The sequence below is a fragment of the Synechococcus sp. Minos11 genome (assembly GCF_014279855.1).
GTDB lineage: Bacteria > Cyanobacteriota > Cyanobacteriia > PCC-6307 > Cyanobiaceae > RCC307.
The window spans coordinates 1,302,462-1,407,800 of the sequence record NZ_CP047953.1 but is presented as its reverse complement, the minus strand read 5'-3'; the positions used below and the strand labels follow the sequence as shown (position 1 = coordinate 1,407,800).

The following is a 105,339-nucleotide window of genomic DNA, read 5'->3' as shown; positions in this document are numbered from 1 at the left end:
GCAGCAGCCCGCTGGCAGCGACTGGCTTCGCTCATGGTTGCCCCGTCTCATCCAGCAGCCAGGCCCCCTCGCCGCTGCGGGTGAAGAGCATCACCGCATCAATGCGCACGGGGGTCTGCTCCCCAAGCCGCCAGTGCAGCCAGCGCTGAACGGCTTGCCGGTAGAGCTGGGCCTGCAGCCAGTAGTCCTTGGCGGCCATCAAGTCGTTGATGGGGCGCACCAGCCGGTTGGTTTTCCAATCGAGCACCACCCAGTGTTGGGTTCCATCACGGCTTGGCAGGCGGATGATCAGATCGATCACGCCATTGAGAAAGCCGCTGCTCAGTTGCGCTTGCCGCTGCTGCAGTCGCTCGCGGGCGTAGCTCTGCACCACCGGGTCGTGGTGCTCGGCGAGTTGCTCCAGCGCCTCGCCGAGCACATCGCTGCTGGGGGAGGCCGCAAACCCACTCAGGGGGATGTCGAACGGCAACTCCCGGAGGGTGTCGCCGCTGGCGATTTGATTGAGCTGGCAATCCCCGAGGGGTCCGCCCAGGGGGCGTTGCAGCAACACCTCAATCGCCCCCAGCAGGCTGTTGCTTAGTTGCGGATCCAGGCCGGAGCGGGCCACCTCATCGCGCACCAATTGACGCACCTCAGGGCTGCTGAGATCGGCCTCGAAATCCAGCTGCTCGAGGATGGCGTGCACCAGGGTTCCAAAACTGGCGCCACCGGGTAACTCCCGCCAGCAGGGATCTTCAGCGCCGCCGGGATGCTCTGGGCTGCTCTCCCGGTCGGGGTCAAAGCCCTCCTCCTCGCGCGCCGAGGGGCTGAGGGTTTGGCTTTGATCGTGCAGCCGGCTGTAACTCCAGCGCCCCCAGCTGCTGATGGGGCGTCGGGGCGGAATCATTGCGGCGGCTGCGGCCAAGGGTTGGGTGTTGGCAGCAGGGCGGTAGGCCGGGGGCGCCTCAGGGTTGAGGTCCTCCAGATGAATGCCCAGTTCATCGCAGCGGTGCTGCAGGGCTTGGCGTAAATCGCTGGCCCGGCTGATGTGATCAGCAATGGCCTGCCAGGGCTGCTCAGCCTCCTGTTGCCGCAGCTCCGGATGGAGCAACCAGGCCGGCAGGCTGGCGCCACTGTCTTTGATCCGGCCCCAGTCCAAACAGAGCTGGTGCTTGGCGCGGGTCAGGGCCACGTAGCCCAAACGCAGCCGTTCCTGCCATCCCTCGAGGCGCGCTTCCATCAGGCGTTCGGCCCGAGGACTGCTGCCGCTGCGGCGGCTGAGCTCCAGCACCCGACGCTGTTGGCTGGGATCCCACGCGCGGAACGGGGCTTCCGCATCGACGCCCCCATCAACTTCCCAGAGGGTGGGGCACCACACCAGGGGAAATTCCAGCCCCTTGCTCGAATGCAGGGTGGTGAGGGTCACCATCGACTCGCTGGCCACAATGCGTTGCTGCGCGTCTTCCCCCTCGCCGCCAAATAGCTGCTGTTCGGTGAGCCAGTGCAACAGCCTGGCGGCCGATGGACGGCCCTGGTCTTGCCAGCTCTGTTGCAGCAGTTCCGCCATTTGGCGCCGATCACTGAGGCGCTGCTCGCCATTGGCTTGCCCCCGCAATCGCGGTAGGCCTGGGCCTGCGGCTTGCACCACCTCCAGTGCCGCCAGAGGCCCCACCAGGGCATAGCGCTGGCGCGCTTGTTCCAGCTGTTGCAGCCAGGCTCCCCAGTCGCTGGGACTCCAGCCGCTGAGCTCAGCGGCCAGGAAGCCGCCGACGCTGGAGAGGGCCAAGGCCGCTGCCGCACGCCGATCCCCCTGGCGCTCGCTGCTCTCGAGCCACAGGCTGAGGCTGGCGGCCTCTGGGCTCTGCCAGAGATCACCTCCCCGGCCAATGCGCGCGGGGATGCCCCGGCGTTGCAGCTCCCGCTGCAGGGCCACGGCTTCGCGATTGCGGCCCACCAGCACGGCGAGATCACCCGGGTGCAGCGCTCGCCAGCCATCGCCCTGCTGCAGTTCCATGCCACTGGAGAGGGTGCGCTGCAGGTCATCGCAGACCCGTTGCGGCAACGAGTCGCGCAGCTCCCCCAATTTGAGGGGTTTGCCCCCGTCGGCTTCCCCCAGCCAGCGCATGCGCACCGGCGGGGCTGGGCTGCCATCGGCGCAACGCAATCGCGAAGGGCTGGCGTGCTCGGGCGCCTGAACCCTCCGGTAGTCGATGGTTGGGCTGCCAAAGCTGGCCTCCCCGGCAAACAAATGGTTCAGCACGCTCAACAGGGCTGGGTCGCTACGGCGGTTGGTGTCGAGTGAGAACCGTTGCCGCTCTGGCGTTGAAACGGCGGATCGATAGGTGCGGATGTCGCCGCCGCGAAAGCGATAGATCGCTTGTTTGGGATCCCCGATCAGGGTCAAGGGAGCTTCGCCATCAAATAAGGCGGCAAACAGGCGCCACTGAATTGGGTCGGTGTCCTGAAACTCGTCGATCAAGCAGCAGCTCAACTGCTGCTGTCGCCATTGCTTCAGCCCGGCCAACACAGGCGGACTCAAGCGGGCGGGATCAACCCGTTCCAGTAGATCGCCAAAGCTCATTTCCTGCTTGAGCTGTCGCCGTTGCCAAGCCCCTTGTCTCAAGGCGTGCACCAAGTCGGTGAGCAACTGCTCGATGGGTTCAAAACACAACTGTTCCGCTGCCCCATGCAGACCACTGCTGGGGGCTTGATCGGGGTCGGCCAACACGCGCTTGAGCTGACTGGTGCTGAAGGCCTGCACCAATTTTCGGTAAGTCTTGATGTCGTTGCGATCGCGCGCGATCGCGATCAGCTCGGGCAGCTGGGCCAGCTTGGTTTTGCCTAGCAGCGCTCCGGCTGGACTCTTGTTGCCTGTGCCTTTGCAGAGTTGCTGCATGGCTTCGCCGGTGCTGATGCCATCACTGGCGAGCAGGCGCTCGAACCTTTCATGCCGTTGCTGCCAGCCATCCACGGCCGTGGCACCTGTGTCCAGCGGTTCTGGAAGCAGCATGTCGCGGTCGTCGTCGACGAGCTGGGCCAGCTTCATCAGCCCGTCGAGGCTCAAGTCGCTGTGGCTTTGAACCCAGGCCTGCCATGGCGCTGGGGCCGGTGAGAGAACGCTGCGCCGCCAGTCATTGACGAGCTCCTGCAGCTGGCTGCGCCCGCCTTCGCGTAGGCGTCGTTGGGGATCGAGGCCCAGCAGTGTGCCGTTGTCCTGGATTAAGCGCTGGATGAAGCCATGGATCGTGGTGATGGGGGCCAGATCGATGCGATCAATCGCTTCCAGCAGATTCAGCAGCACTTCCACACCCTGAGGCGATGCCGCCCAGCGGCTGATCAGCTCGTCCAAGGTGGGATCACTGGCGAGCCTGTTCTCATTGGCCAGGCGGTAGGCCAGCACCGTTGAGGCCTCCTCCAGGCGGGTGCGAATCCGGCGGCGGATTTCCGCGGCAGCCGCGCGCGTGAAGGTCACCACCAGGATCTGATCGATCGCTCGGCCGTTTTCGCCCACCTCCCGCAACACCCTGTGGCTGAGGGCATAGGTCTTGCCGGTGCCAGCGCTCGCCTCCAGCACAACGGTGCCGCCTGTGAGGGGGCCATTGAGATCGAGCGGTTCGATCACAGCTGCCGGCCTCCGGCGGCTAAGGCCTCGCTCAAGGGGAGCAACCAGCGCAGGCTCAGCTGTTCGGCTTCGGGGTGCTCAAGCCAGCTCGCGATGCTGGGTGCTTCACCACCGAGCAATTGCAACCAGGCACTGGGCCATTCGTAGTCGTTGCGCCCTGGAGGATTCAGCTCTTTGAGTTGTTGCGCGCTGAGTCCCGGCAGTGAGCCGTCCTGCTGTTGGCTGAGCAGCTGCCAATTGAGTTCTGGAATCCAGGCGATGGGCCTCTGCAGCGCCTCTTCCCGCCACTGCTGCCAATCGTCGATCCAGGCTTTGGCCTGCTGGGCTTCCACCGCTGGCAGGGTCCATACCGCCGCTCGCTCTTCGCCTTTTTGCTCCATGGGGCCCAGCAGCAGGGTCTGCTGCGGACGCTCTGCATTGGCCCAGAGGTGCTCTAGCCAACCATCGAGGAGCCGTTTGGGTTTGAAGCGGCTGTTGCTCATCAGCACCACGGCCTCGCCATCGGCGTCCTGCAGCTCGGCCTGTTTGGCCAAGAGCGCATGGCAGCGTTGCCATGGCTGGTCGCTGGCGACGATGGCCGCTGGGCCGGGGGGGAGGTGGCCGCGGCGTGCGAGGGCATCACGCTGTTGCGGCCATTGGTTGGCCTCGAGCCGCTCGCTGCCCAGGTTCAACAGACGTTGTCCCAAAGTCCAGCGCTGCAGGCCATCGGGGGCGCTCTCCTCGGGGTCGCTGCTCTCATCGCCGCGCCGGTGCGGATGGATGCCATGGGCTTGCAGTAGCGCGCGGGCTGGATCGCGCAGCCATTGCTGCAACTCTTCCAAGCTGGCGGGCTCGCATTCATCCACCGGCCAGCGCTGATCCATCGGCCAGGGCGCTCCCACCACTTCCCGTGCGGTGAGGGGCGGCAAAGGGGGCTGCTGCTGCAGCACCCAAGTGGTGATCGGCTCCCCTGCCTCTGTGCGGTAACTGCGCTCGAGGCAACGCAGCAGATCGCTCAAGGGCGCCGCTGGGTTGCGTTCTTCTCCACTGCGCGGATCGATGGCGTTGTAGGTGGCGATCCAGTGGTCGCTGCAGGCTTGCAACGCCTCCAACAAGATCGCCCGGTCCTCTTGACGGCGATCGCGATCACCCCGCCATGGCCGTTGCAGCATCAGGTCATAGCCCGGCCGTTGATCGCGCCGCGGGAGCCGCTGCTCGTCCATGCCCAGCAGCACCACCACCCGGTGGGGGATGGAGCGCATCGGTTCAAGGGCACTCAGGCTCACCGCACCGCTGACATGGCCATAGCGCCCTTGTTGTTGTGCTTCGGCCTCTTCCAGTAGGCGCACCACAGCCGCCCGATCCAGGGCGAGGCCGCTGGCCTCTGGGTCGCGTAGTGGGGTGAGCAATTCGTAGACCTCGGGGGCCTGCCAGCCCTCGTCGTCTCCGCCACTGAGCTGCTGGATGGCGCTGCCGATCTGCTCGTTCCATCGCTCGGCTGGTAGCGGTCCGCTGAGGGCTTGCAGTTGTTCAAATAGGCGGCTGCAGGCGTCATGCAAAGCCAGCACATCGTTTGCAGTGGCAAGGCTTTGGTTGCAAGCCGCCAGGCCTCCCCATTCCCCACTGGCGGCCTCCTGCTCGGGGAAGCCATCGCTGAGCTCGAGCCCCAGCAGCAAGCGATCGAGACCCCATCGCCAGCTGAAAGCATCGCCCGCTGGGTAGCCCCAGCTCTGGCGGTGGTCGCCATCACGGCCCCAGCAGATCCCCGCCTGATCCAGCAGTTCACGCCATTGGGGCTGCGTTAGGCCGCCCAGCTCGAGATGCTCGGCCAGTTCAGGCAGCAACAACACATCAAGAACGTCGTCGCGGCTGAGACGACTACTGGCCAGTGCCAATAGACGGAACACCAAATCAACGCGGGGGTTGCGTTGCCGCAGGGTGCGGTCGGTGACGCGGACCGGCAGGTGGCGCGGATCGCTGGAGCGCCCCGGCCTTTCAAACACCGCCAGCACCAGGGGCGTGAAGCGCGCCACATCCGGTGTCATCACGAGGATGTGGCGTGGCTCGATCGATGGGTCGCCGGCCATCAAGCGCAGCAGGGCTTCATGGGCGGCTTCCACCTGCCGCCGATCGCCATGGCAGGCCAGCACCTCCAGGTTCAGCTGGTTGCGTTGCAGCTTCAGAGGAGGCTCAATCCCCGGTAAGCCCTCCCCCCGGGGTCTGCCCACCAGAAGATCAGCCTTGAGTTGTTGCAGCAGCCCAGCCTCCTCAGGGCAGAGGGGGGCTGGCCGTTGCTGCCGCTCGAATTGCTCCTGCAAATCAGCGGCAATCAGCTCCAATTGCCAGTGGAAGTCCCGTTGGGTGCGTCCAAGGCTGGCCAGCAGGGGATGCCCTTGGTGCAAGAGCCGGCGCTCGAGCCTGTCGAGCGCATCGCCCTCCTCGTGGTGGCTGGGTGGCAGGGATCCCCAGGGGTCGAGGCTGGGGCTGAGTTGGTAGAGCAGCACGGGTGAATCTCTGCTGCTGGCCCGTTGTGCCAGCAATTTCCATAGCGCTGGCGGCAGGCTGGATAAGCCAAAAACGTGAAGCGGCTCGTGCGGATCGCTCCGCTGGCGTGACTGCTCGAGGGCATGGAGGAGTCGTTCGGCTGGGTGGGGGATGCCGCTGGGTTCCAGCCGCTGCGCCAACTCCCTCAGCAGGGCTGGTTGCCATTGCTGATGGGCCGCCAGTGGTGCGTGGCTGCCATCGACGCTCTCGCCATTGAGCCAGCGGCGCACCATCTGCGGCCGGTACAAGCCGTATTGATCAAGCGTGTCGCTCAGCTGCAGGATCAGCTGCAGCCGTTGGGTATCTAGGCCGTTGTCCTGCTGCTGTGGACCTTGATGCCAAAGCTGCTGCAGCGGTTCCCAGAGTTCGGTCTGTGGAAGAGCGGGGATCAATTGGGCCAACTGCCAGCACAGTTGGCTTGGATCCCAGGGATCCCTGTGGCCGGCAGGTAGGCGCCCGTCGAGCTCAAGAATGAGCTGGCGCAGGTGCCGGCCAGCGAAGTCAAACTCAATCCCAGCGCAGATGCCGATGCGTTCGCTCAAGGCCAGCGCCAGCCAGCGGCTCATGGCGTTGGTGCTGATCAAGACCCGCTGGGGCGTGAGCGGATTGGCGGGCTTGTGACAGTTGAGCTCCGAGGCCAACGCCGTCGCCAAATCTTCGATGCTGTTGCTGCTGATCAGGCGGAGCACTGCACTCTCCGTTTAGGCACTATTTCTTTGGTTTGTTTCAAGGTTTGAGCAGTTAATAAAGCCCTGAACCAACAGCTTTTGCTGACACACTAATAGGACTATTTGACAGGACAACAACGGCTGTGCCCACGCATCTGCAATGGGGTTGTGACGGTGAGCTTCACCCCGAGGAATTGGCTGAATTGCAGAGTCTGCTCGTGGACCAGCTCAATGGCCCCGACTTGGAATTTCAGGCTCTCTCCGAGGCTTTCAAGCCCCAGCTAGAGGATCAGGAATCGAGTTGCTCGGTGCCTCAAACGACCCCTTGAGCACGTACTCAAGGCGCAGCTTCATGAAGTCAATAAACACGGCGTCGGTGGAGATCACGGCTGCCGCTGGCTGAGGGATGGAGCTGGCTTGCTCTTTGAATTCAGGGGCATGCAAAAAGGCAGGCTGTCGCACCAGCCAAAAGTCGATCTCTTTGCCTTTTTCGCTGTAATCACGCACGCGCTCACGCAGCACTTCTTCCAAGGGTTCCTCTTCAGTCAGGAACGCTGCGCTAGCGGCCACGAAGTAATAGGTGGACATCGGCTTCTCGAGCAGCTCAGGATTCTGCAGCAAGCCCTGCGCCAAAGAGGGGCTCTTGGCGCGGTGCGCTCACCAACTCCTTCATTTGCTTGACCGCCTCTTGCAAACCAACGGCCATGGCACGGGCCATCACGGTGTGGCCAATGTTGAGCTCCTCCATGCCGGGGATCGCTGCGATCGGTTCCACGTTTTGGTAGGTGAGGCCGTGTCCTGCGTTGACGCGCAAACCCAGTTGCCGGGCCTCGGTGGTGCCCTCGATGAGCCGTGCGAGCTCAAGGGGCTGCTGGCTCCAGCTCGCCTCCGCATAGCTGCCGGTGTGCAGTTCAACCCAGCGCGCTCCACTGCGCTGGCTGGCTTGGAGTTGCGCACGCTCGGGATCCACAAACAGGCTGACCGGGATCCCGGCCCCTTGGAGCTGGCTGATTTGTCCCTGAAGAGCGGCTTCTTGGCTCACCACATCAAGGCCGCCTTCGGTGGTGACCTCCTGCCGTTTTTCCGGCACCAGGGTCACCATGTCGGGCTTGATCGTTAAGGCGATGGCCACCATTTCAGCGGTGGCGGCCATCTCCAAATTCAGCCGTGTCCGCACGGTTTGACGCAGCAGTTCCACATCGCGGTCTTGGATGTGGCGCCGGTCTTCACGCAGATGCACCGTGATGCCATCGGCGCCGCCCAATTCGGCCAGCAAAGCCAAATGCACAGGGTCTGGCTCCACGGTTCGGCGGGCCTGCCGAACCGTGGCGATGTGATCCAGGTTGATGCCGAGACTGGCCATCGCAACTGCTGTCCAGCATTCAATTTAAGGAAGGCCTTCGCTCGATAAGGTCGGAGCTATGGCCAGCTCCAGCGATCCCATGGCAGCGAGTCGCCTGGCGCGGGCGCAGCGGCTTCGTAGCGACGTTGTGCCATGGCTCGCGCCCCTGGCGATTCTCACCACGGAAGACATCGCTTTACGGCTGTTCTTTCGTCGAATCTCCATTCTTGGCGCGGAACATTTGCCCACTGACGGCCCGGTGCTGTTGGCACCCACCCATCGCGCCCGTTGGGATGCCTTGATCTTGCCCAAAGCGGCTGGTCGGCGCGTCAGCGGCCGCGATTGCCGCTTCATGGTCACCACAACCGAGATGAGCGGATTGCAGGGTTGGTTTCTGCACCGTCTTGGTTGCTTTGCCATTGATCAGAGCAAGCCAGGCACCGCCAGCCTTCGCTACGCCTTGGATTTGTTGGCCGATCAGCAGCAGGTGGTGCTGTTCCCTGAGGGACGAATCAACCGTGACGGGGCTCCCATCACGGTTGCTCCGGGATTGCCTCGTTTGGCATCGCTGGCTCAAACCAAAGGATTGGGTTCTGTCCCTGTCATTCCAATTGGGATTGCCTACACCCGCCGGCTGCCCCGTTGGGGGGATTGCGCTGCGCTCTGTTTTGGTCCCCAGCTCCGCTTGGAAGGCAGTGGCAAAGCGGCGGCGTTGGCCTTGGCTGAACGCATCCAACAGGGCATGCGTTCGGCTGAGGAAGCGGCCCGCAGCTGCATCGCCGCTGGTGAAAACGAGGCCTAGATTCCCGCCATCGCTCGGAGTTCTCAGGCCTATGCGCCGTCTTCTGCTTTCGGCCAGCCTGGCCCTCCTGTTCGCCCCAGTGCCCGCGTTGGCCCAGGCCGAAACCGGTGTGCAAGAAGTTGTTGCCAGCTCCAGCGGCGACACCTTCAACATCAGTGCCGTCAATGAACTGTTGGCGCGAGGCGATTCTGAAGCAGCCAGCGGTGATCTGAGCGCTGCGATCGATTCTTATGACAAGGCTCGCAATGCGGCCCGTTCATTGCTTTCGTTTTATCGGGATCTGAGCGGCGCATTCCGCGGCCTCGATGCGCGGATTCCCAGGGCGATGGATGCCAAAGGCCGTGAAGCGATTCAGGCACTGGCCTCAGCCAATCTCCGTCTGGCCGCGGCCTATCGCCGTGAAAACCAGGCTGAGGTGGCTGTCCCTCTGCTGGTGGAAGTCATTAAGTTGATGACCCCGGCCAACGAAGATGGCCGTAAGGCGTATCAGCAGCTGCTGGAGATTGGCTTTGTCTCCATCCCCTACAACGCACCTGCTCCGCGATCCAACTGATTTTCAGGGCATTTCATGGTTCAACCCGATGCCGTAGCGGCGGCCATCCGCCAAGCCTTGCCTGATGCGCAGGTTCAAGTTGAAGACCTCACCGGAGGCGGTGATCACTTGCAAGTCACCGTGGTTTCTGAGGGCTTTCGTGATCTCACACGGGTCAAACAGCATCAACTTGTCTATGGAGCCCTTAGTCAGGAGCTCGCCAGCGAGGCCATTCACGCCTTGGCTCTTTCCACCTCTTGCCCCTCGTAGGGTTTCCATCTAGCCAATCCCGTTATGGACGCTCAGCTCAAAAGCCGGATCGAAACCCTGGTTGCCTCGAGCCCTGTCTTCATCTTCATGAAGGGCAGCAAGCTCATGCCCCAGTGCGGTTTCTCCAACAACGTGGTGCAAATTTTCCACTCGTTGGGAGTTCCTTTTGAAACCTTTGATGTGCTCTCCGACATGGAGATTCGTCAGGGAATCAAGGAGTTCTCCAATTGGCCCACCATTCCTCAGGTGTACCTCAACGGTGAATTTCTGGGCGGTTCCGACATCATGATCGAGATGTACAACTCCGGTGAGCTGCGCGAAACCGTAACGGTGGCCCTGGCCAGCTGATCGCGGTGATTGAGGTCACCCGCGGTTGCTCAGAGCAACAGATTGATGCGTTTCAGGCTCGCCAGTGGCCGATCTGGAGCTGTGATGCCAGCACCTTCCCCTGGCAGTACGACCAGCGCGAGCGCTGTTTGCTGCTCGAGGGTGATGTGACGGTTACCCCGGAGAACGGAGAACCCGTTCGCTTTGGTGCAGGGGATTTTGTGGAGTTCAGCGCTGGCTTGCGCTGCACCTGGCAGGTGCACCAAGCCGTGAAAAAGCACTATTGCTTTGGCTGAGATTTAGCGGCGCTCGGTTTCAAACAGGGTGCGCGGATCCCCGTCAGGGCCAAAGAAGCTGGATGGATCCATCAGCCAGCGATCAATGAATTCTTCGAATCGCCGCTGGCTCAGGGGATCCAGTTGTTGGCTGCGGCGCAGCGCATGGATGAATCCATCGGCATACAGCCTCAGTTCCGAGGGGCTGTGGTGTCGCAAGGTCAGTTCCTGACAGGCGTCGATCAGGCTTTGAAAGTGGCGGATTGCGTCAGGGTCCTGTAACGCAGTCATGGGGGGACAGCTGGTAAGGCATCGCCTGTTACCAGCATGCCGAAGAAACCCGCTTACGGTAGAGGTAACAGGTCTAAATGTGTGTCTGCCTCTGAGGCGTCCAACGCCAGTTGCATCCTTGTGGTGGAGCCTCATCCCACCTTGCGGATGGTGCTGGCGCAGCGTTTGCGTCAAGACGGGCATATGACAGCCGCTGTCGCATCGGCGGCTGAAGCCATGCAGTTGTGCCTCGATCAGCAGCCCGATTTGCTGGTCAGCGCTGAATTGCTCGAAGAGACCACAGCTCTCAAGCTGGGCGCCCAGCTGCGCTGCCCGGTGATGGTGTTGACGGCCCGAACCGGGGCTGAGGCAGTGGTTTCCCTGCTCGACTCCGGCGCAGAAGACGTGCTGCGCAAGCCCTTTGGCTTAGAGGAAATGGCGGCCCGCTGCCGCAAATTGCTGACCCGCAGTGGAGGGTTGCAGGAGCAGGTCACCGTTGGTCCCCTCAATGTTCATCTACTGCTGCGGCAAGTCACATTGCGCGATCAACCCGTGGAGCTCAGCCCACGGGAATTCGCACTCCTCTGCGCGCTGTTGATGCCCCCTGGTCATGTGCGCAGCCGCCAGGAGCTGTTGACCATGGCTTGGCCTCCCTTTAGTGGTGGTCCCCGTTCTGTTGACACCCAAGTGCTCACCCTGCGCCGCAAGCTCGAGCAGGCCGGTCTTGGTGAAGGCGGCGGGATCGAAACAGTGCGCCAGCAGGGCTATCGCTTCAGCCTCGACAACCTCCCGGAACGCTCGTTAGAGCTGGGTGATCCAGCGGAGGCCAGCCAACAGCTCAATGGCCAGCATCAACCCGCTTGAGATCGCCAGCACTTGGTAGGTCCAGGGCGGCGTCAGCCGTTGCACGTTGCTGGTTTCCAGCCCACTGGCGCTGCTGAACCGAACCAGGAAATCGTCAAAACGCTCCACCCGCTGCGGCAGTAGATGGGCTTGGCTGCCGCCACGGATGTAATAGACGCGTCCTCCTTGGCTGGTGCCCACAGGCACCAATGCTTTGACATCACCCCAGCTCAGCTGCCATCCCCGCTTGAGCACTCCGCCACACCAGGGAGCGGGGCCTACCCGCAAACCTTCCGTGCTGAGCTCCACCCGTTCACTCACCAAAGCCAGCACCAACACCAAACCCAACACCACCATCACCAACAGCCATAGCCGCATCGGTCCGTTGGCGAAGGCGGGCAGTGGCAAGACCAGCGCCAGATACAGCAGCACCAGGGTGCTGCGGATCAGCGGAGCCATCGGGTAGACGTGCAATCCGTCGCTGTTGCTGGGGGGCTCAGACATGGGGACGACTTTAGGAATGATTCCTTTGCCCTGGAGCGGTAGCTACCACTGAGGGGGTTGATCTCGATGTGCGTTCCCTGTGGAGACTTCTCGCCCTGGTCTTGACCTTGAGACCAACCTCGGCCATCGCCTGCAGCAACGCAATCACACCGATGCCGTGTTGCCGCGAGATCAGCTGGCAAAGCATGGATTGCATGCCGATCTGGCTTATCAGCTCATCCACGACCACTTGATGCTGGATGGCAACGCCATGCTCAATTTGGCGACCTTTGTCGGCACCTGGATGGAGCCAGAAGCGCTGCATCTGATGCGCGAGTGCGCCGACAAGAACATGATCGATAAGGACGAATATCCCCAAACCGCCGAGCTGGAAAATCGCTGCCTGCGCATGCTGGCGCGGCTGTGGAATGCCCCAGATCCTGAGGCGGCCGTTGGCACCTCCACCACCGGCTCCAGCGAAGCGTGCATGCTGGGCGGCATGGTTTTGCGCTGGCATTGGCGTCAACGCCGCGCCGCCCAAGGCCTGGATGATCGCCGCCCGAATTTGGTGATGGGCACCAACACCCAGATCTGTTGGGACAAGTTCTGCGCCTACTTCGATGTGGAGGCCCGCATGGTGCCGATCTCACGCGACCACCTGCAGATGACCGCTGAGGGCGCGGTGGCGGCCTGCGATGAGAACACCATTGGCGTGGTGGGTGTGCTTGGCAGCACCTTTGATGGCAGCTACGAGCCGATTGAAGCGATCCAGCAGGGGCTCGATCAGCTGCAAGAGCGCACGGGGCTCGACATTCCCATCCACGTTGATGGGGCGTCCGGTGCCTTTGTGGCGCCGTTTAATTCGCCTGAGTTGCCTTGGGATTTCCGCCTGCCCCGTGTGAAGTCGATCAACACCAGCGGCCACAAATACGGTGGTGTTCTCCCCGGTGTGGGCTGGGTGTTGTGGCGGGAGCAGGCCGATCTGCCCGAGGAGCTGCGCTTCAACGTCAACTACCTCGGCGGCCAGATGCCAACGATCGGCATGAACTTCTCCCGGCCGGGAGCCCAGGTGGTGGCGCAGTACTTCAACTTCATCCATTTGGGCCATGCCGGCTATTGCCAGCGCATGGCTTGCCTGGAGGCCACGGCCTCCTACCTCGCTGATTCGATTGCAGCGATGGCACCGATGAAGTTGCTGAGCCATCCCCGCGGGCAGCTCCCGGTCTTTGCCGTCACCCTCGAGGACTCGGTGGACACTTGGACGGTGTTTCAACTCTCCGAACGCCTGCGGGCCCGCGGTTGGCAAGTTCCCGCCTACACCATGCCGGCGGCTTGTGAGGATCTAGCCGTGCTGCGCTTTGTGATCCGAGCTGGTTTCACGCGCGATATGGCCGATCTATTGCTGCGGGATCTTCAGAACGCGGTGGATTGGTTCCAACAACTCAGCAGCCCGATGCCCGATCCCAATCCTGAGCATCGGCCCTTCCACCATTGATGGAGACCAGTTCGTTTCAGCACTATCTGATTGGTCTGCTGGCCATCGGCAACAACGTGTCGGCGTTGGGCGCGTTTCTGCTCCATACCCAGGGCATGCCGCGCGCCAAGGTGAAGCGCTTGATCCTGATGAGCGGCTTGGCCTGCTTGATCACGCTGGTGCTGTTCATGGTGGTGGGCACCCGCATCCTCGATTTTTTCGGAATCTCCGTCAGTGCCTTTCAGATTGCGGGCGGCCTGCTGCTTGGCGGTGTGGGCCTCGAGATGATGAACTCACGCACGCCATTGCCCACTGGTGCTGCGGCATCGGCTGCAATCCCACCTGCACCTGACCTCAGTGATGCGCAGTTTTATTCCGCGGCAGTGGTGCCGATCGGTATTCCGCTCACCATTGGTGCCGGAACGCTCTCTGCGGTGGTGCTGTTTGCCGAAACGGCCTACCGCAGTGGCACCGCGCTCAACCTGCTGGGCGCGATTGTGATCTTGGTGCTGGTGAACACCGCCATCTTCCGCTTCAGCAGCCGGATCATGGCTTGGCTGGGGGAGGTGGGGGTGACGATCTTCATCAAGCTGATGGGCCTGTTCACCCTGGCCATTGGCGTGGAATTTCTCACTAAGGGTCTCGGGGCGATCTACCTCAACCTGCGCGATGGGGCCCTGGCGTCATTGGGGTAGAGCCCAGGGATTGAGCCCTAGATCAGCACCGATCCGATGGGCGCAAGCAAAGCCACTAAAGGCCACGGCATTGAGCCCTTGCCCCGGGAAGCAGGAATCGCCAACGCAGTAGAGGCCATCGACGCCGGTGCGGTTGAACGGCATCGGCAGCAGGCCGGGCAGCCGCAGCGCTGGGATCGGGCCATAGCTGCCTTGGTGGCGGCCCAGGAAGCGGCGATGGCTGCGCGGGGTCCCCACTTCGCGGTGATGGATGCCGCCACTGAGGCCAGGCAAGAGCAGGGTCTCGAGGCGTTGGATTAAGCGGTCGGCATCCGCCTGTTTTTTGGCCTTGTAGGCCTCTGGCCCCAGGCCTTGCCAGTGCTCCATCGCCGAAGGCGTGAAGCAGTGCAAGATGTGCCGTCCGCTGGGGGCCAGCTCAGGATCCAGCAGGCTGGGCATCGACACAAAGATCACTCCCTGCTCGTCTTCCATGGCCTGCCAGTCCTCCAGCAGCAGGTGGTGGCAGTGGAAACCGCTGGGCACCAATGCGGCATCGATTCCCAGGTGCAGCGAGAGGAACGAGGGCGAGGCCTTGTAGCGCTTGCGCCAACGCGCCTCCCGTGCGGGTGTGTGATCGGCATCCACCAGCGGCGCTTTGGCTGAACCTTCCCCACTGAAGGTGTCCCAACGGGTGGCATTGCTGACCACGCGTCGAGCATGAAATGTCTCGCCATCGGCGAGCTCAACGCCAACGGCTTGGCTGCCGTCCATCAGCACGCGCGTGACACGGGCCTTGTAGCGGATCTGGCCGCCATGGCGTTCGAGGCCACTCACCAACCTGCAGGCAATCGTGCCAACGCCGCCTTTTGGGTAGTTGATGCCGCCGGCATGGCGATCGGAAAACACCATGCCGGCATTGATCATCGGGGTGAGATCCGCTGGCATCACCGACCAGCAGAAGCACTCCATGTCAATGAATTGGAGCAGCTGGGGATCGTTGATGTGTTGTCGGGCCACATCGCCGACATTGAACGGCAGCCAGCGGGCAAGCCCTAGGCAAGCCAGTGGAGCCCTGAAAAACACCTTGGCGAGATAGGCCGGATCCTCGAGCGAGAGCAGCGGCATCGCATCGAGGCAGCGGAACACCTGCCAACAGGTGTCATAGAAGGCGCGGATCCCTTTGGCTTCATGGGGAAACAGGCTGCTCAGCCGCTCGACAAAGCTTTCGTAATTGCGATCGACGGCCACGTTCAGGCCGCCTGGCAAGTGATATTCAAGCTGCACCGGGTCAGCGATGGTGTCGCAGTGCTCCCCCACATCGGCGAGGGCTCTGGTCAGCAGGTTGGTATGGCCTTTTTGGCCGAAGCCAAAAATCATGGAGGCGCCCACATCGAAGGTGTAGCCGGCCCGTTTGAAACTGCCGCCGCTACCTCCAGGAATCAAATAGCGCTCCAGCACCAGCACCTTGGCCCCTTTGGCTGCCAGTTGGCTGGCGGTAACCAGGCCGCCAATCCCGGCGCCGATCACGATCACGTCCCAATCCGGGCTGCTGCTCACAGGGCCGCTGCAGTGGCTTCGGCGACCTTAGGGGCTGAGCTGAAGGGGGCGAGGTCGGCCAGGGCTCGATCGCGGTAGGCCCCGTAGCGGCGGCGTTTGTCGCGGATGCGTTCGGGCAGCTCCGGCAGCAGACCGAAATTGGGGGGCATCGGTTGGAATTTACCGCTGGGGGCCTCGCTGATGAAGTGGGTCAAGGCTCCAGCCATGGTGGTGGCCGGCAGGTCGATGGGGGCATCGCCGCGGGCGATCCGGGCTGCGTTGGTGCCCGCTAGCCAGCCGCCAGCCACAGCGGCCGCATAGCCCTCGGTGCCGGTGATTTGACCTGCCGCCAGAAGGCTGGGCCGCTGGCGGAATTGCAGGGTTGGCTGGAGCAGCTGTGGGGCTTCCAAGAAGGTGTTGCGGTGCATCACCCCAAAGCGCACGAAGCTGGCGTTCTCCAGCCCGGGGATGAGCTGTAAAACCCGCTTTTGCTCACCCCATTTGAGGTTGGTCTGGAAGCCCACCAGGTTCCAGAGCCGGCCGTCTTTGTCCTCCTGGCGCAGTTGCACCACCGCATAGGCACGCTTGGCCCGGCGCACATCGCGGTCGGTGACATCTCCCCAGCGCTGGTCCCAAAGCCCGATTGGTTTGAGCGGGCCGTAGCGCATGGTGTCTTCACCGCGGCGGGCCAGCTCTTCAATGGGCAGGCAGCCCTCAAAGAACGTGGCGCTGTCTTTTTCGAAGTCCTTGAGCTCGGCTTGTTCTGCCGTCAGCAGGGCCTCGCGGAAGGCGAGGTACTGCTCCTGATTCATCGGGCAGTTGATGTAATCCGCATCGCCTTTGTCGTAGCGGCTGGCACGGAACGCCACCTCCAGGTTGATGCTCTCGCCTTCAACGATGGGGCTAGCGGCATCGAAAAAATGGCAGTCCTCGCGGCCGGTGAAGGCGCGCAGGTCTTCCGCCAATGGTTCGCTGGTCAGCGGGCCGGTGGCCAGCACCGTGATTTGCCCAGGTTCAGGCAGGCGCTGCTGCTCCCGCCGCTCGATCGTCACCAGGGGATGGGCGTCGAGCGCTTCAGTGAGGGCTGCGCTGTAGCGGCCGCGATCAACAGCAAGGGCCCCGCCCGCTGGCACGGCGTGGTGGTCTGCGGTGCTGATCACCAACGACCCCAGGCGCCGCAACTCCTCTTGCAGCAGGCCGGCGGCCCGATCACTGCTTAATGCTCCAAAACTGTTGCTGCAGACCAGCTCACCAAATTCACTGCTGTGGTGCGCTGGCGAGCGGCGCAGCGGCCGCATCTCCACCAAGGTGACCGGAAGTCCTGCTTGAGCCACCTGCCAGGCGGCTTCGGTGCCGGCGAGGCCGGCTCCGATCACCAAAACGTTCAACGGCTCAACCGCGTGCTCTCTTCAGCATGAGCTGCAGCTGGCCAACTGCGGCACGACCGATGTTGAAACCAGCCCAACCCACAGCCAGCAGGATCGGAGAGGCGACCAGGACGAGCCGGAGATCCATGGGCTAGCAGCACAAAACGGCGCTGATCCTACGGAATAATCCGCAGTTGCTGGAAGGCCTTTTGCCTTTTGCAGCAATTCGCTGGCAACTCAGCCCAAAGCCGCGTGCTGCTCAGCGAGCTGGCGGTAGTGCTGGGCATGGCTGCGTTGGCCGGCTACCGCGTCAGAACTGAGTTCTCGCTTGACCGCTGCTGGTGCGCCCATCACCAGGGCGCCGGCCGGCACATCTTTGGTCACCACAGCCCCAGCTGCCACCAGGGCGCCGGCCCCCACGGTCACCCCATTGAGAACGATGGCGCCGATGCCGATGAGGCAGCCGTCGTTGAGGGTGGCGCCATGGATGACGGCCCGGTGGCCGATGGTCACATCGCGGCCAATCAGCACCGGATCACCTGGATCGCCGTGCAGCACGGCCCCGTCTTGAACATTGCTGCCTTCGCCAATGCGGATGCTGGCGAGGTCCCCACGGGCCACGGCGGTGGGCCAGAGGCTGGCGCCTGCCTCCAGCTGAACATCACCAATCACCACAGCGCTCGGTGCCACCCAGGCGGCATTGCGGAGGTTGGGCTGAGGCCAGGGAGCAGAGCTCATGGGGCTGGGGTGGTGCGCGTGATAATTTTCGGTTTCGCCCCTTGGGGCACGGGTCGCTAGCTCAGCGGTAGAGCATCCGGCTTTTAACCGGCTGGTCCTGAGTTCGAATCTCAGGCGACCCATAGATTTGATCGTGTGATCGAGGTCGACCTCGCCATTGTTGGTGCCGGCCTCGCCGGTTGCGCCCTCACCCAGTGTTTGGGGCGCAGCGGTTTTGATGGCAGCACCCTGCTGATCGAAGCGGGCCGTGGCCCTGGCGGGCGCGCCTCCAGCCGCAGACATCGCAGCGATCCGATTTGGCGGCTCGACCATGGAGCTCCAGCACTGAATTTCTCCGCCCCTCCGCAAGGGGCCATCGCTGAGCTGTTGCAACCCCTTCTGGATCAAGGGGTGTTGGTGGAGGAACAGCGTCCGCTCGTTTGGCTTGATGGGGCGGCGCAGCGGATCGATGGGCCGCCCCAAGGGCTCAGTTACGCGGGCTCGCCCACCATGGCAAGCGTCTGTGAAGCTCTGCTGCGCCAAGTCCCTGGTCAGCATCAGAGCGCGTTTGGTTGTCGCCTGCGTTGGCTCGAGCACAGCTCAGGTCGCTGGTTGATGGCCAACGCCGAGCGCACCGAGGTGTTTGCCGCCAAACGTCTCGTGTTGACGGGAACGCTGTTGGCCCATCCCCGTTCGTTGGCGATGCTGGCTTGGGGGGAACCGCCGCTCCGCACAGCCGTCCCGATCGGAGCTGATCCTCAGTTGGATGCCGCTTTGCAGGCCATTGCCGGGATTGAGGCCAGCGTTCGCTGGAATTGGATGCTGGCGTTGCCAGCTACGCAGATCAGTGATCTTCCGCGTCAGGTCTGGCTGAACGACGAAGCGCAACAGCGTTGGGGTATCGAGCGGCTGGTGCTGCAACTGCAAAGCGATGGCCGCCTTGGGCTGGTGGTGCATGGCCTCGATGACGGCCAAAGCATCACGCCGGAGAGTCAGCCCGCTTTGCTGCGCCATCACGAGCAGCGCTTGCGTTCGGCGCTTCCGGCGGTATTGCAGCCATGGCCTCAGTTGCAACAAGCCCTTGAGCAGGCCGAGTCCTATGGCGTCATGCGCTGGGGTGCTGCGGTTCCAACCGCTGGTGGATTGCCGGCGGAGTTGCAGTGGTGTTCCAAGAGTTCGGTGGGATTGGCTGGCGACTGGATCCTGGGCCCGGGATATGGCTGCGGGGAGGGCGCATTGCGTAGTGCCATGGCATTAGCCAAGCAGCTCAAGTTGGCCTGATTTTGAGTATTTCCTCTGGCCAATAATTAATTCAATCTGAGGCTGGGTCCGGCTGGTCTTATTTGGCTACCTTGAAATTAAATTCGATCTGCTTCAAATGGCTTGGCTGCATTTGATGTGGGCTCCTTTCGTACTCACTTACCTCCTGCAACCCGGCCGGTTGCCCGGTGGATCCCACGCCTATCGCTGCGTTGTTCAGCGCCAGGTCAAGGAGCAAGGCGCTTGCCAGCAGCCCGTCTGGTCGCTTTAAGGGCGTGCTGGGCTGAGGCTTTCAGCTAGGGTGTGGTCTCCCACCGGGGCGTAGCTCAGCTTGGTAGAGCGCCGTCTTTGGGAGGCGGATGCCGTAGGTTCGAATCCTATCGCCCCGATGGATCAAAAGGAGCTGCAATTGCAGCTCCTTTTTTAATGCTTGATCACTGAACTTCCCGCAGGTGAGGAAGTGATTTAGTCGGCATCTTTGGCTTCAACATCAATCACGCTTTCACTGGCTGGCGTCTCGTCCTGCTGTGATGCCTGAAGCTGGCGGCTGATCAGCTTCCATAGCGTCACGGCCAAATAAACCAGGAGGCTGAAGTAGAGGAGGCGAATCATGGTTCCTCGCCTAGATGTGGCCGGCCCGGAGCCAAAACCATCCCTGTAGGGCGGCCAGGATGGCAATCAGGCTCCAGAAGACTTTGGGATTCACAGGGCTGGGGTGTGGGGTGCGCTAAATCGCTTTGCTGCGCCTCCATGGTCGCTTGAGCCAGGCCCAGCGCCACGATTGCGGCAGCGGTTGGTCAGCTTTTTTGACCTTGGCGGAAGCGTCGTTGCGTTGGTTGAGGCAGCTGGGGCAGATCGATTCAAGACCCACAAAAGCTGCTGCGTGGCTTGCGATCTGCACGCGAGCTCCGCAGCTGGAGCAAATCACGTTTTTCATTTCCCAGCTCTAGCCCAACTGCCCTGAGCTGGGTAGGGGATTTATTCGTTGCAGGGGCCGTCGCTGCTGACAACGACCTCATCGCCCAGCTTCACGCTCTTGAGCAGTGTGGCCATGGTGGCGTCATCAACATTGATGCAGCCCCCCGTGATCTTTTGGCCAACCCGACTGTTGTTGTTGGTGCCATGGATCGCAAAGCTGTACCAGCGGAACTTGCCGTCGTATTCGTTGAACTTGAACGGCTGCTCGGTTTCGGTCAGGGGCATGAGGCTGATGTAGCCCTTGCCGTATTCACCGGTTTCGCCATCTCCCTTGAAGTCGATGGCGCTCATGTTCTTAAACAGATTCTGTTCCAGGTACTCCTTGGATTTGCCGGACTGCTTGATCAGGGCAGAGTCCATCTCAAAGCGATCGGGGGTCAAGATCGCGTTGACCTTGAAGGTGCCCAAGGGTGTTTCGCCTTCGCGAAAGCTGGTATCGGCGCAGGCAATGCCGTATTTGCCGTAGCCCACCTGAAAGCTCACAGGCGTTGGTTTGCTCTGCAGGGTGCCCTCGCTCTTGGCGGGATCAGCCGTATCGAGCTCGATGCTGATGGTGGGTTGATCTTGGCCGCTGTTTTGGATGGCGCTGCAGGCGCTCAATCCCAGCAATGCCACCAGCCCAAAGGGCAAAAACCCAACGCGCATGGCCGCGCCCACGTCACTGATTTCATGATGGCGAGATTGTTTGATGGCGACATAAAAAAAGTGCAAGCAGCGCTTGCCATGCCTCGCCGCCGCAGCTAGTACAGGTGTACTGATGCGTGTGCATGGTTGTGGGCGAGTCTTGGACTTATTTGGAGCCAACAGAGCTCAGGCGGTCCCGTTGCAGCCGCGTATGCATCACCTGCCAGCACTTTCGCTTCAGCGCTGATGGCGATGGTCACACGGTGCTGGCGTGCGGTTGGAAGCAGCGGCTGATCGTCAGTGGTGATCACCTCACCAGGCGATGTGATCAGTGGTTGGTGCGCCGGGAGCTGGAACAGGGGTGGTGCCCGGAAGTGGCTTGAGCTCTATAACCAAGCCAGAGCCCATGGGCTGATGCCACTGCTGGATTTGTTGAGTGGATTGCTGGCGTGGCTGCTCGGCCTGCCGGCCCTCTTGGCTGGGCTCTATGCGTTGGTGGCTGTTCTCAAGCCTGTCCTCTTGATTCTGTTTGGCCTGGCGCTGTTCCTTCTGATTGAGTGAGTCAGCATGAGCGCAGAGATTGCCTCTGCCATGTCTTCGGCTCGCGATTTGATCAATGCGCACCTGTATCCGGTGCTGGCCACGTTTTCAGTGATCTATTTCGCGATTCAAGTGGCTCCGATGGCTCAGCAAGCTCGCCGCTTTAACCGCTGCGTTGATGGCATCGAGGCCCATCTCAAGGCCAGCAATATTCCTCTGGAGTACAGGCTTGGCAACGTGGCTATCCCCGAGCGCATTTGCAACGGCGGCTTTGACCATTAAGTCGATGGTGTGATTTGCCTTGCTGGCTACCGATCGTTTGCTCAGGCAGAGTCAGGATCAGTCCCTTCGCTGCTGGCCGATGCCCCCATTGTTCAGCTGCCGCGGCTGCGGGCTATCGATTGAGCGATCCATGGCCACCTACCGGCGCCTGCGCGGCGAGGTGCTGTGTTCCACCTGTCAGGACAAGCAGGAATCAGGGCAGGGTGAAGCCGGAGTTCATGTGCTCAACATCGATCATCACCCAGCCCAGCCAAAACAGCAGTGCCAGTAGGCCTGCTGCGGCGAAAACCTTGGCGGCTGTCCGCAATGCCACTTCGGTGAAACCCGTTTCTTTCATGGACAGTGGCGGCTCGCTGATGCCACCGATTGTGAAGGACATCTGCGCCGAAAAGAAAGCCGTCCCTTCACCTCGCGAGGAACGGCAAGTCGCTCGACGCCTGCCATGGGCAGGCTGATTCGTTCATGACACAGCCGCTAGCTCAAAGTCAATCCGCATAAGGCCGCCCCGGTTGAGGCATTCGATGCAGGAGTGCCGTACCTCTGGGTACGGCACTCCTCTCTGCCGAGGCACCGAAGCATGGCAGGCTTGAGCCAATGCCTTACCTCCCCCCCTCTCAACCTCAGGCGCGTTGGCTGGTGGTTTTGGCCCAGCTCAGTGGCGCAGTCCTGCTGGCGATGGTGCTGATATCAGCGCTGCCGTTTTTGCTGTTGTTTGCGGGGATTGGAGCGATCGTTCTGTTTTTTGCCTTGCGTCAATTGCGCCGTGAAGTGGAGCAATCTCCACTGCGTGAATCCTTTGATCTGGATCCCACGCGGCCTATCGACATCACCCCTTGGCACCAGCGTTGGATCAAGCAGTGGAATCAGCGGCAGCGCTGATTGCGACGAGCTTTGGCCGCACGACAGGTTTGTTGCCATTAATGGGTGAGACGACAACTCATCGTGCGTTGCTGGCTTCCCCTTGTTGCGGTCTCAGCGCTGCTCACACCCATGGCGGCTGTTGCTGCTGCCGGTGAGCCTGAACCGCCCACAACACGACAACTCTCCTGCCGCTTCAACGGCGGCGGTTGGCGCAACACCCGTGTGGTGGACTACGGCTTTGCGATTGAAGTGGCTCAACCCAGTGGAGAAACAGCCACCTATCACTTCGCTGTTGACACCGCCCCGCCGCGCGGCGGCAAGGCGGTCGACAACTTCGGCGAGAGTTGGCTGATTGCCAAGGTGCCGGCGCCTTACAGCTTGGACTTCTCCCAGGGCACAGGGCGTCAATCCATTCAGTGCAAAAGCTGATTTAATCCACGCAGCCACGTGATCGGGCGATTGCCGTACCAGCGATCGCCGTCCGTGTCGGTTGATCTTTGACTCCCGGTTCCGCGGCCATCGCATCAGCCAAGTCCGCCATCAACTGAGCGCTGTCGCGATCAAGCTGCTGACTGGTTAAGCAGATGCTGTCGGCATGGGCCTGTGCATCGGCTGCGCTGATGTCGTTTTGATCAGCAGTTGAACAAGCGGCAAGGCCACTCAAGAGCAAGCTCCAACTCGCCAGTAAGACAAGGGCTTGCTTTGGATTCACTTGCGACCCAGTAGCTCTTCCCAATTCAGATCTGCGCTGGGGGTTTTCACGGCTGCCGATCGCTTGGTCGTTGCGGTTGGGGCAAAGCTCTTTTCTTTTTTGGTTTTAGGCTGGCTCAAATAGCCGTCCAGCACAGCCCAGTGTGACTGGCTCATGGTTGGGTGATGGGGTTTTTAATTTTTAATGTCTAACAACCAAAAAAGGGTGTTTTTAAACACCAATTGGTTGACTTTGTTTGGATTTCAAAATCCTTGCCGGCGCGGGCGATTGCTGGATAGCGAGAGATTGCGTGCTGTTGTGTTGGCTGCCGGCTGAGGAATGGCCATCACATTGAAGGCCAAAGACCACCGCGCCCCATCGCCCCGAAAGGGCATGACCGAGTGCGGTTGCCATGCCGGAAAGATGTAAAAGCGGCCCGGTTTGGGCAACACGTAGTGGGCCATTCCCGTGCGGAAGCTCTGAATGTGCCACTCCTCTGGGCCATGAAAACAGAGTTGGCCATCGAAGCTCTCGCCGTTGATCTGCGGTGGCACCTGCAGAAAAATCACCCCTGAAAAGCTGCCGCCGTGGGTGTGGGTGGGGTTGTAATCACCGGCTTGCTGGCTGTTGAGCCAAACATCCACCATCCGCAACTGATAACGACCCGGTGTCCATGGCCCGCGCCCTTGGGGGGGCTGTTTGTCGATCACATGGCGGATCCAGCGTTCACAACCGGGTAATAGAACGCTGCTGCACAGCTCGGCGATGGCTGGCTCCTGCAGGGAGAGCTCCCGTTGCTGGGTGAGCTGCCCAGCCAACTTTGCGGAGGCATCGGGGCTGCGTTCCGGTTGCTGCAGCACGGCCTTGGCATGGCGCTGCAGGGGGGTCAGCAGGGCCGGCTCTAGATCCCCTTCCAGGATGTGCCGAGGGAATAGCTCGAGAACGTCCATGGTCAGCCCAGGTTCAGATACCACTGCAGAACGCCCAGCAGCTGGCCAGTGATTCCTTCGCCACTGATCCACTCCCCCATCACAGCGGCGGTGAATCCCACCATGGCGACGCGACCATTGAGACGTTCCACCACCACCAAGGCCTGCTTGTTCCAAGGTTTGGCTGTGGTGAGGCTTTCTCCGAAGGCCTCGACTGGCTCGTATTGAAAAGACGGCTTAGTCATCGCTATTGAGCCAACGGGGGGCCAGTTTGATGGCCAGGGCAATGCAGGCCAGGGCAGTGCCGCCAAAGGTGATGGCCTGGCCGAGGGAATAGACGGCGTAGATGTCGTTTTGCAGCAGAGGCCAATCAATGACTGAGCCCACAAAGCCCCAGATGATCACCCAAACGGAGACGTAACCAACTCCTCTCAGTGTTGACGACAAAACAGCATGACTGGGCCAGAAAGCCTAACCCGATCAGGCTGAATCCGAAGTTTCAGGCTTGCTAGGAGCTTATGCGATTGATGATGAGTGGAAAGAATTGTTAAAGGCGCAAAGTCGTCGCAATCAACACATCAACGCCGAAAAATGCTCGCTTTGGTTGGTTTAGGTGTTGACGTCCCGTGCGAATCCTCGCTCTGGAGATGCTGATATTGGTTCGCTTGTTAGCGAATGAGGGGTATTTCCTCGATCAACGGCGCATGCCCAATCCAAGGCGCTCATCAGATCTCACCCAGGCGATTCGCAGGCCATGGAGACGGGGCCGGCGCCCCCGACTGAGCACAAAGAATTCTCAATTGAGCGTCTCATTTTGAGACCAGCAACCGAAAACCTGAGACTCAGATGCAGATTGAAAGTAAGACCTCTGCGACTGCGCTGATGGAATTCTCTCCACCTGTGTTTGCTGCCCAGTTTGGTGTCCCCTTCCTTTGGTTGGCCATTGTTTTGCTAGATGGCTACCGCCGTCATGGCAGTTGGCGCGCTCCCAAGCGCGATGAGGTTGCCTCGCTGGGCTGACAGGTCTGCGTTAGCTGCGGGCGACGTTTTTGAGTTTGTTCAGGGTGGCCGCCATCCAGGCGAAAAACTCTGAGCCGCTGTTGTTCTCGAGTTCTTCGTCCATCAGCCGCAGGGTTTCATCGATGTCTCGAACCCGCCGCTGCCAGTCGGGAACATCGGATTCATCCTCGAGGACAAACTTGAGCTCGCCGTCGCCGCTGTAAGCGTCCCGGGTGTACTTCATGTAATAAGCAAAGCCAAGCTCCCAGTTCTCGTAACGGAAGCCGATGCCCTTGTATTTCAGGTACAGCCTGACGAGGCCAATTTCTTCGTCTTCGAGTCCTCGCCCGCGCAGCTCGCGCAGGGTTTGCTCGCCGAACTCAACAGCTTTGCGAAAGAGGAAGACCTGCTCAGCCATCGGCGCTTCACAAGATGCCGACTCTAGGCTGACTTCAGCGATGCATCAGCTTGGCGATGGCGATTGATCCGATCGAGCCCAAGCTGGAGCAAACCTTTGAATCCGAGCGCCTGGCTCGAATGATTAAAGAGTGCAGCGATCTCGAGGATTTGCGAGTGATTGCTCTGTCGCTGCTGACGCGCTTGGGGCAGCAGCAGGCCGCTAGTCGCTGGCTGGCTGAGCGCGGCAGTGAAGCTGAATCCGAGCGCCTTGAGATGTTGGCGAAGTTGATTCGCCAACAGCAAGGCTCAGGGCAATCAGCCGCAGAAGGGCAGCAGTGAGGTGTGGCAGGCGGCGTAGCCATCCACCAAGGGGCCTAGGCCGATTTGGTGAATGATGCCTTGGCCAGTGAGCCCCTCGGTGATCACGCCGATCACGAAGCCGAGCATGGCGGCGCGGCCATTGAAGCGCTCAACATCTTTGAGCTGCTCCATATGGATCTGGGCGGCGGCAGCGTCTTGGAACCACTTGCTGTTGGAAGAGGTGGTGGAGTTGTCCATATCTGAAAACCAATTGCGTTGACTGTAACGCCTTGTAAACGGATCTTGACAATGGTTTGGACTCTCTTACGTCCTCTAGGTTTTAAGGACCTGGATTGATTGGCATGAAGCCTCCCCAGCTCGGTGGTCCGAATTACGGCTTTTGGGCTGTTGTGGCCTTTGCCCTGGCTGGCTTGGCGATTGCAGCGCAGGTGTTTTTGTTTGCTGAGACCGATACGCCTGATCCCTGCACACTGCCCAATAACAACTGCAGCTCCTAGTCGGCTGAGAGGTTGTCGGCCGTGATGTCGCTGGCTGTGCCGTCGATGAAGGTCACGCTGAGGTTCGGGCCATTGAGGTTTTCGCCCCAGGAATAGATCGTGTAGGTGTGGCTGCTGGTTTTGCTTTCTGTCGCCAGCTTCCCTTTGCCCAAGACGCTTTCGACTTGATCCAGGCTCATGCCAATGCGCAACTGATCAAGCTTGGCCTTGCTCACCGTCGGGGGAGCCACGGGATTGGTGATCGCGTCTTGAATTTTGGGCGGCGGTGTCTTGCTTTCCTTGTCCAGCAGGCTGTTCAGGCCATAAACGATGCCACCAATCACCACGATGGTGAGGACCACATAGCCCAGGCCGCGAGGGCCCTGGCGGTCAGAGGGTTGGGGGGACGGGCCCATGCAGAAGCCTTAAGTGCTTCAGCACTAGCAACGTTTGGCTCTAGCCGAAGAAACCCTTGGATTGCAAAAAGAGCCCAATGGCCAGCAGCGGGCCAATGGCGGCAATCAGCAGCATCACCTTGAGCCGTAGCGGGGAGACCTGTTGGGAGGTTTGTTTGAGAGCCATGGCTAGAAACGGGATGCAAGCAACCTGAGTTGACCTGTGGCCAACCCTGACAACAACGATTCGCCGATTGTGATCCGCCAAGGCGGTAATGGGCTTGGGCTCGTCATTGCGGCATTGATTCTGGTGGGAGGGGCTGTCTACGTCGTCAATGTCTGGTCAACGCACCAAAAGGTTGTCCCCCAGGGCAATGGCCAGGTAATCAAAGAGGGAGTGGAGTCTCTTAAAGAGTCGGCTCGCCAGGGCGTTGAGGCGATCAAAGGGGCTGCCGCCCAGTAGCGATCAGTTGGCCGGAATGTTGTAGGGCTGAACAATGTCGACTTTGCCGTTGACAAAGGTGACCTCAACAACCGGTGCGTTGAGGTAGTCGCGCGCGACATCGCCGCACCAGGTGTAGCCGTCGCTGACTTCGCCGGCGGCGGTGTAGCTGGAATCTTTGGTGCCTTTGCCCAGGATCGCTTCGACTTGGGCGAGGTCCATGCCGGTCTTGACCTGCTCCAGGCTGGCCAGGGTGATGGTGCAATCACTTGTGCCGCTGCTTTGCTCGCCCCCTGGGCCGCCGCAGGCCGTCAGCGCCGGGATTAAGGCGGCACAGAAGAGCATCCGGCGCAAGGTCATGGCTTTCGGGCTAGTGGGCGGAAGCTATCACTGCCACCTCGAGGAAGCCGTGGCTGGGCAAATCTTTTTTCTCCGTGAAAAGGAAAAGAGTACCCACTGTCTCGTGGCTAGACGCAGGGGTGTCAACTTGCTTAAAGAGGCCATGGATCCCGTCAGCGTCGGCCTTCTGGTTATGGGCATCTCGACCACTTCGGTGACCGAGGCCAACCGGATGGAAGCTGCTCAGCCCGTTCTCGATGAGGCCCATCTGATCAGCGTCGAGAAGCCTGCGGAACAGAAAGACGCCCCTTCGTACTTCAAGGTCGGCACCGTCTCCTGGTGAGGCCTTAGTCCTGTTCCCTCGATAGCTCGGGCAGCAGGCTCTCCTTGCGCCAGAGCAGATCGCTGGGTGCAGCCAGCAGCGCATGGTGGCCGCCTTGGCGGAACCACGATTCGCTTTGCGCTTGCAAGTCGATGCCGTCCAGCCCCCAGTGCTGCAAGTAGGCCGCTTGCACCGCAGGCTCAGCGGCGACGGGTTGCTGCCAGTGCACCAGCGCCAGGGTGATCGGCTGCACGGTGTAGATCGCCAAGCGACGAGGCTCTTGCTCCACCAGGCAAGGTTCGATGCGTTCCTCGGCCTTCTCCTGTTGCACGTAAAGACGGAGCGGCCCCTGGGGCTCGCGGCCATCGAGGCAGTACTTGTTGAGATAAAGCTGACGGGCTTTGCGAAACAGGGCCGATGGGGCTCGCTCCATCAATGCGGCGTAGGCCTGCTGCAAACGATCTGCGCTCACCGGCAGTGGGTTGCTGACATCCATCCTGGTTTTCTCTTTAGGGAAGCGGCAGCCCGCCTGGGATGGGATTCACCTTCACATCCAACTTGCCCTGGATCTCTTTGACGGTGACGGCACCCGTGACGTCAAATGGCTCGTTTTGGGTGACGGGCACAGCTTGCTCGAAGCTGCCCACATCAATGGGTTGCTCAAAGCTGTTCACCTCAACGGCAACGCTTTTCTCAACGCTCACCTCGCCACTGACGGGCAATGGCTCTGACGCGGAGACTTGTACGACGGGCAGATCGATGTTCCGTACGGTGACACCACCCACCAGGCGAACTGGTAAGGGTGTTTGTTGCGGTAGGGCAACCGGCAATGGCTGCTTGAGAATCTGAATCGCAGCAACAGCAATAGCCCAGGCGGCCAGCACGATGGCAGCCGGCCAACGGCTCGCCATGGCCAGCACAAACCAGCGGGGCTCAGGAGGAGAGGTCATCAACTCAGCTGCGCAGAATCACGGCCACCATCACCCCACCCACCACGAGATACAGAACGCCGATCAGGGCGCGCCAACCCGCTTTGCTGCGCAAGTCAAATGGATTGGGTAGGTCAGCCATGGGCGCACTGTATGGAGGTCAACCAGCCATAACGAGCAAAGCTGTGGCAATGGCCACAGTTGTTTGCGGGCAGAGCCCTTAGACAAGGAATCTCTTGCCGAAGTGTCTGTGTCGAGCTTGATTTCGGTTGTGATCCTGGTGGGCCTTATTCGCGTTCTCAATACACGCTTCAGCTCAGCGCGCCTGGGTTGATCGGCGGTTGAGGTGTCTGCGGTTGCCTTTCTTGCTCAAGCAAGGCCAGCACCATCAGCAGTGGTGGTATCAACAGGGCAAGCAAGGCCAATCCGGCCCCAATTTGCAGTCCCGCCTGCGCTTTGCGGCTACGCCCGCCGCTGAGTTCCTCGTCCTCCTCTAGCCAGTCTTGGGGCTCAGGCATTGACGCTGCTGCCGCTGGTGTGGATCGTACGGGGGTTCTTTGCTGCTGGAGTTCGTGCGGCTGCTGTTCACGGCTCCGTTGTGGTCGCTGTTGATGACGGCCGTTGCCGTGGCTGCGCCATTGAAGGTGGGCGTCAGCGGTGAAGCCCCGTTTGTTGAACGCTCAGGCGACAAGTTCGGCGGCATCAGTTTGACGATTTGGCGCGAGATCGCAGGGATCAACAACCTCGACTACCAGTTGGTGCCGCAACCCAATGCGCAAGCCAACCTCGATGCTCTGGCGGCCGGTGAGTTGGATGTGGCCATTGGCCCCATCACGATCACTCCGCAGCGGGTTGCCCAGCCTGGATTTGATTTCACCCAGCCCTACTTCTACGCCGAAGAAGCTGTGTTGGTGCCTCGTGAGCGCGCCAATCTGCTGGTTCGGTTGCGGCCACTGGTTGGTGTCGCGGCGCTGAGTTCCGTGGCGGTGTTGCTGCTGTCTCTCTTTGCGGTCGGCAATTTGATCTGGCTTGCGGAGCGACGCAGCAATCACTCGCAATTCCCCCGCCAATACCTCCGTGGCCTTGGCAATGCGATGTGGTTTGCCCTGGTGACGCTCACCACCGTTGGTTATGGCGATCGCGCTCCGGTCTCCAAGACCGGGCGTGCCATCACCGCGGTTTGGATGGTTGTTTCGTTGATTGCCGTCTCTTCGATTACCGCTGGTTTGGCTTCGGCGTTTACCGTGGCGCTGGCGCGCAACAGCACAGCCCCGATCACCAATCCAACCCAGCTGCGCGGAGCCGTGATTGCAGTGGTGCGCGGCACCACCAGTGAGCTGTGGGCCGATCGCATGGGGGCCAAGTCGGTGGCGACTGACAGCCTCAAGCAAGCGATCGATTTGGTGCAGCAGAAACGGGCTGAAGGGGTGATTTATGACCGTCCGGCCCTTCGCTATTTCATTGCTCAAAATCCCAAGTCCGATCTTCAGCTGGCGCCGTTTGATCTGGCGAGTCAGACCTATGGATTTGCTGTGCGTTCAGGCAGCCCCTTGAGGAAGCCCATCAATGTCACAGTGATGTCGATGCACCGGGTCGGTGAAATTCGCGACATCGTCGATCGTGCGCTGCCTTAAAGCGGTTGACGTGGCAACCCGCGCGTGAGGGGAAGGCCCAGCAGCGCGACCACCAATACATAGCCCAGGCCAAGCCGAAGGGCCTGCAACTTGCTGCTGGTGTAGTCATCTGAGATGAGCTGAATTTGGTCGCTGGGAACGCCGGCCTTCTGCAAATAGCTGTTCAGCAGTTCCGGCGTCACCACCTGGATCCCCTCCTTTTGGGCCGCTTCAGTGGCCTGCTTAAGCACTGGATTGATCAAAGGATTGTTGTTGACCGTGGTGGTGAGCTGGTTGCCGAGGGCAATGAACAGGGCCGTACCAGCGATGGCAACACCGAGGGAGGCACCAAGGTTTTGAGCCGTGCCCTGCATGCCACCGATTTCGGTGCTGCGGGTTTGATCAGCGGACGAAAGGTTGACGTTGCCGATCTGGGAGATGGCCAGACCGATGCCAATGCCGATCGAGGCCATGGCCAAGGTGAACAGCACGCTGTCGGCTTGAGGGCGGATGGCGCTGATCATCAACACCAGGCCCCCGCAGGCGATCAACAGACCCGAGCGGATCAATTGCCGTGGTGAACGACGGCTGGCCAGCTTTGAGCCAATCAGGGCCACCAAAAACAGGCATACCGACATCGGCAGCATGCGAATGCCCGACTCCAGTGCGTTGAGCTCGAGCACGGTTTGCAGATACAGCGGGATCACAAAGAACGTTCCCGCCACGATGAAATACAGCACCAGTTGCGAAGCCAAGCCAGCACGCAAGCTGGGCAGGCTCAGCAGATCCAGTCCCACCAAGGGGGCGCCGCCATGGGTTTGCAAGTGCTCCTGCCAACTGATGAAGCCCCAGGCCACCATCGCTCCCACCACCACCATGGGCATCGTTGGTGAGAATCCCCACAGCGTGAACGGTGGATTGATCGGTTGAATCAAGCCCCAGGTGCTGGCGGAGACCAAAGCCAGCACGATCAATCCCATCGAGAGCGCTGAAAGCAGCACCCCGAGCCAATCAAATCTCCCTTGAATCGCCGTTGGGCGCTGGTCAACGATGCGCCGATGCAGGGGCAGCACCAACAGCAAGATGATCAACGTCTCCAAGCCAAAGACCCACCGCCAGGAGAGGTAGGTGGTCATCCAACCGCCAATCAGGGGGCCTGCGGCTGAAGCAGCTCCAGCAATGCCGCCGAGCACGGCATAGGCCATAGCCCGCTCACGGCCGCTGTAATTCACAGCCGCCAGGGCTGCGATGGCCGGCACCACCAGGGCAGCCCCTAAACCTTCCACTAGCGACCAGCCGATAAACAGGGCAGCAAAGCCAGGGGCGAAGGCGGTGGTTAAAGAACCGATGGCATAGATGACATTGCCAATCACAAAGGTGCGCCGCAGTCCAAGGCGCGTGCCAAGACCAGCGCCGGCCAGCATCAACGCCGCCATCGTCAGCGTGAAAGTGGCGATGGCCAGCTGCATGTTGCTGGTGGTTGTGCCCAGATCACCCACCACGTCGGTGATGGAGACATTCATCACCGTGCCATCCAGCACCATGACGAATTGGGTGAGCCCCAGCACCAGGATTGGGAGCCACTTCTTCATGGAAGGCTCAACGGCCGCTTCTTTGTCATAAACGTTGCAAGGGCAGCCGGCAGCTCTCCGGGGTGAACCACAGCGCGGTGATCAAGGTGATGGCTCCAGCCAAGGCAACCCAGTAGCCCGGCAGCAGAGGATTGCCACTGGTGCTCACCAGCCAGCTGGCGATCAGCGGGGTGGTGCCACCGAAATATCCCTCAGCGACATTGAACGCCAAGGCCAAACCTGTGCAGCGCACCGCTTGCGGCATCAACTCGACATTGGCTGGGTTTTTGGCTCCGGCCAACAAGGCCACCGCCAGCATCAGCAGTATTTCGCCCCTGCTGATCCATGTGGGATTGCCGCTGTGCAGCAGCTCAAAAATCGGTAGGCCTGCGAGCACGAGTAGCAGGGAGCCAGCGATGAGTAGCGGTTTGCGTCCCAGCCGATCTGAGATCCAGGCGGCAATGGGATAGAAGATCAGCAGCAACCCCATGACGCGGGTGTTGAGGGCCAGCGCGACGCTTTCGCTTTGCCCTGCTTCGCTTTGGATGTAGGTGATGACGTAGACGAAGGCCGTGTAGAAGGCAACGCTGCTGGCGACATTGAGCAGCAGAACCCGCAGCACAGCGCCGCTGTGGCGAGCCAAGGCCTGCACGGGGCGGGCACTAGCCGCCGGTGGCGTTTCGCTGTTCAGCCCCCGCCGCAGGACGAAGCCAGTGAGGGCCACCAAAAGACCCAAGGCAAAGGGCAGACGCCAGCCCCAGCTGGACATTTGCGCAGCGCTCAGGCTGTCTGAGAGCAGCGTCCCTGCCGCTGAGCCCAGCAGCATGCCCAGCACCGATCCCCAGAGTCCCCAGATGGTGACCAGGCCGCGGCGATTGGCCGGAGCATGCTCAGCCAGAAACACGATGGAGGTGGTGTATTCACCGCCGGCAGAGAGTCCTTGGAGGATGCGAAGCAACACCAGGGCGATCGGGGCCCAAAGGCCCACCTGCTGGTAGGTGGGCAGGATCGCCATCGAGACCGTGGCTAGTGCCATGGCCATCACTGAGAGGGTGAGAGCTTGGCGGCGGCCAACCCGATCGCCGATGCGTCCAAGCACCACACCTCCGAGGGGTCGCACCAGAAAGCCGGCGGCAAAGGCGCCAAAGGCGGCAATCAGCGAAGCGTTGGGATCACTGGAGGGAAAAAACTGATCGCCGAAGATGCCAACGAAGTAGCCGTAGAGGGCGAAGTCGTACCACTCCATGACGTTGCCAATCAGGCCAGCCAAGATCACCCGCCAGAGCGGTGGCTGATGGGCTCCCATGGCGGCCTGCTTGCTTGCGCTCACCATTAGGAATGAAGTCAGGACCCTGCAAGGGTTCGCTAAGACAACGACGTTTGCTGCAGAGCGATGGCACGTTGGACCGCTGATGCCATGGCTGATCAGGCCGGTCGGCTCGCCCTTGTCACAGGCGCTAATACGGGAATTGGGTATGAGGCTGCTTTGCAGCTCGCCCGCAAAGGTGCCCAGGTGCTGCTGGGCTGCCGCGACGAGCAGCGGGCCAAACAGGCCATCGAGCGCATCCAAGCTGAAGCCCCGAGGGGTTCGGTGGAGTGGCTGCCTTTGGATCTGGCGGATCTCGCCTCCGTCGCTGCTGCCGCCGCCCAGCTGCGTGCGGCCCATCAGCAGCTCGATTTATTGATTTGCAATGCCGGTGTGATGGTGCCGCCGGCGGGGCGCACGGTGGATGGCTTTGAGCTGCAATTCGGCATCAACCATCTTGGCCATTTCGCGCTGGTGTTGCGAGTGCTGCCGCTGCTGCAAGCCGCAACGGCCGCCAGGGTTGTTGCGGTGTCGAGTGGCGCGGCGCTGTTCGGCCGGATGGTGTTTGACGATTTGAATTTTGAGCGCCGGGGCTACCAGCCCTGGGCCGCCTATGGGCAGAGCAAGTTGGCCAACTTGCTTTTCATTGAGGCCTTGGCGCGCCGCCTCAAACGAGCTGGCTCATCAGTGGTGGCCTGCGCTGCTCACCCGGGAGTGACGGCAACGGAGTTGCAGCGCCACAGCCCCAACATGCAAAACATGCCTGCCTGGTTGGCCATGCCAGCCCCCCAGGGCGCCCTGCCTAGCTTGCGCGCCGCCACTGACCCCGCTGTGGAGCCGTTGGACTATTTCGGTCCCGATGGCCTGCTGCAGATGCGCGGCTACCCCAAGCGGGTTCCATGGCCCAGCGGCGCCAAACAACAGGCGATTGCCGATCAGCTTTGGGAGCAGAGTCTGCGCAGTTGTGATCTGGCAGACCCGCTTGTCATGGCTACACCGTGAGCATGGGTAACCACCTCAACAGTGCAGCCATTGCGTTGCTGGCCTTGGCGGTGATTTTTTTGGCGATTAAAGAGCCCAAGTGCGATCCGCCTCAGGGCTCTGGCACAGCAGCGGCTCCGGCGGCTCCTGCCGCCCCAGCGCAGCCACGCCCGCCGCGGGAGTTGCGCAAGTTTTAGGACCAAAAAAAAGCCCCGGCTGGGCCGGGGCTAGATGGATCAAGCGGCGCCGTGTTGCTGGCGAGCCAACAACACTTGTGCTTGATGCAGAGCCTGCTGTTTGGTGGCCTGCTTACGGACGAGATGGAGGATGTTCATCAGTCTCCTGACAGCGTTCCAGCCCCCGTTGCCTGACTGGAATCGAGCTGCATCCCCTTAGGGATCAACGTGACAAAAGAATAACAGTTTTTGGTAGCGACCGCTACGGTTTGCGGCCGAAAAATTGCACCACGGCGCTAGGCCCCTGATGGGCGCTGCCTTCAGCGATCTCCCGTTCGACCTCTTGGAGGATCAACGGTTTCAAGGCTGCGAGCTCGTGCTTCAGCTCGGCTGCATCGATCAACAGCTCCCGTCGCGTGGGCCCGCCGCTGCTGAATCCCAGCTGCTTGGGGCTATAGGCCTCGATCAGCAGGTGTCCCCCTGGCCGCAAGGTCTCTATGGCGTGCTGAAACACCCTGGCTCTGAGGTCAGGCTCCACGTGCATCCAGATTGCTGCGATCAGATCAACGCTGGCTGGTTCGGGATGGAACGCGGCTAGATCGCAGCAGAGGGTGTTGATGCTGACGCCCCGTCGGTGCGCCAGTTCCTCGGCTTTGCGCAACCCCACAGGGCTGATGTCTTGGGCGCACACCTGGTGGCCAAGCTCGGCGAGAAACACCGCATTGCGGCCTTCGCCTTCGGCCAGGCAAAGGGCCTGGCCTGCCTTGAGCCCAGAGGCGTGCTCGTTGAGGAAATCGTTGGGCTGCTCCCCATAGACAAAGCCCGCGCTGGCGAAACGCTGATCCCAATAGCCCTTGGGCCCAAAGCCAGTGCTCATGCCTTGACGGGAAACCCTGCTGCCGGTGAGCGTTCCACAGCGGCGGCTGTGGCTGGTCCCCACAGTCCGTCTTCGACGAGGGGGGCTTCGGGGTTGTGCTCATTCCAGAGCTCCTGGAAGGCCAGCACCTGGGCGCCCCCAAGGTCCACGCCTCCACCTGTGTAGTCAAAGTGCATCGGGTCCCAGGCCCCGAGCCATTGCCAGCCGTGCCGCTCGAGATAGGGGCGCCACCCGCTGGAATCTTCAATGTCGATGGCGAGGCCGCTGTTGTGGTTGCTGAACGGGGGAGGTGCTGCCGCCTGAATGCCGCATTCACCCCGCTGCGCTTGTTGGTGAATCAGGTACTGCTGCATGGGCGTGCGCAGGGCGCTGTTGATCACCAAGGGTTCGCCGCGCTCTTCAACGGCAGCGATCAGAGCCTCGGCTGCCTGGGGTTGCAGCCAGGGGTTGTTGTGGGCGCCCTCCAGTTGGATCAGAGGGTGCGCAATGGCCACCAAGGCGCCCTGCGTTTCGAGGCGATCCAACACCTGCTGAGAGAGTCCGGCAATGGCTCCGGTATCGCAGGCGCTGCTGGTGCCTGCCACGGTGACTGGCTGGCCGCGGCGAATGGTGTCGCTGAAGCGATTCAGTCCATGCTGCCCTCCATTCACCAGGCGTCTGGCGGCAGCCAAGTTGTTACTGGCAAGGGCATGGCGTAGCGGTCCCTCACGCTCTTTGAGGAAGCGGGCCAGAAGGTGGGCGGCCACTTCTGGGTCGTTGGCTAGTTCTGGGCGCTTCAGCAGATCAACGCCAATTTGTTCGCCATAGCGGGCGTAGTTATCCCGTCCGGTGAGTTGCACAAAGCCGCGGCCGCGAAAAGCTTCACCATCGCCAGAGCCGAGGTTGCCCAAATCACGGCGTTCGTCGTAAAGCCCGTAGGGATGGCCGCCGGGAGCCGTGTTCCATGTGGATGGGTGCTCATCAATCGGCTCAAAGCCTTCGCTTTCGGCCCGGATCGTGGCCAACGCCAGCAAGGCCATGGCTCGATCGCCGATGCCCTCCTCCTGAAGGGCCGAGCTGATGTAGGGCCAGTAGCGCGCAATGTTGGTGTGGGGTGTGGCGGCTGGGAATAGCTCGCTGACCTCCGCAGCTGTCAATGGTTGGTGGGCCTGCGCCATGGTGCAGTGATCGACCTATCTGGTGTAGCCATGGCCTTGCCCTTGCCACCTTGGCGGCCGTTGATTCGCTCGGCTCAACAGCGGGAAGGGCGCTCCCCTGCCGCCCGCTGGTTGCAGCTTGCGACTGTGGCCCTCGATGGCACGCCGCGGGTGAGAACCCTGGTGTTTCGCGGTTGGGGCGGGCCCGATCAATTGGATCTGTTGACCGATTCACGCAGTGCCAAGGCGCTGGAGTTGGAGAGGCAACCGGCGATTGAAATCTGTTGGCTGATGCCGAAGGCCAAGCAGCAATTCCGGTTGCGGGGGGTCTGGCAGCCCAGCGGAGTGGACGCAGCTCCAGAGCGACAGCGCCATTGGCAACAACTGAGCCCGGCTGGGCGTGCCCTGTGGGCCTGGCCGGCTCCTGGACGGCCATGGCAGCCCAGTGATCCGTTTGTGGAGCAGCTATCTGCGGAGGCAGAGATCCCCGAACATTTCCAGTTGTTGCGCCTTCAGGTTGAGCGCGTGGAGCAGCTGGATCTAGGCCAGCACCCGCATCTGAGGCAGTCATGGCGACGGGATGAGCAATGGAATGCGTTGCGACTCCGGCCTTGACCCCCTAAATTTTCGCCACTGTCAGAGAACGCTGACATGGATTCCATTCGTCACGACGACACCAGCCTCAAGTGGGCTGCCGATGGGGAGCTCTCCCCTGTTGACCAGCAGCGGATTTTGGCGAGGCTGAGTGCCCAGGACCCCACCGCCCAAGGCCTGTTGCAGTGCTCCACCGAGGATCAGGCTGGAGGTAGTCCTTCGATCAGCTGAATGGCTTCGCAAGCCGTCCTTCTGCAGGCCCATGAGGAGTTGCAGGTTCTCACCCGTGGCGAGGGTTTCCAGCGCATTGATCCCGAGCTGAATCAGTGGATTGCTGCCACCGGCATTCAAGTGGGTGTGCTGCATCTCACCTGTTTGCACACCAGTGCCTCGTTAACGATCAACGAAAACGCCGATCCCCGCGTATTGGAGGACCTGGCGGCTTGGATGCGGCGTGTCGCGCCTCAAATCGGGGTGAATTCCCTGGGGGAGCGGGAGGGGTATCACCGCTACCGCCATGACGATGAAGGCGATGACGACATGCCGGCCCACATCAGAACAGCGCTGACATCCCAAACCCTGAACCTGAGTGTGGTTGGCGGGCGCCTACAGCTCGGGATCTGGCAGGCCGTGTATCTGTGTGAGTGGCGTGCGCGGGGATCATCCCGCCGCATTGCCCTGCATCTGTTGGGCTCGTAGGGCGTGTGCCTCACTCCGCCAGCGGATTATCTGGCGCTTGGCGCGGCAACTCGTCTGGGCTGACATTGCCCGTGTCTGCAGCGCGCTCCACCAGGCTGAGGCCAACGACCAGGGCGATGGCAGCTGCGATGGCAATCACTCCTGCTTTGCCCATGGATTGCGGCGACGCGCTAGGCCAACCATGGCTCCGTTCGCGTGAGTTGGCGACAACCCCTGAGCTGGATTGGAGCTCAAAAGGGCATTAGGAATCCAGGGTCGACCCCTGGTTCACCGCCAAAGTCCCAGCCCTCAGGTCCAGTGGGCTCGGACATGTTGGCCTCGCTGGGCACCGGACCAGCTGTGGGCTGAACGCCATCGAGGCAGCTCATCGGCGCGTTGAAGCCAAAGTCTTCGCAGTTCACCAAATCAGGTTGCGCCATCACGCTGGCCGGGCTGCCCAGCAGGAGTGAGGCCATGACGACGAGAGGGCGGTTCATGCCGGCAGAGCGTCTTGTTTCATGGTGGCCGTCGATGGCGTGCTTGAAAGCGAACGCGGGAATTACCAGCGCACGCGGATCTTCCCGCCATTGGGGCCTTCGAAGCTAACGCTGCCATCTGCCCGGCCAGGACGGTATTCAGGCCCCCAATTGATTGGGCGGCGGCCATCCCACCAATCACCATTGCGGCGGCAGATGCCCTCGCCGGCGTAGTGATAGCCAATGGCGCAAACCTGATGATCACGGCGTCCATTCGGTTGGCAATAGCCCGCGCCCAGGGCTGCTCCGGTTTGAACCCAACGCGCATCGGGCCCACAGTTCTGGGCAGCTTGCGTTGCATTGGGCATCAGCATGAGCGCGGATGCGCCAAGTAGCAGTGTCATCCAGTGGCGCATGGGTTGACTCCTGAAACTCACAGCCTGGCTGCGCCTGCTTGCGCTGTCAGCTTGGCTTGGTGTCCCGTAGGTTTGGCGTTCTCGGATTCAACAGATGGCATCGGGTACATCCAAGGCCATTGGCGCTGTTCGCCGTGCGGGGATTTATGGACTTTTGAGCTATTCAGGCTTGGTGCTGATCAATAACAGTGGTCTTGAACTCAGCAACATGTGGGTGGCTTATTTGCCGATGTTTATTGCTGTTTATGTGGTGACCCAGTGGGCTGATCGGCGTTGGTTGATGCGGCAGCAACAGAACGATGAATGAATCCCAATAAAAAGCACCCGCTGCTCACGAGTGCCACTGCCCATGTTGAAGACCGGTTACCACAGGTCTTGGTTCATTTCTAGCGAGACGATTAGCAGGTGAGATGTTGCATTGACGACAAAAGTTGAACAATGAGAAGACCCGCTGACTGGTTGACTCTTTCAGTGCGCATTGTTGTTGCCGGTGGCTCAGGCATGGGCAGATTCTGAGAACTCACTGAGAAGCCCCTGAGGCTTGTTGTTGCCTGTAGTGCCCAGAACGTTTTTCAGGTTTTAACAGTGCGATTGTCCAGCGAGGTCCACAGCAAGCCCCGTGGGCCAAGGGGGGAATTCGTTCCGCCAACGCTCCCCCCGCAAAATTCAAAAGATGGCTTAAGCCGCCAAGAACCAAGCTCTGGACTGAATAGTCTCCGTTCAGTCAAGCTCCTTTGATGCGGTTTGTTCCGTTGGCCTTGCTGTTGAGCTTGTCGCCACTGCCGTTGATGGCTCACGACGCCCATGGGGCTGCCGCCCTCGGCGTCACGGTGGAAGGTGTGCCCACCACCGTGCTGCAACAGCCACAGCCGGGCGCGCAACGATGAGCCAGCTCTGGCCCGTGGCTCTGGTGCAGTTCCAGGTGAGCCCTGAGCCCCAGGTCAATCGACAACAGGTGCGCCATTGGCTCGAGCAGGCGATGACACAGGCGGGGACGTCGAGCTCGCCCAAGCTGTTGATGTTGCCTGAAGTGTGGAATTCGCCTTATCAAGCTGAACGGTTCGCTGAGTTTGCTGAGCCCATTCCAGAGCTTGGCGCTGATCTGCGTGATGGGCCCTCGGATTCCCTCAAGGTGGTGGCCGACTTTGCTGTCAGCCATCGGGTCAGCGTGATTGCTGGCTCGATTCCTGAATGCAGCAGCGATGGGCGCATTTTCAACACAGCCACAGTGATCAGCCCCGCGGGCTGTTTGCTGGCTAAGCACCGCAAGATGCATCTGTTTGATGTGGATATTCCCGGTGGAATCCACTTCCATGAGTCAGACAGCCTGACGGCTGGCGATCAGATCACCGTTCTCTCGGGTGTGGGCGATCCCCTGGCCAGTGGTGCTGCAACCCCGCCCAATCTTGGTCTGCAGATCTGCTACGACATTCGTTTCCCAGAGTTGGCACTGCTGATGCAGCAGCAGCTGAGCTGTGATGTGATCGCTTGTCCAGCGGGCTTTAGCACCACAACGGGGCCGTTGCATTGGCATCTGGTGATGCGTGCCCGCGCTGTTGATACTCAGTCTTTTGTGCTGGCTTGCTGCAGCGCCAGGCCTCCGCAGGATTCAGGCGACTACCCAAGTTATGGCCACTCGCTGGTGGTGGATCCCTGGGGGCACATCGTGGCGGAGGCGGGCATTGGCGAAGAGGTGGTTCACACCGAACTTGACCTCGATCAAATCGCTGCCGCTCGTGCGGCCATTCCCACCTCTCGCCAACGGCGAGGGGATGTCTACCGCCTTGAGCCATCAGCATGACGATTCCCCCCCAGCTAGTGGCCACGGCCCGTTGCCTCTGGTGGTGGCAATGGCAACGACTGATGGATGGCTTGGCTCCGGCTGATGCGGAGGGCAACTACCAGCGCCGCCCGTCTCAATTCGCTGGACGCCCACTCGAGCCATTGCTGCAGCAGTGCACAACAACCGTTCAACGTCCGCTATTGATCATTGGCCGCAGCTGCCCTTGGGCCCATCGAACCCGCCTGGTGCATCAGCTCTGTGGCCTCGCTGATGCTGTGAACCTCGTGTTGGTGGAGCCCGATCCTCAAGCTGGACGCTGGGTTTTCCCTGCGCCGCTGTTGGGCTGCCGCAGCTTGCAAGAGCTCTATCGCTTGGCTGGGGCCAACCCGCAGCAGCGTGCCACGGTGCCGCTGCTGCTCGATCCAGGCAGCGAGTCGCGCTCACCGGTGATCCTCAGCAATGAGAGTGCGGAGTTGGTGCAACTGCTCAACCGCTGGCCCGGATCAGCGATGGATTTGGAACCGGAGCCTTTGCTGGAGGCCATTGATCAGTGGTCGCAGCAGTTGCAGCACTCCCTCAATGACGGCGTCTATCGCTGTGGCTTTGCCCGCAGCCAAACCGCCTATGACCGAGCTGAGGCCGCGCTCTTTGCTGCTCTTGAAGCCTTGGAAGAGAGCCTGTCGGGTCAAGGGCCATGGCTCTGTGGCGCGCAACTGACCCTGGCGGATGTGCGCTTGTTTCCCACCTTGATCCGTTGGGAGCAGGTGTATGCCCCGCTGTTTGGCTGCAGCCGCCAGCCGCTCTGGTGTCTCCCGGCACTGTGGCAGTGGCGGGCCCGTTTTCTGGCCTTGCCGGGTGTGCTGGAGACCTGTGATCCGCTGGCTTGGCGCACCGACTATTTCGGAGCGCTATTCCCACTGCGTCCCTCAGCTCTGGTGCCGGCTGGCCCGATGGATGGCGCCGCATTGCAGCAGTTGGTGCAACGGCCCGTGCCCTCCACAATGGAGACATGAGCGTTCCTCCGGTTGTCTACGAAGGCGTCTACGGCCCCTACACGGTGACGGGGGAGCATCGCCGTGAAGTGTTGGCCTACCGGATGAGTTTGTTGTTGCTGGCGCTGGCCCAGGTGGCGTTGCTGGTGCAGTGGCGATGGCTCGGGCCGAGCTGGTGCTGGCCCTGGTTGCTGTTGATGGCTGCCGGTTTGGGGGGTGCGCTGCGCTGGGTGCACATCTATTTGGTGCCGTTGCACCGGACCTTGCAGCTGTTTTGGCTGCTGGGCTGTGCTGGTTTTGGGCTGTTGGCTTACCGCGCTGGTGCCGCGTCGATGCTGCCGCAGTTGGTGGATCAGCCGGTCTGGATTTGGTTGGTGGGCCCCTTCTTTGCAGCCTTGGCCGGCTTGGGATTTAAGGAGTTTTTTTGCTTTCAGCGCCCTGAGGCGATTGGCCTGACGCTGCTTTTACCGCTGCTGCTGTTGGGCTGGTGGCTGGGGCTGTGGTCCGCGCCTGTGGCCTCGGTGCTGTTGGCGGCCCAGTCGCTGCTGTTGATGGTGCTAGCGCTGCGCAAATTCCCAATGCCCGAGGAGGCCGACCTGGGGGATTTGAGCGTGTTTGCCAAGCTGGCCGGTGAGCTGAGCTGACGCGCGCCTACAAAGAAACCCCCAGCGAGGCCGGGGGCTTCTTCGGAGCGTCCACGTAGCGAGGAGGCTCATGGCCGACGGGGGCTTCGTCGCCGGGTCCTTCGTCTTTTTAGTCATCCTGTTTCGGGTTGGATTCGCTTGATGACCGATTCCTCACATCTCGTTTCAGAGCCTGTTGAGCCCTTGTCGTGGGCTGAGTTGCAGGCTCTGGCACCGCCGGCTGGCGACCGGGTGGAAGGGCCCACCAATGCGCAGGCCCGCTTGCGCTTGTTTGGCCGCAGCGAGGAGGAGGTGCGGGTGGTGCTTTACCGCGACCATCACGCCTGGTGCCCCTATTGCCAGAAGGTCTGGCTGTGGCTCGAAGAGCAGCAGGTGCCGTATCGCATCGAGAAAGTCACGATGTTTTGCTACGGCGAGAAGGAAGCCTGGTTTAAACGCCTGGTGCCATCGGGGATGTTGCCTGCCTTGGCCCTCGATGGAGAGCTGATCACCGAAAGCGATCGCATCCTTCTGGTTTTGGAGGCAGCGTTTGGCCCCCTAGGGCTTCCCTTGGAGCATCCCCGCATGCTGGGCTTGCGCCAGTTGGAGCGTGATTTGTTCCGGGCCTGGTGCACGTGGCTTTGTTACCCGGGTGATGAAGCCCAAGGCCAGCAACTGTTTGAAGCCCAGATGCAACGGGTGAGTGAGGCCCTCGAGCGCCATGACGGCCCCTGGTTCCTGGAGAGCTTCAGCAGCGCGGATCTGGTCTTTGTTCCGTATGTGGAACGGATGAACAGCAGCCTTCTGTATTACAAGGGCTATGAGTTGCGGGGCCATTGGCCCGCCTTGGATCGCTGGTTTCAGGGCCTTGATGGCCGCAGCACCTACCGCGGAACCCGCAGCGATCACCACACCCATGCCCATGATTTGCCGCCGCAGATGGGCGGCTGTTACTCCAATCGCAGCGCGCAATCGGCCCAGTGGTCGCAGCGGATTGATCAAGGCCCCTGGCAGGGGCTCTCCGATGCCAGCGAAGCGGAGCAGAGCGGTGCAGCGGCCGAAGCCTTGGGCCGTGTGCTGCGGCATCGCGCGGTGCTGTTGCAGCAACACAAGGGATTGGATGACTTCAGCTTGCGATGCGCCTTAAGCCGATTGATGCAGGGCACTGCTTGTCAACCAACCGCTGGCGCCGAGCGTGGCTTGCGCAGCTTGCGGGACCGCATCAGCGTTCCGCGCGATATGGGAGTGCATGCCGCCCGCTTGTTGCGGCAGGCCTTGGAGGACATCGCGTCATTGCAAGGCCCAGGCCAAGGACCGCCGATTCCCGTGCGACACCGGCGGGATCAAGATCCGGCCCCGTTTCTCAAATGTCGTTGAGCAACACCCGTGGATGGGTGGGATCGAGGGCCGAGAGGATGCGCAGGCTGGGGCTGCGGTAGCTGGATTCGCGGAGGGCTGGTTTCTGACGCGCCTGCTGATAGCGATCGCAGCCGTCGGTGGGGGGGACGATCGGGGTGGACTGTTGGGCCATCCAAAGGAAGGACTCTCCACTCGTTATGACGCCCGCTTCGAGGTCCTGATGTGCCCAGCGCTACCTGATAGCCCCGAGTTTTGGGTTCTGGGGCTTGCAGAGTAAAGTCGCCCGGCATCCGGGTGGCTTCGCCGCCTGAAGTCACCCCATCCGAGGTACCCCATGGCGCTTGTTCCGCTTCGTCTGCTGCTCGACCATGCCGCTGAAAACGGTTATGGCATCCCGGCTTTCAACGTGAACAACCTGGAGCAAGTCCAGTCGATCATGGAGGCTGCCTACGAGACCGATAGCCCCGTCATCCTGCAGGCTTCCCGCGGTGCTCGCTCCTACGCCGGTGAAAACTTCCTGCGTCACCTGATCCTGGCGGCTGTCGAGACCTACCCCGACATCCCCGTGGTGATGCACCAAGACCATGGCAACAGCCCTTCCACCTGCTACGGCGCTGCTGCCAACGGTTTCACGTCCGTGATGATGGACGGCTCCCTGGAAGCCGATGCCAAGACCCCTGCTTCTTACGACTACAACGTTGCGGTCACCAAAGAGGTGGTGGACGTGGCCCACGCCATTGGCGTGAGTGTTGAAGGTGAGCTCGGTTGCCTGGGTTCTTTGGAAACCGGCAAGGGCGAAGCCGAGGACGGCCACGGTTTTGAGGGTGAGCTCTCCAAGGACCAGCTGCTGACCGACCCTGCTGAAGCTGCTGACTTCGTCTCCAAGACCAACGTTGATGCCCTGGCCATTGCCATCGGCACCAGCCACGGCGCTTACAAGTTCACCCGCAAGCCCACCGGTGAAGTGCTGGCGATCTCCCGCATCGCTGAGATCCACAAAGCCATCCCCAACACCCACCTGGTGATGCATGGCTCCTCCTCCGTTCCCCAGGAGTGGCTGGAGATGATCAACAAGTTCGGCGGTCAGATCCCCGAGACCTACGGAGTGCCTGTCGAGGAAATCCAGGAGGGCATCCGCAATGGTGTGCGCAAGGTGAACATCGACACCGATAACCGCCTGGCCTTCACCGCTGCTGTGCGCGAAGCGGCTGCTGCTGATCCCGCCAACTTCGACCCCCGTCACTTCAACAAGCCGGCTCGTAAGTACATGAAGCAGGTCTGCTTGGATCGCTACACCCAGTTCTGGGCCGCTGGTAACGCCAGCAAGATCAAGCAGCGCGACATCAACTACTACGCCGGCCTGTATGCCAAAGGCGCCCTGGACAGCAAGGTTGCTGTTGCTGCCTGATTCAGCGTTAGACGTTCAACGCATCGAAGGGGCCCTGCGGGGCCCTTTTTTTTGTGCCTACGAGGCCACCAGCTTTCGCAGGGCGCTGTTGAGATCGTCCTCCATCACAAAGCGGCGACCATCGGTGACGATCACCTTCACCAAGGTGGGAATGCCGCCGTTGCGGGCCTGCAGATAAATCGGCTCGACATAGAGCAGTCCCTTGCCCAAGGGAATCACCAGCAGGTTGCCCTGCAACACGCGCGAGCCCTCTCGGTTCCAAAGACCGAATTGACGGCTGATTTCAGGCTCCTGTTCGATTAAGGCGGAGATCTGCTGTGGGCCCAGCAGCAGGCGTTGCTGCGGGAAACGCCACAGCCGCAGTTGGCCGTAATCGGCAACGGTGTTGCGCGCCGCCAGCCAGCTCACCATGTTGGGCCGCCGCAGGGGGGTGAAAGGCAGAAGTAACACAAATTCCGGGGTGTCTTTGCCCGGCAATTGCATGGTGACGTGGTACGGCCTGACCTCCACTTGCTTGGAGCCATAGATCTCCTTGGGAATGCCCCAAACGTCGTCGCCGTTGTAGAAGCTGCGCACATCGGTGACGTGAAAGCGCAGCAAGCGTTCGGCCTGAACTTGGAACTGGGTTTTGGGAACCAGCAGGTGATCGCGCAGCGCCAGCGGCATCGACTCCAACGACCGGAACATCTCCGGGAAGGCATTGCGCCATGTGCGCAGCACCGGGTCACCGGGATCCATCACGTAGATCCAGACACGGCCGTTGAGGGCATCCACCACCACCTTGACCGGGTTGCGGAAGTAACGGATGCCGCTGGGGTTGGCGGCGCTGTAGGGGTAGGAGCGGCTGCTGGTGAAGCCATCGAGCAACCAGTACTGGTGCTGCTCAGCCCGGTAGCCATCCACGGCGGGAACCCGCGCGGTGACGAGGTAGGGCTGGCTTTCAAAGGTGAGGAAGGGGGCAATGGCGTCGAGCCGCTCTTGAACTTGGCGCCGCAACAGCAGGCGGCTGTCGTGCCGCAGTGAGCCGTCAAACAGCAGCCGTGGTTCTCTCAAATAGGCCGCAGCCAGAAGCCGCTGCAACGGATGGCCAATGGGGAGGCCGCCGTCACCGCTGTAGTGCGAATAGAGGTTCTCTTCCCCATCGGGGTAGTTGAACTCGCGCACCTTGCTGGGTGCCACGGCATAGAGCGATGGCGAGGCGCCGTAATAAAGCTCTGGTTTGCCAATCGGAAAGGCTGCAACGGCCTGGGCTGTGGTGACACCCAGGTTGGGCAACCCCTGAACCACGCTGTTGCGCCCCAGATCTTTCACGAAGTACTCCGGTAGTCCGTCGGGGCCCCAGCTGTTGACCGGTGAGACGGTGAAGCCAAAACCATGGGTGAACACAAGGTGTTGGTTCAGCCAGGTCCGGGAGGTCGCGGGCAGTGCCGTGACATCAATTTCCCGGGCCGCCACCATCACCTGTTGCCGGCCTTGGCTGAGGTCGTCGCTGAGTTGGTAGCGGTCAACGGCAGCAGACCAGAAGTCGTAGACCAGCCGCAGTTGTTGCAGCTGGGCGTTGGCTTCCAGCAACGGTTGGGTGTCCCAAAGGCGGATGTTGTCGATCGTGCCGGGGGACTGCTCGAGATCGGCGGCGGTCAGTTGTTGTCTGGGGTTGAGCGTGCTCACCCGCATCCTGTTGAGATCAAAGGCTTGCCGTGTGCCTTGGATCATGCGTTTGAGATAGGGGCGCTCCATCTGCAGTTCCCGCGGCTGCACCAGCAATTTCTGCACCAGGGGTGCGGCGATGACTTCCGCGATCGGCAACAGCAGTGCCGTGATCGACACCGGCAACAGCAGGCGCCGCCGCTGCGGCAGTGGCAGCAGCAAGCTGAACAGCATCGTGAGCAGCACCAGGCTGAGCAGAAGCCTCAGCGGCAGCCGCAAGTGCAAATCCACCCAGCCGGCACCAGCCACCACGCCATGGCTTTGCACCATGAGTTCAAACGGCGCCAGGGAGGCCATCAGTGCGGCCACCAGGGCCAGCACCGCCAGCTGCGGCCGCAGCACCGCTTGCTGTTGACGGTTGAAACCAGCGAAGCGCCAGTCGCTCAAGGTGTTGCCTTGGCTGAGGCACAACCAAAAGCAGGCGCTTAAGCCGACCAGGCCTTGGGCCATCAGCACGCTGAGCACCAACTGGAAGGCCGGTAAGCGCAGCACTGTGAAGCTGAGGTCAATGCCGGTGACCGGGTCGCCTTCGCCAAACGGCGATGCCAAGATCGCCGGCAACCAGAAGCTCCAGGCCCGAGCCAGGGCCGTTGCTGAGGCCAGGATCGACAGGCTGAGGCTGATTCTCAAGGTGGTCAGCGGCCACCGCAGCAGAAACACCAACAACACCGCTGCAATGCCCAGCACCAGCGGCAGTGGCAGTGACCCCAGCACCGGGAAGCTGCTCAAGACAATGCCGCTGAACGGCTCTTGCAGCAGCCCGAGGGCCTGCACAAATAAATAAGAGGTGGCGGTGCTCAACAGGCCGAGCGCGATCACCAGTGAAACCAGTAAGCCCCAGCTGCGAAGGGGCATGAACATGCTCTCGCCGCGGTAGGCCTGGTCACGCCGGCGCAGCTTCCAGCAGCGCTGCAACTGATTGAGTTGCACTGGGATGCCGATCCCCAGCACCAGCGCCAAGGCCAGAAATTGCAAGCCCCAGCGCTTGAGCACCACGGGCCCCAGTTCAAATTGTTGAAACCACTGCAGTTCAATCCACAACCGCGGCAGCACGACCAACACCATCGCCGCGGCGGCGATGGCCAGCAGCACAGCGGGGCGGCTCAAACGTTTCATGGGCAGAGGCTAGTCAGCACGTGCGATCTGGCATGATCAGCTAAACCCGATGGTGAGAGTCGGGATTAACCAGGAGCCGGGCTTGGCGCTGCTACGGTTTCGGGCAACTGCTGCATCGGTGTGACCGCAACCCTGACATCGCAGACCTTCGCAGGCCTGCGCTGCAAAGAATGTGGCCATGCCTATGCGCCCGAAGCGCGTCACGTCTGTGAAGACGTCTGCTTTGGCCCCTTAGAAGTTGTTTACGACTACGACGCCATCCGTTCCCGCGTCAGCCGTGCCTCTATTGAGGCCGGTCCTGCTTCGATTTGGCGTTATCGCGAGTTCCTGCCCATCGAGGGTGATCCGATTGATGTCGGCACTGGCTTCACCCCGTTGCTGCGCGCAAACCGTTTGGCTCGCCGCCTCGGTCTCAAGGAGCTTTACATCAAAAACGATGGGGTCAACATGCCCACCCTCTCGTTCAAAGACAGGGTGGTGAGCGTGGCCTTGACCCGGGCCCGGGAATTGGGCTTCTCCACGGTGAGCTGTGCCAGCACCGGCAACCTCGCGAACTCCACCGCCGCCATCGCTGCGCACGCCGGCATGGAGTGCTGCGTCTTCATTCCAGCTGATTTGGAAGCTGGAAAAATCCTGGGCACCTTGGTCTACAACCCCACCTTGATGGCGGTTCGCGGCAACTACGACCAGGTCAACCGTCTCTGCTCTGAGGTGGCCAACACCTATGGCTGGGGCTTCGTCAACATCAATCTGCGTCCCTATTACTCCGAGGGTTCCAAGACCCTGGGCTATGAGGTGGTCGAGCAGTTGGGCTGGCGCCTGCCGGATCACATCGTCGCGCCCCTCGCCTCCGGCTCCCTCTTCACCAAGATCCGCAAGGGCTTTGATGAATTCATGAAGGTGGGCCTGGTGGAGGAAAAGCACGTGCGCTTCAGCGGTGCCCAGGCCGAGGGCTGCTCCCCGATTGCGCAAGCATTTGCCGAAGGTCGCGACTTCATCACTCCGGTGAAACCCAACACCATCGCCAAGTCCATTGCCATCGGTAACCCCGCTGATGGTCCCTATGCCCTGGATATCGCTAGCCGCACCGGCGGCTCGATCGCAGCGGTGAACGATGAGGAGATCATCGAGGGCATCAAGCTCTTGGCCGAAACCGAAGGTGTGTTCACCGAAACCGCCGGTGGCACCACCATCGCCGTGCTGAAGAAGCTGGTGGAGCAAGGCAAGATCGACCCCTCCGAGACCACCGTTGCCTACATCACCGGTAATGGCCTCAAGACCACCGAGGCGGTGGCGTCCGCCGTTGGTGAGCCGCTCACCATCGATCCTCAATTGGCTGATTTCAATGCCGCCTGGGAGCGCGCCCAGTCATTGCAGCGCGCCACCTGGGACACCGTTGGCGTTTGAGTAGCGCCCTTCTTTCGACTGATTGTTTGCTGTTGCCATGACCGTTCAGGTTCTGATTCCCACCCCCCTGCAGAAGTTCACCGCTGATCAAGCCACCGTCAGCCTCGAGGCCACCAGCGTCGATGAGCTGATCAAGGCCCTCGATGGCACCTTCCCCGGCCTGGGCAATCGCCTTTGTGATGAGAACGGCAAGCTGCGCCGCTTCCTCAACGTCTACGTCAATAGCGAAGACATCCGCTTTCTCGACAACCAAGCCACCGCACTCGCTGATGGTGATGAGGTCAGCATCGTTCCAGCCGTGGCTGGTGGCTGATCAGCCAGCGACAACAGCCGGTTGCGTCTGAGCGGTTTCATAGCGCTCGACCCGCTCCCTGAATTCATCGCCACTGAGGGATTCCATCTCGATCAGGTTCGTCACCAGCTCATCCATGAGCTGCCGGCGGGGCTCCAGTAGCTGCACGGCGTGATCGAGTGCTTGGCGGGCGATTTGTTGCACCTGCTGATCAATGGCTTGACCGGTGCTGGCGGAATAGTCGTGCTCAGGGCGTGTCCAATCGCGACCCAGGAACACTTCACCGCTATCGCTTTCGTAGGCCACCGGCCCCAGCACGGAGAAGCCATAGCGGGTCACCATTTCCCGGGCAATTCGCGTCACCATCTGCAGGTCGCTGCTGGCTCCTTGGGTGACTTCTGAGGCTCCAAAGACCACGAGTTCAGCAGCGCGGCCACCCATGGCCACCACGAGCCTGGCTTGCAGGTAAGCCCGGCTGATCAGGCCACTATCGAGAATCTCTTCGTCGGGGGTGGTGCGGGCAAAGCCGCCAATGCCGCCGGACCTGGGCAGGATCGTCAGCTTGTCGAGGGCATCGGCGGCGGGCAGCAAGGTGGTGATCAGGGCATGGCCCACCTCGTGGTAAGCGATCAAGCGCTTTTTGGCGCTGTCCTGCAGCGGCCTCGCCCCCATGCCGAGGGTGACGCGCTCCAGGGCGTCGTGCATGGCTTGCTCATCGACGAACGTGCGTTCACGGCGGGCCGTGAGGATGGCCGCCTCGTTGATCAAGTTGGCGAGATCCGCTCCGGAAAACCCAGGCGTCCGCCGCGCCCAGAGTTCCATGGAGACTTCATCGCTCAAGGGTCGACTGCGGGCATGGACGCCAAGGATGGCTTCGCGGCCGCGGCGATCAGGAAGCTCCACCATGATCTGGCGGTCAAAGCGACCTGGACGCAACAGGGCCGTATCCAAGACATCGGCCCGATTGGTGGCCGCCAGCATGATGATTCCGGAGTTCTCTTCGAACCCGTCCATTTCCGTGAGCAACTGGTTGAGCGTTTGTTCGCGCTCGTCGTTGCCACCACCGATGCCAGCCCCGCGTTGGCGGCCAACGGCATCGATCTCGTCGATGAAAATGATGCAGGGGGCCTTGGCCTTGGCCTGGCGGAACAGATCGCGCACGCGGCTGGCACCCACCCCCACGAACATCTCGACAAATTCCGAGGCCGACAGGGTGAAGAACGGCACCTCGGCTTCTCCGGCAATGGCCCTGGCCAAAAGGGTTTTGCCGGTTCCGGGAGGGCCAACTAACAGCACGCCGCGGGGAATCCGGGCGCCCAGTGCCGTGAAGCGTTCAGGTTCTTTGAGGAAGGTGACCACTTCCTGCAGTTCTGTTTTGGCTTCGTCGATGCCAGCGACGTCGTCAAAGCGCACGTCCACGGATCCTTCCGGTTGCACCCGCGCTTGGGTGCGGCCAAAGCCCAACGCTTTCTGAGCAACGTTGGCGGAGCGCCGGAAGAGCAAGACCAACAGCCCCAGCACCATCACCGCCAACAAGCCATTGACCAGCAGGCCGGTCATGGCGGCTTCCCCCTGGCTGTTACGCACATCGAGGGGCACGTTGTGGGCCTCAGCGGTGCGCAGCACCTCCTGGTCGTTCGGGAAAATATTGACCTTGGACGTCTTCCCGTCTTTGAACTGAACCTGCACCAGATCCTGGTTGGGAAGCAGCACCAACTGCTCCACTTGGCCGGCGCGCATGGCTTCCAGCAGTTGGCTGTAACTCGGTGAGTCGCTCAAATCACCTATCGCCACTGCGTTGGCTTTCTGACCGGAGCTTAGCGATTGACGAAGGGACTCTCGAGAACAGACAATTTCTGTTTGCCGGCATTTGAGCAGCGATGGCCGTTCCCAAGAAGAAAACCTCCAAAGGGAAGCGCGACCAGCGTCATGCCCACTGGAAAGCCAAAGCCCGCGTGGCTGCACGCAAGGCGTTGTCGGCTGGTAAGGCCGTTCTCAGTGGCCGTGCCCAAGGTTTCGTTTACCCGATGCCTGAAGAGGACGGCGAGGCTGAATCCTGAGTTAACTGCCGATCTTGAACGCTTCTAAAACGATCAGGTAGAGAAACCCGATCCGGAAGTTGTCGATCGCAATCCAGGCCAATCCAGGCTGCTGGCCGGCGTAACGCTGGCGCAGCCGGATCAGGACTTCAAAAAACAACAGCAGCCCCAGCGCGCCCAGGCTCTGCACCTTCAGCAGGCTGAGGTAGAGCGTGGTGACGTTGGCTGCTGTGTATCCACCGGCAAACAGGGCGATCAGCGCCACGCTTTTGTCGCGCCAGCGTCTGGTGACCCAGCCGAGCAGGCGTTCGCCAACGGTGGTTTGCAGCTGATTAAACCGGGTGTTTTGCAGCGGCGGTTGGGTCATGGCAACAGGGCGCTGAGCTGCTTGAGGGTCACAGGCCCCTGGCTGAGATGCTCCACCACCAAAGCGGCCTCGGCAAGGGCTGTGGCGCCGCCGCTCCAGTTGTCTGTGGTGATCACCACCTCAAGCCCAGCGCCCTTGGCAGCGGCGAGGCCTTGGGGTGAATCCTCAATGGCGAGGACCTCGCAGGCCGGCAACTTCAAGTGCTCCAGGGCGAGGGTGTAAGCCTCTGGATCCGGTTTTTTGCGTTGCACGTCGTCGCCGCAAATCCAGCCGCCAAAACAGGCCTCCAGCTCCGGTGTGTTGTGGAGCAGCGCCGCCACGGCAGCGCGCCCACTGGTGGTGACAATCCATTGCTGCAGCCCAGCTGCCGCCGCTTCGCAGGCCAAGGTCAAGACGCCAGGACGCAATGGGACGCTGCCCCGGCGCAATAGCTCGCTGTAGTGCTGTTGTTTGCTGCGGTGTAGCTCGGCGGCAAGGCCCTCATCGCGCTGAGCCACCTCAGCCATCCAGGCCAGGATCCGCTCGCGTCCACCGCTGGTGTGCAACAGCCGCTGGTAGGTGCTGGTGTCCCAGTGCCACGGCAATCCCGCGGCGGCGAAGGCGGCATTGAAGGCTGGCCGATGACCCTGCTGCTCGGTGTCAGCCAAGGTGCCGTCCACGTCCCAGAGCAGGGCTTGCAGGCGGGGCATCATGCAGTGGAATTGCGCGAACCCTAGGCGGCTCCCATCAGCACCTCTTCGGCTCCCCATTGGCAGTTACCGGCCCCGTTGCCACCGCTGCCTCTCCCCCAATCGCTCGCGCTGCCCCCGGCTCTGGTGGCGGTCCTGCAGCGCCGTGGGGTGCAAAGCCAAGAGGAGCTGCAAAGCCTGTTGCAGCCCGATCCGGCACCGGAGGCCAAGGCCCACTTTCCCGATCTTGAAATTGCTGTGCAGCGGCTGCTGCAGGCCTGTCGTGAAGGCCAAGTCTTGGCGGTCTGCGGCGATTACGACGCCGATGGCATGACCAGTACCGCCCTGTTGGTGGGGGTGCTGAGCCGTTTGGGGGCCAAACCCCAGGCGGCGATTCCTAGCCGGCAAAGCGAGGGCTATGGCCTCAATGCCGCCATGGTGGAGCGCCTGGCTGAGCAGGGCGTCAAGTTGCTGGTGACCGTCGACAACGGCATCAGCGCGCGAGAAGCCCTGGAATGTGCTGAAGGGTTGGGCTTGGAGGTGATCGTGACCGATCACCACACCATTCCGCCGCAGCGTCCACCGCTCTTGGCTCTGCTGCATCCAGCTCTCACACCGCCCAGCTCGCCCTACCGCGGTTTGGCTGGCGTTGGTTTGGCCTACGTCTTGGCGGCTGCTGTGGCCGAGCGACTGCGCAACCCCCAGGCGCTGCGCACAGCTCTGGATTTGTTCTGCATTGGCACCATCGCCGACATGGCGCCGCTGACTGGTGTGAATCGCCGCTGGCTGCAAGAGGGCCTGCCGCAACTGCACCGTTCGCTGTTGCCGGGACTGCGGGCCTTAGCGGAACTCGCCGGTCTGGAGGATCGCCCCATCGACAGCCAAGGGGTTGGCTTTCGCTTGGCCCCGCGCCTCAATGCGGTGGGTCGCTTGGCCGATCCACAGCTTGCTGTAGAGCTGCTCACCACCGCCGATGCCGATCGTGCTCTGGAGCTGGCGGAACGCTGTGAACAACTGAACCGGCAGCGACGTGAGCTCTGTGACGGCATCGAAGCGGAGGCCAATGCGCTGGTGGAAGCCGATGGTGATCAGCGGCCAGCCTTTCTTTTATTGGCCCAAAACCATTGGCACCACGGCGTGATTGGCATCGTGGCTGCTCGCTTGGTGGAGCGCTGGGGTCTGCCGGTCGCCCTGCTCGCTGGGGAGGGCAATGGTCGGTTGCGCTCATCGGTGCGGGCCCCTGAGGGTTTTGCGGTGGATGCCGCGTTGCAGGCCTGTGCTGATCTGTTGGAGCGCTTTGGCGGTCACCCCGCCGCCGGCGGATTCACCGTTCAGGCCACCCAGGTGGCCGCCCTGCATGAGCGGCTCAATGGCTTGGCCAATGACTGGCTTGCGGGCCGGGAGCATGCCTTGGTGCTGCGCCCCGAAGCCTTGCTGCCGCTGGAGCAAATCGACCGTGATTTTCTTCAGCAACTGCGACGGTTGGAACCATTTGGCGCTGCCAACCCCAGTCCCCTCTTTTGGGCTCGACACTGCAAGGTCAAACGGCAGCGCTTGCTTCGCGGCGGTCACCTACTGCTCGAACTGGCTGTCCCGACGGGGTCACTGAGTGCGATTGCCTGGCGTTGGAGTGGTCCTGAGCCCAGCAGCCCGACGCTTGATCTGGCTTTTCGCCTCAAAGAAGACCACTGGCAGGGGCAGCCCAGGCTGCAATTGGAATTGGAGGCCCTACGCCCCGCCCTGCATGAACGGGTCACCCTCTGGCGCCGGCAGCGCTGCTATCAGTGCGAGCGCCAGGGCGATGCCTTGGTGATTCGTAATCCAGAGGGGCGCGAATTGCGTTGCCAGTGGCCCCAAACCCCTGGTGACAATTCCGACCCGGTCCAATCTCACCCCGATACCGCTGAGCTGGTGCAGCATGCTGCTCTTGCTCTCGGCTTTGTTGCCTGATGTCTGTGGCCTCAGCACCGCGCAATTGGTTGCCGTTGATGCTGCCGTTGATGTTGCTGGGCTTGGTGATCGGGGTGATTTGCATCCCGCTCAACGAGATCGACAGCATCAGCGATCACGTTCTGACCGATGTGTTTGCCCTTGGCGAAGGCCTGGGTTGGTTCGTGTTGCTGCCACTGGTGGCGATGCCACTTGTCTTGCAGCTGCAGCAGCGCTGGCTGCGGCCTGGAGCTGGTTCTGGCATTCCTCAGGCGGATGCCTGCATCGAAGACCCTGAGCTCGCTCCCAAGTTGTTGGGCCTGCGGCCCCTGCTGTCGCGGCTGGTGCTCTGGTCGATTGCCGCTGGCTGCTTGCTGCCGATCGGCCGGGAAGGTCCGGTTGTCTTCGTTGGTGCCAGTGCGGTTTGGCTGATGCGCCGCAGCCTCAAAGGCCCCCTGCGGGAGATTGGCATGCCTGTTCTGTTGGCTGCCGCCGGTGGTGCTGGCTTGGCTGCAGGCTTCAACACGCCCTTGGTGGCCATTCTGTTTTCGGCAGAAGATCTGCTGAAGCGCTTCAACTTGCCGCTGGTGTGGTCGTCGCTGCCCGTCGCCCTGCTGGCTTCCCTGGTAGCGGCCTATGGCGGGCAGCCCACCTTTGCCTACGGCGAGCTGCCCATGCTGGTGGAAGGCCCCATGCAGATGCTGTTGGCCCTGCCAGTTGGTGTGGCCTGCGGTTTGATCGGTGCGCTGTTCAGCTATCTGCTGCTCACCTTCACCCGCAAGGTGGCACCCCTGGCTGTTCGCTACCCGCTGCCGATGGGCTTGCTGCTGGGCTTTGGAATGCTGTTGATGGCCCTGGGGAACCCCCGCGTGTTGGGGGAAGGTTCCGCTGTTCTGCACGACATCATCAACAACGCTGGTGAGGTGCCCCTGTGGTCGGGCCTTGCCGTGATTGCAGAGCGGGTCTTGGGGCCGATCTTGGTGCTGGGATCAGGAATTCCTGGCGGCCTGATCGATCCGGCCCTGGCCTTTGGTGGCGTCACCGGAGCCGTTGTGATGCCGTGGTTTAGCGGTCACACCGGATTGATCGGCATGATTTGCGGAATGGCTGGCGGCTTGGCTGGAGCCACCCAACTGCCGATCTTTGCGGCGCTTTTCACCTTGAAGCTGACCGGCGCGCTGGATTGCGTCCCCGGACTGCTGGTGACCAGTGCCATGGCGGCTTACATCAGCCGTTGGCTGCAACCCAAGCCGATTTATCACGCCCTTACCGAGATCTTTCTCGGTAAGGACGATTTGCCAGAAGAGCCGGAACTACCGAAGGCGTAAGGCCTCAGAGGGCGCCGCGGCGGTAGAAAAGGATGAAGACCACAGCCGGACCAGCCAGGGCGATCAGAGCCAGGGCTGCGAAGTTGGCAATCAGGGAGAAATCGATGCCCATGGCGAGCGGCAGTGATGCAATCCCTGTGACTTTACGGGCTTTGCTGCCGAACTGGCCCGCGATGGCCCACAGGCTGTGATGGCCTGTCACAGCTGGCAGTGCATCAGCGGCTGTGGTGCCTGCTGCCGCCTCGATCCCGAACAGCGGGGCGAGGCCCTCGACGCCCTCAGCCCTGAGGAGAAAGCCCAGTACCTGGAGATGGTGGGGCCTGATGGGTGGTGCATTCACTACGACACCGGCGCTCGCTCCTGCCGGATCTACAGCGAGCGGCCGAACTTTTGCCGGGTGGACCAATTGGCTCAGCGCTTTGATGTGGCTGCCCAGCACCAGGATTCCTTCGCGATCGATTGCTGCCGCCAGCAAATCCGTGTCGAATACGGTGGGCGCAGCCTTGAAATGCGCCGTTTTGAGCGGGCCATCCGAAACAACAAAGGTGGTGGAGGCTCCCCTTCAGACCAGTGATTCCCAGCCCACGGGGCGTTGGGTGTTGTTTGTCTCCACCTTCACCACCGTTTTTTTGGCGGAGCTGGGCGATAAGACCCAATTGGCCACGCTGTTGTTGTCAGCCCAATCCGGCCGGCCCCTGCTTGTGTTTGTGGGCGCGGCTTTGGCTCTGGTGAGCACATCACTGGTGGGTGTGCTGCTGGGGCAATGGTTGTCCCGTCATGTGCCGCCGCGGCAGTTGGAGCGGTTGGCAGGCGGTTTGATGGTGATTTTGGGGGCGGCCATTGGTGGTCGTGCCCTGGTTCAGTTGCTGCCGAGCTGAGCGATGCCAACTCCTTTTTCCAGTGCTGATTTCGCCTTGGTGGGTTCCACCTTTTTGGCCGTGTTCCTGGCGGAGCTCGGAGACAAGACCCAGCTGGCCACCGTGGCCATCAGCGGTACGAGCAAGTCCCCAGTGGTGGTGTTTGTCGCCAGTGCCTCGGCCCTGGTTTTGGCCAGCTTGATTGGGGCCTTGGCCGGTGGCTCGTTAGCCCAACTGGTGCCAGCTGAGTTGTTGCAGCTGCTGGCGGCGGTGGGATTCCTGGTGATTGGTGCTCGCCTGCTTTGGGCGGCCTCGGCCAGTGATGGCTCGCCCCATAACTAAACTGAGTCGTCAGGCTGACGCTCTACACCCCAGCCTGGGATGGCTCACGCATGAAATTTTCCGTCTCCGATCTGCTGGATCAGCTGCGGGGGGACGCGGTGCTGCCGCTGACGAATCTGGAGAAGAAGCTGGCCCTTAAAACCGCGGTTGAGAAGGCCCAACTGGAATTAGCGCTGCAAGCGCTCGCCAAGGTGGGCGTGATCGCCAGCGGGGAGGAGGGAATCAGTCGCGCCTCCAACGACGCGATCTTTGAGGCTCGGGTGCGCTCCTCTAGCAAAGGCTTCTGTTTCGCACTGCGGGAAGACGGCGGTGAGGACGTCTACCTGCGGGATCACCAGCTCAACCATGCCTGGAATGGCGATCGGGTTCTGGTCAAAGTCACCCGTGAAGGCGGCAGGCGCCGTTCTCCGGAGGGAGTCGTTCAGTGCGTCCTCGAGCGAGCGAACACCACGGTGTTGGCCCAGGTGGAGCTCCAGGCCGAACAGCTGGTGGCTGTTCCCCTTGATGACCGGCTGCATGCGGCTATTCAGCTTCCGGAAACCGACGCCGCCCACGCGGAAACCAGCGATACCGCCGTGGTGGAGGTCAGCCTTGACCGCTTCCCGGTGGGCCAGTTCCCGGCCCAGGGGCACGTCGCCCGCTCCCTCAAGGTTCAAGGTTCAGAAGCCGATGATCATGAGCTGCTGTTGGCGCGCCATCGCCTCAACACCAGTGGCTTTAGCGGTCGTGCCAGCCTCAAAGTTCCAGCCGAATCAGGTCGTGATGATCTGACGGCGCTTCCCACCGTGTTGCTGCAGGGGTGGAGTGCCAAAGATGCCCCGCTGCTTCCTGCGGTGTCCCTGGAAGCCCTCGATGACGGTGCGCAACGGCTGTGGGTTCACACCCCGAGCGTGGCGGAACGCTTGGCCTTGGAATCACCCCTGGAGCGTTGGTTGCGTCAGCACGGCGAAGCCCTCAGCCTTGGCAGCAGCTGGATTTCACTGCTGCCGGCCACACTCCACAAGGCGGCGGCCTTGGTGGCAGGCAAAAGCCAAGATGCCCTCTCGGTGGCCTTGGATCTCAGCGCCGACGGCACGCTGCAGCACTTCCGCTTCTGCCGCTCGCAGGTGCAAGTCGATGGGGTGCTCGATCTCAAAGGCCTGGCAGCTCTTCTGGCCCGCAAGCCCAAAGCCCGCACCACCCCCGCTGCCCTCAAGAGCCTGAAGGACCACCTGCCCCTGCTCGAGCAGCTTCAGGCGTTGGTGGAGCTGCTGCGCCAGCAACGGCTGGCCACCGGCGGCCTGGAATTGGATCTCCCCGTGCCTCCGCTGGAGCCCCTGGCGGAGCTGGCCTCGGGCCTGCCTGATCAGCGCTGGCAGGGATGGTTGCCGGCCTGGTCGGCGGATCAACCCTTGCATTGGCTTCGGGAGCTGCTGCGTCCGGCTGAACAGGCCCTCGGACGCCACTTTGCGGCCCTGGAGCTGCCTGGCCTCTTCCTCACCCATGGGGCGCCTGATCCCGGCCAACTCAACGATCTGGTGAAGCTGGCGGTTGGCTTGGACATCCCGCTCGAGTTGGGCAGTGATGGCAATGCCCCGGCCGCTCAAGCCCTGGCCGCTGCGTTTGCCGGCACCGATCGCAGTCGGGTGCTGCAGCAGCAATTGCGCGAGGTGACGACGCCGGTGCAGCTCAGCGCTGAGCCTGGGGCCAATGCCTTGGCGGCTGAGGAGACGGCCTATGCCCCCTGGTGCTGCCCGTCGCTCCACTACAGCGCCATCTGGAACCAACTGCTGTTGGTGGCCCTGCTGAGTGAGGGCAAGGATCGTCCCAGCGTGCGCCACAAAACCCGTCTGGATCTCAGCTCCGAGAGCTGCCACGGACAGGTGGAGTGGCCCTTGTTCAGCCCCAGCCTGATGGCGCAATTCCAGGACCCCATGGCCTCCGGCCTGGTGAGTCGCCTCAATGGCCGCGCCCGTTCGGCCGATGAAGTGGAGCGTGATGCCTTGGCTCTGGTTCAGGCGCGCTCTGCCCAGGGGCTGGTTGGTCAGACCTTGCCCGGCGTGATCAGTGGCATCCAGAGCTACGGCTTCTTTGTGGAGATCCCTCCCACCCAGGTGGAGGGGTTGGTGCATGTCAGTTCCCTCAAGGACGACTGGTACGAGTACCGCTCGCGTCAGCATCGTTTGGTGGGCCGCAAAAACCGCCGCACCTACAAGCTCGGCGATGCCGTCGAGGTAGAGGTGCAAAAGGTCGATGTGTTGCGCCATCAGATCGATCTGGTGGTGCCCGATGCCGCTGAGGAAGGGGATGACAACGACGCCAGCTAACGATTCAGCACCGCTGCTCCTGGCGGTCTGTGGCGCCTCAGCTCAAGTCCTGGCTCTGCGCACCCTGCAGCTGTTGCTCGAGGCCGATCAGGCCGTTGAGCTGGTGATCAGCCGCGGTGCTTTTGAGGTTTGGCGCGCTGAGCTAGGGCTGGTGCTGCCGGTGAATCCAGCTGAGCAGGAGAGGGTGTTGCGCGAGCAGTGCGGCACAACGGCCGGCAGCCTGCGCTGCCACCGCTGGAATGACCAGGCAGCTCCACCGGCCAGTGGCAGCTATCGCTTGCGGGGGATGTTGATCCTGCCGGCCTCCATGGGCACGGTGGGCCGCATCGCTTCCGGGGTGGCCACCGATCTGATTGAGCGCGCTGCCGATGTTCAACTCAAAGAGGCGCGGCCCCTGGTGATTGCTCCAAGGGAAATGCCTTGGAATTTGATCCATTTGCGCAACCTCACCCAGCTGGCGGAAGCGGGTGCTCGCATCGCCCCGCCAGTGCCAGCCTGGTATGGACAGCCGCAGAGCCTCGACGACATGGTTGATTTCATGGTGCAACGCACCTTGGATCTGTTTGGTTACGACCTCGCGCCCCTGCGCCGTTGGCAAGGTGCGGTGGAAGGGGCTCAAAAACTGTCATGAAGCGTTGGCTGCTGCTGCCGCTGTTGCTTCCCCTGGCGGCTGCGCTGGCAGTCGCTGTTTTGAATCTGCGGGTGCCGGCGCGACTGCGTCTGTTGGTTTGGACCAGTCCGCCACTTCCGTTGGGAACGTGGGTGTTGATCGCCGCTGGTGGTGGTGCTGCCGCCGCTGCTCTCGCTGGTTTGAGTGCCCCTGGAGCTCCGGCCCGCCAGCCGCAACCCTGGGAGGAACCGCGTCGCCGTCGCACCCGCCGAGCGGTGGATGCCCCGGATGAACCGCTGGACTCCAGCGAGGCAGAGCCGCCCTTTGATGCGACCGAGCCTGCAACCCAGCCGCCACCAGAGCGCTCACCCCATGAGGCACCACCCACGGTGGCTGTGCCCTTTCGGGTTGTGCAGCGCTCAGCTAGTGAGCCAGCCCCATCCGGGAGTGTGGATGACTGGGCTGATGCTGCTGACGATGACTGGTGAGTAGCCTGCTGGACAGCTCTGACAGCAGCGCTTGAGCGACTCGGCGGCCACCCCAGACAAGCCCACAGACCAGCCCCAAGCGGCGAAGGCGCCTCCGGCGAAGGCCAAGCCGCCGAAGCCGGAGGACAAGCCCTTCGCGGAATTTGTGCCTCAGCTGCTGATTCCAGCGCTGGCCAAAGAGATCGAGAGCTATGGCGGCCCTGCCCCTGCGCTGGAGCTCGAGCAGGCCGCGATGCCGGTGGTGGGGGAAACCTGTTGGCAGATTCGTGGTGAATTGCCTGGTGATCGGCGCTTCTGGCTGTGTTTCACCAAAGACGACATCCAGGCGCCCAAGACCTTTGCCATCGCCGAATCGGGAGCTCCACCAAGCCTGTTGGAGTCGTTTTTGATTGATGAAAAGCGCATCACCCTGGCGTTGCTGGTGAGCCGAACTGTGCAGAGACTCAACGGTCAGAAATGGTTAGGGCCCAATTGAGCGATAGAGCCCTTACAGTGATTGGCTAGTCAGCACAAGACGACAGGATGGTTCCCCCCACCGCGATCGCCGAAGCTTCTCGCTCTGGAGGCGAGCCAGCCATCAAGGATCCGGTGAAGGACACGATCCTGACGCCGCGCTTCTACACGACTGATTTTGAAGCGATGGCCGCCATGGATTTGCGGCCGAATCAGGAGGAGTTGGAAGCGATCTGCGAGGAGTTCCGCAAGGACTACAACCGCCATCACTTCGTCCGTAATGAGGCGTTCGATGGTGCAGCCGACAAGCTCGATCCAGAGACGCGCCGCGTGTTTGTCGAGTTCCTCGAGCAGAGCTGCACATCGGAGTTTTCAGGATTCCTGCTCTACAAGGAGCTCAGCCGGCGCATCAAGCAGAAGAATCCGCTTCTGGCTGAGTGCTTCGCCCACATGGCTCGCGATGAGGCCCGTCATGCCGGCTTCCTCAACAAAGCCATGGGCGACTTTGGTGTGCAGCTTGACCTCGGCTTCCTGACGGCGAACAAGGCCTACACCTTCTTCAAGCCGAAGTTCATCTTCTACGCCACCTACCTCTCTGAAAAGATCGGCTACTGGCGCTACATCGCCATCTACCGCCACCTCGAGCAGAACCCCGACAGCAAGATCTTCCCGATCTTCAACTTCTTCGAGAATTGGTGTCAGGACGAAAACCGCCACGGCGATTTCTTTGATGCCCTGATGAAGGCCCAGCCCAGTTCGGTGCGGGGGCTGCAGGCTCGCCTCTGGTGCCGCTTCTTCCTGCTGGCCGTATTCGCCACCATGTATGTGCGTGATGTGGCCCGCAAGGAGTTCTACGAGGCGCTCGGCCTTGATGCCCGCGAGTACGACAAGTACGTCATCGCCAAAACCAACGAAACCTCCGCCCGAGTGTTCCCGGTGGTGCTCAACGTGGATCACCCCAAGTTCTATGAGCGCCTTGAGCGGATTGTTGGCAACAACAACGCCCTCTCCCAAGTCGATGCCAGTGGCGCTTCGGCGCCCGTGAGGTTGCTGCGCAAGCTGCCCTTCTGGGGCGCGAACGCTCTTGAGATGGCCAAGTTGTTCTTCGCTGCCCCGATTCGCAGTGAGAACTACCAGCCCGCGATTCGCTGAGGCTGCTGGTGAGTTTTCTCGATTCGTTTTGGCAGCAGCGTCTTGAGCTGCTGCTGTCAACTGGTCGCGCTGCCGGCGCTGACCTGGTGGAAGTCTTCCTTGAGCGCGGCGACCGTCTCGGCGTGATGGCCGAGCAGGAGCGGGTGACCAGTGTCTCGCCCGCCTTTGTCTCAGGGGCTGGTGTGCGGGTCTTCCGGGGCAAAGACCACGGCTACCGCGATGGCTTTGTCAGCACCAACGACCTTTCGGAAGCTGGTTTGCTGCAGGCCCTCGATCAGGCCCTGGGGATGCTGGGCTTAGAGCGCAATGGCGCTGCAGCTGCTGCTGATTTTCAAGGCTTGCCCGAGCTGAAGGACTACGGCATCAGCAAACAAGGCTGGTTGGATCAATCCCCCGGTGTGTCGGTGATCGCTGAGCGCTTGCTGGAAGGCACCGCCAGGCTTGAGCAACACGCCCAACATCTGCAGGCGCGCCGTGGCAGCTACTCCCGCGATTGGCAGGAGGTCATGGTGGCCGCTAGTGATGGCACCTTCGCCCGCGACTTACGCCTGCACCAAACCCTGGGCCTGAGTGTGCTGGCTGCCGATGGCGAGCACCGCGCCAGTGTCGCTCGTCGGTTTGGCAGCACCGACCATCCCGACGATTTGCTGGTTTGGGATGCCGATAGCACCGCCCGCGACATCGCTGCCAGCACCGGAACGATGCTCTACGCCGATTACGTCGATGCCGGCACCTACCCCGTGGTGCTCGCCAACAAATTTGGTGGCGTGATCTTCCATGAAGCCTGCGGCCATTTGCTGGAAACCACCCAGCTGGAGCGCGGCACCAGCCCCTTCGCTGGACGGATCGGCGAGCCCATCGCCCATGAAGCGGTGACAGCGATTGATGAAGGCCTGTCCAACCGTCATTTCGGCAGCATCGCCATGGATGACGAGGGCTTAGAACCCCAGCGCACCACCTTGATCGAGAACGGTGTGCTGAAGGCTTTCCTCTCCGATCGCGCTGGTGAGTGGCGCACTGGTCAGCCCCGCACCGGCAGCGGCCGGCGCCAGAGCTATGCCTTCTCTGCTGCCAGTCGGATGCGGAACACCTTCATCGCAGCTGGCCCCCATAGCCCGGCTGAATTGATCGGTTCGATCGATAACGGTCTCTACTGCAAGGTGATGGGCGGTGGCAGTGTTGGTCCCACCGGTCAGTTCAACTTCTCCGTTGAGGAGGGGTATCTGATTGAAAACGGCGAACTCGGCAAGCCGGTGAAGGGCGCCACCTTGATCGGTGATGCCGAAACGGTGATGCCACGCATCTCCATGTGCGCCAATGATCTCGACTTGGCCGCTGGCTTCTGCGGCTCGGTTAGCGGCAGCGTTTACGTCACCGTTGGCCAGCCCCACGTCAAAGTCGACTCGATCACGGTGGGGGGACGCTGATGTTGAACTCCGATCTACTGCACGATCAGCTCAGTGCCTTGGCGCAAAACCATGGACTGAGCCGTTGGGATATGGGAGCGAGTTGCAGCACGGATTTGTCCGTGCAGGTTGACCGCGGCAAAGCCCATCAACTCAAGGGTGCCCAACGCAGTGCCGTCACCGTTCGGGTGTGGAACAGCGATGGCCGCGTTGGCATCACCAGTTGCTCGGACCTCTCAGCCGATGGCCTGGCTCAGGCACTCTCTGGAGCTGCTGAGGCCAGTGCCTTTGGTGATCTGCAAGATCCACCGGATCTCTCGCCTCGCTCCACTGAATCCCTGGAGCCCCTGAAGCGGGAGCCGCAAGCCACGCGACCGATCCAGGAGATGGTGCAAACGCTGATCTCGGCTGAGCAGCGGCTGTTGGATTGCCATCCCAGCATCGGCACCGTTCCTTACAACGGCTTATCCCAACGGCGGGGTGAACGGGTCTACCTCAATAGCCTCGGCGCTCGCCGCCATGAGGAGCGCAGCTCCGCCAGTCTTTACCTCTATGCCCGCGCGGAGGAAGCCGGCCGCAAACCACGCAGCGCTGGAGCCGTTCGCCTCGGCCATGGCACCGATGAACTTGACGTTCAGGGCTGCATCGACGAGGCCGCTGAGCTGACCATTTCCCATCTTGATTACGCCCCGATCGATACGGGCACGTACACCTGCGTGTTCAGTCCAGAGGCGTTTCTCGATTTGATGGGGGCCTTCAGCAATCTGTTCAACGCCCGATCGGTTCTCGATGGCCTCAGCCTCTCCAAGCGCGAGTCCCTCGGTGAATCGGTGGCGGTGCCCTTCTTCAGCCTCTGGGATGACGCCCGTCATCCGGCCAATTTGGGGGCTTCGGCGTTTGATGGTGAAGGCACCCCAACGGCTCGTCTGCCCCTGATTGAGGGCGGTGTCCTGCGTCAATTTCTGCACAGCGAAGGAACGGCACGCCAGTTCGGTGTGGCCTCGACCGGCCATGCCGGCATGGGTGCCAAGGTCTCGGTGAGTCCCGATTGGTTTGAAATCGGCGCCACACCTGGCGCTGGCTGTGGTGATGCCTCGTTGAACCGCTTCCAGGCCGATGGTGTGGTGTGGATTGATTCCCTCTCGGCTCTCCACGCCGGTGTCAAAGCCAGCCAGGGAGCCTTCTCTCTGCCCTTTGATGGTTGGCTCGTCAAAGGTGGTGAACGCCGCTCGATTGAAGCCGCCACCGTCGCTGGCGATATTCGTCAGGTGCTGAAGTCACTGTTGGCATTTGAAGGTGAAGCCCAGGTGACGCCTGATGGGCTCTGCCCCCATGTGTGGGTGGAGGGTTTGGCGATCACCGGCGAGGCCTAGTGCGGGTTCTGTTCTGGGGAACGCCGGCCTATGCCGTGCCCACCCTGGAAGCCCTGCATGGGGCGGGCCATCAGATCGTTGGTGTGGTTACTCAACCCGATCGCCGGCGCGGTCGCGGCAGCTCATTAATGCCGTCTCCGGTGAAGGCGCGTGCCTTGGACCTGATCGGTGATGTTCCGGTGCTGACGCCTCAGCGCATTCGCCGTGAACCTGAGACCCAGGAGCAGTTGGCGGCTTTGCAGGCTGATCTCTCGGTTGTTGTGGCGTTTGGTCAGTTGCTGCCGCCGGAAGTGTTGCAACAACCCCCCTTGGGCTGTTGGAACGGCCACGGCTCGTTGTTGCCGCGCTGGCTTGGAGCGGGGCCGATTCAGTGGTGCCTGATGGAGGGTGATGCTCAAACCGGTGTCGGCATCATGGCCATGGAGCCTGGGTTGGATACCGGCCCGGTGCTGCTTGAGCGTGCCCTCGATGTCCAGCTGCTGGAGAACGCAGCGGGATTGGCCGAGAGATTGAGCCATCTCACCGCGGAATTGTTTGTGGAGGCTTTGCCAAGGATTGAGGCGGCAGGTCCTGGCCCAGAAGCTGAGCGCCTCAGCCGGTTGGCGGTGACCCCCCAAAGCGACGAGGGCGTCAGCTTGGCTCGCCTGCTCAGCAAAGACGACTACCGCATTGATTGGAGTGAGCGCGCCTTGGCAATCCACCGCAAGGTGATGGGGCTGTTTCCTGGTGCCCACTGCAGCTGGCGCGGCAAACGTTTGAAGCTCCTGGCCACCGAGCCGTTGGTGGCCCGCTTGGCCGATCAGTTGAGCCCGCAAGCCGCGGCCTTGAGTCAGCGCCAGTGGCCGTCAGCGGAACCGGGTTCCATCCTCGAGGCGGTGCGCGGTGTGGGCCTGGTCCTGGCCACCAGCGGCTGTCCGATCCTGCTGCGGCAGGCGCAACTGGAAGGCAAAGCAGCCAGCAGCGGAGATTCGTTGATTCAGCAGCTCAGCTGAGGCTGTAGTGGCTGCAGCGCTCGCAGGGGCCTTCTGGCAGCACGGCGCAACGCAACAGGGGGCTGCGGGCATTGAAGCGGCAGCTGGGATCGCCAATCACCCAGCGATCGTTCCACCAGCGGGAATCGGCGGGTTGCTTTTGGGCTTTCACCATCAAGGCCACGCCGCTGAGTTGGTAGCGGCCGCCCCTGAGGCGGTAGCGATGTCGCCGTTGCAGCACCAGGTAGCTCAGGCCCTCCACCTCCAGCCAGCGGCCCGGCTGAGGCACGTCTTCCAGCATCAAACGGTGCAGCACCTGCTCACTTCCGGCCTGGCGCAGTTCAACGGCCATGCTCATGGCTGAACCTCTTCGGCCTCCGGATGTTGGGCTGAAAATCCCCACAAAAAGAGCAGACCCACTAGCACCAGTAAGCCCCATTCCGGCAACTCCAGATCGGGGCGGAACACCCGAACACTGAGTTGAATGCCCACCAGGCCAACGGCCAGATATCCCGCTGCCTCCAAGCGCTGATAGCGCTGCAGCAGGCGGATGAACAGTCCAGAGCTCAAGCGCAACGCCACGACCCCCACCACGCCGCCGGTGATCACCAGGCCGATCCGGTCGCTCACGGCAACCGCTGCCGCCACGCTGTCGAGGGAAAATGCCAAGTCGGTCAGCGCGATGGTGAACGCTGTTGCCGCTAAGGATTTCGCGGCTGCTTCTGCTGGTCCTGGAGACTCTTCCGATGCGGCGTCATTGTTGTTGGCGGACTGCAAAAAAAAGTGGCTCATGCAGAGCCAGAGCAGATACACCGCACCGGCACCCATCAACGGACGGAAGTTCAGCACCCACTGCGCCGCCAGGATCAACACCACCCGGAACAGCAAGGCAAAGATCAGCCCCAGGTTCAAGGCCCGCTGTTGGGCCGCTGGATCAGGTTGTTTGCGGGCGATTGCCGCCAAAGCAATGGCGTTGTCGGCGGAGAGAACGATCTCAAGCCCGATCAGCACTGGCAGGAGCAGGGCCACTTCCTGCCATGCGTCGGCCGCATGCAGCAGGGGCGTGAGGGCTGAGCTAGTGGACGCTTCCATGGCACCGGTCGTGCCGGCAGCCTAGAAAGCACCGGTTGAGATCGCCTTGATGGGCCGAGACGCCACCTCTGTCGCCCCCGGTTTGGTGGAGCTTCTCCACGCCGATGCGCAGCGGGTGATCGTGCGCATCACTGCCGGTCAGGGGGCTGCGCTGCAGTCGGCTTTGGGGGAAGGCAGCACCGCTGAAATCGCCGAAGACCGTGCGCGGCAGCGCCTGGCCCAGGCGTTGCCGCAGCCACCAGTTCGCAACCCGGCTCCGGTTCCCGCACCAGCTCCTGCACCAGTTGCCGCCCCAGCACCAGCAAGTGCTCCCCCCTCGCCTCAGCCTCAGCTCGAGCTTCAGCCTTCTCCTGAGCCGCCGCCCTCTTCGCCGCAAGCCGCACCTGCCCCAGTAGCAGCTGAGCTGCCGGTGATCCCAGAGCCAGTCCATGAGCCACCGGCGGAGCCCGACGATTGGAGCGAAGAGCTCACGGCTGTGGAGATGGAGCTGCAGCGCTTGGGCTGGCAGCGCGAGCAGGAGGGTGAATTCCTGCAGCGGGCTTTTGGCCATCCCAGCCGTACCCGGCTGGTGAATTACGCCGATGTGGTGGCCTATCTCAAGGCCTTGCGTTGCCTCGAGCCCGGCTGCGCACCAGGTTCAGCGCCGGTGCCCCTGCGCCGGCCCGATTTGCTGCGCTGCAGTGATGAGCTGCTTGGGCAGCTGCAATGGGGTGCAGCCCAAGGCCGCCAACTGCTGGAAGAGCAGTTTGGGAAAGCCAGCCGTCAGCAGCTCAGCGATGAGCAACTTCTGCATTTCAACCAGCTCCTCGAGGAGCAATTGATTCAGGTGGGCTGATCCTCAGCAATAGCGCTTGGCCATGGCTTCACCAACGCTGCCGGGCTGGATGGGCACCCAGCCACTGCCCAATTGACCAACGGCCACTTGATTGCCGTAGCAATCCAGATTGAAGTTCAAATCGCTGGAGGCTCTGCCTGTGGCATCAATGCGATGCGCTGAGATCTCGCGCACTGCGTAGTTGGTGCTTTTGAGCTTGGTGTAAAAGTCGCTGCCCGTTTCGGTGCGCATCAGGTAGTCGTGACCCTCTGGAATCCCTTCAGTGGCCACCGGACGATTCAGCCTTGTTGTCTGCTGGCAACCCTTGAAACCGGCGATGGCAGCCACGATCAGGCCGCAGGCAAGGGCGATTTGTGCCGCTCGATTCATCGCCTTGCTCATCCGCCCTCGCTTTCTTTTTGCGATGGAGCCAACGCTATGCCAGTCGCTTGCTGGGCGGACTGCTGTCCCTGCCGCTAAGCAAACGGCACCCCAATCTGATCAAGGCCGGCGGCTAAGTCCATCGGCATTAAGGCGCATTGCCTTTGACCACCGGCAGGGCAAAAGTATGGGCATCGAACACGGAGGCGCCCAATGGACGACACGCCACCTGAGACATCAACCGCAGCACTCTGAGCGAGGCGCCTGCTCCAACAGTCTCCACAAAGCGTGGGCGAGGAGCTGAGTTGACCACCGACTGGACGTTGATTCAGCGCCACTCCTCTGCATCGTTGAGGTGCCCCATAGGAGTCCGCCCGATACACCTGGACCCTTGGCCCCAGGTTCGCCTTTGACCAGACGCTGCCCAATCAGCCATCACGAAAGCCGCTCCTCCCTTGAGGGGCGGCTTTCTGCTTGTTGCGGGGTTCAGGGTTCCGTTAACACCTCCAGCTTGCGCTGCTCTTGCTCCACCTGCTCTGCATTGGGCGGCTCCATTTGAGGTACGCCCGTTTGTAGGGCCTGGCAGCCGGCCAGCGCTAAAGCCATCGCGATCACGGCAGCGAGCATGGGGGGCTGGCAACGGAAATGTTTTGGGGGCCTGCGTGCTGGCGGCCCCCAAGGTGCCGGGTTGTTACCCCCGTGGATGGTCGCCCACAAGCACCAATGACAGTGCTAAGCACGCCGGATTTTGTCGCCAAGCACGGGCTAAATGCTTTGGGCTTAAAGGCCAAAGAAGAACAGTGGCAGGGCAAAGGTGTAGAGCTCGGGCTGCGGCTCAGCGGGAAACACGGCAATGCAGGCCATTTCCCGATCCTGGAAGCAGTCCTGCGACTTCATCACAAACTCGGTGGCATCCCCAGCGCCCCACATCAACTGACCCTGTTGGCGCTCTTCGAGGTAGGCGTCGTAGAGGGTGTTGAATTCGTCGCTTTCGCCGACGTTGTTGGCCATGGTGTCCAGGGCCGCATCAACGCCTTGGCTGTTCACCAGAGCCAAGAACTGCTCCATGAGGGGATGGTCGATCACCGTGGAAGTGCGGATGAAGCTGCCGATGCCTCCCACAGAGCTGTTGTGCACCGCGGGCAGGCCGCTGCTGCAATCGATCACCGCGCAGCGCAGCGATAGCGACCAGCGCTCCGTTTTGGCGACTTGCTGCGCAATGGGGATCAACTGCTCTCGGTTGGCCGCCACCAGCTGGTCGAGATCTGGATCAAACGCGTCGAGCATCGCTCGAAGCTACCGATAGAGGTGGCTTCAGGCTTTGCGGCGCCAGCCCTTTTGCACAGAACTTGAAAATTGATTGATCAAGGCAATGGCGCCGATCAAGGCGGCCAGTGTGATCCAGCTGGGCAGGTCGCCCTCTGAAAGAACATCCATCAGGCGCCACCTTTTTGCTGACGTGCCATCAGCTTTTGTGCGGCCTGCAGGCGTTGGGCTTTTTTGTTGTGGGCTCGGATGATCGTCAGTGCGCTCATGGGTTCTCCTTTCGTCTTTCCTTGCTCTAGAGCGGCTGTCAGGTCACAAGGAAGCGCTCAAACCGATCCGTTGGGTTCGGTTTTGCGACCCTCTGAGCACCTCTGGCTAAGACGCTCCTAGAGAGCGATCAGCCGTGAGTGGTCTCGACTTTGATGGTGACTACGGCCGCCAGTACCGCCAGCGGATTCGCTTATCGATTCCGGCCTATGACGCGGTGTTGGAACTGGGCGCCGCCGCCTTGGCGGCCAAGACGCCAACTGCTCGCCAGGTGCTGGTGGTGGGACCGGGCGCCGCTGAGGAGCTCCCAGGCCTGCTTCAAGCCATGCCGATGGCGCGCTTCACGCTGCTGGAGCCCAGCGGGCAGATGGCCGAATTTTGCCGCCAGCAGATTGCCTCGCTCCATGCCATCAGCCGCTGCTCGCTGCAACAGCAAAGCCTTGCCGGCAGTGGCTTCGATCCCGAGGGGTTTGATGCTGTGGTGTGTCACCACGTGCTGCACCTGTTGCCTCCGCAGCAGCAGCAGCAGGACTTGGCCTCGATGCTCAGCCAGCTCGCTCCTGGAGGCTGTCTGTTGCTGAGCAGCTACAGCGAGCCATCGGGGCAAGAGAACGACCCAAGCCTGCTGGAGATCATCAAGGCAAGGCTGCGCATGCTCGGCATGGATGAGGCCACCTTGGAGTTGTTTCTCTCGGGCAGGAACAAGGTGGTGTTCTCGTTGGCTGAAGAGTTGATTCAGCAGCAGGCGCAGGCCAGCGGTTGCGCTCCGCCTCAGGTGCTGTTGCGGGCAATGTTCAACGGCCTGTGGCTGATTCAGCGGCCCGCCACTTGAGGTGCCTGTAAGCGAGGATCAGCAACTGCTTTCTCTTCGCGTTTATGCCCCTCACCGCTTTGGTGCGCCAGCTGCAGCAGGTGCCCCTCACCGGCGAGGTGCTGGAACGCTCCCGGCGGCCTGATCGCCTGCGATTGCAGGGGGCCAGTCGTGGTGCCCGGGCGCTGTTGGCCTCAGCCATGGCCCGCTGCGAGGGCGCTCCTTTGCTGGTGGTGGTGCCCACCCTGGAAGAAGCCGGCCGCTGGGCAGCCCTGCTGGAGTTGATGGGCTGGCCCACCACACAGCTTTATCCCACCAGTGAGGGCTCGCCCTACGAAGCCTTCGACCCCACCAGCGAGATCACCTGGGGGCAGTTGCAGGTGCTCAGCGAATTGGTGGATGAGCAGGGCGACGGCTGGCAGGGGGTGATCGTGGCCACCGAGCGGGCCTTGCAGCCCCACTTGCCGCCGCCGGCCGTGCTGGCTGACCAGTGCCTCACCCTGCGCAAAGGCGCCAGCATTGATCTGGAGGAGCTGGCCGCCAACCTCGCCCGCTTGGGCTACGAGCGGGTCTCCACCATTGAGCAGGAGGGCAGCTGGAGCCGTCGCGGCGACATTGTCGATCTGTTCCCGGTCAGCGCTGAATTGCCAGTGCGATTGGAGTTCTTCGGCGAAGACCTCGAGAAGTTGCGGGAGTTTGATCCCGCCACCCAGCGCTCGCTGGATGCTGTTGATCTGGTGCGGATCACACCCACCGGCTATGGGCCCCTGGTGGCTGATGCCCTCAGGGCCAACCTCCCCGATCAGCTGGATCAATTGCTCAATGCCGAGGCCATGGAGCAGCTGCTGGCAGGCGATACCCCCGAAGGCATGCGGCGCTTGATGGGGCTGGCTTGGCAGCAGCCATCGTCTCTATTGGATTACTTGCCCGAGCACACCTTGCTGGTGCTCGATGAGCGCCGTCAGGCCATGGCCCATGGCCAGCAGTGGTTTGATCACGCCGAGCAGCACCACGGCGATGAAGTGGATGGCTTGCTGCCACCAACACTGCATCGGCCGATCAGCGACACGATCGAGGCCTTGGAGGCTTTTGCTGGCTTTGATCTGGCGGAATTGGCTGAAACCGATCAGCACCCCAACAGTTTTGATCTGAACAGCCGGGCGGTTCCCGCCTACCCCAATCAGTTCGGCAAGTTGGCCGGCCTGATCAAGGATTTTCAGCGCGAGAAAACCCGCGTTTGGTTGCTGTCGGCCCAGCCCTCACGCGCAGTGGCGTTGCTGGAAGAGCACGACTGCATCACGCGCTTTGTGCCCAACCCCGGCGATCAACCAGCCATTGAGCGGTTGATCGAACAGAACACGCCGGTGGCCCTGAAGACCAAGGGCACTGCCGAGCTCGAGGGATTGCAGCTGCCGGCCTGGCGTTTGGCGCTGATCACCGACCGGGAATTTTTCGGCCAGCAAAACCTCACCGCGAGCGGGTATGTGCGCCGCCGCCGCCGCGCGGCCAGCCGCACAGTCGATCCCAACCGCATGCGACAGGGGGATTTCGTGGTGCACCGCAACCACGGCATCGGTCGCTTTTTGAAGATGGAAAAGCTGGCCATCAGCGGTGATGCCCGCGACTACCTCGTGGTGCAGTACCTCGATGGTTTGCTGCGGGTGGCGGCCGACCAGCTGGGCAGCCTGGGCCGCTTCAGGGCCAGTAGTGATGCCCCGCCCCAGCTCAACAAGATGGGCGGTGCCGCCTGGGCCAAGACCAAGGCCCGTGCCCGCAAAGCGGTGCGCAAGGTGGCCTTTGATTTGGTCAAGCTCTACGCCGAGCGCACCGAATCACCAGGGTTGGCCTTCCCGGTGGATGGGCCCTGGCAAAACGAACTGGAGGATTCCTTCCCCTACGAGCCCACGCCTGATCAGCTCAAGGCGATCACCGAGGTGAAGCGCGACATGGAGCAGGGCAAGCCGATGGATCGGTTGGTGTGTGGTGATGTGGGCTTTGGCAAAACCGAGGTGGCTCTGCGCGCCATCTTCAAGGCCGTCACCGCTGGTCGTCAGACCGCCCTACTGGCGCCAACCACCGTGCTGGCTCAACAGCATTGGCGCACCTTGAGCGAACGCTTTGCGCCTTATCCGATCAAGGTGGCGCTGCTGAATCGCTTCCGCACGGCGAGCGAGCGCAAAGAGATTCTCAAAGGCCTCAGTGATGGGGCGATTGATGTGGTGGTGGGGACCCATCAATTGCTGGGCAAGGGCACCAGCTTCAAGCAGCTGGGCTTGTTGGTGGTGGATGAGGAGCAGCGTTTTGGCGTGAACCAAAAAGAGAAGATCAAGGTTCTGCGCAAAGACGTTGATGTCTTGACCCTCTCGGCAACCCCGATCCCGCGCACGCTCTACATGAGCCTCTCCGGGGTGCGTGAGATGAGCTTGATCACCACGCCGCCGCCCCTGCGCCGTCCGATCAAGACCCACCTGGCGTCGCTCGATGAAGAGGCGGTGCGCAGTGCCATCCGCCAAGAGCTCGATCGCGGCGGGCAGGTGTTTTATGTGGTGCCGCGGGTGGAGGGCATCGAGGAGGTGGCCGGTGGGCTGCGTCAGATGCTTCCAGGCCTAAGGCTGCTGGTGGCCCATGGCCAGATGCCGGAGGGCGAATTGGAGAGCGCCATGGTGGCCTTCAACGCCGGTGAGGCCGATGTGATGCTCTGCACCACGATCGTTGAGAGCGGCCTCGACATTCCACGGGTCAACACGATCCTGATCGAAGACTCACAAAAATTTGGCCTCTCACAGCTCTATCAATTGCGGGGTCGTGTGGGCCGCAGTGGCATCCAGGCCCACGCTTGGCTGTTTTATCCGGGTGACGCCAGCCTCAGTGATGCCGCAAGGCAGCGGCTGCGGGCGATCCAAGAATTTGCCCAGCTCGGGAGCGGCTATCAGCTCGCGATGCGGGACATGGAAATCCGCGGCGTTGGCAATTTGCTGGGGGTGGAGCAGAGCGGACAGATGGAGACCATCGGCTTCGACCTCTACATGGAAATGCTCCAAGAGGAGCTCGCCGAGATTCGTGGTCAGGACATCCCGGCGGTGGATGACACCCAGATCGATCTAAGCGTGACGGCTTTCATCCCAGCCGATTGGGTCACCGAAGCCGACGAGAAAATGTCGGCTTATCGCGCTGCCGCAGACTGCGACAGCCGGGAGGGCCTGCTGCAGCTGGCAGCTGATTGGGTGGATCGTTATGGCCCCCTCCCGGCTCCTGTGCAGTCGCTGCTGCAGCTGATGGAGATCAAGCTGCTGGCCAAGCGTTGCGGTTTCTCGCGCATCAAGCCTGAAAAACCCAACTTGGTGTTGGAAACACCCATGGAAGAGCCCGCCTTCCGCCGCCTGCGCCAGGGTTTGGCCACCCACCTGCATGGCCGTTTGGTGTATCAGGCCGGCAGCGGCACCACCGCCAAGGTGCTCGCCCGCGGTCTTGGGGTGTTGGCGCCCGACAAGCAGCTGGATGAGCTCAAGTCTTGGCTGGAGACAATGGCGGCTCAGATCCCTGATGCCGACGGGCTTTCTGCCGCTGAGCGTGAAGCCAAACAACAGGCTGACAACCAGGCTGTTTTGAGCGTTTGACAGGTTTTCCTTAGAAAACGCTTCTCAGGCTCGCAAGAGTTCGTTACACTGCGGCGAGTTGAAAAGCGAGCTGCGCATGAATGCCATCGTCGAATTGAATGACGGACTTGGCGCAGTTTTCGCAGCGGGTAGTTCTTTTCCCTTCGGATTGTTCGGTGCCGTCATCGGCGCCGTGGCTCTGGGTTTCTTCGCCCTGTGGCAATCCGAGAGCAACGACGACGACGATTCCAGCCCCGGCGGCGGCTTGATGCAGCCGGTTTCCTGATTTTTAGTTGGCGCTGAAAACGTTCAGTTGAACGTCTCCCTCAAAGCTCACTTCGGGCTTTGCGTTGCTTTGGCGCAGCAGCTTGGCTAGCTCTGATTCGGCGACCCGGTATTGAGGGTCATTGCGGGTACCGAGGTCTTCAAATTTCAGGCGCTGAGCCTGGGCTTTGCTGAGGTTGGCATTCACATCCGGGGTGATGCCCTGTTTGTGGATGTCTTTGCCGCTGGGGGTGAGGTACTTGGCGATGGTCACCGTCATCCCGGAGCCATCGGAGAGCCCACGCACCGACTGGATCAGCCCCTTGCCGAAGGTCTTCTTGCCGACCACAACACCGCGGTTGTTGTCTTGAATGGCGCCCGAGAGGATCTCGCTGGCGCTGGCGCTGCCTTCATTAACGAGCACCACCAACGGCGCCTTGGTCAGGGCACGGCCGCTGGCCCGTTTGACATCACTCACCCCATCACGGGTGGAGCTGGAGACGATCACGCCTTCATCGAGCCACTGCCTGGCGATTTCCACGCTCGCCATCAGCAAGCCGCCGGGGTTACTGCGCAGATCCAGCACAAAACCGCTGACGCCCTCACCGCTGAGTTCATTGATGGCATTGCGCATGTCCTTCGCCGCATTGGCGTTGAACTGCTTCAGGCGGATGTAGCCCACCTTGGCGCCGTTGGGGGCCACATTCACGCTGGAATCAACGGCGGCCAGTTCGATCCGATCGCGAATCAAATCCACGGTCACGAATTGACCGGCGCCGCGGCGCAGTTCCAGCACCACCTTGGTGCCAACCTTGCCGCGAATCAGCTTGACCGCGTCTTCGGTGGTCATCCCCCGGGTGCTTTTGCCGTCGATGGCCGTGATCACATCTTGGGGTTGCACCCCCGCCCGCGAGGCGGGTGAGCCGTCGATGGGTGAAACCACCACCAGCTCTTTGCTGTCCTTGTCGAGGCTCAGTTGAATACCCACCCCAGAGAGTTCCCCTGAGGTGTCGATTTCCATCTCCTTGAATTCACGCGGGTCCATGAACCGCGTGTAGGGGTCATCCAGGGTGCCGAGCATGCCCCGAATGGCTTCATAGGCGTCTTTGGTATTGCCGTAGCTCTTGCTCAGCAGATCCCGCCGCAGGGTCTTCCACTTCTCCTCGCTGTAGTTCCCCGTGGTGTCGAGGTAGTCGCGGAACACGATCTGCCAGGCCTCATCCATCACCTCCTTGGGGCTGTCGGAGATGATCGCGGCGGTGCTGCTGTGCAGCAGCAGATCACTACTTAGAACGAGGGTTCCCGCGAAACTGCCGGCACCGGCCAGGGCGACAAGGGCGATGCGACGCAGACGCGTTGAAGCCATGGAAGTTGCCAGTATCTACCAACCGTAACGTCACGGTTGGGCTTTGGTTAGAGCGCCTGCCGGCTGGTCTGTGACTGGATGTGGCCCCAGCTTCAGGGATCAACCCAGCGGCCGTCTTCTTTGATCAGGTCGATCAGTGCCTGCACGCCTTCAGCCTCCGGCACGCGGCGAATCTCTTCGCGTCCCCGGTAGAGCGAGATGGTGCCGGGGGTTTTGCCCACATAGCCGTAGTCGGCGTCAGCCATTTCTCCAGGGCCGTTGACGATGCAGCCCATCACAGCGATGTCGAGGCCCGTGAGGTGGTCGGTGGCGCTGCGCACTTGCTGCAACACCTCCTCGAGGTTGAACAGCGTGCGGCCGCAGCTGGGGCAAGCCACGTACTCCACCATGGTTTTGCGGAGCCCCAAGGACTGGAGGATGCCGTAGCAGACCGGAATTTCCTTCTCGGGAGCCTCGGTGAGGGAAACGCGGATCGTGTCGCCCAGGCCATCGGCTAGCAAGGTGGCGATCCCTGCGGTGCTTTTGATGCGGCCGTAATCACCGTCGCCTGCTTCGGTGACCCCCAGGTGCAGGGGGTAGTTGAACCCCTCGGCATCCATGCGGTGGGCCATCAAGCGGTAGGCCGCCAGCATCACCGGCGCCCGTGAGGCCTTCATCGAAATCACGATGTTGTGGAAGTCGAGTCGATCGCAGATGCGAATGAACTCCAGGGCTGACTCCACCATCCCCAGCGGGGTATCGCCGTAACTGAACAACATGCGCTCAGCCAAGGACCCATGGTTGACACCAATCCGCAGGGCCTTGTCCTGCTCCTTCAGGCTGCGGACGAGGGGTTCAAAGGTTTCAGTAATCCGCTCCCCAATGGCAGCCACCTCGTCCGGTGTGAACTCGGTGCGGTTGGGATCGGGCTTGTCGAAGACAAACAGCCCAGGGTTGATGCGCACCTTGTCGACATGCTTGGCCACCTCCAAGGCGATCTTCATGCCGTTGTGGTGCACATCGGCCACCAACGGAACGCTCGCCCCAGCGGCTTCGAGGCGCTGACGGATCTCACCGACGGCCTTGGCGTGGGCGAGGCTCGGCACCGTGAGCCGAACGATTTCGCAGCCTGCTTGATGCAGCCGCAGGATGCCGGCGGTGGCCCCCTCCACATCGAGGGTGTCCTCGTTGATCATCGATTGCACCACCACCGGGTGCTCACTGCCGATCCAGATGTCGCCCACCCGCACACTGCGGGTTTTGCGCCGGTGAATCACCGTGTCAAAGCGCGGATCCTGGCTCCAATCGGTGTCGCTCAAGGTGGTGGGGGCCAGGGTGCCGGTCATGGAGCGGGCCAAGGTCTGCGCAAAACCATGGCATAGACCATTAGCTCATGGGTTCGAGTTCGCCGGGGTGCAGCAGCTCCCAGCGCTCAAATGGCTGCACGATCCAGGGGTTTTCGGGTAGATGCATGGCCCAGAAATCTGGTTGAAAGCTGCTGCCGCCTTTGAGCCACAGCACCCCCGTGAGCAGTTGGGATGGCCTCACTTCCGTGTTGAGCCAGGCGCTGGCCTCCACCAAGGTGGTGCCGCTATCCACCAAGTCGTCCACCAGCAGCAGCCGAGGCCCTAGCTGGTCGCATGTGTGGGCCAGTTGATGGCCGAGCTTCAGTTGGCCCTGAATGCGATCGCCATCGCCGCTGTAGCTGCTGGCCGCCATCACCACCAAGGGCCGATCGAACAGACGGGAGAGCAGATCACCCACCCGCAAACCGCCGCGGGAGAGGGCCACGATCTGATCAAAATCCGCTGCGGCTTGATGCAGTTGCAGCGCCAGGTGCTCGATCAGCCGGTGGTATTGCTCCCAGCTCACCACCAGCTCACCAGCGGTGTTGTCGCTGATGGCCGGGGGCTTGAGCTGGGGCAGTGCTGTCATTGCGGCCAGTCCTTCCGATCCAGTCTGCGACGAACATCCTGCATGTCCGCGAGCGTGAGCTCTTGGGGCGCGCCCGGAGCGCGGGAGCCAAAGCGCAGCAGATAGGAGGGATGAAACACCGGCAGGTAGGCGCGCCCTTGCTGCTCAATCCATTGGCCCCGCAGTTTGCTGATGCCGCCTTTGATGCCCAAGACCGCCTGCAGTGCTGTGGCTCCCGCTAGCACCACTAGGGGGGGATCCAGCAGCTCCAGTTGCTGATGCAGCCAAGGCAAGCAGCGCTCGATCTCTGTGCGCGTGGGCTTGCGGTTTTGGGGTGGCCGGCACTTGATCACATTGGCGATGTAGAGGTCGCGGCGGCTATCAAGCCCGGCTTCCCCCAAGAGCTTCTCCAGCAGTTGTCCGGCCCGGCCAACGAACGGTTCACCCTGTTCGTCTTCCTGCTGGCCTGGGGCCTCACCAATCAGCAGCACGCTTGCCTGGGGATTGCCTCGCCCCACGACCACGTTGTGCCGAGTTGTGGCCAGCTCGCAGCGTTCACAGCCGTGGCAAGCGGCGCTGAGGTGGGGCCAGGAGCTGCTCATCGGGCCCACTCCAGAAGCAACAGGCGATTGCCTTCGGGATCTTCGATCCAGACTTCACGTCCAAAGGACTCCTGGCGAATCGATTCCAGGGCTCTGGCCCCTTGGGCCAGGGCTTGCTCAAGGCTGCTCTGGAGATTGGCGCTGGGCAGGCAGAGCGCTAGACGGCCGTGTTGCGCTGGTTGGGGCCTTTGCGTTGAGGGTTGGTAGATGACCAACTGCTGGCCCTGGTTCAGCGTGAGTTGCTGCACCGAACCCTGAATCTCAACGGGCACGTTCAGCAGCTGGCTGTAAAAGCGTGCCAAGGCCGCTGGGGCCTCACTGGCTAGAACCCAGAACGGTGCACCCATTGCCGCGGTGTTGCCCCGCACAGCATGCCCGAGTGCTGAGGCACACTGGAGGATTCGAAGATCCGAGCGGCACCACGAGGGTGTGCCCATGCCCATGAAGCTTTCGGCCCGCGCGGCTTCGTTGCAGCCATCTCTGACGCTTGCCATTGCGGCCCGGGCTAAACAGCTGCAGGCCGAGGGGCAGGACATTTGCAGCCTCAGTGCTGGAGAACCCAACTTCGACACGCCGGCCTTTATTCGCCAGGCGGCAGCGGCGGCCCTCGAGCAGGGCATGACCCGCTACGGCCCAGCCGCTGGCGATCCAGAGCTACGCCAAGCCATCGCTGAGAAGCTCAGCCGCTGCAATGGCATGGCGGTTCGCAGTGACCAGGTGCTGGTCACCAATGGCGGCAAGCAGGCGCTTTACAACCTCTTTCAGGTGCTGCTCGACCCTGGCGATGAGGTGTTGCTGCCGGCGCCGTACTGGCTGACCTACCCCGAGCTGGCGCGCTTGGCAGGGGCCGAGGTGCGCTTGCTCAGCAGCAATGCCAGCGATGGCTTCCGCCTTGATCTCGAGGCCCTCGAAGCCTTGATCACACCCAAGAGCCGCTTGCTGGTGCTCAACACACCCTCCAATCCAACGGGATTGGTGTTGCAGCGCGAGGAGTTGGAAGCCATTGCCGCCTTGTTGCGCCGCCATCCGCAGGTGGCTGTGGTTTGCGATGAGATCTACGAGCACCTGCTCGCCGATGGGCAAACCCATCACAGCCTTGCCGCTTTGGCGCCTGATCTGGCTGATCGGTTGTTCGTGGTCAATGGCTTCGCCAAAGGTTGGGCCATGACGGGCTGGCGCTTGGGCTATTTGGCGGGTCCTGCCGAGGTGGTCAAAGCGGCCATCGCCTTGCAGAGCCAGAGCACCAGCAATGTCTGCAGCTTTGCCCAGCGCGGGGCTCTGGCGGCATTGCAAGCACCGCTGGACTGTGTCCAGGAGATGGCCCGCAGCTTTTCGCAGCGCCGCAGCCATCTCACCGCTGGTTTGCAACAGCTCAGCAATGTGGTGGTAGTGCCCCCGAATGGGGCCTTCTACGCCTTCCCGGATATCAGTGCCTTTGGCCTCGATTCAATGACCTTCTGCCAGCAATTGCTCGATCAACAAGGATTGGCGGTAGTGCCCGGGGTGGCCTTTGGCGATGACCGTTGCATCCGTCTGTCTTGTGCCGTCAAGACGGCCACCATCGATGACGGCTTGAGCCGTCTGAACTCTTTCCTGCACACGCTCTGATCTTCTTGATTCGGTTTCTTTCTCTGGCTCTGGTGCTGCTGCTGGCACCGGTGGCCCCTGCCCTGGCTTTCCAGGTGCTGAGGATTAGCGCGATTCCCGATCAAAACCCAGAACGGCTCAACCGCCTCTATGGCCTGTTGGCCAAAGAACTCAGTGATCAGCTGGGCGTGCCGGTGAAGTACAAGCCCGTTGTCGATTACGGCGCTGCTGTCACTGGCTTCCGCCGCGGGGATCTTGATTTGGTTTGGTTTGGCGGGCTCACCGGGGTTCAAGCTCGGTTGCAGACCCCTGGCTCCAAGGTCATTGCGCAGCGCGATGTGGATGCCAAGTTCCGCTCGGTTTTCATCGCCAACCAATCGGCTGGTCTGAAGCCTTTCAGTGCTCAAAACGACCTGCAGCAACTCAAGGGCAAGCGCTTTGCCTTCGGCTCAGAGAGCTCCACCTCCGGCCGTTTGATGCCCCAATACTTCCTCGCTCAGGCAGGGGTAACCCCGAAAGACTTTGCCTCTGGCCGCCCGGGTTTCAGCGGCAGCCACGACGCCACCCTTGCGCTGGTGCAAAGCGGCGCTTATCAAGCCGGTGCCCTCAATGGCCAGGTGTGGGATAGCCGCCTGAAGGAAGGCAAGGTCGATACCAACAAGGTGGTGCTCTTGTGGCGCACTCCGCCCTATGCCGACTACCACTGGATCGCCCAGGGCAATTTGGATCAGCGCTTTGGTGCTGGGTTCACAGGCAAGCTGCAGCAGAGCTTGCTCAACCTCAGCCCAAGCCAGCCGCGCCAAAAAACCATCCTGGAGCTGTTTGCGGCAGGACGGTTCATTCCGGCCAAGGACGCTGACTACGCCAATATCGAGGCGGTGGGCCGATCGCTCGGCAAGATCCGCTGATGCTGGAGCTGAGGGATGTCACGGTTCCAGGGCGTGAGCGCCCGCGGCTCCGTGGCCTCAGCCTCAGCCTCAAACCTGGAGAGCGCGTTGCCCTGGTGGGGGCCAGCGGCGCGGGGAAAAGCACCCTGCTCGCTGTGGCCAATGGATTGATTCAGCCCAGCAGCGGTTCGGTGCAGTGGTTTGGCGAACCACGGCTTCGCCGCCGCTTGCGCTCGCGGATTGGCACGCTCTGGCAAGACCTGCGCTTGATCGAAGGAATCTCTGTTCAGCACAACCTCAACACCGGCCGCCTAGCGGCCTGGTCGTGGTGGCAGGTGCTGCTCAACCTGCTGCAGCCCTTGGAGTCTCGCCCCTGCGCTGAAGCGCTCGCCCAGGTGGAACTGGACGCATCACTGCTCCCCTTGCCCCTGAGCTCGCTCTCGGGTGGGCAGCGTCAGCGGGTGGCCTTGGCGCGGCTGCTGCGTCAAAACGCGGAGTTGCTGTTGGCCGATGAACCCCTCGCCCAGCTCGATCCGCCCTTGGCACGGCGCTTGTTGCAGTTGCTATTGGGGTTGGCAATGCCTCCGCGGGGGTTGTTGATGAGCCTGCACCGCTCCGATTGGTTGGAGGATTTTGATCGGGTGGTAGGCCTGCGCCACGGTGAACTGTTATTCGATTGCCCTCCTTCGGCGCTGTCAGCCGCGGATTTGGAGCAGCTGTATTCATGAGCCCCGCTGGCCAGCTGCTGCTGCCCGCGTTGGTGCTGTTGCCGCTGCTGGCGCTGCTGCCAGCGTCCTGGCATGGCGGCGGCTTTGATCTGATCGGCCAGTTCCTGGTGGCGGCGGTTCAACCCAGCACCGATCCAGCTTTGATCGCGGCATCGCTCAGAGGAATCGCCGTCACCGTGGCGGTGGCTCTCTGGTCGTGGCTGTTCAGCTTGTTGCTTGGCGTGATTGGCGGGGTTCTCTCCGCTGAGGTGGTGAGCCGCACGCTCTGGGGGTGCAGTTGGCCGGCGCTGCTGTTGCGCCGCGTGCTCGTGATTCCGCGCTCGTTGCATGAGCTGCTGTGGGGCTTGATCCTGTTGCAGCTGCTCGGCTTGCATCCGGCTGTGGCGGTGCTGGCCATTGCTCTGCCCTATGGAGCCTTGTTTGCCCGTGTGGTGGCCGAACAGCTCGATGGCTTGCCGCGCCGCAACCTTGAGGCGTTGCGGTTGGCGGGTGCGCCGGCTCCCGCCGCCTTGTTGATGGCGCTCTCGCCGCCGCTTTGGCCCCAGTTGCTCAGCTATGGGGGCTACCGGCTTGAGTGCGCCTTGCGCTCGGCCACCTTGCTGGGGGTGTTTGGCCTTGGGGGCATTGGCGCTGATCTGCGCTTGGCCCTGCAGTCCTTGCAGTTCCATGAGGTGTGGACCAGCCTTTGGCTGTTGGCCGCGGTGATGCTGGCCCTCGAGCTGGTGTTGGCGCGCTTGCGGCAGCGCTGGCAAGAGCCCAACCGCGAATTGCTTGGTGGCTTCGCCGCCTTGCTGTTGCTGTTGCTGCCAGCATCGCGCTGGTTGGAGCTGCGCTGGCAGGTGCTGTTTTCCCCCTGGCAATGGCCGGAGGTGCTGCCCCTGTGGGACCCCAATGGTTGGCTGCAGGACTGGCCGCAGTTGATTGGCAGCACGCTGCTGCTGACTGCCTTGGCGGCTTTGTTGGCGGTGGCCCTGTTGCCGTTGTTGTTGCTGCTCTTGGGGCCAGGGCGCTGGCCGCGCTTGTTGCTGTCAGCGTGCGGTCTATTGGCGCGTTTGCTGCCGCCGCCCTTAACCGCTCTGTTGCTGCTGTTTGTGCTTCAGCCCGGGCTATTACCGGCGGTGTTGGCGCTGGGTATTCACAACGCCGGGATCCTTGGACGTCTTGGTCTGGAGGGGCTGGACGCCTTGCCACCACAGCCGGCTCAGGCATTGCGGCTCGCCGGCGGCAGTCCGCGGCAGGTGTTGCTGATGGCTGGCTTCAACGGCATCGGCCGCAGCTATCTGAGTTTTGGTGCCTACCGCGCTGATGTGATCCTGCGCGAAAGCGTGGTGGTGGGGCTGGTGGGCGCCGGTGGTTTGGGGGTGGTGCTGCTGGAGTCGTTGAGTTCGTTTGCCTGGGGCGAGGTGTTGCCGGTTTTGGTGGTGTATGCCGCCCTCACCTTGGTGGGCGAACAATTGGCTGATCTGTATCGCCGCCGCTTGCTGAGCGGTCCGCTCCCCCAGGAGGGGTGTCCCCCCTCTGCGAGCAGCTAATCAACACCATGTGCTGGAGCTGAGCCTGAGGTTCAGAGCTCATCTGCACCGTGATGACCAAATCTCAAGCGCCGACGCCCGAGCTGTTGGCCTTGCATCGCCGCTATGGCCAGAGCCGTTGCCTCAAGCTTCGCAACCGGCTTGTTGAAGCCCACCTCAATCTCGTGCGTCAGCAGGCCGCTCGCTTTTCCCAGGCCAGCAGCGCCTGCTACGACGACTTGTTTCAGCAGGGCTGCTTTGGGCTGCTCGATGCTGTTCAGCGCTACCAACCGCAGCGCGGCTATGCCTTCAGCACCTATGCGGTCACGTTGATTCGCGGCCAAATGCAGCACTACCTGCGCGATCGGCACCACCTGATTCGCTCCCCTTGGCGGCTGCGTCAGCTGTTGAGCCGTTGGGATCAGTTGCAAAACCAGCGCCAGCAAGCCGGCCTGCCGCCTCTGGATCGGCGCGGCCAGGCCCGCAGCCTCGGCTGCCGCGTTGAGCGCCTGCAGATGGCTTTACAGATGCGCGCAGCCTTGAATCTGCGTTCCTTCGATGCCGCCCCTGAGGGCAGCGCTTTCGAGCCCGCCGATCAGCGTCCTACCCCAGAAGCACGCTTGGCGGAAGCGGAACTGGAGGAGTGGATCGAGGCGCAGAGCCCGGATGATCAACTCCTCTTACGCGGCGTGATGCACCAAGGCTTGAGTCAGCGCCAGTTGGCACGTCAATTGGGTTGGTCGCCATGCCGCGTGAATCGGCGCCTCCAACAGCTGCGTCAGCAGGCGCTGCAGCAGTTCAACGCAACACCACCATCGCGGCCGCGGCGGCAATGGCCGTCATCAGGGCATTGACCCCTTCATTGCTGAGCCAAGGCAGCTGAGGCTGCAGTTCGCTGCCGATCAAGCTCTCCACCAAGGTGGCGAGCCAGGCGATCACGCTGATCGGCAGCAGCAGCTCCCAACCCACGAGCGACAGGCTGCAACCAATCAGGCTGAACACACCAGCACCAGCCAGGCTGGCGAGGGTGCCTTCCAAGCTCACGGCGCCTTCGGTGCCTGGGGTAACCACTTGCAATCGGCTCAAGCTGATGGTTGTGCGGCCCCAGCGTTTGCCGATTTCACTGCCGCAGGTGTCGCCGAGCTTGGCCGCAAAGCTGGCCACAAAACCCACGAGCAACAGATGGGTTGGGGCTCCGGGCAGTTGGCTCAGCAGCGCTAATGCTGCGCCTGTGGCCGCTGAGCCCCAAACGTTTTCTGGGCCGCGCCGGCCGCCACGGGCTTCTGCAATCCCCAGTTCCGCCTTGCGGGCAAAGCCCAACTTGGTAACTGCCGAGCCAAGGGCCAGATAGAGCACCACCGCGAGCCAGCCCCGCCATCCCAGCGTGGCTCCCAGCAGGGTTCCCAAGGCCCAGGCATGCCACCAGCCGCTGCGCGTCAGTACTGGCACACGCTTGACCGGCAGGATCAGGCCGGCATTGATCAGGGCACTGAGGCCCCAGGCCGCTACGGCCCCCATGGCGATGGCGCAAAACCGGTCCAGTCAAGCGGGACAGCACCAGAAACCAAAGCAAATATTTGAATAAGAAGAGATTGTGTGACGGTTAAGATACTGCTTATTGGTTTGAGCTATCAATATTGGTTGATGTGTTGAATGGCACGTCTCATCAGGAGGAGGAGTGAGCGACAAGGTCGCTGCAGCTGCCTGGGATGAGTGTCTGGTTGAATTGGCGGGTCCACCGGCTGGTTGGTGGTACGTGCGCCCTGTTCCCAGAGCGCTGCAACAAAGCTTGGGCCGGCGTTCCATTCGCCGCTACCTCGCCTCGACATTCGTTCAAGCCCATCGCCTGGCGGCCGATGTGCATGAGCAGGTAGAGCGTTTGCTGGGCCTCAGCGCCGGAGAGCTTCAGCTGCGTGGGCGCGAAATTCGCCTGGTGGCTCGCGAGTGTGCCCGCCGCTGGCGTGAGCGACTCTCAGCAGCAGCCCTGCCAACCCCAAGCCGGCCTGATGAATCCGAGCTGGTGGAGCTGTTGATGAACGGCTTCCGCAGTCGTGGATTGGTGCTTGAGGAGCCAGATTTTTTGGAGGCGCGTGAGGCGTTTCTGGCCCAGCTCGTCAGGCCTTTGCCGCCGCTGCCGGCCCCCCGCCTTCGGCCCAACACCGTGGCGGGTTGGGTCGCCGCGCGTCAGCGTTTGCGGCCTGTGAGTGCCAGCACGCGCCAGGCCTGGCAGCGGGAGCTGCGGCGGCTGCTGGTCTTTAGCGATGTCAGCCTGCCCGGGGCGATCACCGAGGGCGCGGCCTTTCGCTGGCGCAACCATGTGCTGAGCAGCGTCAGCCTCGCCACAGCCCAGCGCCGGTTGAGCTTGATTGATGCGTTTTACGCCGATGCCCTGCGCTCGGCCCTGGTGGAGCACAACCCCTTTGCCTCTCTGCCGCCGCTCCACGCCAGCAGCCTCCCTCTGAGGCCCCTCAATCCTGAACTGCTCAAAGAGCTAGACCACGAGCGCCGCAGCGATCCCATCTATGCCCTGGTTCGTTGGCTTGGCTTGAGGCCAAGAGAGGCGGCTGAGCTCAGGCCCATCGATTGGACCTGCCTCGATGGCAATCCAGTGCTGTGCATTCGTTCGGGCCGTTCGGCTCAGCAGCGCTGTCTGCAAATTCCCGAGCCCTTGAAGCCGCTCTGGCAGCAATGCAATGGGCCTGGCGAGACCCCCCTCTGGGGTGAGTTGCCTGATGTAACCCCGCCGCTGTTGGCCCGCCGCTGGGCTGATGGCCTGCGGCGTCACAGCTTTTGTAATGCCACAGAACTGCGCCAAGAGTGCGCCCGCCAGTGGCGCCAGCAAGGGGTTTCCGAGCCGGTCGTGCGTCAGTTGTTGGGTGCGGCCAGGAGCACGCGGATGTTGCACTGCCCAACGGAAACCACACAGCCGGACATCTGCACCTGATAATCAGCGCTGGCCTTGGTGTGAGCTGTGGTGCTGGACAAGCTTCTTGGTGGTGAGCGCAAGCCTTTTTTGGTGCTGTCAGAAGAGAGCAACACCGATGTGGTGATTGCCCCCACCAGGCCTGAAGAACCCGAGGCCGATGAGGCCAGCGCAGCCTTAGAGGCGCCGATCCTGTTTGCCCAAGGCGTTGCACCAGCACAGCCAGCTGCCGCTCAAGCCAAGCCCGCAGCCACCAAATCCCAGCCTGCAGCAGCCCAAGCGCAGCCCGAGTCCAGCCCCGCCCAGCCGGAAAAAGCGCTCACCACTGCCGAGTTGCTGGCTGCTCAGCGCGCGACAGAAACCAAAGCAGCTCCGGTGCGCAGCACCGAAACCTTTGCGGCTGAATTGCTCAACCCCGCCAACGTCCTGCCCCGCCGCCGCCGCCGCCCCGGCGCTGCCTTGGCTGGTTTTAAAGAAATGGTTGGGAATTTGTCGCGCTGAGCCGCTGCCTTTGGTGTTGCATCACGGCTAAGCCGCTGATGGCAGCGGTGGACGCTCGCAAGATGTTTGGTCCCAAGCTCACGGGCTGCCAACCATGAGCGGCAGCTGCTTGGCGCTCATCGTCCGTCCAGCCGCCTTCCGGGCCGCAGGCCAACTGCCAACGTTGTGTCGGTGAGGCTGCTTCCAACACCTCAGCTAAGAGCGGCACGCCGGCTTCGCGGGTCACGCCAATGCAGCGCAGCTCCCCGGCTGACTTGGCCTGGCTTAAGCCATCGATGGCGCTCGACACCGGGTGCAGTTGCGGCAGCCAGAGCCGCTCGCACTGCTCACAGGCTTCCTGCAGCTGCCTTTGCCAACGCTGTGGGCGTTGACCCTTGGATTCCACAACCGAGCGTTGGGCCTGCAGTGGTCTGAGCTGATTGACGCCCAGCTCGCAGGTCATGCGCACAACAACCTCAAAATCTCGGCGGATCAATCCCATCAACAACACCAGTTCGAGTTGCTGGGGTGGTTGTTGCTCCACGCATGCCCCTTGTTGCGCCCAACCGTTGCTGCGTAACTCGGCCTGGTGCAAGCCGCCCTGGCCATCGACGATGGCAAAGGGGCTGCCAGGCCGCAGCCGCAGCACCTTCTCGAGGTAGTGCCGTTCATCGCTGGTGAGTTCCACATCCTGTCCGCAGCCGGCTAAGCGCTGCGGTGTGATCAGGATCCGGCGCAGTTCAGCCATGGCGAGCGCCTCGGCTCACTCTTCAAAGAAACGTTCATCGCCAGCTTCTGCTGGCCAGTCGTCATTGATACCGCCCACCCGCAACTCAAGGATCTCCACGTACTCGCGATCAATACTGTGCAACCCATTGATCAGGGCATCGAGGCCCACGCCATCGCTCGTGCCGAGATCACACCAAATGCGTGCCCAGTTGTCCTGGTATTCCATATCGCCGATGTTGTGCATCAACGCATTGGAGCTGCCGCTCACGCTTTCGTTGTCGTAAGCCATCCAGCTCACATCAGCGCCCTGCTCATGCACTTGCAGGTTTTCTGCGTTGAAGCTGCCCAGCCGGCCCAGGTAATACCAGCTGTTAAATAGCTCTTCGATGTATTGGCGTTCGCCCTGCCCCGGTTGGTTGGGAAACCGCAACCAGAACCAGCAATCGAAAGCGTCGAATTCGCGAAACTGGACTTCCATGGCGTCAAGCTAGGTCTCTGTGCGGCGAGGACGCCAAAGGGTGCTGGAGCTTGATCAGGTTGCTTATCACCCGGCGGCAGCTGAGGCCGCGATCCTTAGTGGAGTGAGTTTGAAGCTGGCTGCGGGGCGTCCGGCCTTGGTGGTGGGCCGCAGCGGCAGCGGTAAGACAACCTTGTTGGAGTTGATTGCTGGGTTGGCCAGCCCGGATCAAGGGCAGATCAGCTGGCAAGGTTCCCCCACCACCGCCCGTCAACGGCGCTGGCTCAGTGGTTTGGTGTTCCAATTCCCCGAGCGCCATTTCATTGGTTTGACGGTGGGCCAAGAGCTCAAGTTGGGGCACCGTCGCCTCAGCTCTGAACGCTTGCAGCAGGCCTTAGCCCAAGTGGGCTTGGCCGGTTTGCCACTGACCCAGGCGCCCGAACGCCTCAGTGGCGGTCAGCAGCGGCGCTTGGCTCTGGCGGTGCAGTTGCTGCGCGAGCCAGGCATCTTGTTACTCGATGAGCCCACGGCCGGTCTGGATTGGTCAGTGCGTCAGGAGATGGTGAGTCTGGTGGGCGAGCTGGCCCGCGACCGGCTGGTGCTCATCGTCACCCACGAACCGGAGGGGTTTGATTCTGTGGCTGGGGCCTCCTACCTCCTGCAGCAAGGACGCTGCGTACCATTCAGCCTTTCGCGCGCTGCCCATGGCTGATCGGTTGGTGCGTGCGATGGCTGCAGGAGGTGGTATTCGACTGGTGGCGGTCACCACCACCGAAACCACTCGAATGGCCCGCGAGCGCCATCAGCTCTCGTTTTTGGCCAGTGCCCTGCTCGGCCGCGCCATGACCGCTGGCCTGCTGCTGGCCAGCTCAATGAAGGTGGCCCATGGCCGCGTCACCCTGCGAACCCAATCCGATGGGCTCCTCAAAGGGCTCAGCGTCGATGCCGGCCGGGATGGCCGGGTGCGCGGTTATGTGGGAAACCCCAGCCTCGAGCTTGATCTGGTGGGTGATCCGGCCAGCTTTGATTTCAAGCAAGCCCTTGGCACGGGCTATCTGAATGTGATGCGAGATGAGGGCCAAGGGCCCCCATACAGCAGCACGGTGGAGCTGGTGAGTGGCTGCATTGGTGAAGACGTGGCCTCCTACCTGCTGCACTCCGAACAAACCCCCTCAGCAGTGTTTGTTGGCGAGCACATCGACTCCAGCGGGATCCGCTGCAGTGGAGGCGTGTTGGTGCAGGTGCTGCCCAAGGCGGCCCGTGAGCCTGCTTTGGTGGCCTTGCTGGAAGACCGTTGCCGCGAAATCACAGGCTTCTCACAGCGATTGGAGGCCTGCCAAGGGGATCTGCATGCCCTGCTGCGGGATGTGTTCCCTGATCTGGACCCTGAGGTGCTGGCCGATGAGCAGGCTGAGCAACCCGTGGAGTTCTTCTGCCCCTGCACGCGGGAGCGCAGTCGAGGTGCGCTTGCCTTGCTGGGAGCCGAGGAGCTCGCCGACATGATCGAGAAGGACAACGGAGCTGAGCTCACCTGTCACTTCTGTGGAGAGGTCTATCGCTTCAGCGGCGAGGAGCTGGCAGCGCTGATTGAAGCGCTGCCTCGTTCGGCTTGATCTAGCTCAGCAGCAGGCTGATTGGTCCCATGCCAGCGGCTTGGCGGCGTTCTTGCTCCAGGCTCTTTTCGTAGAAGGCCTTGAGGTCTTGGTGCTTTTTGACCGGTTGGCCGTAGAAGCTTTTCGCCTGCAGGGTGGGTAGTGAGGCCCACTCGGGAGCCAGCTTGGCCAGCAGTTGCGGCGTCAGCTCGCCTTGATCAGCCATGGCCAGGGCATTACGGCGCTCAATTAAAAACAGCGCGGCCTGGTCTTGGTTGCGGGGACCGAAATCTCCAAGCCCCAGCTTGCTGGAAGCCATCTTCCAAGTGCCGGGTAAGAACTGATAAGCGCCAGCAGCAGCGCTGGTGTAGCGCTTGACGATCACTTTTTCTGGATGCTTCGCAAAGCTGCTGAAGGTGGAACCTCCGTAGAGCACCCGGTAGCCCAGGTCAGAGCCCTTCTTCCAGGTGCCTTCGGCAAAACGAATGGTGTTGAGCAGAGCTTTGCGCTCAGGGGTCAGCACATAGCTCGGGCGTGCTTGCTCCTGCCGCGCGGTCAGAACCCGTGCAGCCATGGAGGATTGCAAGTAGGAGGCACTTCCTTCGGAGGTGATGACCAGAGCGCCACTGAGGGCGCAGAAGCTCAAGCCAAGACCAGATCGCAGAGTGAGGGCCAGATCCATGCAGTCGCTGTTAATCGACGGACCGCCAGTGTTTCGAATTAACGGTTGTTTACGCTCTGCCCGACGAAAAGGGTTGCCAACACGGAAGGCCGTCCTAGCCGAATCGAGAGAAGGGCCAAGACGCGCAAGTCGCAGTCTGCGACAGAGCTGAGATCAGGGGTATCGGCGTCTGAGGGTTTGATGAGGACGGCCGCCGAGGCGCCCAATGATTACCTCTGTTTATCTTTGCTTCAGAAACTAATTAGCTGTCGCGGGTCTGGCGAAGCCCATGGCTTCTTGAACCCGTTGCAGGGTTTGCTCGGCCACCGCGCTGGCCCGTTCCCGCCCCGCCGCCAGCACCTGATCGAGGCCGCTGCGGTCAGCACTGATTTCGCTGTAACGCTGCTGAATCGGCCTGAGGGCCTCCACCGTGGTCTCGGCGAGCAGGGGTTTGAAGCGTCCCCAGCCCATCTCGGCACATTCGCTGGACACCTGCTCACGGCTCTGGCCGCTGAGTAGCGCATAGAGCCCAAGCAGGTTGTCGGCCTCAGGGCGCTCAGGGTTGCCGAATTCCAAACCCATCACCGGGTCGGTTTTGGCGCGCTTGATCTTCTTGGTGATCAGCTCCGGTGGATCGAGCAGGTTGATCCGCGCCCCCTCGTTGGGATCGCTTTTGCTCATCTTGGCGCTGCCATCGGTGAGGCTCATCACACGGGCCCCCTCTTTCATGATCATCGGTTTGGGGACCTTGAGCACCGGCGTCTCCTCGCTGCCAAAGCGGCTATTGATCCTCTGCTGCGCAATGTCTCGGGCGAGTTCGAGGTGCTGTTTTTGATCTTCGCCAACCGGCACTTGGTCGGCGTCATAGAGAAGGATGTCGGCGGCCATCAACACCGGGTAATCCAGCAGGCCCACGGACACGTTGTCGCCCTGTTTAACGGCTTTTTCCTTGAACTGGATCATTCGCTCAAGCCAGTTCAGCGGCGTGACGCAGTTGAGGAGCCACGCCAGTTCCGCGTGCGCGGGGACCTGGCTCTGCACGAAGACAGTGGCCTGCTCCGGATCGATGCCGCAGGCCAAATAGAGCGCTGCCGTCGAGCGCGTGTCGGCGGCGAGTTGCTTCGGGTCGTGGGGGACCGTGATGGCATGGAGGTCCACAACACAAAAAAAGGTGTCGTGGCTGCGTTGCAGGTCCACCCAATTGCGGATGGCTCCAAGCCAGTTGCCGAGATGCAAAGACCCTGTGGGCTGAACACCCGACAGCACCCTGGGTCTTGCCATCAGGCCTCCGCTTCGGTGCTAGTGGCCTCGCTGGCCGCTTCGGTGCTGGCTTCGTCGCTGGCTTCTTCGCTGGCCGCTGCTGATTCCGTTGTTGTCTCTTCGTCAGCAGCAGCAGCAGGTTCTTCAGCAGCGGGTTCGGGCTCGGGCTCGGGAGCCGCAGGCTTGCTGGGACGGGCAAACGGGTTGGGGCGTGCATCGCGCTGGCCTTGGCCATCGCCGCCTCGGCGTTCGCCGCGCGGGGGACGGCCGCCACCGCTGCGCTTCTGCTGACTGATCACCTCATCGAGGGCCCCCTGCTCCAGCAGATCAGCCATGGTGCGCAGGGAGAAACCCAGCACGGCCACGGTGGAGCGCAGTTGAAAGGCTTCTTGCAGCGTGCGGGCCGCCTGCAATTCGTTATCGCTTAGGCGGATCCGGAAGCCGCCAGCACCATCGCGCTGGCTGCCTTGGCGAGAGCGCCCGCGTCCTCCTTGTTCCCGATCCTGATCGGCCATCAACCCTGCCCGTTGCAGCGGCTCAGTTTGGCCTATCGCCGGTCGTTTTGGGCAGCCAGTGACAGCTCAGCCGTTGTTTGCCGTCGCGGCGCGGCAGGACCAAAAGTGGCAATTCAGGCTTGCCGCTGTGGAGAGTGCGCCGGTAGCGCTCAATCAAGGTGAGGTAGTCCTCAAGACTCCACAGGCAGCTGGGCTGCTGTTGTTCTTGCCAGAAGCGGCGCAGGGCCCGATGGCAGGCCTCAGGGCCAAAGTCTTGCCAGCACAGTTGTTCGGCTTCATCGGCCGGCATTCCTTGCTCCAGCAGCGACTGGAAGCGCACCAACTCCGGTGCGTGGGCCGAGCTGTCGACCGGGAATTGGCCCAGCAGCGCATCAATGCTGAGGATGTCCAATTGCAGCCAGCTGCGATCGAGTACAGGGACGGGCAAGCCTTCATCCCAGCCCGAAGTGGCCAGCAGGAGCTCCCAGCAGCGTTGCAGCTGAAGGTGCAGTCGCGGTAGTGGCGGCAGTGGCGATCCCATCGTTCCCAAGGTAAAAACAGCGTCCATCCCTTGCGAGGGGTCTTAGACAGGGGCTGTCAACGCCGTTTCATGCCGATCCCCGCGCTTGCCACTCGCCCTTGGCTGAAGCCAGCCCTTGTGGGCTCAGCCTTGCTCGGTGGTGGTGTGGTGCTTGGCGATCTTCTCCATGGCGGCGCCAGCTCCCTTGGTTTGTTGGCGGCAGCGTCTGCTGGCTTGTGGTGGATCGGCGGTCGCCGCCAACAGCCGGAAGACCGGCTGCCCCAGTCCCCCAAAGCTCTGCTGCAGCACTGCCGCGGCTTGCTGGAGCAATTTGACGCCCTTGAGCTGCCCTCCCAGCCACAACAGCAGCAACTCGAACAGCTTGAGCAGCTTGGCGACCGTCCGGATCGTCACGTTGTGCTGGCCGGAGCTGGCGAATTGGAGTTGGTGGAGCTGCTGAAGCAGAAACTGCCATCGAGCGCGCCGCTTCAGTTGCACCTGGCCAAGAGCCTGCCGTTGGCCCCTGAGCGTTGGGCCTGGCCTGAGCAGCTGCTGCGGGCGGATTTGGTCATCTATGCCTTGGCTGCTGCACCCAGTGCTGCCGATCTGCGCTGGTTGGAAGCAGCGCCTCTGGAGTTGCCTCTGCTGGTGCTGGGCCCTGCTGAAGGCAGCGCTGAGCAGATGGCCGCCTGGTCGTCGCAGTTGGGTTCCCGTTTTCAGTTCTGGCAGCGCAATGAAGCTCTGCCGATCACGCTTCCGTCATTAACGCGTCAACGCCAGCAGACCCAGTTGCGGTGTTTGCGTCAGCTGCACGGGCATTGGCAGCGGCAATTGGAGGTTGAGCGCCGTCAGCGCCTGCAGCCGCTTGTGGTGCGCAGTCAATGGATCGTGGCGGCGGCTGTCTTTGCTTCCCCGCTTCCCTCGGCCGATTTGTTGCTCGCGGCGGTGATTAATGGCCTGCTGCTGAAGGAGATGGCGCAGCTCTGGCGTTGCCAGTGGACCAGTGAACAACTGCAAGCTGCCGCCCTGGAACTTGGCCGCTGCGCCCTGAGTTTGGGAGCCCTGGAGTGGGGAAGCCAGGCGCTGGCTGGTTTGCTCAAGCTGCATGGCGCCACATGGCTCGTTGGCGGTGCCTTGCAGGCCTTGGCGGCCGCTTATTTCACGCGGGTCTTGGCGCGAGCGATGGCGGATTACTTGGCTTTGGCTGCTGGAGTCCCCGCCAGCGAGTTGAGTCAACTCAAAGCCCGACTGCCGGTGATTGTTGCTGAGGCGGCTGAACAAGAGCGCCTGGATTGGAATGGCTTTGCCGACCAAGCCAGCAGCTGGCTAAAGCAACATTCCTCAACGTCGCTAAATATTAGTTAACACTCCAAAAAGAATAAGGCCGTTCTCTTTACATCGCTTAAAAAACTTGAGTGACTTTATTTGTCTTAGCGATTGCTGATGCGTACTTTGTAAGGGCTGCCATTTTTTGGCCGCATACATCTCAATCACTCCGTCCTCATGTCCACCGCAGTTCGCAGTGGTCGCCTCAGTAGCTGGGAAAGCTTCTGTCAGTGGGTCACCAACACCGACAACCGCATTTATGTGGGTTGGTTCGGTGTTCTGATGATCCCCTGCCTCCTGGCAGCGACCATCTGTTACATCATCGCCTTCATCGCCGCTCCGCCGGTTGATATCGACGGCATCCGCGAGCCTGTTGCTGGCTCTTTCCTCTACGGGAACAACATCATTTCTGGTGCTGTTATTCCTTCCAGCAACGCTATTGGCTTGCACTTTTATCCCATCTGGGAAGCAGCAACTCTTGATGAGTGGCTGTACAACGGCGGCCCTTATCAGCTGGTGGTTTTCCACTTCCTGATTGGCATTTCGGCCTACATGGGCCGTCAGTGGGAACTCTCCTACCGCCTGGGCATGCGTCCTTGGATCTGTGTGGCCTATGCCGCACCGCTCTCAGCGGCCATGGTGGTCTTCTTGATCTATCCCTTCGGTCAGGGTTCGTTCTCTGATGGCATGCCTCTGGGCATCTCTGGCACCTTCAACTTCATGTTGGTGTTCCAGGCCGAGCACAACATCCTGATGCACCCCTTCCACATGCTTGGTGTGGCAGGCGTCTTCGGCGGCAGCTTGTTCTCCGCGATGCACGGCTCCCTGGTGACCTCCTCCCTGGTGCGTGAAACCACCGAGAGCGAGTCCCAGAACTACGGCTACAAGTTCGGCCAAGAGGAAGAGACCTACAACATCGTGGCTGCCCACGGTTACTTCGGTCGCCTGATCTTCCAATACGCCTCGTTCAACAACAGCCGCAGCCTTCACTTCTTCCTGGCTGCCTGGCCTGTGGTTGGCATCTGGTTCACCTCCATGGGCATTGCGACCATGGCGTTCAACCTGAACGGCTTCAACTTCAACCAGTCCATCCTGGATGCGCAGGGCAAGGTGGTCCCCACCTGGGCTGACGTGTTGAACCGCGCCAACCTCGGCATGGAAGTGATGCACGAGCGCAACGCGCACAACTTCCCCCTCGACCTGGCAACGACTGAGAGCGCCCCTGTGGCTCTCCAGGCTCCTGCCGTCGGCTGAGGCTGAAGTTTCTCAAGACCGGTTCAGCTCAGCTGAACCGCCAAGCCCTCGCCCTCCGGCGGGGGCTTTTTTTTGTGCCAAGGCGAGCGCAAGAGGCATCAGCCGGGCTTATCGGTTGAATCAGCTGCAGCGATGAAGGTGGCGCGTTACATCCCGCAATGTTCGTTTACAATTCGGAGACCGGAAATTGTTCCGGGAATCCATACCGCCTCCGGGCACACCCCAAACGCACTCATGCAAACCACCATTCAGCAGCGCTCCGGCGCCTCTGCGTGGCAGCAGTTCTGCGAGTGGGTCACCAGCACCGACAACCGCCTCTATGTGGGTTGGTTCGGTGTTCTGATGATCCCGACTCTGCTGGCTGCCACCACCTGCTTCATCGTTGCCTTCATCGCCGCTCCCCCGGTTGATATCGACGGCATCCGCGAGCCTGTCGCCGGCTCCCTGCTTTACGGCAACAACATCATCTCCGGTGCTGTTGTTCCTTCCAGCAACGCCATTGGCCTGCACTTCTATCCCATCTGGGAAGCCGCTTCCCTCGATGAGTGGCTGTACAACGGCGGTCCTTTCCAGCTGGTGATCTTCCACTTCCTCATCGGCATCTACGCCTACATGGGCCGTGAGTGGGAACTCTCCTACCGCTTGGGCATGCGCCCTTGGATCTGCATTGCTTACAGCGCCCCTGTGGCTGCTGCTTCTGCAGTGTTCCTGGTTTACCCCTTCGGTCAGGGTTCGTTCTCTGACGCGATGCCCCTGGGCATCTCTGGCACCTTCAACTACATGCTGGTGTTCCAGGCCGAGCACAACATCCTGATGCACCCCTTCCACATGCTGGGTGTGGCAGGCGTCTTCGGCGGCAGCTTGTTCTCCGCGATGCACGGCTCCCTGGTGACCTCCTCCCTGGTGCGTGAAACCACCGAGAGCGAGTCCCAGAACTACGGCTACAAGTTCGGCCAAGAGGAAGAGACCTACAACATCGTGGCTGCCCACGGTTACTTCGGTCGCCTGATCTTCCAATACGCCTCGTTCAACAACAGCCGCAGCCTTCACTTCTTCCTGGCTGCCTGGCCTGTGGTTGGCATCTGGTTCACCGCCCTGGGCGTGAGCACGATGGCCTTCAACCTGAACGGCTTCAACTTCAACCAGTCCATCCTGGATTCCCAGGGTCGTGTGCTGAACACCTGGGCTGACATCCTCAACCGTGCCGGCCTCGGCATGGAAGTGATGCACGAGCGCAACGCTCACAACTTCCCCCTCGACCTGGCTGCTGCCGAGAGCGCCCCTGTGGCTCTCCAGGCTCCTGCCATCGGTTGATCTGGAATCAACAAACGATTCAGATCAACTGAATCGGAAAGCCCCCTCCTCGGAGGGGGCTTTTTGTTGTGCGGATGTTGTTCAAAAACGCGGTGACTAACTGTTGGCTTGCGGCCACCACTGGCTGACCCGTTCGATCGAGCCATACCAAGGCTGGCCAAACAGGCCCCCATGGGCAGTGGCCTCCAGCTCGATCAGCTTTGAACCCTTGAGCCAGGCCGAGCTCACGGGCACTAAACCATCGCCGGGATCCTCGGGCTTGGCGCCGATTTGCTTGTAGGAGTTGGCCGCGCTGCGGCGAGCAAAGCCGCTGGCTTGCGCGCTGGCCAGATCCAAATGGCCAGCAACGGAGACATAGTCCACTTCCGGCGCACAAGCGCAGCCAGGGAGCAGCCGGTCCACCATCGCCCGCAGCCGAGTGGCGCGCTTGGCCTGGTGGGGACTGCCGAGGCAGATCAGGCGATTGCAGAGTTGGCGACCGTTGAGGCTGGCGCCCTCAAGGCCGCGTTCAGCGAGATAGAGCCGCAACATCACCCCGCCGGAGCTATGGCCGATCAGGGTCACCGGTTTTCCTGCGCAGCGACGGCGGGCTTGCCGCACGGTTTGATCGACGCGTTGCAGCAAGCGCTGCCAGCCCCAAGCTGAGCTGGTGAGCAACCAATCCAAGCGGCTGGCATGCACCACGCTCACATCAATGTCGCCCTGCCCGTGCAACCACTGAGCCATCGGTCTGTAGGCCTCATCGGTGATCAGAAACCCACCGAGGACCACCACCGGTTGCATGGAGCTTCTTCTCAGCTGGCTTCAGCCGCTGGTTCGTTCTTGGTCAGCACAAAGCGCAACAGCAGCGGGGCTAGGAACGTGGTGCCGATCACCATTAACAAGATCGCCGCCTCCAGCGAGGGGCTCAGCAACTTGGCCTGGCTGCCCAAGCCCAGGAAGATCAAGCCCACTTCGCCGCGGGGCATCATCCCCAAGCCCACCACCAGGCGATTGGTGGGTTCTTTGGAGGCATAGAGCCAGCCGGCCGCCACCTTGCCCGCGATGGCCACCACCAAGAGGAAGGCGGCAATGATCAATCCCTCTCGGTTGGATGGATCAAAGGGGTTCACCACGCTCAAGTCCATCTTCGTGCCGATGAGCACAAAAAAGATCGTGGCGAACAGGGCCACCACGGGTTTGACCTGTTGCTCAATGTCGTGGCGGTGTTTGGACTTGCTAAGGATCAGGCCAGCAGCAAAGGCCCCAAGGGCTGCCTCCAGGCCAATGGCTGTGGCGGTGAAAGCGCAAACCACCAACACAACAAACGACGCCACCACGATTTCACCGGTGGCTTTGAGGTTTTCAATCAACTTGTCGAACAGGGGGGCAGCGCTACGGCTCAAGGCGATGGCAGCCAGCACGAACACCACCGCTGCAGCGACAAGGGAGATGATCGGACCGATCGTCAACGCACCGCTGCTCGCCAGGCTGACTACCACCGCCAGGATCACGATGCCAAGGATGTCATCGAGAACTGCGGCGCCCAGAACAATTTGGCCTTCCGATGAGCGCAGCATCTTCAGCTCCCCAAAGACGCTTGCTGTGATCGCAATGCTTGTAGCCGTCATCGATGCCCCGGCGAACACCGCTGGGATCAAGTCCACCTGGAAGATCGCCATCAGTCCTGCCGTGCCGATTGCAAAGGGCAAAACAACCCCAGCAATGGCGACCGAGGTGGCTTTGCCGCCAACGGCGACCAGCTCGTCGAGATCACTTTCCAGGCCGGTGAGGAAGAGCAGGGAGAACAGTCCGAGGCTGGCGACCGCCTCCACGCTGGGGAATGTTTCGGCATAGAGCTCGCCGACAACATCGCCTGGTACGTGAGCTAATCCCCCTAAGACGGCGCTAAAGCCTTCACTCAAGGCTGATTGGGTTTCCGGTGGCACCACCAGGTGCAAACCGGAGATGCCAACGATCAGACCAGCGACCAATTCCCCCAGGATCGTGGGCAGCTTGAAGCGCACCATCGTCTCCGCGAGGAGTCGCGCTGCGACCAAGATCACGAGGAAGCGGGCGCCGCTGATCAAGGTCTCGGTGACTTCGAGGCTGTGCGCACTCAGCTCGGGCATCGATTTATTGGTTGACCTTTCAAGGTTATGGCCCGAAATCAGTCCGTCAGTAAGAACCCGCAGATTTGGTTTCTATCTGCTGCTGAATGGCGACAAACTCCGCATAATTCGTTCAACAACGGCTATTGGGGTGCGTCTTTTCTCCAGCGTGATGGTCCTCGCCGGGACCAGCGTCCTATTGGTCGGCTGTGGGGGTACCCCTTTTCAGGCGCTTCCCGTTCAGGAAACGGCCGTCAAAAAGGTTGAGTTCACCGAAGACATCCAGACCGTCAGCACCCTGGAAGCCAAGGACTTGGTGGCCTTGGCAGCCCAGGCCGGTGGCCGCATTGATGAGTTGAAAATCGCCCAAGGCGATTTGGTGAAGGCTGGCCAGCTGCTGTTGGTGTTGGATCAGGAACAGGAAAACGCCAGGCTGCGCAGTGAGGTAGCCAAAGCAGAGACCGACAAGCTCAATTACCAGCGCTACGAATACCTCGCTTCCCAGGGTGCTGTCTCTGAGATGCAGCGCGACTCGCGTCGTCAGGCCTACATCTCTTCAAGGGAGCGGGCGATTGCTCAGCAGGCCACCGTTGGCTACAGCAACCTCACCTCGCCGATGGCGGGAACCGTCGCTGATGTGAAGGTCAAGTTGGGCGATGTGCTTCGCCAGGGCGATGTCTTCACCATGTTGGTGAAAAACAACACGCTCGAAGCGCGCGTTGATATTCCGGCCAAGTTCGGTGATCGCGTGGAAGTTGGTCAAACGGTCAAGTTGCTGAAGCCAGGGCTCAGCGACCCGATCGCCACCAGCACGGTGAGCTCCATCGATCCAGCCGTCCAGGCCGGAACCCAGGGATTGCTGGTCAAAGCCATCTTTGAGAATCCCAACGGCACCCTCCGCACCGGACAACGGGTGCTCACCAGCGTTCAGCTCGGCAGCAAAAAACTGGATGCGGTTCCTTTCACGGCCGTAGCCACCGCCTCAGGCCAAAATTTTGTTTTCCGCGTTGGCAGCTTCCAACAGCTCGAGCAGCAGCCAGGCCAAGCGCCGCTTGACAAGCTCAAAGACTTGCCCGAGGGAACCAAATTTGCGCTGCAAACACCGGTGAAGGTGGGCCCTGTGCAAAACAACCTCTACCCCGTGTTGGAAGGAGTTCAGCCGGGGGAGATGGTGATCACCTCCAACTTGATGAACCTCAAGCACGGCATGCCAGTTCAGATCAAACCTGCCCAGCCAAAGCCGGCCCAGTGATCTGAACGATGTCTCTCTCTAATAACTTCATCACCAGGCCTGTCCTCACGTCGGTCTGCTCACTGTTGATCGTGATCGCGGGTTTGATTGCGATCCCGATCCTGCCGGTGGAGATGCTGCCGGACATTGCCCCGCCCACGGTGCGGGTGAGTGCGAACTACGTCGGTGCTGATGCCGTCAGCGTTGAGCAAGGTGTCACCTCGGTGCTCGAGCAGCAGATCAACGGGGTGGAGAACATGGACTACATCAGTTCATCGAGCTCCTCCGACGGCAGCGCGTTGATCACGGTGATGTTCAACAGCGGCACTGATGGTGATATCAACCAGGTCAACGTGCAAAACCGGGTGTCACTGGCTGAACCCCGTTTGCCGTCTGAGGTGAAGCAGTCGGGTGTTGTGGTGGACAAGGCATCCACCTCCACCCTCCTTGTTTACAACTTCACCAACGAAGATCCCAACAAGATCGACTACAGCGTTGAGACGATTAGCGGCTATCTCGATCAAAACCTCACCGACAGCATCAAGCGGGTCACCGGTGTTGGCAGCGTTACCTATTACGGCAACCGCGAACTTGCGATCCGCATCTGGCTTGACCCCAACAAGCTGGCGGCCATGGAGCTCACCTCCAGCGATGTGGTGAATGCCATCCGCAGTCAAAACCGCTTGGTGCCCTCCGGCAAGGTGGGCGGTGCTCCCGCCCCTGACGATCAGCAGTACACCTTCACCATCCAGCTGCAGGGCCGCCTGACCAGCGAAGACGAGTTTCGCGATCTGGTGATCAAAACCACCAAAGACGGGGGCCTGATTCGCCTTCGCGATGTGGGCCAGGTGGAGCTCGGCGGTAACAGCTACGAGATTTCGGCTGTGAACCTCGAGGGCAACCCCGCTGTGTCGATGGCCATCAGTCAGCTGGGCGGCAGTAATGCTCTGGTGGTCTCCGATGGCGTCAAGCAGGTCATCGAAGAATTCAAAGAAAAGATGCCAGTGGGCATGAAGATCGAGCAGGTCTTCGACTCCACCGAATTCATCACGGCATCGATTGAGGGTGTGGTGGGCTCCCTGCGTGATGCGGTCGTTTTGGTGGTGTTGATCCTGTTTCTGTTTTTGCAGAACTGGAAAGCCACCTTGGTGCCGGGCATCGCCATTCCCGTTGCTCTGGTGGGCACCTTTGCCTTCGTGCTCGGCTTTGGCTTCTCGCTCAATCAGCTGACGCTGTTTGGCTTGGTGCTCGCCACCGGCCTGGTGGTGGATGACGCCATCACGGTGATTGAGGACACCTCCTCCAAAAAAGAGACGGGCTTAACCGCCGTAGAAGCGGCGAAATCCACCATGGATGAACTCTTCTCAGCGGTGATCGCCACATCACTGGTGAAGATGTGCGTGTTCCTGCCTGTGCTCTTCTTTCCAGGCGCCACCGGAACGATTTACAAGCAGTTCGCGGCCACGATCATCTTCTCGATCGCGATCTCCACGTTTAATGCGCTGACCTTTTCGCCGATGCTCTCGGCTCTGCTGCTGAGCAGCGAATACAAAGAGCCCAACCGCCGCACCTACACGATTGCGGCCACGGTGATTGGTTTTGTTTACGGCTTGCTGTTTGTGGGTGATGGGGCCGCAATGGCACTGATCCCTGCGGGTGTGGCCGGCATCATTGGCTTTGCGATTTCCAAAACCAGCGGCCGCCCCTTGCGTCTGCCTTTTGCCGTGGGTGGCGCCGTTGTGGGTTTAGTGATTGCGGGTGTTTGGAATCCAATCCCGGTGATCTTCTTCACCGGTTTGGGCTGCGCCCTGGGCTATTTCGTGCCGGTTATCTTCAGCACCTTCAACACCTACTACGCCCGCTTTGAGCGGTTCTATGCCTGGTTGCTCAATTGGGTGTTGTCGCACCGCCGCGTGATCATGGGCGCCCTGGGGGCGGGAATTCTGCTTACCGGTTTTGCCTTCAGTGCGGTGCCCGCTGGCTTTGTCCCCACGGAAGATCAGGGCTTCGGCATTGGTTTTGTGATGGCGCCTGAGGGCACCTCCAACGATGTCACCAACAAGGTGAACAAAAAGATCGCCTCGATTTTGCGAACTGAGCCTGATGTGGCTGCGGCGGGCATCTTTAGCGGTGCCAGCTTGGATGGCTATGGCCCCAACCGCGGCCTGTTCTTCTTTGGTGTGAAGAACTGGGATGACAGGCCCCAGAAGGATCAAACGATGGCGGCTATCACCCAGCGCCTCAATCAAAAGATGGCGGCCCAAATCGATGAAGCCAGGGTGTTTGTGGTGGAGCCACCGGCCATTCCTGGCTATGGCGCCAGCGCTGGCTTTGAGTTCCAGCTCCTTGATCAGAGCGGCGGCTCCTATTCGATGAGTGAATTTGCTGCCTCAGCTGGGCAGATCATTCAGGCTGCCAATAGTGATCCCACCTTCGCCAAGGTGTTCACGCAGTTCATCCCTGATTCACCGCAACTCACCATTGATGTCGATCGCGATCGGATGATGGCCTTGGGGGTCGACTTCGGTCAGGCGATGCAGACCTTCAGCATCTACTTCGGCTCCAGCTACGTGAATGACACCTTCCAAGAGGGCAAGGTGCGCCGGGTGTATGTGCAAGCCGCTGCCGATAGCCGCTCAACCCAAGACCAACTGGGCTCGATTTACGTCAAGAACGCCTCTGGAGAGCAAATCCCGTTGGCGGAATTCTTCACGGTGAAGCAAACGATTGGTCCGAGCATCATCAACCGCTTCAACCTGTTCCGCTCGATCAAGATTGAGGGATCTCCAGCTCCAGGCAAGAGCTCTGGCCAGGCCATTACTGGCATCCAAGACGTGTTCGCCGCTCAGAACTTCCAGGGCCTCGGCTTTGACTGGACCGGCATTTCCAGGGAAGAAGTCAAAGCCGGTGCTCTGGCCGTGGTGATCTTTGGCATGGGCATTTTGGTGGTGTATCTGGTGCTCTCCGCCCAATACGAGAGCTACACCGACCCGCTGATCATCTTGATGACCGTACCCACCGCCATGTTGGGCGCCTTGGTGTTCCTCTCGGGGGCAGGCCAGGTGCTCAACATCTATGCCCAGGTTGGCTTGGTGATGTTGATTGGCCTGGCGGCCGGTAATGGCATCTTGATTGTTGATTTGGCCAACCAACGTATGGGTGAGGGGCGATCAGCCCTGGAGGCTGCCACTGATGCAGCCAAATCAAGGCTGCGTCCGATCTTGATGACGGCGATCTCGTCGCTGTTTGGTTTCTTGCCGCTGATGCTGGCCAGCGGCGCTGGTGCACAAAGCCAGGCTTCTTTGGGCTTGGTTGTGTTTGGCGGCTTGTCGGTGGCCACCGTGCTCTCCACCTTGGTGGTGCCGGTGTTCTACGTGGTGATGAAAAACCTGGTGGGCAAGGCTGGCCCCACCGCTGGAGCCGCTTGATTGATGCCAAGCCCCAAACGCCCAAGCTTTAGTGGTGCCCGGGTTGTTGTCGCCCTGGGGATCGGCTTTGTGGTGGGTTTGTGTTTGGTGTTCTTCTTTCAGGTGATCATCAGCCATACCCCGGCTGACATCCACGACATGCGCATCCGCGGCTTCTACGGGATGTTGATCATCTCCAGTTCATTGGCGGCCATCGTGATCGAAACCACCCGCCAGTTGCAGGCTGGCAGTAGCGATCCCTCCTATCACCAGCACTGGTGGGGCCGTTGAGCGTCTAGCCCTAAAGCAGGTCGAAGCGGTCGAGCTCCATCACCTTGCTCCAGGCAGCGCTGAAATCAGCTGCCAGTCTTGCTGACCCGCCCGCTTGGCCATACACCTCGGCAATGGCACGCAATTGAGCATGGGAGCCAAACACCAAATCCACGCGGCTGGCTCGCCAGCGGGGCTGCTTGGTTTCGGTATCAATGCCTTGATACAGGTTGCTATGGCCCTCAACCGGGCTCCACTGCGTTGACATATCCAGCAAGTTGACGAAGAAGTCGTTGCTGAACTGTCCTGGCCTGCTTGTGAACACCCCGATGTCGCTGCCATCCCAGTTCAGCCCCAGCACCCTGAATCCCCCGATCAGGGCTGTCATCTCCGGTGCGCTCAGATGCAGCTGTTGGGCGCGATCCACTAGCAGCTGTTCAGCCTTCAGAGGTAGATCGCTGCGCAGGTAATTGCGAAAGCCATCGGCGATGGGTTTGAGGGCATTGAATGAAGCGGTGTCGGTCTGCTCAGCGCTTGCATCCACACGCCCCGGCGTAAAGCGCACTCGGCAGCGCTGGCCGGTAGCCGCCATGGCTTGCTCCACTGCAGCGCTGCCGCCCAGAACGATCAAATCAGCCAGCGACACCTGCATGCCGCCTTGATGCTGCTGGTTGAAGCGCATTTGCACAGCTTCGAGAACGCTCAGCACGCGCTTGAGTTGCTCGGGGTTGTTCAGTTCCCAGTTGCACTGCGGTTGCAAGCGCAAGCGAGCGCCATTGGCCCCTCCGCGGCGATCGGATTGACGAAAACTGGCAGCAGAGGCCCAGGCGGTGCTGATCAGCTCGCCATGGCTGAGGCCAGTCTTCAGAAGCTCTTGCTTGAGAGCATCAACCGCTGGGGCATCGATGGTTGGATGGCTCGTGGTGGGCAAGGGATCTTGCCAACTCAGCACTGCCTCGGGCACATCAGCGCCGAGGTAGCAGCTGCGCGGACCGAGATCCCGATGGGTCAACTTGAACCAGGCCTGGGCAAAGGCGTCGCCAAAGGCTTGTGGGTCGCCGAGAAATCGGCGCGCGATTGGTTCATAGACGTGGTCAAACCGCAGTGACAGATCGGCTGTGGTCATCATTGGCGGTGCACTGCGCCCGGGCACATGGGCATCGGGAATCATGTGCTCGGCTTTGACGTCTTTGGGGTGCCACTGCCAAGCGCCCGCAGGGCTTTGATGCAGCTCCCACTCGTAGCCAAACAACATCTCGAAATAGCCTTGATCCCACCGGGTTGGGTTGGGTTTCCAGGCCCCTTCAATGCCGCTGGTGATGGTGTCAGCACCGCAGCCACTGGCATAGGTGTTCTGCCAGCCCAAGCCCAGCTGCTCGAGGGCTGCACCTTCTGGGTCAGCTCCAAGGTGGACGCTGGGTGCGGCTCCATGGGCTTTGCCGAAGGTGTGCCCGCCGGCCACCAGAGCCACGGTTTCTTCGTTGTTCATGCCCATGCGGGCAAAGGTGTCACGCACCTCGCGCCCTGAGGCAACCGGGTCTGGTTCACCGTGCGGGCCTTCTGGGTTGACGTAGATCAACCCCATTTCGGTTGCCGCCAAGGGGCTTTCGATGGCCCCGTCGTTGTCATGGCGTTCATCGCTCAGCCAGCTGGTTTCGCGTCCCCAGTAGATGTCGTCTTCTGGTTCCCAGATGTCTTCGCGGCCTCCAGCAAAGCCAGCGGTTGGCAATCCCATCGATTCGAGGGCGCAGTTGCCGGCCAGGATGATCAGATCAGCCCATGAGAGGTTGCTGCCGTATTTGGCCTTGATGGGCCAGAGGAGCCGCCGGGCTTTGTCGAGGTTGGTGTTGTCAGGCCAGCTGTTGAGGGGAGCAAAGCGTTGGTTGCCATGGCCTGCCCCGCCACGACCATCAGCGAGGCGGTAGGTGCCGGCGCTATGCCATGCCATCCGAATGAACAGGCCGCCGTAGTGTCCCCAGTCCGCCGGCCACCAGCTCTGGCTGTCGGTCATCAATGCCATAAGGTCGGCTTTCACAGCATTGAGATCTAGGCTGTTGAAGGCTTGGCGGTAGTCAAAGTTGCTGCCTAAGGGGTTCGCCGCTGGATTGTGTTGATGCAGCAGTCCCAGGTTGAGTTGCTCAGGCCACCAATGCTGATTGGTGGTGGCGCTCGCTGGTGTTGTGGCTGCGCCATGGCCGCTGAATGGGCAACGCATTTCCGCCATCGACACGTTCTGCTAGGTGTCTTTGGATTAGTCCGCCCGCGTTAAGACTTCTCTTAACGCGCTCTCTCCAGGCTGAAGAGATGGACATTGATTTGCATGCCGCTCCGGTGCAACAGGCGCTGCCCGCGGTGAGAGAGCTACTCAAGGGCCGCAGCAAGTTGCTGTGTTTTGGAGATCGTCTCCTGCTGGCCGCTTTGGCTCTTGGCCAGATTTTTCAAGACGGGCTGATGGGTGCCTGCACGAGCGAGCAGGAAGCTTTAGCCCATGCGGCGCAGGCCCCTGATTTGGTGCTTGTCACCGAAGACCTTGAGCAGGGCTATGGCATCAGCTTGGTGCGTGAGCTGCGCCAACGCTGGCCCCAGTGCATCTGTTTGTTGTTTCTGCGCCGTGAAACCCAGGAGGTGGTGCGTGAGGCCCTCGATGCTGGTGCCCAAGGGGTGATCTTTGTGTCGTCGCTTGGCAGTGGTGAGGGCGACTTCATGAAGGCGATTGCTCGCACCCTGGAAGGTGGCACCTATTTCCCAGGGCCTGTGCGGGATGCTGCGGCGTTTCACCCTGATGATGAGGCTGAGGGGCTTGAGGCCTTGGATCAGCTCTCCAGCCGGGAGCAGGAGGTGCTGCAGGCCCTAAGTGAGGGCTACTGCAATCGGGAGATTGCCCAGCGGCTGTTCATCTCACAAGAAACGGTTAAAACCCATGTCAGCACTGTGATTAGCAAGTTGGGTGTGCGTGATCGCACCCAAGCGGCGGT

Annotated in this window: 128 protein-coding genes and 2 tRNA genes (2 of these 130 running past the window's edge); 70 read left to right on the top strand and 60 right to left on the bottom strand. The window is 61.5% G+C overall.

The features are described from left to right. From SynMINOS11_RS07890 to SynMINOS11_RS07870, 5 genes are all read right to left on the bottom strand, one after another. Positions 1-35, bottom strand: partial view of an AAA family ATPase gene (locus tag SynMINOS11_RS07890; protein ID WP_186547765.1) — the beginning only. 1,399 nt of this gene lie to the left of the window's left edge; the window shows 35 of its 1,434 coding nt (coding positions 1-35); it begins with the start codon at positions 33-35; its stop codon lies off the left edge, out of view. Further along, complete coding sequence (locus SynMINOS11_RS07885; protein ID WP_186547763.1) at positions 32-3,601, bottom strand: UvrD-helicase domain-containing protein; 3,570 nt, start codon at positions 3,599-3,601, stop codon at positions 32-34. The genes SynMINOS11_RS07890 and SynMINOS11_RS07885 overlap by 4 nt, the downstream gene beginning before the upstream one ends. Further along, positions 3,598-6,813, bottom strand: a complete 3,216-nt coding sequence (locus SynMINOS11_RS07880; protein WP_186547761.1) for an exodeoxyribonuclease V subunit gamma — start codon at positions 6,811-6,813, stop codon at positions 3,598-3,600. The genes SynMINOS11_RS07885 and SynMINOS11_RS07880 overlap by 4 nt, the downstream gene beginning before the upstream one ends. Before the next feature lie 249 nt (positions 6,814-7,062). After that, positions 7,063-7,380: an MgPME-cyclase complex family protein gene (locus SynMINOS11_RS07875; RefSeq protein ID WP_043738154.1), complete on the bottom strand. Its 318-nt coding sequence runs from the start codon at positions 7,378-7,380 to the stop codon at positions 7,063-7,065. 16 nt (positions 7,381-7,396) lie between these two features. Next, entirely contained in the window at positions 7,397-8,155 is a 759-nt protein-coding gene (locus tag SynMINOS11_RS07870) for a pyridoxine 5'-phosphate synthase (protein ID WP_186547759.1), read from the bottom strand. 58 nt (positions 8,156-8,213) lie between these two features. On the opposite strand from SynMINOS11_RS07870, the gene SynMINOS11_RS07865 reads away from it, so the two are divergent. The 5 genes from SynMINOS11_RS07865 to SynMINOS11_RS07845 are packed head-to-tail and all read left to right on the top strand — an operon-like array spanning position 8,214 to position 10,361. Beyond that, positions 8,214-8,936: a lysophospholipid acyltransferase family protein gene (locus tag SynMINOS11_RS07865; RefSeq protein WP_011935969.1), complete on the top strand. Its 723-nt coding sequence runs from the start codon at positions 8,214-8,216 to the stop codon at positions 8,934-8,936. Between the two features lie 31 nt (positions 8,937-8,967). Then, complete coding sequence (locus SynMINOS11_RS07860; protein WP_011935968.1) at positions 8,968-9,489, top strand: hypothetical protein; 522 nt, start codon at positions 8,968-8,970, stop codon at positions 9,487-9,489. A gap of 15 nt (positions 9,490-9,504) precedes the next feature. Then, positions 9,505-9,738, top strand: coding sequence for a BolA family protein (locus SynMINOS11_RS07855; protein ID WP_011935967.1), 234 nt, complete (start codon positions 9,505-9,507; stop codon positions 9,736-9,738). A 24-nt stretch (positions 9,739-9,762) separates the two neighbouring features. Beyond that, positions 9,763-10,086, top strand: coding sequence for a Grx4 family monothiol glutaredoxin (grxD, locus tag SynMINOS11_RS07850; protein WP_011935966.1), 324 nt, complete (start codon positions 9,763-9,765; stop codon positions 10,084-10,086). A gap of 5 nt (positions 10,087-10,091) precedes the next feature. After that, entirely contained in the window at positions 10,092-10,361 is a 270-nt protein-coding gene (locus tag SynMINOS11_RS07845) for a cupin domain-containing protein (protein WP_011935965.1), read from the top strand. A gap of 3 nt (positions 10,362-10,364) precedes the next feature. Here SynMINOS11_RS07845 and SynMINOS11_RS07840 read toward each other — a convergent pair whose 3' ends face one another. Next, on the bottom strand, positions 10,365-10,631 hold the full coding sequence (locus SynMINOS11_RS07840) for a DUF6761 family protein (RefSeq protein WP_011935964.1): 267 nt from the start codon (positions 10,629-10,631) through the stop codon (positions 10,365-10,367). Between the two features lie 36 nt (positions 10,632-10,667). Here SynMINOS11_RS07840 and SynMINOS11_RS07835 point away from each other — a divergent pair, with 36 nt between their 5' ends. Further along, entirely contained in the window at positions 10,668-11,474 is an 807-nt protein-coding gene (locus SynMINOS11_RS07835) for a response regulator transcription factor (RefSeq protein ID WP_011935963.1), read from the top strand. Here SynMINOS11_RS07835 and SynMINOS11_RS07830 read toward each other — a convergent pair. Further along, positions 11,412-11,957: a hypothetical protein gene (locus SynMINOS11_RS07830; protein WP_186547757.1), complete on the bottom strand. Its 546-nt coding sequence runs from the start codon at positions 11,955-11,957 to the stop codon at positions 11,412-11,414. The genes SynMINOS11_RS07835 and SynMINOS11_RS07830 overlap by 63 nt on opposite strands. Before the next feature lie 79 nt (positions 11,958-12,036). Between SynMINOS11_RS07830 and SynMINOS11_RS07825 the strand changes: the two genes are divergently transcribed. Continuing rightward, complete coding sequence (locus tag SynMINOS11_RS07825; protein ID WP_011935961.1) at positions 12,037-13,431, top strand: glutamate decarboxylase; 1,395 nt, start codon at positions 12,037-12,039, stop codon at positions 13,429-13,431. Next, entirely contained in the window at positions 13,431-14,105 is a 675-nt protein-coding gene (locus SynMINOS11_RS07820) for a MarC family protein (protein ID WP_186547755.1), read from the top strand. Before SynMINOS11_RS07825 ends, SynMINOS11_RS07820 begins: the two co-directional genes overlap by 1 nt. On the opposite strand, the gene crtH is transcribed toward SynMINOS11_RS07820, so the two are convergent. The 4 genes from crtH to SynMINOS11_RS07800 all read right to left on the bottom strand — a co-directional run bounded on the left by crtH (position 14,094) and on the right by SynMINOS11_RS07800 (position 17,725). After that, complete coding sequence (gene crtH / locus SynMINOS11_RS07815) at positions 14,094-15,641, bottom strand: carotenoid isomerase (RefSeq protein WP_186547753.1); 1,548 nt, start codon at positions 15,639-15,641, stop codon at positions 14,094-14,096. The two genes, SynMINOS11_RS07820 and crtH, sit on opposite strands and share 12 nt — an antisense overlap. Beyond that, positions 15,638-17,008: an FADH(2)-oxidizing methylenetetrahydrofolate--tRNA-(uracil(54)-C(5))-methyltransferase TrmFO gene (gene trmFO, locus SynMINOS11_RS07810; protein ID WP_186547751.1), complete on the bottom strand. Its 1,371-nt coding sequence runs from the start codon at positions 17,006-17,008 to the stop codon at positions 15,638-15,640. The genes crtH and trmFO overlap by 4 nt, the downstream gene beginning before the upstream one ends. Positions 17,009-17,012: 4 nt before the next feature. Further along, positions 17,013-17,135 (bottom strand): photosystem II protein Y, encoded by a 123-nt coding sequence (locus tag SynMINOS11_RS07805; RefSeq protein ID WP_011935957.1) that lies wholly within the window; start codon positions 17,133-17,135, stop codon positions 17,013-17,015. Positions 17,136-17,224: 89 nt separating this feature from the next. Then, positions 17,225-17,725, bottom strand: coding sequence for a gamma carbonic anhydrase family protein (locus SynMINOS11_RS07800; protein WP_011935956.1), 501 nt, complete (start codon positions 17,723-17,725; stop codon positions 17,225-17,227). A gap of 50 nt (positions 17,726-17,775) precedes the next feature. Between SynMINOS11_RS07800 and SynMINOS11_RS07795 the strand changes: the two genes are divergently transcribed. The 3 genes from SynMINOS11_RS07795 to SynMINOS11_RS07785 all read left to right on the top strand — a co-directional run bounded on the left by SynMINOS11_RS07795 (position 17,776) and on the right by SynMINOS11_RS07785 (position 19,353). Beyond that, a tRNA-Lys gene (locus SynMINOS11_RS07795) sits at positions 17,776-17,847 on the top strand. A 13-nt stretch (positions 17,848-17,860) separates the two neighbouring features. Beyond that, the gene (locus tag SynMINOS11_RS07790; protein WP_186547749.1) at positions 17,861-18,985 is read left to right on the top strand and encodes an NAD(P)-binding protein; all 1,125 of its coding nucleotides are present in this window, start codon (positions 17,861-17,863) and stop codon (positions 18,983-18,985) included. Between the two features lie 294 nt (positions 18,986-19,279). Further along, positions 19,280-19,353 (top strand) — tRNA-Pro (locus tag SynMINOS11_RS07785). A 76-nt stretch (positions 19,354-19,429) separates the two neighbouring features. Here the strand turns inward: SynMINOS11_RS07785 and SynMINOS11_RS07780 are convergent. Continuing rightward, positions 19,430-19,576: a hypothetical protein gene (locus SynMINOS11_RS07780; RefSeq protein ID WP_186547747.1), complete on the bottom strand. Its 147-nt coding sequence runs from the start codon at positions 19,574-19,576 to the stop codon at positions 19,430-19,432. 366 nt (positions 19,577-19,942) lie between these two features. Then, the gene (locus SynMINOS11_RS07775; protein WP_043738148.1) at positions 19,943-20,587 is read right to left on the bottom strand and encodes a L,D-transpeptidase; all 645 of its coding nucleotides are present in this window, start codon (positions 20,585-20,587) and stop codon (positions 19,943-19,945) included. Positions 20,588-20,709: 122 nt separating this feature from the next. Between SynMINOS11_RS07775 and SynMINOS11_RS07770 the strand changes: the two genes are divergently transcribed. The 3 genes from SynMINOS11_RS07770 to SynMINOS11_RS07760 are packed head-to-tail and all read left to right on the top strand — an operon-like array spanning position 20,710 to position 21,388. After that, positions 20,710-20,949, top strand: a complete 240-nt coding sequence (locus SynMINOS11_RS07770; protein ID WP_370586200.1) for a galactose oxidase — start codon at positions 20,710-20,712, stop codon at positions 20,947-20,949. A gap of 31 nt (positions 20,950-20,980) precedes the next feature. Continuing rightward, the gene (locus SynMINOS11_RS07765; RefSeq protein ID WP_186547743.1) at positions 20,981-21,127 is read left to right on the top strand and encodes a hypothetical protein; all 147 of its coding nucleotides are present in this window, start codon (positions 20,981-20,983) and stop codon (positions 21,125-21,127) included. Positions 21,128-21,157: 30 nt separating this feature from the next. Next, positions 21,158-21,388: a hypothetical protein gene (locus SynMINOS11_RS07760; protein WP_186550899.1), complete on the top strand. Its 231-nt coding sequence runs from the start codon at positions 21,158-21,160 to the stop codon at positions 21,386-21,388. Positions 21,389-21,581: 193 nt separating this feature from the next. Here SynMINOS11_RS07760 and SynMINOS11_RS07755 read toward each other — a convergent pair whose 3' ends face one another. After that, on the bottom strand, positions 21,582-21,767 hold the full coding sequence (locus SynMINOS11_RS07755; RefSeq protein WP_043737029.1) for a hypothetical protein: 186 nt from the start codon (positions 21,765-21,767) through the stop codon (positions 21,582-21,584). A gap of 215 nt (positions 21,768-21,982) precedes the next feature. Between SynMINOS11_RS07755 and SynMINOS11_RS07750 the strand changes: the two genes are divergently transcribed. Both SynMINOS11_RS07750 and SynMINOS11_RS07745 read left to right on the top strand, forming a co-directional pair. Next, a complete protein-coding gene (locus SynMINOS11_RS07750; RefSeq protein WP_043737026.1) occupies positions 21,983-22,267 on the top strand; it encodes a hypothetical protein in 285 nt (94 codons plus the stop codon). A 111-nt stretch (positions 22,268-22,378) separates the two neighbouring features. After that, on the top strand, positions 22,379-22,678 hold the full coding sequence (locus SynMINOS11_RS07745; protein ID WP_186547741.1) for a hypothetical protein: 300 nt from the start codon (positions 22,379-22,381) through the stop codon (positions 22,676-22,678). Position 22,679: 1 nt separating this feature from the next. On the opposite strand, the gene SynMINOS11_RS07740 is transcribed toward SynMINOS11_RS07745, so the two are convergent. The 4 genes from SynMINOS11_RS07740 to SynMINOS11_RS07725 form a co-directional block, all read right to left on the bottom strand. Continuing rightward, positions 22,680-22,961 carry a hypothetical protein gene (locus tag SynMINOS11_RS07740; RefSeq protein WP_186547739.1) on the bottom strand — a complete coding sequence of 94 codons (282 nt, stop codon included), beginning with the start codon at positions 22,959-22,961 and terminating at the stop codon, positions 22,680-22,682. Between the two features lie 242 nt (positions 22,962-23,203). Then, on the bottom strand, positions 23,204-23,890 hold the full coding sequence (locus tag SynMINOS11_RS07735; protein WP_186547738.1) for a 2OG-Fe(II) oxygenase family protein: 687 nt from the start codon (positions 23,888-23,890) through the stop codon (positions 23,204-23,206). A 2-nt stretch (positions 23,891-23,892) separates the two neighbouring features. Continuing rightward, a complete protein-coding gene (locus SynMINOS11_RS07730) occupies positions 23,893-24,114 on the bottom strand; it encodes a chlorophyll a/b-binding protein (protein ID WP_186547736.1) in 222 nt (73 codons plus the stop codon). Beyond that, on the bottom strand, positions 24,107-24,316 hold the full coding sequence (locus tag SynMINOS11_RS07725; protein ID WP_011935941.1) for a hypothetical protein: 210 nt from the start codon (positions 24,314-24,316) through the stop codon (positions 24,107-24,109). The genes SynMINOS11_RS07730 and SynMINOS11_RS07725 overlap by 8 nt, the downstream gene beginning before the upstream one ends. Before the next feature lie 435 nt (positions 24,317-24,751). On the opposite strand from SynMINOS11_RS07725, the gene SynMINOS11_RS07720 reads away from it, so the two are divergent. Next, entirely contained in the window at positions 24,752-24,889 is a 138-nt protein-coding gene (locus SynMINOS11_RS07720) for a hypothetical protein (protein ID WP_186547734.1), read from the top strand. A 10-nt stretch (positions 24,890-24,899) separates the two neighbouring features. Here SynMINOS11_RS07720 and SynMINOS11_RS07715 read toward each other — a convergent pair whose 3' ends face one another. After that, positions 24,900-25,286, bottom strand: coding sequence for a hypothetical protein (locus tag SynMINOS11_RS07715; protein ID WP_186547732.1), 387 nt, complete (start codon positions 25,284-25,286; stop codon positions 24,900-24,902). A gap of 56 nt (positions 25,287-25,342) precedes the next feature. Between SynMINOS11_RS07715 and SynMINOS11_RS07710 the strand changes: the two genes are divergently transcribed. Beyond that, complete coding sequence (locus SynMINOS11_RS07710) at positions 25,343-25,606, top strand: hypothetical protein (RefSeq protein WP_011935938.1); 264 nt, start codon at positions 25,343-25,345, stop codon at positions 25,604-25,606. Here SynMINOS11_RS07710 and SynMINOS11_RS07705 read toward each other — a convergent pair. Then, a complete protein-coding gene (locus SynMINOS11_RS07705; protein WP_186547730.1) occupies positions 25,583-25,825 on the bottom strand; it encodes a chlorophyll a/b-binding protein in 243 nt (80 codons plus the stop codon). The genes SynMINOS11_RS07710 and SynMINOS11_RS07705 overlap by 24 nt on opposite strands. 104 nt (positions 25,826-25,929) lie before the next feature. Between SynMINOS11_RS07705 and SynMINOS11_RS07700 the strand changes: the two genes are divergently transcribed. Beyond that, entirely contained in the window at positions 25,930-26,085 is a 156-nt protein-coding gene (locus SynMINOS11_RS07700; RefSeq protein ID WP_186547728.1) for a hypothetical protein, read from the top strand. Here the strand turns inward: SynMINOS11_RS07700 and bamE are convergent. Next, the gene (gene bamE / locus SynMINOS11_RS07695; RefSeq protein WP_186547726.1) at positions 26,082-26,480 is read right to left on the bottom strand and encodes an outer membrane protein assembly factor BamE domain-containing protein; all 399 of its coding nucleotides are present in this window, start codon (positions 26,478-26,480) and stop codon (positions 26,082-26,084) included. The two genes, SynMINOS11_RS07700 and bamE, sit on opposite strands and share 4 nt — an antisense overlap. Positions 26,481-26,520: 40 nt before the next feature. Next, positions 26,521-26,646, bottom strand: coding sequence for a hypothetical protein (locus tag SynMINOS11_RS12970; protein WP_255445351.1), 126 nt, complete (start codon positions 26,644-26,646; stop codon positions 26,521-26,523). 36 nt (positions 26,647-26,682) lie between these two features. On the opposite strand from SynMINOS11_RS12970, the gene SynMINOS11_RS07690 reads away from it, so the two are divergent. Further along, a complete protein-coding gene (locus SynMINOS11_RS07690; RefSeq protein ID WP_011935934.1) occupies positions 26,683-26,922 on the top strand; it encodes a hypothetical protein in 240 nt (79 codons plus the stop codon). A 3-nt stretch (positions 26,923-26,925) separates the two neighbouring features. Here SynMINOS11_RS07690 and SynMINOS11_RS07685 read toward each other — a convergent pair whose 3' ends face one another. Beyond that, entirely contained in the window at positions 26,926-27,261 is a 336-nt protein-coding gene (locus tag SynMINOS11_RS07685; RefSeq protein ID WP_186547724.1) for a hypothetical protein, read from the bottom strand. Between the two features lie 142 nt (positions 27,262-27,403). On the opposite strand from SynMINOS11_RS07685, the gene SynMINOS11_RS07680 reads away from it, so the two are divergent. Further along, complete coding sequence (locus tag SynMINOS11_RS07680; protein WP_186547722.1) at positions 27,404-27,583, top strand: hypothetical protein; 180 nt, start codon at positions 27,404-27,406, stop codon at positions 27,581-27,583. A gap of 4 nt (positions 27,584-27,587) precedes the next feature. On the opposite strand, the gene SynMINOS11_RS07675 is transcribed toward SynMINOS11_RS07680, so the two are convergent. From SynMINOS11_RS07675 to SynMINOS11_RS07665, 3 genes are all read right to left on the bottom strand, one after another. Further along, entirely contained in the window at positions 27,588-28,058 is a 471-nt protein-coding gene (locus tag SynMINOS11_RS07675) for a hypothetical protein (protein WP_186547720.1), read from the bottom strand. A 13-nt stretch (positions 28,059-28,071) separates the two neighbouring features. Next, positions 28,072-28,512 (bottom strand): hypothetical protein, encoded by a 441-nt coding sequence (locus tag SynMINOS11_RS07670; RefSeq protein ID WP_011935930.1) that lies wholly within the window; start codon positions 28,510-28,512, stop codon positions 28,072-28,074. 290 nt (positions 28,513-28,802) lie between these two features. Next, a complete protein-coding gene (locus SynMINOS11_RS07665) occupies positions 28,803-29,009 on the bottom strand; it encodes a hypothetical protein (protein WP_011935929.1) in 207 nt (68 codons plus the stop codon). Between the two features lie 54 nt (positions 29,010-29,063). Between SynMINOS11_RS07665 and SynMINOS11_RS07660 the strand changes: the two genes are divergently transcribed. Further along, the gene (locus SynMINOS11_RS07660) at positions 29,064-30,125 is read left to right on the top strand and encodes a transporter substrate-binding domain-containing protein (RefSeq protein ID WP_255445350.1); all 1,062 of its coding nucleotides are present in this window, start codon (positions 29,064-29,066) and stop codon (positions 30,123-30,125) included. Here the strand turns inward: SynMINOS11_RS07660 and SynMINOS11_RS07655 are convergent. After that, complete coding sequence (locus SynMINOS11_RS07655) at positions 30,122-31,696, bottom strand: MFS transporter (protein ID WP_186547716.1); 1,575 nt, start codon at positions 31,694-31,696, stop codon at positions 30,122-30,124. The two genes, SynMINOS11_RS07660 and SynMINOS11_RS07655, sit on opposite strands and share 4 nt — an antisense overlap. A 25-nt stretch (positions 31,697-31,721) precedes the next feature. After that, complete coding sequence (locus SynMINOS11_RS07650) at positions 31,722-33,008, bottom strand: MFS transporter (protein ID WP_255445349.1); 1,287 nt, start codon at positions 33,006-33,008, stop codon at positions 31,722-31,724. A 60-nt stretch (positions 33,009-33,068) separates the two neighbouring features. Here SynMINOS11_RS07650 and SynMINOS11_RS07645 point away from each other — a divergent pair, with 60 nt between their 5' ends. Continuing rightward, the gene (locus SynMINOS11_RS07645) at positions 33,069-33,983 is read left to right on the top strand and encodes an oxidoreductase (protein WP_186547714.1); all 915 of its coding nucleotides are present in this window, start codon (positions 33,069-33,071) and stop codon (positions 33,981-33,983) included. Continuing rightward, complete coding sequence (locus SynMINOS11_RS07640) at positions 33,980-34,159, top strand: hypothetical protein (protein ID WP_186547713.1); 180 nt, start codon at positions 33,980-33,982, stop codon at positions 34,157-34,159. Before SynMINOS11_RS07645 ends, SynMINOS11_RS07640 begins: the two co-directional genes overlap by 4 nt. Before the next feature lie 241 nt (positions 34,160-34,400). Here SynMINOS11_RS07640 and SynMINOS11_RS07635 read toward each other — a convergent pair whose 3' ends face one another. Continuing rightward, positions 34,401-35,015 carry a class I SAM-dependent methyltransferase gene (locus tag SynMINOS11_RS07635; protein WP_186547711.1) on the bottom strand — a complete coding sequence of 205 codons (615 nt, stop codon included), beginning with the start codon at positions 35,013-35,015 and terminating at the stop codon, positions 34,401-34,403. Further along, positions 35,012-36,172 (bottom strand): D-alanyl-D-alanine carboxypeptidase family protein, encoded by a 1,161-nt coding sequence (locus SynMINOS11_RS07630; protein WP_186547709.1) that lies wholly within the window; start codon positions 36,170-36,172, stop codon positions 35,012-35,014. Before SynMINOS11_RS07630 ends, SynMINOS11_RS07635 begins: the two co-directional genes overlap by 4 nt. On the opposite strand from SynMINOS11_RS07630, the gene SynMINOS11_RS07625 reads away from it, so the two are divergent. From SynMINOS11_RS07625 to SynMINOS11_RS07615, 3 genes are read left to right on the top strand one after another with little or no spacing between them, the layout of a single operon-like run. Next, on the top strand, positions 36,155-36,766 hold the full coding sequence (locus SynMINOS11_RS07625; RefSeq protein ID WP_255445348.1) for a pyridoxamine 5'-phosphate oxidase family protein: 612 nt from the start codon (positions 36,155-36,157) through the stop codon (positions 36,764-36,766). The genes SynMINOS11_RS07630 and SynMINOS11_RS07625 overlap by 18 nt on opposite strands. A 36-nt stretch (positions 36,767-36,802) precedes the next feature. After that, positions 36,803-36,976 carry a hypothetical protein gene (locus SynMINOS11_RS07620; protein ID WP_186547707.1) on the top strand — a complete coding sequence of 58 codons (174 nt, stop codon included), beginning with the start codon at positions 36,803-36,805 and terminating at the stop codon, positions 36,974-36,976. Next, complete coding sequence (locus SynMINOS11_RS07615; protein ID WP_186547705.1) at positions 36,977-37,444, top strand: secondary thiamine-phosphate synthase enzyme YjbQ; 468 nt, start codon at positions 36,977-36,979, stop codon at positions 37,442-37,444. A 10-nt stretch (positions 37,445-37,454) separates the two neighbouring features. Here the strand turns inward: SynMINOS11_RS07615 and SynMINOS11_RS07610 are convergent, their stop codons facing one another. The 3 genes from SynMINOS11_RS07610 to SynMINOS11_RS07600 form a co-directional block, all read right to left on the bottom strand. Further along, the gene (locus SynMINOS11_RS07610) at positions 37,455-37,598 is read right to left on the bottom strand and encodes a hypothetical protein (RefSeq protein WP_186547703.1); all 144 of its coding nucleotides are present in this window, start codon (positions 37,596-37,598) and stop codon (positions 37,455-37,457) included. A 76-nt stretch (positions 37,599-37,674) separates the two neighbouring features. After that, positions 37,675-37,920, bottom strand: a complete 246-nt coding sequence (locus SynMINOS11_RS07605; protein ID WP_186547701.1) for a hypothetical protein — start codon at positions 37,918-37,920, stop codon at positions 37,675-37,677. A 62-nt stretch (positions 37,921-37,982) separates the two neighbouring features. Further along, on the bottom strand, positions 37,983-38,267 hold the full coding sequence (locus SynMINOS11_RS07600) for a hypothetical protein (protein ID WP_255445347.1): 285 nt from the start codon (positions 38,265-38,267) through the stop codon (positions 37,983-37,985). Positions 38,268-38,409: 142 nt separating this feature from the next. On the opposite strand from SynMINOS11_RS07600, the gene SynMINOS11_RS07595 reads away from it, so the two are divergent. The 6 genes from SynMINOS11_RS07595 (at position 38,410) to SynMINOS11_RS07570 (ending at position 43,090) form a co-directional block, all read left to right on the top strand. Beyond that, a complete protein-coding gene (locus SynMINOS11_RS07595; protein ID WP_011935916.1) occupies positions 38,410-38,622 on the top strand; it encodes a hypothetical protein in 213 nt (70 codons plus the stop codon). Positions 38,623-39,052: 430 nt separating this feature from the next. Next, positions 39,053-39,202, top strand: coding sequence for a hypothetical protein (locus tag SynMINOS11_RS07590; RefSeq protein WP_186547697.1), 150 nt, complete (start codon positions 39,053-39,055; stop codon positions 39,200-39,202). Next, complete coding sequence (locus SynMINOS11_RS07585) at positions 39,199-40,116, top strand: carbon-nitrogen hydrolase family protein (RefSeq protein WP_186547695.1); 918 nt, start codon at positions 39,199-39,201, stop codon at positions 40,114-40,116. Before SynMINOS11_RS07590 ends, SynMINOS11_RS07585 begins: the two co-directional genes overlap by 4 nt. Then, positions 40,113-41,111 carry a glutathione S-transferase C-terminal domain-containing protein gene (locus SynMINOS11_RS07580; RefSeq protein WP_186547693.1) on the top strand — a complete coding sequence of 333 codons (999 nt, stop codon included), beginning with the start codon at positions 40,113-40,115 and terminating at the stop codon, positions 41,109-41,111. The genes SynMINOS11_RS07585 and SynMINOS11_RS07580 overlap by 4 nt, the downstream gene beginning before the upstream one ends. After that, on the top strand, positions 41,108-41,734 hold the full coding sequence (locus SynMINOS11_RS07575; RefSeq protein WP_011935913.1) for a DUF2301 domain-containing membrane protein: 627 nt from the start codon (positions 41,108-41,110) through the stop codon (positions 41,732-41,734). Before SynMINOS11_RS07580 ends, SynMINOS11_RS07575 begins: the two co-directional genes overlap by 4 nt. A gap of 141 nt (positions 41,735-41,875) precedes the next feature. Then, entirely contained in the window at positions 41,876-43,090 is a 1,215-nt protein-coding gene (locus SynMINOS11_RS07570; protein ID WP_186547691.1) for a glutathione S-transferase family protein, read from the top strand. On the opposite strand, the gene SynMINOS11_RS07565 is transcribed toward SynMINOS11_RS07570, so the two are convergent. Next, the gene (locus SynMINOS11_RS07565; RefSeq protein WP_011935911.1) at positions 43,077-43,244 is read right to left on the bottom strand and encodes a hypothetical protein; all 168 of its coding nucleotides are present in this window, start codon (positions 43,242-43,244) and stop codon (positions 43,077-43,079) included. The two genes, SynMINOS11_RS07570 and SynMINOS11_RS07565, sit on opposite strands and share 14 nt — an antisense overlap. Positions 43,245-43,406: 162 nt before the next feature. Between SynMINOS11_RS07565 and fba the strand changes: the two genes are divergently transcribed. After that, positions 43,407-44,480: a class II fructose-bisphosphate aldolase gene (gene fba, locus SynMINOS11_RS07560; RefSeq protein WP_011935910.1), complete on the top strand. Its 1,074-nt coding sequence runs from the start codon at positions 43,407-43,409 to the stop codon at positions 44,478-44,480. A 57-nt stretch (positions 44,481-44,537) separates the two neighbouring features. Here the strand turns inward: fba and SynMINOS11_RS07555 are convergent, their stop codons facing one another. Next, positions 44,538-47,303 carry a UPF0182 family protein gene (locus SynMINOS11_RS07555; RefSeq protein ID WP_186547689.1) on the bottom strand — a complete coding sequence of 922 codons (2,766 nt, stop codon included), beginning with the start codon at positions 47,301-47,303 and terminating at the stop codon, positions 44,538-44,540. Between the two features lie 120 nt (positions 47,304-47,423). Here SynMINOS11_RS07555 and thrC point away from each other — a divergent pair, with 120 nt between their 5' ends. Both thrC and SynMINOS11_RS07545 read left to right on the top strand, forming a co-directional pair. After that, positions 47,424-48,710 carry a threonine synthase gene (gene thrC / locus SynMINOS11_RS07550; protein ID WP_011935908.1) on the top strand — a complete coding sequence of 429 codons (1,287 nt, stop codon included), beginning with the start codon at positions 47,424-47,426 and terminating at the stop codon, positions 48,708-48,710. A gap of 37 nt (positions 48,711-48,747) precedes the next feature. Continuing rightward, the gene (locus SynMINOS11_RS07545) at positions 48,748-49,023 is read left to right on the top strand and encodes a MoaD/ThiS family protein (protein WP_043738138.1); all 276 of its coding nucleotides are present in this window, start codon (positions 48,748-48,750) and stop codon (positions 49,021-49,023) included. Here SynMINOS11_RS07545 and ftsH read toward each other — a convergent pair whose 3' ends face one another. After that, a complete protein-coding gene (gene ftsH, locus SynMINOS11_RS07540; RefSeq protein ID WP_255445543.1) occupies positions 49,024-50,742 on the bottom strand; it encodes an ATP-dependent zinc metalloprotease FtsH in 1,719 nt (572 codons plus the stop codon). It lies immediately after the preceding gene. A gap of 140 nt (positions 50,743-50,882) precedes the next feature. Here ftsH and rpmF point away from each other — a divergent pair, with 140 nt between their 5' ends. Beyond that, positions 50,883-51,062: a 50S ribosomal protein L32 gene (gene rpmF, locus SynMINOS11_RS07535; protein WP_011935905.1), complete on the top strand. Its 180-nt coding sequence runs from the start codon at positions 50,883-50,885 to the stop codon at positions 51,060-51,062. 1 nt (position 51,063) lies between these two features. On the opposite strand, the gene SynMINOS11_RS07530 is transcribed toward rpmF, so the two are convergent. Further along, on the bottom strand, positions 51,064-51,408 hold the full coding sequence (locus SynMINOS11_RS07530) for a DUF565 domain-containing protein (RefSeq protein ID WP_011935904.1): 345 nt from the start codon (positions 51,406-51,408) through the stop codon (positions 51,064-51,066). After that, the gene (locus SynMINOS11_RS07525) at positions 51,405-52,097 is read right to left on the bottom strand and encodes an HAD-IA family hydrolase (RefSeq protein ID WP_255445346.1); all 693 of its coding nucleotides are present in this window, start codon (positions 52,095-52,097) and stop codon (positions 51,405-51,407) included. The genes SynMINOS11_RS07530 and SynMINOS11_RS07525 overlap by 4 nt, the downstream gene beginning before the upstream one ends. Positions 52,098-52,175: 78 nt before the next feature. Between SynMINOS11_RS07525 and recJ the strand changes: the two genes are divergently transcribed. Both recJ and SynMINOS11_RS07515 read left to right on the top strand, forming a co-directional pair. Next, the gene (gene recJ / locus SynMINOS11_RS07520; protein WP_186547683.1) at positions 52,176-54,026 is read left to right on the top strand and encodes a single-stranded-DNA-specific exonuclease RecJ; all 1,851 of its coding nucleotides are present in this window, start codon (positions 52,176-52,178) and stop codon (positions 54,024-54,026) included. Further along, the gene (locus SynMINOS11_RS07515) at positions 54,026-55,333 is read left to right on the top strand and encodes a chloride channel protein (protein ID WP_186547681.1); all 1,308 of its coding nucleotides are present in this window, start codon (positions 54,026-54,028) and stop codon (positions 55,331-55,333) included. The genes recJ and SynMINOS11_RS07515 overlap by 1 nt, the downstream gene beginning before the upstream one ends. A 4-nt stretch (positions 55,334-55,337) precedes the next feature. Here SynMINOS11_RS07515 and psb30 read toward each other — a convergent pair whose 3' ends face one another. After that, positions 55,338-55,535, bottom strand: a complete 198-nt coding sequence (psb30, locus tag SynMINOS11_RS12965; protein ID WP_255445345.1) for a photosystem II reaction center protein Ycf12/Psb30 — start codon at positions 55,533-55,535, stop codon at positions 55,338-55,340. Here psb30 and SynMINOS11_RS07505 point away from each other — a divergent pair. Genes SynMINOS11_RS07505 through fmt form a run of 11 tightly spaced genes read left to right on the top strand, consistent with a single transcriptional unit; the run spans position 55,524 to position 65,312 of the window. Then, entirely contained in the window at positions 55,524-55,907 is a 384-nt protein-coding gene (locus tag SynMINOS11_RS07505; protein WP_186547679.1) for a YkgJ family cysteine cluster protein, read from the top strand. The genes psb30 and SynMINOS11_RS07505 overlap by 12 nt on opposite strands. Further along, positions 55,879-56,211, top strand: a complete 333-nt coding sequence (locus tag SynMINOS11_RS07500; RefSeq protein ID WP_186547677.1) for a TMEM165/GDT1 family protein — start codon at positions 55,879-55,881, stop codon at positions 56,209-56,211. The genes SynMINOS11_RS07505 and SynMINOS11_RS07500 overlap by 29 nt, the downstream gene beginning before the upstream one ends. 3 nt (positions 56,212-56,214) lie before the next feature. Beyond that, the gene (locus SynMINOS11_RS07495) at positions 56,215-56,532 is read left to right on the top strand and encodes a TMEM165/GDT1 family protein (protein ID WP_186547675.1); all 318 of its coding nucleotides are present in this window, start codon (positions 56,215-56,217) and stop codon (positions 56,530-56,532) included. A gap of 50 nt (positions 56,533-56,582) precedes the next feature. Beyond that, on the top strand, positions 56,583-58,838 hold the full coding sequence (locus SynMINOS11_RS07490; RefSeq protein WP_186547674.1) for an RNB domain-containing ribonuclease: 2,256 nt from the start codon (positions 56,583-56,585) through the stop codon (positions 58,836-58,838). Continuing rightward, entirely contained in the window at positions 58,819-59,469 is a 651-nt protein-coding gene (locus SynMINOS11_RS07485) for a flavin prenyltransferase UbiX (RefSeq protein ID WP_011935896.1), read from the top strand. Before SynMINOS11_RS07490 ends, SynMINOS11_RS07485 begins: the two co-directional genes overlap by 20 nt. Beyond that, positions 59,466-59,936, top strand: coding sequence for a hypothetical protein (locus tag SynMINOS11_RS07480; RefSeq protein ID WP_186547672.1), 471 nt, complete (start codon positions 59,466-59,468; stop codon positions 59,934-59,936). The genes SynMINOS11_RS07485 and SynMINOS11_RS07480 overlap by 4 nt, the downstream gene beginning before the upstream one ends. Before the next feature lie 31 nt (positions 59,937-59,967). Next, complete coding sequence (locus tag SynMINOS11_RS07475) at positions 59,968-60,411, top strand: DUF2996 domain-containing protein (RefSeq protein WP_186547670.1); 444 nt, start codon at positions 59,968-59,970, stop codon at positions 60,409-60,411. A 47-nt stretch (positions 60,412-60,458) separates the two neighbouring features. Next, complete coding sequence (acsF, locus tag SynMINOS11_RS07470) at positions 60,459-61,541, top strand: magnesium-protoporphyrin IX monomethyl ester (oxidative) cyclase (RefSeq protein ID WP_186547668.1); 1,083 nt, start codon at positions 60,459-60,461, stop codon at positions 61,539-61,541. Between the two features lie 8 nt (positions 61,542-61,549). Beyond that, positions 61,550-62,968 (top strand): TldD/PmbA family protein, encoded by a 1,419-nt coding sequence (locus SynMINOS11_RS07465; protein WP_186547666.1) that lies wholly within the window; start codon positions 61,550-61,552, stop codon positions 62,966-62,968. Then, on the top strand, positions 62,968-64,320 hold the full coding sequence (locus SynMINOS11_RS07460) for a TldD/PmbA family protein (protein ID WP_011935891.1): 1,353 nt from the start codon (positions 62,968-62,970) through the stop codon (positions 64,318-64,320). Before SynMINOS11_RS07465 ends, SynMINOS11_RS07460 begins: the two co-directional genes overlap by 1 nt. Continuing rightward, positions 64,320-65,312, top strand: coding sequence for a methionyl-tRNA formyltransferase (fmt, locus tag SynMINOS11_RS07455; RefSeq protein ID WP_186547664.1), 993 nt, complete (start codon positions 64,320-64,322; stop codon positions 65,310-65,312). The genes SynMINOS11_RS07460 and fmt overlap by 1 nt, the downstream gene beginning before the upstream one ends. Here the strand turns inward: fmt and SynMINOS11_RS07450 are convergent. Both SynMINOS11_RS07450 and SynMINOS11_RS07445 read right to left on the bottom strand, forming a co-directional pair. Beyond that, complete coding sequence (locus SynMINOS11_RS07450) at positions 65,305-65,643, bottom strand: DUF6464 family protein (protein WP_043738131.1); 339 nt, start codon at positions 65,641-65,643, stop codon at positions 65,305-65,307. The genes fmt and SynMINOS11_RS07450 overlap by 8 nt on opposite strands. 2 nt (positions 65,644-65,645) lie before the next feature. Then, the gene (locus SynMINOS11_RS07445) at positions 65,646-66,383 is read right to left on the bottom strand and encodes a TerC family protein (protein WP_186547662.1); all 738 of its coding nucleotides are present in this window, start codon (positions 66,381-66,383) and stop codon (positions 65,646-65,648) included. A gap of 49 nt (positions 66,384-66,432) precedes the next feature. Between SynMINOS11_RS07445 and SynMINOS11_RS07440 the strand changes: the two genes are divergently transcribed. Then, positions 66,433-67,218 (top strand): hypothetical protein, encoded by a 786-nt coding sequence (locus tag SynMINOS11_RS07440; protein WP_186547660.1) that lies wholly within the window; start codon positions 66,433-66,435, stop codon positions 67,216-67,218. Between the two features lie 3 nt (positions 67,219-67,221). On the opposite strand, the gene SynMINOS11_RS07435 is transcribed toward SynMINOS11_RS07440, so the two are convergent. The 4 genes from SynMINOS11_RS07435 to SynMINOS11_RS12960 form a co-directional block, all read right to left on the bottom strand. Then, positions 67,222-67,599 carry a hypothetical protein gene (locus SynMINOS11_RS07435; protein ID WP_186547658.1) on the bottom strand — a complete coding sequence of 126 codons (378 nt, stop codon included), beginning with the start codon at positions 67,597-67,599 and terminating at the stop codon, positions 67,222-67,224. A 465-nt stretch (positions 67,600-68,064) separates the two neighbouring features. After that, on the bottom strand, positions 68,065-68,205 hold the full coding sequence (locus SynMINOS11_RS07430) for a hypothetical protein (RefSeq protein ID WP_186547656.1): 141 nt from the start codon (positions 68,203-68,205) through the stop codon (positions 68,065-68,067). A gap of 153 nt (positions 68,206-68,358) precedes the next feature. Next, positions 68,359-68,865 (bottom strand): hypothetical protein, encoded by a 507-nt coding sequence (locus SynMINOS11_RS07425; protein WP_011935884.1) that lies wholly within the window; start codon positions 68,863-68,865, stop codon positions 68,359-68,361. A gap of 27 nt (positions 68,866-68,892) precedes the next feature. After that, entirely contained in the window at positions 68,893-69,015 is a 123-nt protein-coding gene (locus SynMINOS11_RS12960; RefSeq protein WP_255445343.1) for a hypothetical protein, read from the bottom strand. A 232-nt stretch (positions 69,016-69,247) separates the two neighbouring features. Between SynMINOS11_RS12960 and SynMINOS11_RS07420 the strand changes: the two genes are divergently transcribed. The 3 genes from SynMINOS11_RS07420 (at position 69,248) to SynMINOS11_RS07410 (ending at position 73,804) form a co-directional block, all read left to right on the top strand. Further along, entirely contained in the window at positions 69,248-69,943 is a 696-nt protein-coding gene (locus SynMINOS11_RS07420; protein ID WP_186547654.1) for a class I SAM-dependent methyltransferase, read from the top strand. A 44-nt stretch (positions 69,944-69,987) separates the two neighbouring features. Beyond that, positions 69,988-73,539: a transcription-repair coupling factor gene (gene mfd / locus SynMINOS11_RS07415; RefSeq protein ID WP_186547652.1), complete on the top strand. Its 3,552-nt coding sequence runs from the start codon at positions 69,988-69,990 to the stop codon at positions 73,537-73,539. 76 nt (positions 73,540-73,615) lie between these two features. Beyond that, positions 73,616-73,804, top strand: a complete 189-nt coding sequence (locus SynMINOS11_RS07410; protein WP_186547650.1) for a hypothetical protein — start codon at positions 73,616-73,618, stop codon at positions 73,802-73,804. A gap of 3 nt (positions 73,805-73,807) precedes the next feature. Here SynMINOS11_RS07410 and SynMINOS11_RS07405 read toward each other — a convergent pair whose 3' ends face one another. The 5 genes from SynMINOS11_RS07405 to SynMINOS11_RS07385 all read right to left on the bottom strand — a co-directional run bounded on the left by SynMINOS11_RS07405 (position 73,808) and on the right by SynMINOS11_RS07385 (position 77,990). Continuing rightward, entirely contained in the window at positions 73,808-75,148 is a 1,341-nt protein-coding gene (locus SynMINOS11_RS07405; protein ID WP_011935880.1) for a S41 family peptidase, read from the bottom strand. A gap of 92 nt (positions 75,149-75,240) precedes the next feature. After that, positions 75,241-76,473: a (E)-4-hydroxy-3-methylbut-2-enyl-diphosphate synthase gene (gene ispG / locus SynMINOS11_RS07400; protein WP_011935879.1), complete on the bottom strand. Its 1,233-nt coding sequence runs from the start codon at positions 76,471-76,473 to the stop codon at positions 75,241-75,243. Between the two features lie 40 nt (positions 76,474-76,513). After that, on the bottom strand, positions 76,514-77,062 hold the full coding sequence (locus tag SynMINOS11_RS07395; protein WP_011935878.1) for a phosphoribosyltransferase: 549 nt from the start codon (positions 77,060-77,062) through the stop codon (positions 76,514-76,516). After that, positions 77,059-77,643, bottom strand: a complete 585-nt coding sequence (locus SynMINOS11_RS07390) for a uracil-DNA glycosylase (RefSeq protein ID WP_186547648.1) — start codon at positions 77,641-77,643, stop codon at positions 77,059-77,061. Before SynMINOS11_RS07390 ends, SynMINOS11_RS07395 begins: the two co-directional genes overlap by 4 nt. Then, positions 77,640-77,990, bottom strand: a complete 351-nt coding sequence (locus tag SynMINOS11_RS07385; RefSeq protein ID WP_186547646.1) for a VOC family protein — start codon at positions 77,988-77,990, stop codon at positions 77,640-77,642. The genes SynMINOS11_RS07390 and SynMINOS11_RS07385 overlap by 4 nt, the downstream gene beginning before the upstream one ends. 82 nt (positions 77,991-78,072) lie before the next feature. On the opposite strand from SynMINOS11_RS07385, the gene SynMINOS11_RS07380 reads away from it, so the two are divergent. The 5 genes from SynMINOS11_RS07380 to SynMINOS11_RS07360 are packed head-to-tail and all read left to right on the top strand — an operon-like array spanning position 78,073 to position 83,210. Then, the gene (locus SynMINOS11_RS07380; protein WP_186547644.1) at positions 78,073-79,251 is read left to right on the top strand and encodes a pyridoxal phosphate-dependent aminotransferase; all 1,179 of its coding nucleotides are present in this window, start codon (positions 78,073-78,075) and stop codon (positions 79,249-79,251) included. Further along, the gene (locus tag SynMINOS11_RS07375) at positions 79,248-80,138 is read left to right on the top strand and encodes a putative selenate ABC transporter substrate-binding protein (RefSeq protein ID WP_441351178.1); all 891 of its coding nucleotides are present in this window, start codon (positions 79,248-79,250) and stop codon (positions 80,136-80,138) included. The genes SynMINOS11_RS07380 and SynMINOS11_RS07375 overlap by 4 nt, the downstream gene beginning before the upstream one ends. Further along, the gene (locus tag SynMINOS11_RS07370; RefSeq protein ID WP_186547640.1) at positions 80,138-80,845 is read left to right on the top strand and encodes an ATP-binding cassette domain-containing protein; all 708 of its coding nucleotides are present in this window, start codon (positions 80,138-80,140) and stop codon (positions 80,843-80,845) included. Before SynMINOS11_RS07375 ends, SynMINOS11_RS07370 begins: the two co-directional genes overlap by 1 nt. Further along, a complete protein-coding gene (locus tag SynMINOS11_RS07365; RefSeq protein WP_186547638.1) occupies positions 80,842-82,377 on the top strand; it encodes a PhnE/PtxC family ABC transporter permease in 1,536 nt (511 codons plus the stop codon). The genes SynMINOS11_RS07370 and SynMINOS11_RS07365 overlap by 4 nt, the downstream gene beginning before the upstream one ends. A gap of 53 nt (positions 82,378-82,430) precedes the next feature. After that, complete coding sequence (locus SynMINOS11_RS07360; protein ID WP_186547636.1) at positions 82,431-83,210, top strand: sigma-70 family RNA polymerase sigma factor; 780 nt, start codon at positions 82,431-82,433, stop codon at positions 83,208-83,210. Here SynMINOS11_RS07360 and SynMINOS11_RS07355 read toward each other — a convergent pair. Then, on the bottom strand, positions 83,155-83,874 hold the full coding sequence (locus SynMINOS11_RS07355; RefSeq protein WP_186547634.1) for a DUF92 domain-containing protein: 720 nt from the start codon (positions 83,872-83,874) through the stop codon (positions 83,155-83,157). The genes SynMINOS11_RS07360 and SynMINOS11_RS07355 overlap by 56 nt on opposite strands. 160 nt (positions 83,875-84,034) lie before the next feature. On the opposite strand from SynMINOS11_RS07355, the gene SynMINOS11_RS07350 reads away from it, so the two are divergent. After that, the gene (locus SynMINOS11_RS07350; RefSeq protein WP_186547632.1) at positions 84,035-85,300 is read left to right on the top strand and encodes a tyrosine-type recombinase/integrase; all 1,266 of its coding nucleotides are present in this window, start codon (positions 84,035-84,037) and stop codon (positions 85,298-85,300) included. A 30-nt stretch (positions 85,301-85,330) separates the two neighbouring features. Beyond that, positions 85,331-85,780 (top strand): hypothetical protein, encoded by a 450-nt coding sequence (locus SynMINOS11_RS07345; protein ID WP_186547631.1) that lies wholly within the window; start codon positions 85,331-85,333, stop codon positions 85,778-85,780. Here the strand turns inward: SynMINOS11_RS07345 and SynMINOS11_RS07340 are convergent. Both SynMINOS11_RS07340 and SynMINOS11_RS07335 read right to left on the bottom strand, forming a co-directional pair. Then, positions 85,749-86,507, bottom strand: coding sequence for a 16S rRNA (uracil(1498)-N(3))-methyltransferase (locus SynMINOS11_RS07340; protein WP_186547629.1), 759 nt, complete (start codon positions 86,505-86,507; stop codon positions 85,749-85,751). The genes SynMINOS11_RS07345 and SynMINOS11_RS07340 overlap by 32 nt on opposite strands. Positions 86,508-86,522: 15 nt before the next feature. Next, positions 86,523-86,966: a DUF3531 family protein gene (locus SynMINOS11_RS07335; protein WP_186547627.1), complete on the bottom strand. Its 444-nt coding sequence runs from the start codon at positions 86,964-86,966 to the stop codon at positions 86,523-86,525. 40 nt (positions 86,967-87,006) lie between these two features. Between SynMINOS11_RS07335 and SynMINOS11_RS07330 the strand changes: the two genes are divergently transcribed. Together SynMINOS11_RS07330 and hslO are read left to right on the top strand one after the other, a co-directional pair. Then, positions 87,007-87,657 carry an ABC transporter ATP-binding protein gene (locus SynMINOS11_RS07330; protein ID WP_255445342.1) on the top strand — a complete coding sequence of 217 codons (651 nt, stop codon included), beginning with the start codon at positions 87,007-87,009 and terminating at the stop codon, positions 87,655-87,657. After that, positions 87,650-88,558, top strand: coding sequence for an Hsp33 family molecular chaperone HslO (gene hslO / locus SynMINOS11_RS07325; protein ID WP_186547623.1), 909 nt, complete (start codon positions 87,650-87,652; stop codon positions 88,556-88,558). Before SynMINOS11_RS07330 ends, hslO begins: the two co-directional genes overlap by 8 nt. A 1-nt stretch (position 88,559) precedes the next feature. Here hslO and SynMINOS11_RS07320 read toward each other — a convergent pair whose 3' ends face one another. The 4 genes from SynMINOS11_RS07320 to SynMINOS11_RS07305 form a co-directional block, all read right to left on the bottom strand. Continuing rightward, positions 88,560-89,219, bottom strand: a complete 660-nt coding sequence (locus tag SynMINOS11_RS07320) for a glycoside hydrolase family 24 protein (RefSeq protein ID WP_186547621.1) — start codon at positions 89,217-89,219, stop codon at positions 88,560-88,562. A 237-nt stretch (positions 89,220-89,456) separates the two neighbouring features. Beyond that, a complete protein-coding gene (gene trpS, locus SynMINOS11_RS07315) occupies positions 89,457-90,479 on the bottom strand; it encodes a tryptophan--tRNA ligase (protein ID WP_011935862.1) in 1,023 nt (340 codons plus the stop codon). Further along, complete coding sequence (locus SynMINOS11_RS07310; RefSeq protein ID WP_186547619.1) at positions 90,479-90,973, bottom strand: hypothetical protein; 495 nt, start codon at positions 90,971-90,973, stop codon at positions 90,479-90,481. The genes trpS and SynMINOS11_RS07310 overlap by 1 nt, the downstream gene beginning before the upstream one ends. Before the next feature lie 22 nt (positions 90,974-90,995). Then, complete coding sequence (locus SynMINOS11_RS07305) at positions 90,996-91,520, bottom strand: hypothetical protein (RefSeq protein ID WP_186547617.1); 525 nt, start codon at positions 91,518-91,520, stop codon at positions 90,996-90,998. Positions 91,521-91,562: 42 nt separating this feature from the next. On the opposite strand from SynMINOS11_RS07305, the gene SynMINOS11_RS07300 reads away from it, so the two are divergent. The 3 genes from SynMINOS11_RS07300 to psbA (SynMINOS11_RS07290) all read left to right on the top strand — a co-directional run bounded on the left by SynMINOS11_RS07300 (position 91,563) and on the right by psbA (SynMINOS11_RS07290) (position 95,366). Continuing rightward, entirely contained in the window at positions 91,563-92,837 is a 1,275-nt protein-coding gene (locus SynMINOS11_RS07300) for a YcjF family protein (RefSeq protein WP_186547614.1), read from the top strand. Between the two features lie 138 nt (positions 92,838-92,975). Continuing rightward, positions 92,976-94,052, top strand: a complete 1,077-nt coding sequence (gene psbA / locus SynMINOS11_RS07295; protein ID WP_186547612.1) for a photosystem II q(b) protein — start codon at positions 92,976-92,978, stop codon at positions 94,050-94,052. Between the two features lie 234 nt (positions 94,053-94,286). Further along, positions 94,287-95,366 (top strand): photosystem II q(b) protein, encoded by a 1,080-nt coding sequence (gene psbA / locus SynMINOS11_RS07290; RefSeq protein ID WP_011935857.1) that lies wholly within the window; start codon positions 94,287-94,289, stop codon positions 95,364-95,366. 96 nt (positions 95,367-95,462) lie between these two features. Here psbA (SynMINOS11_RS07290) and SynMINOS11_RS07285 read toward each other — a convergent pair whose 3' ends face one another. Then, positions 95,463-96,149 carry an esterase/lipase family protein gene (locus SynMINOS11_RS07285; protein ID WP_186547611.1) on the bottom strand — a complete coding sequence of 229 codons (687 nt, stop codon included), beginning with the start codon at positions 96,147-96,149 and terminating at the stop codon, positions 95,463-95,465. An 11-nt stretch (positions 96,150-96,160) separates the two neighbouring features. Further along, a complete protein-coding gene (locus tag SynMINOS11_RS07280; protein ID WP_186547609.1) occupies positions 96,161-97,477 on the bottom strand; it encodes a cation:proton antiporter in 1,317 nt (438 codons plus the stop codon). Between the two features lie 130 nt (positions 97,478-97,607). Between SynMINOS11_RS07280 and SynMINOS11_RS07275 the strand changes: the two genes are divergently transcribed. From SynMINOS11_RS07275 to SynMINOS11_RS07265, 3 genes are read left to right on the top strand one after another with little or no spacing between them, the layout of a single operon-like run. Continuing rightward, positions 97,608-98,708 carry an efflux RND transporter periplasmic adaptor subunit gene (locus SynMINOS11_RS07275; protein ID WP_255445341.1) on the top strand — a complete coding sequence of 367 codons (1,101 nt, stop codon included), beginning with the start codon at positions 97,608-97,610 and terminating at the stop codon, positions 98,706-98,708. A gap of 8 nt (positions 98,709-98,716) precedes the next feature. Then, entirely contained in the window at positions 98,717-102,115 is a 3,399-nt protein-coding gene (locus tag SynMINOS11_RS07270) for an efflux RND transporter permease subunit (RefSeq protein ID WP_186547607.1), read from the top strand. A gap of 3 nt (positions 102,116-102,118) precedes the next feature. Further along, a complete protein-coding gene (locus SynMINOS11_RS07265) occupies positions 102,119-102,385 on the top strand; it encodes a hypothetical protein (protein ID WP_255445340.1) in 267 nt (88 codons plus the stop codon). Between the two features lie 10 nt (positions 102,386-102,395). On the opposite strand, the gene katG is transcribed toward SynMINOS11_RS07265, so the two are convergent. After that, positions 102,396-104,588: a catalase/peroxidase HPI gene (katG, locus tag SynMINOS11_RS07260; protein ID WP_186547602.1), complete on the bottom strand. Its 2,193-nt coding sequence runs from the start codon at positions 104,586-104,588 to the stop codon at positions 102,396-102,398. Between the two features lie 80 nt (positions 104,589-104,668). On the opposite strand from katG, the gene SynMINOS11_RS07255 reads away from it, so the two are divergent. After that, positions 104,669-105,339, top strand: partial view of a response regulator transcription factor gene (locus SynMINOS11_RS07255; protein ID WP_186547600.1) — the 5' portion only. It continues 37 nt past the right edge of the window; the window shows 671 of its 708 coding nt (coding positions 1-671); it begins with the start codon at positions 104,669-104,671; its stop codon lies off the right edge, out of view.

Bases quoted from the DNA above. Each gene is read 5' to 3' on its own strand.
- SynMINOS11_RS07425 (WP_011935884.1), bottom strand. From the start codon at position 68,865: ATGCTCGACGCGTTTGATCCAGATCTCGACCAGCTGGTGGCGGCCAAC.
- SynMINOS11_RS07305 (WP_186547617.1), bottom strand. From the start codon at position 91,520: ATGGACGCTGTTTTTACCTTGGGAACGATGGGATCGCCACTGCCGCCA.
- SynMINOS11_RS12970 (WP_255445351.1), bottom strand. From the start codon at position 26,646: ATGGCTCTCAAACAAACCTCCCAACAGGTCTCCCCGCTACGGCTCAAG.
- SynMINOS11_RS07615 (WP_186547705.1), top strand. From the start codon at position 36,977: ATGGCTTCGCAAGCCGTCCTTCTGCAGGCCCATGAGGAGTTGCAGGTT.
- trpS (WP_011935862.1), bottom strand. From the start codon at position 90,479: ATGGCAAGACCCAGGGTGCTGTCGGGTGTTCAGCCCACAGGGTCTTTG.
- SynMINOS11_RS07545 (WP_043738138.1), top strand. From the start codon at position 48,748: ATGACCGTTCAGGTTCTGATTCCCACCCCCCTGCAGAAGTTCACCGCT.
- hslO (WP_186547623.1), top strand. From the start codon at position 87,650: ATGGCTGATCGGTTGGTGCGTGCGATGGCTGCAGGAGGTGGTATTCGA.
- SynMINOS11_RS07565 (WP_011935911.1), bottom strand. From the start codon at position 43,244: ATGGCCCAACAGTCCACCCCGATCGTCCCCCCCACCGACGGCTGCGAT.
- SynMINOS11_RS07585 (WP_186547695.1), top strand. From the start codon at position 39,199: ATGAGCCAGCTCTGGCCCGTGGCTCTGGTGCAGTTCCAGGTGAGCCCT.
- acsF (WP_186547668.1), top strand. From the start codon at position 60,459: ATGGTTCCCCCCACCGCGATCGCCGAAGCTTCTCGCTCTGGAGGCGAG.
- SynMINOS11_RS07355 (WP_186547634.1), bottom strand. From the start codon at position 83,874: ATGGGGGCCGTAGCGGCCTGGGGCCTCAGTGCCCTGATCAATGCCGGC.
- SynMINOS11_RS07830 (WP_186547757.1), bottom strand. From the start codon at position 11,957: ATGTCTGAGCCCCCCAGCAACAGCGACGGATTGCACGTCTACCCGATG.
- SynMINOS11_RS12960 (WP_255445343.1), bottom strand. From the start codon at position 69,015: ATGGATGTTCTTTCAGAGGGCGACCTGCCCAGCTGGATCACACTGGCC.
- SynMINOS11_RS07750 (WP_043737026.1), top strand. From the start codon at position 21,983: ATGCCTTACCTCCCCCCCTCTCAACCTCAGGCGCGTTGGCTGGTGGTT.
- SynMINOS11_RS07365 (WP_186547638.1), top strand. From the start codon at position 80,842: ATGAGCCCCGCTGGCCAGCTGCTGCTGCCCGCGTTGGTGCTGTTGCCG.
- SynMINOS11_RS07555 (WP_186547689.1), bottom strand. From the start codon at position 47,303: ATGAAACGTTTGAGCCGCCCCGCTGTGCTGCTGGCCATCGCCGCCGCG.
- SynMINOS11_RS07620 (WP_186547707.1), top strand. From the start codon at position 36,803: ATGGATTCCATTCGTCACGACGACACCAGCCTCAAGTGGGCTGCCGAT.
- SynMINOS11_RS07855 (WP_011935967.1), top strand. From the start codon at position 9,505: ATGGTTCAACCCGATGCCGTAGCGGCGGCCATCCGCCAAGCCTTGCCT.
- SynMINOS11_RS07600 (WP_255445347.1), bottom strand. From the start codon at position 38,267: ATGCCCAATGCAACGCAAGCTGCCCAGAACTGTGGGCCCGATGCGCGT.
- SynMINOS11_RS07715 (WP_186547732.1), bottom strand. From the start codon at position 25,286: ATGGCTGAGCAGGTCTTCCTCTTTCGCAAAGCTGTTGAGTTCGGCGAG.
- SynMINOS11_RS07385 (WP_186547646.1), bottom strand. From the start codon at position 77,990: ATGGGTGCACCGTTCTGGGTTCTAGCCAGTGAGGCCCCAGCGGCCTTG.
- SynMINOS11_RS07735 (WP_186547738.1), bottom strand. From the start codon at position 23,890: ATGGACGTTCTCGAGCTATTCCCTCGGCACATCCTGGAAGGGGATCTA.
- SynMINOS11_RS07580 (WP_186547693.1), top strand. From the start codon at position 40,113: ATGACGATTCCCCCCCAGCTAGTGGCCACGGCCCGTTGCCTCTGGTGG.
- SynMINOS11_RS07645 (WP_186547714.1), top strand. From the start codon at position 33,069: ATGGCACGTTGGACCGCTGATGCCATGGCTGATCAGGCCGGTCGGCTC.
- SynMINOS11_RS07775 (WP_043738148.1), bottom strand. From the start codon at position 20,587: ATGCGCGTTGGGTTTTTGCCCTTTGGGCTGGTGGCATTGCTGGGATTG.
- SynMINOS11_RS07450 (WP_043738131.1), bottom strand. From the start codon at position 65,643: ATGGCCGTTGAACTGCGCCAGGCCGGAAGTGAGCAGGTGCTGCACCGT.
- SynMINOS11_RS07870 (WP_186547759.1), bottom strand. From the start codon at position 8,155: ATGGCCAGTCTCGGCATCAACCTGGATCACATCGCCACGGTTCGGCAG.
- SynMINOS11_RS07745 (WP_186547741.1), top strand. From the start codon at position 22,379: ATGGCGGCTGTTGCTGCTGCCGGTGAGCCTGAACCGCCCACAACACGA.
- SynMINOS11_RS07705 (WP_186547730.1), bottom strand. From the start codon at position 25,825: ATGGACAACTCCACCACCTCTTCCAACAGCAAGTGGTTCCAAGACGCT.
- SynMINOS11_RS07505 (WP_186547679.1), top strand. From the start codon at position 55,524: ATGGCCTGTCACAGCTGGCAGTGCATCAGCGGCTGTGGTGCCTGCTGC.
- SynMINOS11_RS07530 (WP_011935904.1), bottom strand. From the start codon at position 51,408: ATGACCCAACCGCCGCTGCAAAACACCCGGTTTAATCAGCTGCAAACC.
- SynMINOS11_RS07770 (WP_370586200.1), top strand. From the start codon at position 20,710: ATGGTTGTGGGCGAGTCTTGGACTTATTTGGAGCCAACAGAGCTCAGG.
- SynMINOS11_RS07610 (WP_186547703.1), bottom strand. From the start codon at position 37,598: ATGGGCAAAGCAGGAGTGATTGCCATCGCAGCTGCCATCGCCCTGGTC.
- SynMINOS11_RS07710 (WP_011935938.1), top strand. From the start codon at position 25,343: ATGGCGATTGATCCGATCGAGCCCAAGCTGGAGCAAACCTTTGAATCC.
- SynMINOS11_RS07435 (WP_186547658.1), bottom strand. From the start codon at position 67,599: ATGAGCAAGGCGATGAATCGAGCGGCACAAATCGCCCTTGCCTGCGGC.
- SynMINOS11_RS07605 (WP_186547701.1), bottom strand. From the start codon at position 37,920: ATGAACCGCCCTCTCGTCGTCATGGCCTCACTCCTGCTGGGCAGCCCG.
- SynMINOS11_RS07495 (WP_186547675.1), top strand. From the start codon at position 56,215: ATGCCAACTCCTTTTTCCAGTGCTGATTTCGCCTTGGTGGGTTCCACC.
- SynMINOS11_RS07395 (WP_011935878.1), bottom strand. From the start codon at position 77,062: ATGACAGCACTGCCCCAGCTCAAGCCCCCGGCCATCAGCGACAACACC.
- fba (WP_011935910.1), top strand. From the start codon at position 43,407: ATGGCGCTTGTTCCGCTTCGTCTGCTGCTCGACCATGCCGCTGAAAAC.
- SynMINOS11_RS07265 (WP_255445340.1), top strand. From the start codon at position 102,119: ATGCCAAGCCCCAAACGCCCAAGCTTTAGTGGTGCCCGGGTTGTTGTC.
- SynMINOS11_RS07865 (WP_011935969.1), top strand. From the start codon at position 8,214: ATGGCCAGCTCCAGCGATCCCATGGCAGCGAGTCGCCTGGCGCGGGCG.
- SynMINOS11_RS07410 (WP_186547650.1), top strand. From the start codon at position 73,616: ATGAATGCCATCGTCGAATTGAATGACGGACTTGGCGCAGTTTTCGCA.
- psbA (WP_011935857.1), top strand. From the start codon at position 94,287: ATGCAAACCACCATTCAGCAGCGCTCCGGCGCCTCTGCGTGGCAGCAG.
- SynMINOS11_RS07595 (WP_011935916.1), top strand. From the start codon at position 38,410: ATGGCATCGGGTACATCCAAGGCCATTGGCGCTGTTCGCCGTGCGGGG.
- SynMINOS11_RS07840 (WP_011935964.1), bottom strand. From the start codon at position 10,631: ATGACTGCGTTACAGGACCCTGACGCAATCCGCCACTTTCAAAGCCTG.
- SynMINOS11_RS07445 (WP_186547662.1), bottom strand. From the start codon at position 66,383: ATGGAAGCGTCCACTAGCTCAGCCCTCACGCCCCTGCTGCATGCGGCC.
- SynMINOS11_RS07875 (WP_043738154.1), bottom strand. From the start codon at position 7,380: ATGTCCACCTATTACTTCGTGGCCGCTAGCGCAGCGTTCCTGACTGAA.
- ispG (WP_011935879.1), bottom strand. From the start codon at position 76,473: ATGACCGGCACCCTGGCCCCCACCACCTTGAGCGACACCGATTGGAGC.
- SynMINOS11_RS07485 (WP_011935896.1), top strand. From the start codon at position 58,819: ATGACAACGACGCCAGCTAACGATTCAGCACCGCTGCTCCTGGCGGTC.
- SynMINOS11_RS07280 (WP_186547609.1), bottom strand. From the start codon at position 97,477: ATGCCCGAGCTGAGTGCGCACAGCCTCGAAGTCACCGAGACCTTGATC.
- SynMINOS11_RS07320 (WP_186547621.1), bottom strand. From the start codon at position 89,219: ATGGATCTGGCCCTCACTCTGCGATCTGGTCTTGGCTTGAGCTTCTGC.
- SynMINOS11_RS07480 (WP_186547672.1), top strand. From the start codon at position 59,466: ATGAAGCGTTGGCTGCTGCTGCCGCTGTTGCTTCCCCTGGCGGCTGCG.
- SynMINOS11_RS07440 (WP_186547660.1), top strand. From the start codon at position 66,433: ATGGGCCGAGACGCCACCTCTGTCGCCCCCGGTTTGGTGGAGCTTCTC.
- SynMINOS11_RS07805 (WP_011935957.1), bottom strand. From the start codon at position 17,135: ATGGATCTCCGGCTCGTCCTGGTCGCCTCTCCGATCCTGCTGGCTGTG.
- SynMINOS11_RS07760 (WP_186550899.1), top strand. From the start codon at position 21,158: ATGTCTTCGGCTCGCGATTTGATCAATGCGCACCTGTATCCGGTGCTG.
- SynMINOS11_RS07780 (WP_186547747.1), bottom strand. From the start codon at position 19,576: ATGATTCGCCTCCTCTACTTCAGCCTCCTGGTTTATTTGGCCGTGACG.
- ftsH (WP_255445543.1), bottom strand. From the start codon at position 50,742: ATGCGCGCCGGCCAAGTGGAGCAGTTGGTGCTGCTTCCCAACCAGGAT.
- SynMINOS11_RS07800 (WP_011935956.1), bottom strand. From the start codon at position 17,725: ATGAGCTCTGCTCCCTGGCCTCAGCCCAACCTCCGCAATGCCGCCTGG.
- psbA (WP_186547612.1), top strand. From the start codon at position 92,976: ATGTCCACCGCAGTTCGCAGTGGTCGCCTCAGTAGCTGGGAAAGCTTC.
- SynMINOS11_RS07655 (WP_186547716.1), bottom strand. From the start codon at position 31,696: ATGAAGAAGTGGCTCCCAATCCTGGTGCTGGGGCTCACCCAATTCGTC.
- SynMINOS11_RS07685 (WP_186547724.1), bottom strand. From the start codon at position 27,261: ATGACCTTGCGCCGGATGCTCTTCTGTGCCGCCTTAATCCCGGCGCTG.
- SynMINOS11_RS07285 (WP_186547611.1), bottom strand. From the start codon at position 96,149: ATGCAACCGGTGGTGGTCCTCGGTGGGTTTCTGATCACCGATGAGGCC.
- SynMINOS11_RS07835 (WP_011935963.1), top strand. From the start codon at position 10,668: ATGCCGAAGAAACCCGCTTACGGTAGAGGTAACAGGTCTAAATGTGTG.
- SynMINOS11_RS07460 (WP_011935891.1), top strand. From the start codon at position 62,968: ATGTTGAACTCCGATCTACTGCACGATCAGCTCAGTGCCTTGGCGCAA.
- SynMINOS11_RS07635 (WP_186547711.1), bottom strand. From the start codon at position 35,015: ATGAGCACTGGCTTTGGGCCCAAGGGCTATTGGGATCAGCGTTTCGCC.
- SynMINOS11_RS07405 (WP_011935880.1), bottom strand. From the start codon at position 75,148: ATGGCTTCAACGCGTCTGCGTCGCATCGCCCTTGTCGCCCTGGCCGGT.
- SynMINOS11_RS07860 (WP_011935968.1), top strand. From the start codon at position 8,968: ATGCGCCGTCTTCTGCTTTCGGCCAGCCTGGCCCTCCTGTTCGCCCCA.
- katG (WP_186547602.1), bottom strand. From the start codon at position 104,588: ATGGCGGAAATGCGTTGCCCATTCAGCGGCCATGGCGCAGCCACAACA.
- SynMINOS11_RS07820 (WP_186547755.1), top strand. From the start codon at position 13,431: ATGGAGACCAGTTCGTTTCAGCACTATCTGATTGGTCTGCTGGCCATC.
- SynMINOS11_RS07360 (WP_186547636.1), top strand. From the start codon at position 82,431: ATGACCAAATCTCAAGCGCCGACGCCCGAGCTGTTGGCCTTGCATCGC.
- SynMINOS11_RS07340 (WP_186547629.1), bottom strand. From the start codon at position 86,507: ATGGCTGAACTGCGCCGGATCCTGATCACACCGCAGCGCTTAGCCGGC.
- SynMINOS11_RS07390 (WP_186547648.1), bottom strand. From the start codon at position 77,643: ATGAGCAGCTCCTGGCCCCACCTCAGCGCCGCTTGCCACGGCTGTGAA.
- SynMINOS11_RS07665 (WP_011935929.1), bottom strand. From the start codon at position 29,009: ATGCCTGAGCCCCAAGACTGGCTAGAGGAGGACGAGGAACTCAGCGGC.
- grxD (WP_011935966.1), top strand. From the start codon at position 9,763: ATGGACGCTCAGCTCAAAAGCCGGATCGAAACCCTGGTTGCCTCGAGC.
- SynMINOS11_RS07515 (WP_186547681.1), top strand. From the start codon at position 54,026: ATGTCTGTGGCCTCAGCACCGCGCAATTGGTTGCCGTTGATGCTGCCG.
- mfd (WP_186547652.1), top strand. From the start codon at position 69,988: ATGCCCCTCACCGCTTTGGTGCGCCAGCTGCAGCAGGTGCCCCTCACC.
- SynMINOS11_RS07650 (WP_255445349.1), bottom strand. From the start codon at position 33,008: ATGGTGAGCGCAAGCAAGCAGGCCGCCATGGGAGCCCATCAGCCACCG.
- SynMINOS11_RS07630 (WP_186547709.1), bottom strand. From the start codon at position 36,172: ATGGCGCAGGCCCACCAACCATTGACAGCTGCGGAGGTCAGCGAGCTA.
- SynMINOS11_RS07430 (WP_186547656.1), bottom strand. From the start codon at position 68,205: ATGCTCGCTGCCGTGATCGCGATGGCTTTAGCGCTGGCCGGCTGCCAG.
- SynMINOS11_RS07755 (WP_043737029.1), bottom strand. From the start codon at position 21,767: ATGTCCTTCACAATCGGTGGCATCAGCGAGCCGCCACTGTCCATGAAA.
- SynMINOS11_RS07310 (WP_186547619.1), bottom strand. From the start codon at position 90,973: ATGGCCGATCAGGATCGGGAACAAGGAGGACGCGGGCGCTCTCGCCAA.
- bamE (WP_186547726.1), bottom strand. From the start codon at position 26,480: ATGGGCCCGTCCCCCCAACCCTCTGACCGCCAGGGCCCTCGCGGCCTG.
- SynMINOS11_RS07490 (WP_186547674.1), top strand. From the start codon at position 56,583: ATGAAATTTTCCGTCTCCGATCTGCTGGATCAGCTGCGGGGGGACGCG.
- SynMINOS11_RS07575 (WP_011935913.1), top strand. From the start codon at position 41,108: ATGAGCGTTCCTCCGGTTGTCTACGAAGGCGTCTACGGCCCCTACACG.
- SynMINOS11_RS07335 (WP_186547627.1), bottom strand. From the start codon at position 86,966: ATGGAAGTCCAGTTTCGCGAATTCGACGCTTTCGATTGCTGGTTCTGG.
- SynMINOS11_RS07680 (WP_186547722.1), top strand. From the start codon at position 27,404: ATGGATCCCGTCAGCGTCGGCCTTCTGGTTATGGGCATCTCGACCACT.
- SynMINOS11_RS07730 (WP_186547736.1), bottom strand. From the start codon at position 24,114: ATGACTAAGCCGTCTTTTCAATACGAGCCAGTCGAGGCCTTCGGAGAA.
- SynMINOS11_RS07525 (WP_255445346.1), bottom strand. From the start codon at position 52,097: ATGCCCCGCCTGCAAGCCCTGCTCTGGGACGTGGACGGCACCTTGGCT.
- SynMINOS11_RS07675 (WP_186547720.1), bottom strand. From the start codon at position 28,058: ATGGATGTCAGCAACCCACTGCCGGTGAGCGCAGATCGTTTGCAGCAG.
- SynMINOS11_RS07700 (WP_186547728.1), top strand. From the start codon at position 25,930: ATGAAGCCTCCCCAGCTCGGTGGTCCGAATTACGGCTTTTGGGCTGTT.
- SynMINOS11_RS07590 (WP_186547697.1), top strand. From the start codon at position 39,053: ATGCGGTTTGTTCCGTTGGCCTTGCTGTTGAGCTTGTCGCCACTGCCG.
- SynMINOS11_RS07765 (WP_186547743.1), top strand. From the start codon at position 20,981: ATGCCACTGCTGGATTTGTTGAGTGGATTGCTGGCGTGGCTGCTCGGC.
- SynMINOS11_RS07370 (WP_186547640.1), top strand. From the start codon at position 80,138: ATGCTGGAGCTGAGGGATGTCACGGTTCCAGGGCGTGAGCGCCCGCGG.
- SynMINOS11_RS07720 (WP_186547734.1), top strand. From the start codon at position 24,752: ATGGAATTCTCTCCACCTGTGTTTGCTGCCCAGTTTGGTGTCCCCTTC.
- SynMINOS11_RS07300 (WP_186547614.1), top strand. From the start codon at position 91,563: ATGCCGATCCCCGCGCTTGCCACTCGCCCTTGGCTGAAGCCAGCCCTT.
- SynMINOS11_RS07670 (WP_011935930.1), bottom strand. From the start codon at position 28,512: ATGACCTCTCCTCCTGAGCCCCGCTGGTTTGTGCTGGCCATGGCGAGC.
- SynMINOS11_RS07270 (WP_186547607.1), top strand. From the start codon at position 98,717: ATGTCTCTCTCTAATAACTTCATCACCAGGCCTGTCCTCACGTCGGTC.
- SynMINOS11_RS07570 (WP_186547691.1), top strand. From the start codon at position 41,876: ATGACCGATTCCTCACATCTCGTTTCAGAGCCTGTTGAGCCCTTGTCG.
- rpmF (WP_011935905.1), top strand. From the start codon at position 50,883: ATGGCCGTTCCCAAGAAGAAAACCTCCAAAGGGAAGCGCGACCAGCGT.